We start from the raw sequence: 112144 nt of genomic DNA on the forward strand, positions 1-112144 counted from the left end.
TGGTTCGCGACGCGCTGGCGCGGGCACGTTCGCTCGACCTACCGGACTGGCTGGTGGTTTCAGGCGCGCTCTACAATTCTGTCTGGAACCATTTGACGGGCAAGCCGTCCGGGTACGGCATCAAAGATGTCGACCTCTTCTACTTCGATGACAGCGACCTGTCTTACGAGGCCGAGGACGTCGTCATTCGCCGGGCGGCGCAGCATTTCAAAGGGCTGGCGCTGCCGGTCGAGGTGCGCAACCAGGCGCGGGTGCATCTGTGGTATCCGCAGAAATTCGGCCGGCCCTGCCCGCGCTATACGAGCGCCAGTGAACCCATCAGCCATTTTGCGTCGAAGACGCATGCGGTCGGGGTTCGATACGATGCTGATGGGCAGCTGGAGCTGGTGGCGCCGTTCGGGCTCGACGATATTTTTTCGTTTCGGATTACGCCGAACCGGGTGACGGACAACCAGCGCACGCATGAGGCCAAGGGTAAACGGGCCAGGGATTGCTGGCCGGAGATCACGGTGGTGGATTGGTGATTAAAAAGGGGCGCCAAAGCGCCCCTGATAGCGAAACGAAACGCCCCCTCACCCGGATTGCCAGCCGAATTGCGAAGGGCAATTCGCGACAATCCGACCTCTCCCCGAGGGGAGAGGAGCTGGCGCCGGTGGCAGGCTCTTCTCCCCTCGGGGAGAAGGTGGCCGCGTAGCGGCCGGATGAGGGGGCCTTTTTTCACCCGTTCACGAGCGCCAGCAGCTCCTCGGTGTAGCGCTTGCCGACCACCTTGTCCGGCGACAGCGCATCGCCAATCGCTGCCACCTCAGCCGCACTCAGCTCGATCCCGGCCGCCGCCGTGTTCTGCTCGAGATGGCGGAGCTTTCTTGCGCCGGGGATCGGCACGATGAAATCGCCCTGATGCAACACCCAGGCTAGCGCCAGTTGCGCCGAGGTGACGCCTTTTTGCGTCGCCAGCTTTTCCAGCGTGGCAATGACCTTGGCGTTGGCCGCCATGGCATCGGCCTGGAAGCGGGGCAAGGTGCGGCGCCAGTCGTCGTCGCTCAAGGCCTCGGGCTTGGCGATGGTGCCGGTGAGCAGGCCGCGGCCGAGCGGGCTGTAGGGGACGAAGCCGATGCCGAGTTCGCGGCAGACATCGAACACCTCGTCTTCCGGATCACGGCTCCACAGCGAATATTCGCTCTGGACGGCAGCGATCGGATGCACAGCATGCGCCCGGCGGATGGTGGCGGCACTAACCTCGGACAGGCCGAGCGCCCGCACCTTGCCCTCGCGCACCAGCTCGGCCATGGCGCCGACCGTGTCCTCGATCGGCACGTTGGGGTCGACACGGTGCTGGTAGTAGAGGTCGATGACATCGGTATCGAGCCGCTTCAGCGAGGCTTCGGCAACCGCCTTGACGTGGTCGGGGCGGCTGTCGACGCCGACCATGCGCTCGATGCCTGAGCCTTCCTCGGAGATCTTGAAGCCGAATTTGGTGGCGATCGTCACCTTGTCGCGTACCGGCTTCAGCGCCTTGCCGAGCAGGATCTCGTTCTCATAGGGGCCGTAGACTTCGGCCGTGTCGAAGAAGGTGACGCCGATGTCGACGGCGCGGCGCAGCGTGGCGATTGCGTCGGCCTCTGCCTGACCGCCATAGGCGAAGCTCATGCCCATGCAGCCGAGGCCGACGGGATAGACCTTCAATTCTGCTCCTAGCTTGCGGGTTTGCATCACGTGTCTCCTTGTTGCGATGCGACTGAGGTAATGCCTTGAACCACGTTCGATAATCGTCTCTTATTCGTACGGGCTGTTCCAAGAGATAGATCAATGAATCGCGCTCATCTTTCGCAGCTGGCGGTGCTGGCCACCGTCGCCCAATGCGGCAGCTTTCGCGGCGCCGCCAGGGAACTGGCCATAGCGCCCTCGGCCGTCAGCCATGCGGTGTCCAGCCTGGAGGCACGGCTCGGCGTGCGGCTCTTGGCACGCAGCACGCGCAGCGTCGCGCCGACCGAGGAAGGGGCGCAGTTGCTGGAGCGGCTGCGGCCGGCGCTGTCCGAGATCGACCTGGCGCTGGAAACAGCGATCGAGGCGCGCGACCGGCCGGCCGGCAATCTGCGGCTGACCGTGCCGCGCACCGCGGCCCACCTGACGCTGACGCCCAGACTCGGCGCCTTTGCATCGGCCTATCCCGACATCGTGCTGGAAATCGTCATCGAGGACCGCTTCACCGATGTCGTCGAAGGCGGCTTCGATGCCGGCGTGCGGCTCGGCGAAAGCCTGCAGCGCGACATGATCGCGGTGCGCATCGGACCGGATATTCGCGGCGCCGTGGTCGGCGCGCCATCCTATTTCGAAAAAATGCCGAAGCCGCGTCACCCGCGCGATCTGGCCGACCATCGCTGCATCCGCTTCCGCTTCTCCAGCGGTATCCTCTACCGTTGGGAATTCGAAAAGGACGGCGAGGCGATCGAGATCGCCGCGCAAGGACCGCTGATCCTCGACGAAGACCATCTGATCGCCCAGGCAGCGATCGATGCCGCCGGGCTCGCCTTCGTCTTCGAGGATTATGTGCGCGCGCCGCTTGCCGACGGCCGGCTGATCCGCGTGCTGGAAGACTGGTGCCCGCCCTTCGACGGCTTCTTCGTCTATTATCCCAGCCGCCGCCAGATGCGCCCGGCGCTGCGGGCGTTTGTCGATTTCTTCAAGGTGGGTGGATAGCTCACCCTCCCCCTCGTGGGGAGGGTGGAAGAACGCCGTCGCTTCGATTGAATTCATTTGGCCAAGGTTGGCGCCGCCCCTCACCTGCCTGCCGGCATCCTCTCCCCGTAAACGGGGCGAGGGCGCTGTCGTCGATGGTTTCGCCAATCGCCAACGTTGCGGGAATGGCGCCGCAGGCCGCAGCTGCTTCTTTCTCCCCGTTTACGGGGAGAAATGCCCGGCAGGGCAATGAGGGGCAGCGCTGACGTCGGGAAGAAAGCGCCATTCGGAAGCGTTTTCTTGCCATGCAGCCCATCACAAACAGCTCAACCCGCTATGGCTGGGTGGCAATCATCCTGCACTGGCTGATCGGCATCATCTTCATTGGTCAGTTCATGCTCGGCTTCGTCATGGTGCGATTGACCAGCCAGCGCACCGCCTTCGAGCTCATCCAGCTGCACAAATCCTTCGGCTTTCTGCTGCTCGGTCTCATCATCCTGCGCATCGCCTGGCGGTTCGGCAATGCGGCGCCGGCACTGCCAGCATCGACCGGGGCGCTGGAGCGTCGCACCGCGCCGCTGGCGCATCTGGCGCTTTATGTCTTCCAGCTCGCTTTGCCTTTGTCCGGCTGGGCGCTGGTTTCGGTGTCGATGCTGGAGATCCCCTCGATGCCGTTCAACCTGTTCGTGATGCCGAACCTGCCGCTCGGCCTGTCCGACACGGCGGAAAACTTCTGGGCAGCCGTACACTGGTATCTCGCCTATGCCGGCATTGCGCTGGTCGTGCTGCATGCGCTGGCGGCGCTGCGCCATCATTTCTGGCTGCGCGACAACGTGCTCACGCGCATGATCACGCCTTCGTCAGCGCCCGACATGGAATAGGGCGCGCCGCGTATTCGTTCATGGAGGAAAGACGCAGGACTTTGCCTGCCCCGGAAGGACAAAACCCATGTATGCGCGCATCTTCGGATTGGCGGCTATGGCCGCTTGCCTTGCCATGCCTGTCTTGGCCGCAGTCGACCTTAACGACGCAGCCGGCAGCTATACGGTCAACCCGGCCAGCTCTAGCATCCGCTTTTCCATCGGCAAGGTCGGCGGCGGCGGGCTCAACGGCGCCTTCGGCCGGTTCAAGGGCTCGATCCGTATCGACAACAGCGATGTCGGGCGTTCGCAGGTCAACTTCACCATCTATCCCGAAAGCGTCGGCACAGGCCAGGGTCGCATCGATGCCTTCCTGCGCTCCGACGCGGTGTTCGATGCCGCCAACAATCCGGAAATTCAGTTCCGCTCGACCAGCGTCACCCGCACCAGCGACACCACCGCGCTGGTCAGCGGCCGGCTGACGGCGCGTGGCAAGACATTTGCGGAAAAGTTCACCGCCGAGTTCGGCGGGCTGAAGGGCGGCACGATCAAATTCCATGTCACCGGCAAGGTGCTGCGCTCGCGCTACGGCATGGATGTCGGCACGCCGATCTATTCCAACGTCGTGGATTTCGACATGACGCTGACGGGGAAGAAGGGCTGAGCCTGGCAGAACTTGGGTTCCTCGCCCCGGCAAAGCGGGGGAGAGGTGGCCCGGCGCAGCCGGGACGGAGAGGCGGGCGACCGTCGCAACGTCAGAACCCGCCAAAGACTTGGACGGTCCCAGGCAAAGCTGCGGGGGCTCTTGCAAACTCCGGCTCTCTACGAAGACCCCTCTCCGTCCCGGCTTCGCCTCTCCCCACTTCGTGGGGCGAGGAACTGGCTACCGCATTGGCTTTTCCCGCAATTTCGGGCAAACCTCCTCGCCTGTAAAAATCGATAGGAGAAGCCTGATGTTCCGATGGGGTGTTTTGTCGACGGCCAAGATCGGCCGCGAGCAGTTGCTGCCGGCAATCGTCGAGGCAGAGAATGGCGTGCTGTCAGCGATCGCCAGCCGCGACCTGTCGAAGGCCAGGGCCCTGGGCGAGCGTTTCGGCGCCCGCCACGCTTTCGGCTCCTATGAGGAACTGCTGGCTTCCAAAGAGGTCGACGGCGTCTACATCCCGCTGCCGACCTCGCAGCATGTGGAATGGACGGCCAAGGCGATCGAAGCGGGAAAGCATGTGCTGGTGGAAAAGCCGCTGGCGCTCGACGCCAAGGACATCCTGCCGCTGATAAAGCTGCGCGACCAGAAGAAGGTGCTGGTTTGCGAAGCGTTCATGGTCATCTACCACCCGCAATGGATCAAGGTGCGCGACCTGATCGCCAGCGGTGCCATCGGCCGGTTGCGCCATGTGCAAGGTGCCTTCTCCTATTACAATGTCGACCCGACCAATATGCGCAACCAGCTCGATCTCGGCGGCGGCGCGCTGCCCGATATCGGCGTCTACCCGACGGTCTCGACACGCTTTTGCACCGACAAGGAGCCGTTGCGCGTGCAGGCGACGATCGAGCGCGACAAAAAATTCGGCACCGACATCTACTCCTCGATCCGCGCCGATTTCGGCGACTTCGAACTGTCCTTCTACCTGTCGACACAGATGGCGGCGCGGCAGGTGATGGTGTTCCACGGCGACAAGGGTTTCATCGAAGTGTTCTCGCCGTTCAATGCCGGGCTCTACGACCATCACCGCATCGAACTGCACAACCAGAACCACACCGAGGCGCAGGTGTTCCGCTTTCCCGGTACGCAGCAATACCGGCGCGAGGTCGAGACCTTTGCCAAGGCGGCCGCGGGCGGCAAGGAGCGCGTCTTCACGCTGGAGGAATCCGTGCTCAACCAGAAGGTCATCGACGCCATCTTCCGCGCCGGCGGCAAGGACGGCTGGGAGGCGGTCTGATCCGCAGTATTTAGCCGGTTAATCTCACGGAAGAAGGGCGCCCGCATCAAGCATGCGGACGCCCTTCCTGTTGACCTGACGATCTCACGCGCCGCTGAGCGCCAGGTGCAAGGTCTCGGCGAAGCGGTCGGGATAAGGGGCAAAGCCCATATGGTCGCCGGGGAAGGCGGCGCGCTTGCTGCCGAGCCTGTCGGCCAGCGCCTTGCCCATGCCGTCGATCGGCTGGCCGAGGGACTCTTCGCCGATGCCGACCACGACAGGGCGGCCGCGCAACGCTTCGACGTCAGGGCGGTAGAGCGACAGCGGCATGACGCCATGCGCCAGCCAGTATTCGAAATTGCCGCTGACCCTGGCAAAGGTCTCGGCTTCTTCGGGCGACGGTTCGAACGAAGGTGGCCCGTCCTGCGGTCCGGCTTCATCCTGGTCCGGCCCTTCCGACAGGCCGTTCTCGCTGAAGAATTTCTGCATCGCCGCCTCGACGCCGTGGCTGCGATAGGTGTCGTGCAGGTCGCGCATGCTGGCCAGCGCCGGCGCCGGGTCTTCGAGCAGCATCATGCTGGGCGGCTCGTGCGCCACCAGCGCACGCACCCGGCCGGGATGGCGGGCGGCGAGGTTGAGGCCGATTTGGGCGCCGCCGCTGGTGCCGAACACATAGGCCGGCCCGGCGCCGAGCGCGTCGATCAGGCGAGCGGCATCGTCGCCATGGACATCGAGGTCCTGTTCCCGTGGTTCGCCATCGAAGGTGCTGCGCGAATTGCCGCGCGGGTCGTAGGCGACCACCGTGTAGCGGTCGGCGAGGTGGCCGGCGACATCAGCGAAGACGCCGGCGTCCTGCGGCCCGCCGGGGATGATCAGCAGCACGGGGCCGGAGCCACGCGTCTCATAGTAAAGGCTGGCGCCCGGTACTTTCAGCGTCGACGATTTGGGGGTCATGTCCATCTCTCCTGTTGCTCTCATGTCAAAGTTCGGATTTGCGCTGGCCCCGCTCATTTGCTGGCGACAACCATGCGGTTGCCCTCGCTGTCACGGAACTCGGCGACCGTGCGGCACGGCTGCCAGGGCGCCTCCTGCGGGTCGGTGATGATTTCGACGCCGCGTGCCTTCAACGCGGCGATCGTTGCCTCGACATTGTCGTCGACCAGAACCATTACGGGTTCGGCGCCCGGCGCGTCATCGGCGCGCCTGATGAAATGCAAATTGGTGACGGCGAAGGGGAATGCCAGTTCGATCCAGCGCCAGCCGCTGTCGCCCATGGGCTGGTCGGCTATGAGCTGGCAGGCAAGGTGTTCGGTGTAGAACGCCTTGGCGCGGTCCTGGTCGATGACAGGCAACTCGGCAAACTGGATGTGCATGATGGATCTCTCCTGCTCCTCGATGGCTGCCTGGCAGCCGTTCACAGGGGAAAGACGATCCGAGCGATCAAAAAGATTCGCCGGCGGTGAGAATCTTTTCGACGCCGCGAAACGTCTTCTCCCTGCAGACTTGAAAAACAGGAGACGACACATGGGCTACAATCTCATCCGCTACGGCGTGAAGGATGAAAGCATCGCGCAGAACCGTATGCTGGTTGCAAAGGTGTTCGAGGCGCTCGACGAAACCAAGCCGCAATCCGTGCGCTACCTCGTCCTGGAGCTGGAGAATGGCGAGTTCGTCCATCTTGTCAGCCAGGACGGCGACGGCCTGACCGGGCTCACCGCCTTCAAGGCTTTCAGCGCCGATCATGCCGCGCGACGCTCGACGCCGCTGGCCAGATCGCCGGCAAAGATCGTCGGCAATTATCGTATGCTGGCCGGTGCCGATGCGGCCGTGCCAGCCTGATTGCAGCGACTGGCACGGCGTTGGCGCCGTGCCAGAGCGTCATACTGGGAATGGACAGGATGAACACAGCAAAACTCGACCGCGTGGCCCTGGAGGGGATGCTTGGTTCCTTGCGGCCGAAGCTGCACCGCTATTGCGCCCGCATGGCCGGCTCGGTGATCGATGGCGAGGACATCGTCCAGGAGACAATGATCAAGGCGCTGCAGGCCATTGACGGCGACGCCTCTGTCGAGCGGCCCGAGCAATGGCTGTTCCGCATCGCCCACAATGCCGCGCAGGATCATCTGCGCCGGCGCCAGCGGGAGCAGGCGCGCATGAGCGAGACCGACATGACGACGATCGAAGACCCCTCCGCAAGCGCCGACGCGAGGCTCGCCACCGCTGCCAGCCTGCGTAGCTTCATGCAGCTTGCGACGGCGCAGCGCAGCGCCGTCATCCTGGTCGACGTGCTTGGCCTCAGCCTGCACGAAACCTGCGAGGTCTCCGGCGCGACGCTGGCGGCGACCAAGGCGGCGCTGCATCGCGGCCGCGCACAGCTGCGGCTGCTGGCGGCGCAGGACGAACAGACGCCCGCCCCAAAACTCGACGCCGACGACGAGCGGCGCCTGCGCCGCTATGTCGACCTGTTCAACGGGCGTGACTTCGACGCTGTGCGCGCTTTGATCGCCGAGGATATCCAGCTTGAAGTCGTCAACCGCACCCGGATGCGCGGCAAGGCGCAGGTTTCCAACTATTTCGGCAATTACGACCGCGTCAGCGACTGGGCGCTGTCGCTGGGCTTCGTCGACGGCAGGGCGGCGATCCTGATCCGCAACCCGCAAGCGGGAGATGACGCCGTGCGCGGCTTCATGCTGGTCGACTGGCAGGACGGAAAGGTCAGCCATATCCGAGATTTCCGCTACGCGCCCTATTGCCTCGTTGACGCGGACATCCGCTTCATCGACAAGTGAATGCCACCGGTGAGCGCAGGCCTCGCCGCCTCAGGCGAAGCTTTGCAAATTGGCGTCCTGCAGCTTGGAGCCGGCAAGCAGGGCCTCGAGCACCTGCTTCTTGAGCGACAGGCACTGCGAACGGGCAAGCTTTGCGATGGCCGAGACCTCGGCCACCTCACAGGCGAGGACGAGCTCCTTTTGCTGGCCAATGATCACTTGCGTGAAGTCGCGCGATTTGAAGCCGAGATGGAGAACGCGCTCCGATTGGTCGAGGATCTGGTCGAGCAGGCGCGCCAGCCGCAGATTGCCCGAGAGCTCGGCCAGCGCAAGGCGAAAGGCGCGGTCGGCGGCGAGGAAGGCGACATGGCTGCGCAGCGTCTCAGGCTTCAGCACCTTTTGCGCCGCCAGCCTGATGTCGTCGAGCCCGTGCTCGGTGATGTTGGCGGCGGCCACGCGGAACACTTCCGGCTCGATCAGGCCGCGGACATCGAAAATCTCGTTGACGTCGCGCAGGCTGAGCGGTGCGATGACGTAGCCGCGCCTGGGCTCGCTTTTGATCAGCCCTTCCTGCGTCAGCCGGGCAAGGGCCGAGCGGATCGTCGCCTTCCTGATCTGGTAGCGATCGCCGATCTGCTTTTCGGTCAGGCTTTCGCCGGGGCGCAGCACGCAGGCGACGATGTCGCTCTTCAGCTGCTCGTAGGCCTCCTCGCTGCGCAATATGTCGGCGGTCGAAGGTGACGCGGCTGCGGATTTCGGGGCGATCATGTTAGGTCTTCCTGGGCAGTTGACGCTGGTTTCGGCATTCGCTAGCCTGAGCATCTCAGTTATGAGTATTAAGCTTCTTAAGAGGGATAGCTGACAATGCCTCTTGCCGCCACCTCGCCTCTCTACGCCGTAACCGCCGATATCGTCAACGCAGCCAAAGGTCCTGATGCCTTCGATCGGGTCAAGGCGGTGTTGCGCGAGCACACCGATCGTTTTCACGCCTCAGGCGTGCTTGCCCATGAGGAGGAGGACGATGAGGTGCTGCTGCATGCCAGCCCTGACTTGACCATCTACCACATCACGCTGTCGCCCGGCCTGCAGTATCCGGCGCACAACCATCTGATGGATGCGCTGATCGGCATCTATAAGGGTAGCGAGACCAACTTCATCTATCCCGTCGACGGAAGCGAGATCGATACACCGGAACGGCAGGACATCGCGGCCCCCGCCGTGGTGCACATGACCCCTGATACCGTGCACGCCGTCGCCAACACCGGCAGCGCCCGCTCCGGTGCGCTGCATGTCTATCTCGGCGATCTGACGGAGACCCAACGCCATATGTGGAGCCCGGATAGCAACCAGGCCGAGCCGTTTGATAATGAGCGGTATCTGGCTGGCGCGAGGCCGATTGGGCAGACCGGCACCTGAAGCTCTCGAGCGACGAGCGGCTCGTTGCCGGATAAGCGATCCCGTCACTTAGTCAGCTGTTTTGCCCAGAGTGTCGGCAACCACCGCGCCGCGCTCGCCCATCGGCAGAGCGGGACCCGTGGTCGAGTCGATTGCCGTCTGATGTTCCATCTCGGCGTTGATTGCGGCGCCCGCGATGAGGACGATGACGGAAATCCATGTCCACATCATCAAGCCAACGACTGCGCCCAACGAGCCGTAGGTGGCGTTGTAGTTGGCAAAATGCTGCAGGTAGAACGAGAACAGCCACGATGCGGCGATCCAGACGGCGGTCGCAATCAAGGCACCCCAGCTCAGCCATCGCCACTTTGCATGTTCGCGGCTCGGCCCGAAACGGTAGAGCAGGGAAATGCCTGTAAGCATGAAGCCTGTCAGGATCGGCCAGCGAGACACCGCAACAAGGGTCTCTGTCCAGGCGTCAAGGTAGAAGAAGCGTAACAAGGCCGGGACAACGCCAACCGTCAGCAACAGCACGATTCCGATCACCAAGGCTCCCATCGTGAACAGGATCGACATCAGATTGAGCGTGATGAAGCTGCGCTTCTCGCTTTCCTCATAGGCGATGTTCATTGCATCGAAGAGCGCCTTCATTCCGCTGTTGGCGCTCCACAGCGCGATCGCAAGGCCGACGAAGAAACCTGTTCCGAGCGCTCCCGGTTTCTGACTGGCCAAAGCCTGCAATTGTCCGCGAATGAGATCCAGTCCCTCCGACGGCAGCAATCCGCCGAGATAGGCGACATGGTCCGCGACTGTCACAGGATCGGCGACAAAGCCATAGATCGAGATGAAGGCCGCCAACGCCGGAAACAGCGCGAGCAGCAGATAGAAGGTGGCGCCGGCCGCGACCAGCAGAACCCGGTCCTTGTTGAACTCTTCCCATAGCCGCCAGACGATATCCCTTCAGCCGAGTGCAGGAATCTGTGACGGCCAGGCCGCATCGCGACCACGGTCCCCATCCTCTGCCCTTATGGCGGCCTTGCTGGTTTCCGACGTGGCCAACGCACGATTGGCCGCTTCGGTATCGATCAACGAGGACTTGGTGTCCATCGCTCAACAGCCCCACATTGCTATAAAAGTTGCAGCTCCTCACAGGGACACTTTGGCTACCTTGTCCTTGTATTCCTCTTTCGGATCGAACCCGAGCAGCATTTTTATGCCTGCAGTCACGCTTGAGCCGTCGAGCCAAATCTCAGCTTCCTGCGGGTCGAACCTAAGCAGTGCCAGCCTCGGGTCGTCTTTCCCGCCTTCAAACCAGGCACCGACAAAACGATTCCAAAGCCGATCGATGACCACTGGGTTGTTTGCCCAGATAAAGCTTCCCCTGCACTGTGGCGAACAGGTCGTGACCCTTCGATGTGAAGGTAGCTGTCGCGCCGCTGCCATCTTTCAGGCCCTCGACAAGCTCGGTGTCTGTGGCCGTGAAGAACCAGATCGGCCCGTTCCGATCCTCAATCTGGGCTGTCATCGGACGCGGGATGACCTTGGACCCATCGAGGCCGATCATCATTGTCATGTCGGATTTCAACGACTTCCAGAACTTGGCTTCGAGTTCGGCGGGGGTGGGCATCTGAACCTCCTTTCAGAAAACGGCAGCCGGCTGCATCTGTTCCAATTCATTGAAAGATCTTGCTTGGGGTTCCGCCAGCCAAAGGCCGGTGCAGCGTTGCGCCAGTGCCGCGATGTAAACCACCCCTGCCACGCGCGGAACAGCCCCGGCGTGCGTGATGAGCGTGCCGCCATCGGAATGTCCGACCAGGATCGCAGGGCTGCCGACCCCGCCAAGGCAGCTTTTCACGGCGGCGACATCGCCGGCGAGCGAATCGAGGCCGTGCGATGGTCGCCAACGTCCTGAAGACCTGAGCGGAACACTCAGTCGGTGCGACGATTGCGGTGGAAAAACCAGCCAAAGTAGAGGCAGATCAGGAACAGCGCAAAATGGATCGTCCCGCGCACGCCACTGAGTTCGGGGGACTGAATGGCGTTTGTCCACATCAGCGGGATCGGAATCTTCGCCAGATAAAAGTAGAACTGCATGCCGCTGCTGACGAAGAACGCGCCGGCCAGAAATTTTCGATACTCGCGGAATCGCACCGCCGCATAGATCGTCGGCAAACCGACGATGACGATCCCAGCCACAAGATAGGGAAGCATAACCGGCTCCAGGGCAGGCCCTTGTCATCCATCATCCTTAAAGGCATTATATTCGAGATATGCCGAATATGTCAAACAATCGCCCTGCCGAACAACGCTTCATCGAGGATGCGGCCAGGTTGCTGATCCCCTGGGGCGTGCCCCAGACAGCGGCGCGCCTCTACGGCTACCTGCTGCTTTGCGCCGAGCCGGTCAGCCTCGACCGCATCACGGCAGACCTCGAGATCAGCAAAAGCAGCGCAAGCGTCGCGGCGCGGTTGCTGGAAGCCTACAGGCTCGCCCAGCGCCACGGCGAGCGCGGAAGCAAGCGCGCCCTGTACGCGGTGTCCGACAATTACGAGGGCATGCTGAGCGAACAGAACCGCTTGCTCGACGCGCTCGCCGATCTGCTGAAGAACAGCACGGACGCCGTCGCGGCGGGAGCAGCGCGCGATCGCCTCGACGAAATGGCGGCGTTCTACCTGGCGATACGCCAAGCGATGGAGACAGCGCTGGGGCAGTGGCGCGCGAAGAAGCCGCGATCCCGATCGACGTGATCGGTCGGCATTCCAGTCCGGAGACAAATTCGCCGAAGGAGCTAGCACCATGGAACAGACCAAGACGCCCCGGGAGCCGCCCGCGATGTCGCGCGGCACAGGCATTGCCTATGCGATCGGTCTGCCGGCGGGGCTGCTGGGATTGATCTTCGTGCCGACCGGCACGATTGCCTGGTGGCCCGGATGGGTGTTCCTTGCCGTTCTGATTTCGGCGTTCGGCGTCTCGGCGCTGGTGATCGCGCGGATCAATCCGATCATCTACCGCGCGCGCAGTCGGTTTCAGCAGGGTACGAAAGGCTGGGACAAGGCGCTGCTCGCGGTCATTCTGCCGGCGATGGTGGCCATCCTGCCGGTGGCGGCGCTCGACGCCGGGCGCTTTCATTGGTCGGCCGTTCCCTTCTGGGCGCTGCTTTCGGGCTACATCGCCGTGCTGGCGGGCGTCGCGGTGACCGGATGGGCACAAGTGGTCAATCCGTATTTCGAGCCGGGCGTCCGCATTCAGTCCGAACGGCATCAGCGCGTGATCGACGCCGGCCCATACCGTGTCGTGCGCCACCCCGGCTATATCGCCGCACTGGTTCTGTTCTTCGGCATGGCGCTTGCGCTGGGTTCGTTCTGGGCCCTGGTGCCCGCGGCGCTGGCGTCGTCGGTGCTCGTCCTGCGCACCGCATGGGAAGACCGGCTGTTGCGGGCCGAACTTCCCGGATATGACGATTATTCCCGTCGCGTGCGGCACAGATTGGTCCCCGGCTTCTGGTGAGGGCGGGAATCCGATCAGCAATTCCAGGAAAAGTGTGAAGCGGTTTTCCGTCCGAAACTACGCAAAAACAAGAGGTCTAGGCACGCTCGAGTTCGGTCTTGAGGTAGCGGAGGTCGCGAGAGATCGCGCCTTTGTTCAGGAATATCAGTGGCGCAAACAGCGCGTATTTGCGCTTGACATCCCAGGTTCGACAGTCTCATGCGACGGCTCTCATCCACGCCAGGAAGGACTCTATCACCGCGGATCTCGGACTGTGGGGCATCCAAACAGTATAAAAACTGTAGCCCGGCAAGGATAATTGATGCGCTTTGACGAGCGAGCCGTTTTCCAGTTCACGACCAACCACGACGTCACTACAGATCGCAATGCCTTGCCCGGCGACCACCGCATCGATCGCATGCAGTTCCTCGCGAAAGCTCAAATCCCAAGCTTTGTGCGGGATTAGGTCTGGATCGATCGAACGGGCCGTTGCTAGCCACCGGGGCCAGGTGGGAGCGTCCGGATCCCGGTTCATCCAGTCAAAATGGATCAAGGGATAACGCAGGAGATCAGCAGCACGCTCAATCGTTCGCCCGTCGCTTGCCAATAGTCGGGGACTGCAAATGGGAAAGAAGGAATCGCGACATATCTCCTGCGTGGCAAAGCCCAAAGGCGGGCGCCGTGTGTAGCGGATCGCCACATCTGCGGCACCGGCGCGTAGATCGAGCACTGCGTCCGTCCCGATGATATCCAGTGGTACGGCAGGGTTGGCCTCTCGCCATTTCGGCAATCGAGGCACCAGCCATCGACTCGCGAAAGCGTTTGGGCTTGTCACCCGCAATGGCGCTTGAAAATCCGGCTCGGCGACTGCGGCAAGGGAGCCGGAGAGAAGATCAAAGCCGTTGCGGAGGATGGGAAACAGTCGCGCTCCTGCGCTCGTCAGCACGAGCGGGCGCGGTCGGCGCTGGAACAGCTTGCGATCGCATATATCTTCCAACAAGCGGACTTGGTGGCTGATCGCTGTCGGCGTCACACCGAGTTCCGCCGCTGCGGCCTTGAAGCTGCCATGCCGGGCCGCGGCCTCGAAGGCGTGCAAGGCGCGAAGCGGCGGACTGTTCTTCATGCTGGCAGTGTAGATGAATTCTGCTCATCCAGTAGCTAAGAATTTCGCTTTTGCAGAAGGTTGCTTTCCTGTGAGACGATCGTCCTGCCAGAACCGAGGGCGATATCGATGGAGATTCCACGACAGACCGAGGCGCTATTGGGCCGATCTCATTCTCCGAGTGCGGCGATTGAACAGCTACGGCGGGGCTTACGGGGCGAACTGGTGTTGCCGACGGACGCTACCTACGACCAGGCGCGCAGGGTCTGGAACGGGGCGATCGACAAACACCCTGCCGCAATCGTCTTTTGCGCCAATCCCGATGACGTCGTGCATGCCGTGACCTATGCCAGGTCGCAAGGCTGCCTCGTGGCCGTTCGCAGCGGCGGCCACAACGTCGCCGGTCTGTCCGTCTGCGACGATGGGGTGGTGATCGATCTATCCCGCATGAAGAAGATCGAAGTCGATCCTGAGCGTCGCATTGCCAGGGCCCAAGCTGGTCTGACCCTCGGCGAGTTCGACGCAGCCACGCAGGCCCACGGCCTCGCCACGACCATGGGCGTCAACGGCGACACCGGTATTGCCGGCCTCACGCTGGGTGGAGGCTTCGGCAAGCTCGGGCGAAAGCACGGTCTGAGCTGCGATAATGTGATCGCGGCTGAAATCGTCACCGCCGACGGACGGTTGTTGCGGACAAGCGCCAGCGAGCATCCCGATCTGTTCTGGGCCTTGCGAGGCGGCGGCGGTAATTTCGGCATCGTGACGGCATTCGAATACCGGCTGCACCCGCTCGGCCCGGCGCTTCTCGTGGGCTCGGTGCTTCACGACTACAATCATGCGGGCGAGGCCATGCGGTTTTACGATAAGTTCTCCCGCGACGCCCCGGACGAGGTCAGCGTCGATGCCGCGCTCGTCACGCTGCCATCGGGCGACCGAGCCTTCAACATCTCGGCTTGCTATGTCGGGTCGCCCGAAGCGGGCGAGCCAGCCATCGCGCCGCTGATGAAATTCGGATCCCCCATCGACAGTCGCCTTCAAGCCATTCCTTATCTTCAGATCCAATCGGCGGGCGACAGCCTCTTTCCACGCGGGCGACGCTATTACTGGAAAGCGCAGTTCATGCGCGAGATCAGCGATGGCGCGATCGAGGCCCTGCTCGACGCTTACGCGAGGGCTCCCAATCGCTCCTCGCTGCTGGTTTTCCAGCAGGTCGGCGGCGCCATCGCTCGCGTGCCCGCATCGCACTCGCCCTACGCCAATCGCGATGCGGCCCTTGACTGCTTCCCGATCGCGATCTGGGACGATCCGGTCGATGATGAGGTGAACATCCGCTGGGCGCGCGACCTGTGGAATGCGGTCAGGCCATTCTCCACCGGCGGTGTCTATGCCAACAATCTTGGTGATGAGGGTGACGAGCGCGTGCGTGATGCTTACGGTGGCAATTATGCACGCCTCGCCGCGATCAAGAAGCAATACGACCCGACCAATTTCTTCCGACTGAACCAGAATATCAGGCCCGAATAGTTCGGAAATATCAGGGGGAACCGTGCGCAGCCGCTGGACGATTTCGGTGCTGCCGCGCTCCTCCTTTGCCCTCTCCTCCTTTGGTCATTCCACCGGATCAGCCGCCTCCCACAGCCGATGATGGTTCCATCCAGGCAAGGCGGCTAGTCGTGCTGAGACCGCCGGTACGCTCGATGACGGGAAACGGCGGTCTATGGCGTTCGCAAATCAGGACGATTTAGAGTCAAATGGCGCGCCCGAAGAGATTCGAACTCCTGACCCCCAGATTCGTAGTCTGGTGCTATTTAATTTCGTCAAGTAGCACAACCAATCCGGAAGCATCAGAAGCATTGCCAAGTTACCTGAAATACAGCAATATTCTCTAATAGCCCCAGTCATTTGGAAAATCTACCCTCATGAGCCCTCAAAAGCAATCTGCTTCCGCGCCTGAGTCTGCTTCCACCGCGCTTCCAAATAATGTCATCCGGCTACCCGGCTCAACGTTGCCCCCGCCCGCGCCAAACACGTTCACGAAGGCGAACATCACCCGCATGCGTTGCCCTCACGGACGATCGGAAGCATTCTTTTGGGATGCTGGCTGTCGTGGGTTGGGGATACGCGCTCTCGGCTCACAACGGAGAACATGGATTTATCAATATCGGGATGAGCACAGGCGCACGCGGCGAATTGCGCTGGGCGACCTGACGGCGGTCAGTCTTGATGCTGCTCGTGAGGCGGCGCGCCGTTACGCAGCCAACGTCACGCAAGGGACCAACCCGTCTGTACAAAGGAAGGCAAAGCGGAATGCCGCTTCCCTATTTACCGTCATCGAGACTTATCTGAGGCACGCGCGAGCGCGCCAGAAGCCACGCTCCTATTTGGAAACCGAACGCCATCTTATGCGGCATGCAGCCCCCCTGCATCACGAGCGGGTAGAAGCCGTGCGTCGGCGAGACATAGCGCTGCTTTTGGAGAGTGTGGCGGAAGCATCCGGCCCGGTGGCCGCCAATAGATTGAGGGCAGCCCTCAGCGCGATGTGGACTTGGGGGCTACGCAGTGGCACCATCGAAACAGACAACAATCCGGTCGCGTTTACGCCTCGCCAGCCGGAGAATGCACGCGAACGCATCCTCAGTGACAATGAGTTGCGCGTGATCTGGCAATTAACGAGCGGTGCCGAAGATTATGCCCGGATCGTTCGGCTCTGCATGCTGACGGGCTGTCGCCGAACTGAAATCGGCGGGTTGCGCTGGCCCGAAATCTACGACGACAAGATACTGATTTCGGCAGAACGTATGAAGGGAGGCCAGATGCACGAAATCTCGCTCCTCCCTAAGATTGTCGCTCATCTTCCGGTGCGGCCAACTCAGGCCGAGGGCGGCGTCTTCGGTAGGCGCGGCAATGGCTTTTCTGGATGGAGCAAGAGCAAGGGGTCCCTGGACGCAAAGCTTACGAAAAGCGATGCGAACATGCAGCCTTGGAGCATTCACGACCTCCGACGGACTTTCTCCACGAGACTTCATGACGCGGGCGTGGAGCCAATCGTGATCGAGGCGTTGCTTGCCCACAAGCAACAGGGGGTAGCTGCTGTATACAATCGGGCCTCATTCCGAGACGCAAAAAAGGCTGCCTTGGCGCTGTGGCATGACCTACTTTCGACGGTCGTTGGTCATGAGTGAATTCATCACGGTTATCACCGAGACCGAAGTGGAAGATAGAAGGCAGCGGCGTCTCGACAACTACGAACATTTTCGGTCCGGCAAGCGAGGTCAACCTCCCATGGTCAACCGCTTGGCCTTCGTCACAGTGTACGTCGACCATCTGGTACGTGAAGGGGTCCCTCTGGAGACCACCCACAACAGCGAGATGAACAAGCGCGTTCTTGCATGGCTAAACGGGAAGGCCGTTCTCTCGAAGGATCATCGTAAATCACGGCGGAAACCGATAACGCCGGACGCAGTCCAGTCTCTATTGAAACAGGTACTAAGCGAGCGTTGATACGCTGGTGAAACATGAACATTAAATTCCACTGGCTTGATTGCGAAGGATGTGAATATTCGTAAGTCCTCTTGAACGTATATGAGGGCTTTTCAATGGATTATTCGACAACAAGTCCTTTGTTGACTGAAAAAGGGCTTTCGAGGTGGCTCGGAATATCTCTTCCCAGCCTTCAGCGTCTGCGGGCCAACGGCAATGGACCGCGTTTTGTCCGACTAAGTGAACGACGCATTGCCTACCGCCGAACAGACGTGGAGGATTGGTTAGATGCGCGAACATGTGACCGCATCGGCGCCGGCCCGGCTCAGGTTGATACGCCCCTCGACCAACGCCATCGCGGAGCATGAACTCCATGCCTCAGGGGAACGACACAGTAGGCGCTGCCACTGAAGCGCCGTCTCGATCGCATGGCTCAGCTGCAAGCCTGCGTAGCACTTCCGGCAAGCGCCCGACGTTCGAAACGAAACAGAGCGCTGAAGACTTTCGCCGGGCAGCCGTCTCGAATGGTTACGCTCCCCTGAGAGTTAGATCGAACGGTAAGAGGCCGGTCGCCGAGAATTGGCTTCAAGGGGAAACGCTTGGCCAATTGCTACCTGTGAGCGCGGCGGCTGCAAACACCGGCATTTGTACAGCGGGTCTCCGGGTTATCGACGTCGATGTTGATGATCCAACCAAGGTCCAGAAATTTCTAAAGGCGGTGACGTCGATTCTACCCACTGGCGGGCTCATTCGTCGTCGTCCGGGATCACCCCGCCTTGCGTTGGTGTTTCGAGCTGCCGAGGGTGAGCCGTGCAAGCGCATCGTTGGCGGAAGGCATGGAAAAATCGAGGTGCTTGGTAAAGGCCAGCAACTGGTCGTGCATGGCGTTCATGAAACCGGCGGTGAATTGTTCTGGCTCGCGGGCAGGTCGCCAGCAACGGTTCCACTTGCCGCACTCCCGTCGATCACTGAGGAACAGATCGCCAAAGTGCTTAGTGCTTCCCGCGTCGTAGTCGGACTTCCCGTTGATAGCCAGTTCGCGAAGGATCGGTTCCCGCCCCGTTCATTGAATACCTCAGAGGTAACTGGCCAATCCGACCTCGCTGCCGGCATCTCAGTGCACCATCCATTCGATCATCTTGCTGCCGATCAACAGCGTCGTGTGGTGGCGGAGTGCCTGACGGCTCTCGACAACGGTAAATCAGACCCTCGCAACCAATGGCTCGCGGTGCTGTTTGCCGTCGCGGATGCTGGCCAACGTGGCTGTCCAGATGCTCGGAGCTTGGCCCTGGAATGGTCTAGGCGGGGCGCCGGCTGGACTTCCGAGGAAGATTTCGACTCGGCGTGGGGCTCCTATCGGGCGAACAGGGCAGATGGAACAACGGTCGGCACGCTCTTCCATTTGGCTCGTTCGGCAGGCGTGGAAGTCTCTGGCCTGCTCGATTCGTCTCCACCTGAACAGAAGCCTACCGGCGAGACACCTGGCGGAGCCTTGCCCGTTGCCGCGCTGCCAGCCATTCCAACGAAACGCCAATGGCTTCACGGGACGGATTTGGTTCGCGGGGCCGTTTCCCTGATCGTTGCACCAGGCGGCAAGGGCAAGTCTTCGTTTCTGACCTCACTTGCTCTGGCATGTGCGTCAGGACGCCCCCTCCTAGACAGTCACGTGTTCGGGGGGGAGCTTCGTGTTCTTTACATCAACGCTGAGGACTCGACCGATGAAATCGCTCTGCGCGTGCGCGCGGCGATGGCACACCACCAACTGACCGACGCCCATGTTGGCGGGTTATATGTCGCAGGGGCGGACAGGCTGTCTCTTACCTTGATCAAGGTGGAGCGTGGAACTCCTGCACTGAATTCGTCGGGTTGGCAGGAGCTTCGCGCGCTGGTCTCGCTTCACAAACCCGACGTTCTGATCCTCGATCCGCTCGTTGCCGTTGTGGGTGGCGCGACATTGAATGACAACGCCGCCGCAGCGCTGCTAATGCGCGAGTTGGTCTCGCTTGCTGCACTCAACAAGCTCTCCGTCATCATTGCCCATCACACGTCGAAAAATCGGGAATTGGGGAACGCCGACGCCGCAATGGGCGCAGCGAGCATTGTGAATTTGGCGCGCATCAGCCTTGCCATCGAACCATTGAGGAATGACGATGCAACAAAAATTGGTGTCGCACCGTGGGATGTCTCGTCCATCTTCAGGGTCACAGGCACGAAGCAGAACCTATCTCCGGCCGCTGCCGATGAACGGTGGTTCCGTCTTGTTTCGGTCGAGATGCCGAATGCGCAACCGCCAATCTATCCTCACGGTGACAAGGTCGGCGTTGTAGAGCTGTTCAAGCCCTCGCTGACTGCCACGCCTTTTCCGCAAGCGATGATTGACGCCGCCCTAGTGGCGGTTGGCACAGCGCCCACGCCACTATCTCCATCGCCCAAGTCCGCCGACTATGCCGTTCCAGTGATAGCCAGAGCCCTTGCTCCACAGCGCAATGGCGTCGCAAGCGACATCGAGGCAAAGGCCATTGTCGATTATCTTCACCGAGTGGGTCGTATTCAGATCGGACCCGTCCAGGTCAGCCGCACCGGGCGGGGAGGCTATACGCGACAGGCTTACACCGTTGTCGGACCAGTCCCATCAACTGTCACGGGTTCGACTCCGCCGACCTCGGCCGTGCCAACAGCAAATCGCAGTAGCCAGATTGCGCCGAACCGGAAGCAGAATGGAAAGCCATGAAAAGCCATTTCAGCCAATTGGCGATCAAGTGGCTTGAGGTGGTGGTGAGGCGCGCCAGCGCCACCACCAATTAAGGGGGGTGTGGGGGGTATGGTGGTGGAGACGAGTTGCGAACGCCAATCCTGAAAGGAGGAACACCGATGGTTGGGACAAGTGAAAATGAGGATGCCGCTTGCTACAGGTTTGTTTGGGGTCGATTGCAAGAGGCCGTTGAAAGCGCCGCAGGCAGACTGATCCCAAATCCGTTCATCGGTGGGCACTTCACCACGGATGACGACTTCTTCGAACAAGTGGCGCTGTCTGTCTCTGCGGTACGCGCTGCTGTCCACTTCGGAACTGGTCTATCCGGGCGGCGACTGCCAATTGATTCGATCGAGCGCAAAGTCCTTATGGATTCCCGTTTGCCTCGAAATATGCTGTTGGCCTTCTTTGCCGCGTCGCTGGAAGCGAATGAATTTGACATGTCGCACCCTTCATTCGCTGAATACGCAGCGGGGTTCTTAGCGGTCCACCATTGGCGTTTACTTGGACAAGCGCCTTCCTTGGTTTCCGAGTACCCACCTAAGCCCCTGCCGGGCCTCGACCATCGATGCACCGCATGGCGTCCAGTGTCCGAGTCTGGACGGCATTAGAAGTTTATATTCCTATAGATCAGATGATTTGACCATTGGACCTTGCAGGCATGAAAATTCGTCAAGCCAAGACGACGGCCGCTCCAACCTCTCCACTGGAACACCGTCCGTTTATTTTACAATTGCGGTTCATTCGGAATCAGTTGCAAGCCCGCCAGGGCGACCCGTGGCAAGGGGAGCTTGCGGGTCTTCGAGGGCAAAAAGGGAGCGACGGTGTCGAGCGTGTCTCCACGGAAGCCGTGTTCGACCATTTGAACTTGAAGCCCGTCCAACGCACGCCTGAGGCCGGCAAACGGATAAAGGCGATAATGTGTGGTTTAGGCTGGACTTGGGTCCGTGCTCGCCACATGACAGCGACAGGTTCGGCAGGACGCGTTCGGGGTTACGCCAGAATTTCTTAGCGTGGGTGTTGCCTGAGGCGAACTCGACAGAAGTCCGGGAAGTCAGTCCAAAAAACTGACTCTCAGCCTGGGCAAATGGAACTTCTGCACAGTGTGAATGTTCTTATACTTGAGCCCAAGTTGACCAGTAATTCACAATAAAATATCCGCACGTCCGATTCGGTCTTTTGTCAAGAGTTTTTTTCGCGTATTATGCGGGCGCGAATCAGGGGAGCGCGAGCATGGCTTATCTGCAATTGGCTGGTGCGGTCGCCCTTGGCGCTTTTGGCCTCGCTCTGTTGAGGTTTGCGCTGAAGATCGCTTTCTATGATCGGATAGAATACGAGAAATCTCGTGCCAGGTATCCTTCGTTAATGGCCGCAGTGTCGGGGAAAGCTCGCGTTAAGCGAGGTGAATTCCCGGACGGTCGCGTCCGAGCCGGAATCGCTTATAACAAAAAATTCAAGCGATTCGAGGCAAACGGGAAACTGCGTAACGATGTGGTCGACCACGTCGTTTAATGAGCGAACTGCTTTCGTTCAAGGGATGGGTCCCGACCGTAAACGGACGGCTTTCGTATAAAATAATCGGCGAAAGCCGCCATCCTACAATGGCAGAATACGCTAATGTTGGTACACCAGAATACCAATTTGTTCTTGCCATCCAGTCACGCAATACAACTGACGTATTATTTCACTGGTTACTGGCGAAATTCTTCCAGATTTCCGGAGATTTCAATTTTGTCTTCTGCGCTCGCGCGAGACGCGGAAGCAAATCGCCGGATGACCCATTAATCGGTCGGATCTACGTAGTGCGTCCGGGGTCGGATAGTTCAATTCAACTCAAAGAGAAGATGCAGGGTTGGCTGCACTCCCTCCGAAGTGCCGAGTACGGCGTGGGAAAAGCCGAGCTTTGTAAACTGTTTGGCTCCCTTCATCTGGAGCTCACAAACGTCTGCGATCTTAGGGCTAACGTCATATTACATCGAAACGGTATTATATCGATTAGCAAAGTGTCGTTTTCAGATGATGAGATATATCGCAATTCACTTCATTACGCCAACAATGACCACATAGAGATAGAGTCCCTCTGGGCAGATCAGCTTTACTACTTCGTCAGGGACATTTCACATCAACATCAGCATCACAGTCCAGATGCCGACACGATGATAACGACCTATCGCGTTCGCGGTCGATCTATGGACTGGTGTAATAGGGTGATATATGCCCTGTATTTTTATATTATCAATTCCAAGCGCCGCCTCGAGCCAACTGAGCAGGTTAGAATACTCGGTGTTCTAGCTTACCTAAATTCATTCAAACAGGTTGCTGCAGAGCAGGCTGCTCTCTCTAATTTGTCTTTGAAAATGCCCGTATTCAATGACCAGGCTACAAAGGATTCCATAAACGCGACCAGGAGTTATCTTGATCTAAAATTTTCGGAGAAGAAGCAAAACTCTGACAAATACCGTACGGTGCTATTCACTGTAGCCGCAACACTTCTTACCCTCGTCAACTTCGTTTCGGGGTTTGCAAGCCCGGACGTAGAGCCAGCCAAATGGGTGGGTGACCTCGCAAATTTTGTGAAAGTTAATGCATACATATGCCTCGCGCCGCCTGCGATCATAATGGTTTGGTGGCTGAGTGACGTGTTTCTAGTGCCTAACTATGAGGCCAAGAGGGATGCTGTTCGCCTCGGATTTGCCAACCGGCGAGTGTTTGCTGCTGTCGTGATTCCTATTTCCATTGTGATCATATATGGAGCATGGCGCTTACTTTACGCGACAGCAGTTCAAATTGTTCATCACTAGCAGCACCCAGCGATGGCACCTGCACGGTTACAATGGCCGTCCCAGGGCGATGAGTTCGCTCCCCAAAATGACACCGTGGCAAGGCTCCCTATCCCGCCCAAATTTTTACAGTCGCATCCATTACCTTACGGGGTAACTTGGTTAATGCTGAGATACGGCACAAAATTTGTGCAATAAGCCGGCCGATCAGCCAATGACGCTTCCCGAATGCATGCAACCAAACCACGGTGCCACTGGACAGCTGCGTTGGGCTCGAAGTCCTTAGTCCCGGCTTTGTCGCGTGAACTAGACGGCGATGAAGAGGCTCCGTTAAAACAAACCACCCCAAAGCATTTGGCGCGACGGATGGCTGTGAAGCCACTTGGGGCGATTATGGGCGCGCGTTACAAATTCGCGCTCAGAATCTTGCAGCTAAGCAGATGCACATGAAAAAGCGGCCCCAATCAATTGACACCAAGGGCGATTCCCACTTGCATGGGCACCCGACTCCACCTAGTGGCAGGAAAAGTCCGATCGTTAGTGCTGAAGTCATTGCACTTAAGGTCGTATTCGTGTCGCCATTGTCGCCGTGCGGCAATTGACGTACACGTTTTGGACCATGCTGGCGGTGGAAGCGCAATATTGTAGTATTTTTGACTGTTACACTTTCTTGGGCGGTCCGTCGAAAACTTTCCTAACCACTGGAGCTGCAATGCCTGCCGGCAAGGGTATGGACTGATGGACGGAGAGGTATCTCCTAGGGGAGGTGATACCCTGGCGATTCTTAGGCCTCTTGATGCTGCGGAGGTCCGTTTACTCGCGGACGCTCAGCTGCCGGAGATTCGAGAATTTGCTCGCTCTGCGAGACTCCACGCCGTTGATCATAAAAGCGAAACGCCACTCCACATAGCTGCTCGCTGCGGCAAACTTGCTCTTTGCGACTTGCTCATCCAACATGGCGCTGATCCAAACGCCAGAAACGCTGCCGGCGAAACTGCTGCAGGAGTTGCTGCGGCCGAAGGCCATATCGGGCTGTCGCAGCTTCTGCTGGCCTTGGAAGTCGACACCGGCAACACGACCGACGAGACGCCAGCGACCATCATATTATCGACATCCATACCCGTGGTTGCCGACGACATGGACTACGATCTGTCGTTTGAAGCAGAGGCTGACCCGGAAGCATATCGGACTCGGGGCCCCACCGGTCTTTCCGATCACAAGCAAGCGACGTTCAGCCCCTATCAGCCGGATTCTGTTAACGGAGCCCCTGACTGGCATCTCGATCTGACCGCGACCTTCATTGCAGGGGAGGGAATAGGTTCAGCTGTTGTGGCGCTTCCAACTGTTGCTGCCGATGACGAGTTCTTGGTCACCAAGAGTCGCGGTCGCAAGTCGACCAGGACAGCGACCTTGTCTGTCGGGACAAGGATGTCCATCGACCCCGCCTATATCAGGGCATGGGCGTCAGAGGCGGTTGAATACCATCGCATACCTCAGGCGGACCTCGAGGCTTTGATCTCGGCATGCCGCGGTAATGCGGACAAAGAAGATTTACGGAGAAATATTGCAGGCATAATGGATTATGCCGGCCTTCAACAGATCGACGATGACGATCTACGGCTTTGGGATGTGCCGTTCGTAGTCGATGGGGAGGATTTGGCAGAAGCATTAGATGTCGCCCTTACCCGCCACACGCGACTGCCTGGAAGCGGGCGTTTCCACATGGATCGCGCTGGCCAAGCAGCACTGATAGCTCCCATGCTTCAAACGAAAGGACGTTTGCACCTAGCGCTGGTTTCCAGCGAGGAAGCCATCCGGGCGATCTTGCAGTTCGTGGACATGGTGTTGGCTGGGCAGCTGCGGCCCGAATACCTTACGTTGCTGGCAGTGTTTCCCGAGCGCGAGAAGGACCCGGGCAGCATTGTGCTACGCGAAGTAGCCGACACCCTGAGAGTTATCATCAGTGGAAACTCGGCTGTCGAGGGCAAACGACGGCGCGTCGCCATTCAGGGACTCGAACGCCTCGATCTGAGTGCAGTATTCTTCAAGGCGCTCGGCATGTACCTGTCGGAACAGCAAGGGCAGCATGTCGCTGCGAACACTATCAACGAGCTCATTGTCGAGTTGGACAGCAAGACAGCGGGCTTGATCATGGCGCATCTCCCTTACGCGCGGCGCTTTGCTTCAAGACATGCCGAAGATGGCGAGGATTTGGAGGATGTTTTCCAGGTGGCCTTCATCGGCCTGCAGAAAGCCACTCGCCGCTTTGATCCCGATAGGGGCACACCTTTCTCCATGTATGCCAGCAACTGGATGCGGCAGACGGTCACCCGCTGGAGGGCCGACGAACGGGCGATTATACGGATTCCAGTTCATCGGCACTCCGATCTTGACGCATTGGACGAGGCTCAGGATCGGCTTGCGCTGGTTCTTCGACGAACTCCAACGAGCGAAGAAATTGCCTCTGATCGCGAGTGGAGTTGCCAGCAGGTCGAGAAACTCTTGGATACGCCTCGGGTGCAAGTCGACTGGGACGAACTCGGATTGGAGTGGCTCTCTGTTCCTGCGGACCAAGAGGCGCGGGTGGAAGAGCGGGAAACGGCGGCCGTCGTGACCGAGGCGCTAGGCGAACTGGATGAGCGAGAGACGGACATCATTCGAAAGCGCTTCGGTTTTGATGAGGCAGGGGAAATGACGCTTGAGGAGGTCGGGCAGATATACGGCGTCACAAGAGAGCGAATTCGGCAGATCGAGGCAAAAGCCATGCGCAAGCTGTCCAGTTCCCCTCGCGTGCGGCGCCTCCGCGCGCTGGTAGGGGAATGACAGTGGCGGTTCGCAACATTCCGCCGCACGCCAGCGCGATGCTCGAGTCGCTGCGCGGCTTGGGATACACGCCATCGACGGCTCTTGCCGATCTGATCGACAACTCTATCGCGGCGTCGGCCAGCAAAGTGGACATTAAGTTTGAGTGGCAGGGCCCGCAGAGCTGGATACGCATCACTGACAACGGCATAGGAATGGATGACGCGGCCCTTGAGGCCGGTATGCGTCTAGGTGCAAAGGATCCACGTGCTGAACGAGCCAAATCCGACCTTGGACGATTCGGACTTGGGCTTAAGACTGCGAGCTTTTCGCAGGCTCGCCGGCTCACGGTCGCCAGTCGTCGCAAGGGCGGTCCTGTAGTCTGCCTGCGCTGGGATTTGAACCTACTGGATCAGCCGGGAGAGCTCCCCTGGCCGCTATTCGAGGGGCCGGCTCCCGGGTCTGAAGCATTGCTAGCACCGCTCGGCGACATGGAGCAGGGCACGGTGGTTCTCTGGGAAGATCTCGATCGCGTCGTGACGGACGGCTTCGCGGCGGCTGATATGATCGAACTGATCGATGTCGTTGAGGCCCATCTTGCCATGACTTTTCACCGGCTGCTGGATGGGACGGGTGCACCCTTGCGGCTCACCTTGAACGCCAAGGCAGTCCAGCCGTGGGATCCGTTCCTGACCGGTCACCCAGCCAAGGCTTGGGAAAGCCTTGAATTTCGGATTCTCCATTCACCGGGAACTTTCGTCCAGTGCCATGTCCTTCCACACAGGGATATGCTCAAGCCCGCGGAGCAGGACAAGGCCGGGGGGCCTAGCGGCTGGACGCTGCAACAAGGCTTCTATGTCTACCGTAACAAGCGCTTACTGATGGCTGGAGGCTGGCTGGGACTTGGTGACAAAGGCCGTCCTTGGGTTCGAGATGAGCCTCATCGGCTCGCTCGTATCCGTCTCGACATCCCCAACAGCGTTGATAGCGATTGGAAGATCAACGTCCTGAAGTCCAACGCGAATCCACCCGTTCGCCTGCGCGATCAGCTTCGTCGGCTGGCTACGGAGACGAGGGAGAATGCCCGAAAGGTTTTTGCCCACCGTGGACATCTTTCATCAGCCTCCGGCGGCCGCTCCGACGGGGTAAAGGACGCCTGGCAAGTCAGGCGTTCCGCGAACGGCACATCGTATCGCATTGCACGGGACAACGATCTGATCGCCGCGATCCTTGATCGCGCCGGTCCGCTCAGGTCCAACATCGTGGCGATGCTTCGACTGATCGAGGAAACAGTGCCGGTCCAGCGAATTTGGTTGGATACGGCTGATGACAAGGAGACGCCGCGGACAGGCTTCGCGGAGGCTCCGACAGATGAGGTCAGAGAAACCCTTGTCTGCATGTTCGACGCCTTGGTCCGCTACAGTGGGCTAAGCGAAGAAGCTGCACGGCAGCGACTTCGTCGAAGCACGGGCTTCGAGCGCTTTCCGGAGCTCATTTCATCACTCACACTTACGGATATTGCATGAACCAGAGGGCATTCGATTCCATCCTCTCGATGGCTCAGAACATGTTGCGCAGAGCTTCCGAGCGAGAGCAATCGGCCATAACACCAGACATGATCGAGCGGGAGTTGAAGAAGCTGGAGCTCGTGGCAGGTGAGGACTTCCAAGAGATCGATCGCGACGCCCTCGTGGAGGAGCTGATCCGTCGATCCAGCCGCACGGTCGGCGAAAACGCCACGTTGTCGAGTGGCGAGGACCATGTGCCTTGGCTAACATCTGACCGCAAGAAGGGCTGGTCGTATTGGCGGCGCTATTCGGAGTACATGGAGAGCCGGATACCTTGGGCGGCGCTCGATGCACTGGATGTCGCCACCGATGAGGTTCTCGGCCAGCTCGAGGACCCCCAACGCGAAGGTGCTTGGGATCGTCGAGGTCTTGTGGTTGGCCATGTCCAATCCGGGAAGACCGGGAACTATACCGGTTTGATCTGCAAGGCGGCCGATGCTGGTTACAAAATTATCATCGTGCTTGCCGGTCTGCACAATAACCTGAGGTCGCAGACTCAGATCCGGCTCGACGAGGGCTTCCTCGGGTTCGCGACAATCTCGGATGGCGACGAGCTACCAGCTGTGGGAGTTGGTTTGATCGATGCTGACAGCTCGATCCGTCCCAATGCTGCTACCAACCGAAGCGACAGCGGCGACTTCAATACGCAACTGGCGGCCAGGATGAATGTCAGCCCGGAGCAGCGCCCGTGGCTCTTCGTCATCAAGAAGAACAAGACTGTCCTCGAACGTCTGCTTCACTGGATCAGGAACCGGGTCGCCAACCACACCGATCCTGTGACTGGTCGCAAACTGGTTACGAACCTACCGCTGCTGGTGATCGACGACGAATCCGATCATGGATCCGTAGACACGGGTGAGGACGTGGTCGACGAGTTCGGCAACCCGGATGTCGAACATCAGCCGACGACGATAAACCGACTAATACGGTCTGTTCTGCATCACTTCTCACGCAAGGCTTACGTCGGGTACACCGCTACACCGTTCGCAAACATCTTCATCCATGATCGCGGCGAAACGGATGAGCATGGGCCGGACCTTTTTCCGGCTGCCTTCATCACCAATCTCGCTGCCCCATCCAACTATGTTGGCCCCGGAAGAGTCTTCGGCTCCGCATCCAGCACGCCGGAGAATCTGCCTCTGATTCGCCCCCTCAAGGCCGAAGAATTCCTTCCGTGGATGCCGCAAAAGCACAAAAGCCACTGGCGCCCTAAATGGAACGGCCAGGAGCGGATACCCGATTCGTTAGCGGAGGCAGTTCGCTCATTTGTCTACGCCTGTGCCGTTCGCAAGCTGCGAGGTCAGGGAGCAAAGCACTCCTCCATGCTGATCCATGTCAGCCGATTTACCGCTATCCAGGCGACGGTCGTGAACCAAGTCGCCTCATACGTGCAGGATCTAAAGGGACGCTACTCTCGCTCCATCGATCTGGCCTCGCTCGAAGACCAAATGCGTCGTGAGTATATGGAGGTGTTCCTCCCGGGGATGATCGCCATACGAACCGTTCTGGTGGAAGGCGAAATTCTGAAGGATTTCGGCTGGGATGAGGTTCGGTCAATCCTGCCGGATGTCATCTCCGATATACGTGTTCGGGAGATAAATGGAACGGCTAAGGACGCGCTCGACTACACAGACAATGAGGCAACCGGCCTCAAGGTGATTGCAGTCGGCGGTGATAAGCTGGCTCGCGGCCTCACCCTCGAAGGTCTTTGCACGAGCTATTTTCTGCGGACCGCTAGGATGTATGATACCCTAATGCAGATGGGTCGCTGGTTTGGTTATCGCGACGGTTACTTGGACGTCTGCCGACTATACACCTCCCGCGAGATGATCGAGTGGTTTGGACATATTGCGGATGCGGCTGAGGAACTGCGGCAGGAGTTCGACAACATGGTCGCGGCCGGTTCGACGCCGAAACAGTTCGGCCTGCGGGTTCGCTCGCATTCGGTCCTCACCATCACTTCGCGCGCAAAGATGCGAAACGCGAAGGCCATGCAGCTCACGTACGCTGGCGACCTGCTCCAGACGATCGTCTTCCCGAACACCAAGCCCGAGGTCAAAGCGAATTTCGATGCGACCGAGCGTTTCCTTGCGAGACTCGGCGCTCCGATCGAACTGGACCAGCAGGCCTACAAGCCTGAGGGCCAACGGTGGCACGGTTATCTTTGGCGAGATGCAAAGTCACTGGAAGTGATCACCTTCCTCCGGCAGTATCAGACGCATAGTGCCAGCTTCCGCATCATGAGCCCTCTCATCGCCGACTTTATTGAGGAGATGAACAAGGACGGCGAGTTGATCCGATGGACCGTTGCCTTGATCGGCAAGGAGGGCGACGCGGCCAATAAGATCGCCGGGCACCCCATCACGATGCTGGATCGCAAGAGAACTGTCGACCATCAGGATCGATACTCGATTAAGGTATTGATCTCACCGCGCGACCAAGCCATCGACCTCTCCGAGGCCCAATGGAATGCGGCCTTGGCTCGAAGTCTGGAGACTTGGCGCAAGGGGGACGCCGAACGGAACGAGGGGAAAGAGCCACCCAAGGAGCCAAGAGGGCCCGAGATTCGTCGCGTGTTAGGCGACGGATATCCTGAGATGGGCGTGCAACCGCGGAGAGACCGCGGGTTGCTAATGTTGTATCTCCTGGATCCAGAAGTATCTGGCGTGGACGCGCTGAAGGGTGCCGCACCCGTGGTAGGTTGGGCGCTCAGTTTCCCCTCCAGCGTATCGGAGCGGCGAGTGTCGAACTCTAAATACGTGGGGAATAGCGTTCTTTGGGGGGAATTGAATGCCTGGGTGGACTGAGGAAGGACTTGCCAAATCGTGGCGAGCGTTAGGGAGACAGGAGTCGAACGAAGACTGGCGGTTCGTCCACCTTACATCGCTCGGGGATGTGTCAATCGAAGCGGGTTGCCATTTTCCTGCGGGCCGGGAAGCGCTGATCGTGGCTTTTCCAAGGGCTTGGGCGATCAACTCGGCTCGCCTCCCGGAAGGCGGCGGTTTCGACGTGGTGCTAGTCACAGATTGGGCCGCTTTTGCTGGCCGCACGGTAATTGCTCTGGTTCGCCGTGCGGAAGGGGCACCGGACATTTTTGCGGCAATGGTCGTCAATGTTTTGCGCGCGCTCGAAAGCGTCGCTGGCGGCAACGCCCAGACCGTGGTGGACGCATTCATCGACAGAGTGACCGAATGGCAGGCATTCATGGCACGTCGTCACCGTCCGCTCTCACCGGAGGCTCAGGTCGGTTTGATGGGCGAGCTCTGGATGCTGAATAGGCTACTCGATTCCTCGTTGGGACAAGACGCCCTGCATTGTTGGCAGGGGCCGATGCGTGCGGCGCAGGACTTCCACATCCGTGGCGGCGCGCTCGAGATCAAGAGCACTGCGGGCGGTGCTGGCTTTCTGGCCCGCATCAATAGCATCGAGCAACTCGATACGGACAGGAGGCCGCTCGTTTTGGGTGCTCTACGGTTCGAGGAACGCGATGATGGCCACTCGCTTGTGGATGTGGTTGCGCGGCTCAGAGATCGCCTAATGGAAACTGGTCATCGCCGGACCTTTGACGCTCTGCTCTTGATCGTTGGCTATCTTGACGAGCATGCGCAGCACTACGGGCGAGTATTGGCCTTGAAAGAAGTCGGAGCCTTCTTGGCAACCGATGAAATGCCTAGACTGCGAAGAGCCCATCTTCCCGCTGCAATCAGGTCCGCGGCCTATGTGCTCGACCTCGATGCATTGAACGTGCCCGCGCTGGCGTTTTCTGATGTTCTCAACGTTTTTGAATTGAGCTGAAATTGAGCCTAGACGATTTCCATCGAAACTACCGATCCGACATCCTTGCGACCGTCGCAGAGCGCGTTGCTTCGGACGAGGGGGCGTTCCCATCCGAGGAACTGGTCTTCGCCGAGATGGTGATGGACCACATCTCTCAGGTGGGCATCAGTGAAAGCCCAACGATTTGTCACTGGAATGGAACAGTTGGCAACTCAAAGCTCAGGATCACGGGGTTCGCTCTGTCCTCGGACGAGACGGCTTTGGATCTTTTCGTCACCCACTATTTTGGAACGGATGTGCTGAACGAACTCAAGGATGCTGAGGCCGCGACCACTGCGGGCGAAGGCGTCAAGTTCCTGCTCAGAGCTGCGGGCGGTAACCTTGAAGCCAAGATCGATCCGACGCACCCTGTCAGGAACTTGGTGACGACCATCAGCAGCCACTGGCATAGTCTCGACCGCCTGCGGGTGTTCGTGTTGACAGACGGCGTCACCAAGAACAAGCGGTTTGCGAGCAAGGAAGTGCAAGGCAAGATGGTATCCATCGAGGCGATGGATATTGAACGCCTTTTCCGGCACACCGACGGAAAGCCGCGTGATGAGTTGGCGCTGAGCCTTGTCCAATCGATCGGTCGTGCGCTGCCATGCGTTCACGTGCCTGACCCAGATGCCGACTACGAATACGTGCTGACCGCGATCCCAGGCATCGTTATCCGCGACCTCTACCTCAAATTCGGGTCGCAGTTGCTAGAGGCAAACATACGAACGTTCCTCGGGGCGAAGAAGACCGTGAACAAGGGCATCATAGAGACCCTGCGAACGGAGCCGGAGCACTTCTTGGCGTTCAACAATGGCCTTGTGCTTGTCTGCGACGAAGCGGATTTTGAGAAGACCGAGGATGGCGGTAGTGGGCTGTCATTTCTGAAGGGCCTGCAGATCGTAAACGGGGGTCAGACCACGTCCTCGATCTATTTCGCATCCCGTGACGACAAAACCCTCGATCTCAGCCACGTTATGATCCCAGCGAAGATCATCATTCTCAAAGGCAGCAACGACGACGCGCGTGAGAAGCTAATCAGCAACGTCTCGAAGTTTGCCAATAGCCAGAATGCCGTCAAGCTCTCTGACCTGTCTGCCAATCGTCCCTTCCATGTTCAGCTCGAAAAACTGGCTAACGACACGTGGTGCCCGGACGGCTCCACGCGTTGGTTCTATGAGCGGGCCGCAGGCGCGTACAATGTAATGCTACTGCGCGACGGCACTACTCCGGCTAAGCGGAAAAAGCTGCAAGAAATTGTTGCCCCTAAGCGCAAGCTCAGCAAGACCGACGTCGCGAAGTTTCATGAGGCTTGGCGCGGCAAACCCTCACAGGTCGCAGCAGCCGGCGAGAAGAATTTCGCTGCTTTCATGTCTGCGCTGGATGAAAATCCGTCCTTGGTACCGAACCCGCTTGATGCCAAATGGTACAAGGGACTGATCGCTAAGGTCATCCTGTACAAGGCAGTGGAGCAAATCATTAAGACGAAGGAAGCCAAGGAGATCTTTCGGCAAGGCTGGGTCAATATCGCAACCTATGTGCTTTCCGTGGTCGGCGACCGACTGGGCGACCGGTTAGACTTGGAGCAAATCTGGCTGCAGCAAAGTGTCTCCAAAGCCTTCCGCGAACTGCTCTGGGACTGGGCCGTTACGATCAATGCGGAATTTGCCAAGATTGCCCCAGGACAGCAAATATCCGAGGTAGCAAAGCGATCCACCGTCTGGGATCAAATCAGCAAGGCGAAGTTTGCCGATCCCAGCAAAGGCATCCCAGAACTGCGCGAGCGGGAGACCGCCTGAAGCTAGACGGCAAGCATGTCTTCGCGCGCAGGGCGCGCCATCGGCGCACCCGTGTCGAGTGCGCGATAGATCAATTTTGCTATTTGCCGGGCAAGAAATGGCGGCACAGCATTGCCCACTTGGACATATTGTTGTGTCCTGTTGCCCATGAACAGATAATCGTCCGGGAAAGTCTGCAAGCGTGCAGCTTCCCGTACGGTCAGGCTGCGGCACTGCAGCGGGTCCGGGTGGATGAAGTAATGCCCGTCCTTAGAAATATGGCTGGTGACCGTGGTCGATGGTTCGCAGGCGATCTGGACGCGGAAGCGGTCGGAGAATACCCCCGTGTGCCAGTTCTTGTGGTTAGGCACCAAGCTGACTGGGAATTCCTCGGCCTTGGGGCTTGTGCCGTTCAGCTGGCCATAGGCCGCGGCAAAGAGATATCGCCCCAAATCGGATCGCATATGTCCGCGGGTTTCGTGCTGAGCGAGAGCAAGGAGCTCAGGTCGCTCGATCCATCGAGAGAGGTCGTCGTTGGACTGGCCGTAACCGACTGGCAGGATCTTTGCCGAGCGCCTAATGGACCTGTTACCCGGCAGCCTTCCCGCGACTTCGCCAAGCAATCGGCCTAGATCCGTTGAGCCGCCGATGCTGTCTGAGATGGACGAGGCGGCGGCTATGATGGTGGATAGCCAAGTCTGGACGTCGTCTCCACGGCTAAGTCCACTGCGCAGCGCCGGCAGGTTGCCGATTGCATCGTTTACTGCACGGGGTCTGGCCACAGGAATGGCGGCATCCGCGGCCCCGGAAATCAGGTCGGACCGCACGCCAACGACGATCACTCGGTGACGCTTCTGCGGCACTCCGAAAGTTTCCGCTCTCACGATGAAGTCGGCCGGCCGGCTCGCTTGTTCCAGACGGGCAACGCCATCGTTCACCCGAATCGCCTTGAGTTCGTAGTGAGCCGTCCCATGCCCACCAAGCGACGAGAGGTCCTCCATAAGCATCTCGAACACCAATCGGCTCTCCACCTTGGAAGAGAGCATCCCTTTGACATTTTCCATGATGAAGACCGCGGGCCGCAGGCGATCCAACACTCGGATGTATTCTCGAAACAGATAGTGGCGGGCGTCCTCCTCAGGGACATAATTCGCCTTTCCTCTAGATCGAGAGCGGCCAACAAGGGAGTATGCTTGGCAAGGTGGACCACCAATCAGAATGGTATCGTCGAAGTCGCGACGCAGATTTCTAATTGTTCTGTCAATCGCGACGGTCGCCTCGTCAGTGCCAAGTTCGAGACGACGAGCTTCTTTGGTTGCCTTCTTGAACGCGGTTGGATCGACCTCTTCCCAGTCGGGTTCATTTGCTGAGCCGGCGTGGAATTCAATGAACTCACCAGGCAGTCGGCCATGTTGGGAACGGAACTCACGAAGGAATGCACGCAAGCTCAAGGTGCGATGGGCCGAACCCTCCTTTTCGACGGAAATGCCTATTTGAAACGGAGAACGTCCGGCTTCCTCGTAGGAAGCAAAGCCTTCACCAAGGCCGCCAGGGCCAGCGAACAAGTCGACGATTCCAAAATTACGCGCCAAAATCGATTCTCAATTAGATTGACTGGGACATATATCACTTGTTCGGTTCTAAACCAGGTGGCGTGTGATCGACATAGTGGACAAGGCGACCAGATCCCGGATGATGTCGGGGATCAGGGGAAGCAACACCAAGCCGGAGAAGGCGCTTCGAGCGGCCCTACACTCACGAGGCCTCCGATATCGGCTCCACGCGAATAGCTTGATTGGTCGACCCGATCTGCTATTCCCGAAGTTTCATGCTGCCGTGTTCGTCCACGGATGCTTTTGGCATCGGCATCAGGGGTGCCGCTACGCCACAACGCCCTCGACCAGGCGCGAATTCTGGGAGCAAAAATTTGCGGGTAATGTTGCACGCGACGAGCATGTTGTGCAGGGACTGCTCGACGCCGGTTGGCGGGTAGCCACCGTCTGGGAGTGTGCCTTACGGACGCGACCCCAAGTTGTGATAGCAGCGGATCAACTTTGCGGCTGGTTGGGATCGCACGATCCGTGGCTGGAGGTAGGCTAAACCAGCGTCAGGTTCAACGAATCCCAGCGACTACCCGTTGTCCAATTGGGGGTAGGTTTAGCCAAGCACTCTGCGTACGGCAAACCTGAACCCCGTGGCCCTGCCCCGCCCCCCCAGTCCAATTGGGGGTGGGGGGGTAACCCAAGCAAGCTGCTTGCGGTGGGGTCGCCCTACTTTCTGCCGTGCAAGGGTTCCGCGTATTCGCCGACAAGCCTAGGCTCCCGGCGCTTCCATATCGCTTCCGGCTGCGTTGGCGTTGGAAGCGAGACCAAATCCGGCGCTTAAAAGCACAGCAAAATCAGAAGTTTATTGGCGCGCCCGAAGAGATTCGAACTCCTGACCCCCAGATTCGTAGTCTGGTGCTCTATCCAGCTGAGCTACGGGCGCGCAACAGGCCATGCTTTGCATAGCCCCACGATCCGGTCCTGGCGACCGGCCGCGACGAGACGTGTTCCCTAACGACTGAATTTCCGAAAAGCAAGCCGATCCGGCAAAAGTTTTGTCGCAGGCGCTTTTGCCAGCGCAGATCGAGGTGTGTTGAGATTCAGCTCAGGCCGAGTCGAAAATGGCTGATGCCGAGAACCGGAGCGGAGCGTACTTTTGGTACGTGAGCGCCGGAAGCGCAGGTATCGGCCATTTGCAGGCCGGCCTCAGCTGAATATCGACACACCTCAGGCGGGGCGGCGCAGGCCGTTGCGGGCCTGGTCGAGGCGGACCGGCTGGTCGGGGATGGTGACGGCGAAGGTGGTGCGGCCGCCGATCGATTCGACCAGCTCCACCGTGCCGCCATGGGCGCGGATCAGTTCGTGGGCGATGGCCAGGCCAAGGCCGGTGCCGCCGCTGCGGGCCGAGCCGCGAAACGCCGCGAACAGGTTCTCGCGCGCCTTGGGCGGCAGGCCGGGGCCGGTGTCAGTAACGATGATGCGGCTGACGCTGCCCATGCGCTCGGCCGACACGGCGAGCCGGCGCACCAGCGCGCTCTCGGAGTCGGCTGCCATCGCCTGCACCGCGTTGCGGCACAGATTGGTGAGCACGCGAAACAGCTGGTCGGAATCGGCATCGACCTCGAAAGCGAGCTCGACGGCGTTGACGAATTCGATGCCGTCCTCGATGTCGAGCAGGCCGTGGACGTCGTCGACCAGCTGGCGCAGCCGCAGGCGGCGGCGCGAGGGCGCCGGCTCCTGGGTGCGGCCATAGGCCAGCACGCCTTCGGAATAGGACACGGCGCGGTCGAGCGCGCGCAACAGCTTTGGCGCGAAGGCCTGCACGGTAGGGTCCTTGACCAGGCGCAGGCGGTCCGACATCAGCTGCGCCGAGGCCAGGATGTTGCGCATGTCGTGGTTGATCTTGGAGACCGCGAGGCCGAGATCGGCAAGATGCTTCTGCTCCGACAGCATCTTTTGCAGCCGTTCCTGCATCTGCGACAGTTCACGTTCGGCAACGCCGATCTCGTCGGCGCGGGCGGCCGGATGGATGATGCGCCCGGGATCGTCGGGCGCTTCGGAGAAGGACAGCATCGAGCGCGTCATGGTGCGGATCGGGCCGATCATGATCAGGTCGATCGCGGCATAGACCAGCATGGCGGTGAACAGCGAGATCAGCAGCGAGACGAAAGCGACATTGCGCGAATAGCGCAGCATGGCGTTGCGCAAGGAATAGTCGGGCATGATCAGCTCGAATTCCTTGTCGCTTTCGCCGACCGGGCCAAAGACCCTCAGCATACGCTTGCCGCCGAAGAACAGCGTGTCGAGCGCCCCGGTCATGCCCTTGATCATGCCGACATTGGCGATGTCGATATGCTCGTCGACCTGCGGCGGCATTTCGGCCACTACCAGGAGGCGCGAGACGCCGCCGTCGCGCACCGCGATCGCCTTGGCGCCGATCGCCATCAGCACGTCGTTCTGGGCGGTGCGGGAGAGCGAATTGGGCTCGCCCTGCACCAGCACGATCGACACGGCGGCGGCGGTGCTGAGCCTCTCCTTCAGCCAGGCCAGGCGGTAGCTGGCGATCCATGGCAGGAAAATGAGGACTTCGGCCAAGAGCACGAAGACAATGGTGAGCAAAAGCAGTTTTGTGGACAGGCCGCGTGCCAAGGGCACCGAACGGCTCGGAACCAGGCGAGCGGAGTCTGGGCTGGCGTCGGTCTTCGCCGGGCCGGTCCCTTCATCCGCTGAGGCAAGTTCGCTCATTAGGGCCTGTCTTCACAAACGCTTGATCGGTTGAGATTAGGCGATTGCGGCTTTTTTGCCAATTTCATCCTTCGTTGGACGATGGTACCAGCAATAAAACCGCATCGAACTGGTCGTTCGCGCGGCGACGGACTGTCGTTCGCGCTAGGACGAACTGCTCGTTCGTGCCGCGACGAACTCATAGTTCGCGCCGGATTGACTCCCAAAACCCTTCTTTCTATAAGCCGCTCACGCTCGGGCCATTCGTCCCGGCGCGGTTTCGATCGCGCCAATACCGGCCCGGCAAAGCTCCTGTTACACAGTGACAGAATCAAGAAGGGCCGCACCCCGCGGTATTAAAACAAATGAAGCGTACCTACCAACCGTCCAAACTCGTCCGCAAGCGCCGGCACGGTTTTCGTGCTCGCATGGCCACCAAGGGTGGTCGCGGCGTCGTCGCAGCTCGCCGCAACCGCGGCCGCAAGCGGCTCAGCGCCTGAACGGAAGACGAGATCGTTGCCCGCAACCGGCAAGCCAGTGGGACCAAACCCCAAGCGGCTTCTGAAACGTGCGGAATTCCTGGCCGTCCGCCGCGGCGAAAAGCGGCGCGGGCGGCTTTTTCTCGTTGAAGTTCTCGACCGCAATGACGGTCTGTCGCCGCGCGTCGGCTTCACCGTCACCAAGAAAGTCGGCAATGCAGTCGTGCGCAACCGCATCAGGCGGCGACTGAAAGAAGCCGTGCGCACCCATGCCGCAAGTGACATGGCGCCCGGCAATGACTATGTCATCGTCGGGCGTGAAGACGTGCTTACCATTCCGTTCGGCCAGTTGAAGGCCGAGCTCTCCCGCCGTCTCAGCGGAACACGATAGGCCAAGGGCTTTCGATGGAAAACAACCGGAACTTCTACATCACCATCGTCTTGTCGGTGCTGATCCTTGGGCTGTGGCAATATTTCTACGTGCTGCCGCGCAGCGAGCGGCAAGCCGAAGCCACGCGCATCGAAGAGCAACGGGCGGCGGAGCAGAAGAAGGCGGCCGAGGCCGCAAATCCCGGCGGCACGACGGCACCCGCGGCGCCCGGCGCCATTCCGAACGCGCCCGGCACCTACGTCACGACGCCGGAAGGCCGTGCACAGGAAGTCGCCAAGACTGCCCGCGTCAAGATCGACACGCCGAGCCTGTCGGGCTCGATCAACCTGACCGGCGGCCGCCTCGACGACCTCAAGCTCAAGCACTACACCGAGACGGTCGACAAGACCTCGCCGCAGATCCAGCTGCTCAACCCGCAGGCGCTACCCACCGGCTACTATGCCGAGATCGGCTTTGTCGGCAGCGACACGACCGGCGCGGTGCCAGGTCCGGAAACCGTCTGGAGCGTCGACGGCAATGCGACGCTGACGCCGGCGACGCCGGTGACGCTGACCTTCACCAACGACACGGGCCTGACCTTCAAGCGCACGATCTCCGTCGACGGCGACTATATGTTCACCGTTTCCGACGCGGTTCAGAATTCGGGCTCGGCTCCTGTCACGCTGTCGAATTACGGCCGCGTCATCCGCTTCGACAAGCCGGCGGTTGCCAGCTCCTATGTGCTGCATGAAGGCCTGATCGGCGTCACCGGCACGGAAGGCCTGCAGGAGCACAAATACGCCGACATCGAGAAGAACAAGCTCTATACGCCGAGCAAGTCGACCGATGGCTGGCTTGGCATTACCGACAAATACTGGGCGGTCACCCTGGTGCCGACCGAGAAGCAGCCGTTCCAGCCGCACTATGCCTATTACGACAATGGCCGCCCGCGCTACCAGTCGGACTTCCTCACCGACCCGATCACCATTGCCGCCGGCCAGTCGGCGACGGTGGAAACCGAGATTTTTGCCGGCGCCAAGGAAGTCAACAAGATCAACGCCTACGCCCAGGACCGCCAGATCAGGCTGTTCGACCGGCTGATCGATTGGGGATGGTTCATCTGGATCACCAAGCCGATGTTCTACCTGATCGACACGCTGTACAAATTCTTCGGCAATTTCGGCCTGGCCATCCTGGCCACGACGGTCGTCGTCAAAACCATCTTTTTCCCGCTCGCCAACAAATCTTACGCGTCGATGGCGAACATGAAGAAGGTGCAGCCCAAGATGCTCGAGATCCGCGAGAAATACGCGGACGACAAGATGAAGCAGCAACAGGCGATGATGGAGTTGTACAAGACAGAGAAGATCAATCCGCTCGCCGGCTGTTGGCCGGTGGCGCTGCAGATCCCGGTGTTCTTCTCGCTCTACAAGGTGCTCTACATCACCATCGAGATGCGGCACGCGCCGTTCTTCGGCTGGATCCAGGATCTGGCCGCGCCGGATCCGACCTCGATCTTCAACCTGTTCGGCCTGCTGCCCTTCGCGCCGCCGGCATTCCTGCCGCATATGGGCGCTTGGGCGGTGGTCATGGGCATCACCATGTTCCTGCAGATGCGCATGAACCCGACGCCGCCGGACCCGACGCAGGCGCAGATCTTCACCTGGATGCCGGTGATTTTCACCTTCATGATGGGCAGCTTCCCGGCCGGCCTCGTCATTTACTGGGCCTGGAACAACACGCTGTCGATCCTGCAGCAGGGCGTGATCATGAAGCGCCAGGGCGCCAAGATCGAGTTGTGGGACAATCTGGCGGCGCTGTTTCGAAAGAAACCATCGCCGGCGGAATAGAAGGCACCCTTATGCAATCAAGAAGCCCCGGCCAGTTCACTGTCCGGGGCTTTGTTCAACGGAGCATAGGGGCAGCTTCCTGCTGCCGCCCGGGGCCGCAAATGTCCAAGTCTATCAGGGCGGTGGTTTTGACCGGTCGATGTCCGATCCGATCGTCATCTGCCGCAGCACGAAGTGACCGTCAAAGCCCGGCAGGGCTCGCTCACCGGGAGATTGGTGCTATAGGGCGGATCACGCTATTTTGAACGGCGCCTGCTGATATCGCCTGCGCCCGGCTGCCACTTCTCGATGGACCTCGCCATGGACGGACCCAACCCTGACATCAAGCATCCGATCCCGATGCACACCCGGGTCGGCTTCCTGAAGCCGCTGGTCACGGCGCCGAATATCGAGATCGGCGACTTCACCTATTATGACGATCCGGACGGACCGGACAAATTCGCCGAGCGATGCGTGCTGCATCATTACCCGTTCATCGGCGACAAGCTCATCATCGGCAAGTTTTGCGCCATCGCCGAGGGCGCGCGCTTCATCATGAACGGCGCCAACCATGCGATGTCCGGCTTCTCGACCTATCCGTTCAACATTTTCGGCCATGGCTGGGAGCACGGCTTCGATCCGAAAACGTGGTCTCAGGAAGTGCGCGGCGACACGATGGTCGGCAATGATGTATGGATCGGCATGGATGCGGTGATCATGCCCGGCGTGTCGATCGGCCATGGCGCCATCGTGGCGGCGAAATCGGTGGTGACGCATGACGTGCCGGCCTATGCGATCGTCGCCGGCAATGCGGCAAAGGTGGTGAAGATGCGCTTCGACGACAGGACCGTGCGGCGACTGCTTTCCGTGGCGTGGTGGAATTGGCCGGTGGACAAGATCGGCCGCAACCTCAATGCCATCAGGGGCGCCGATATTTCCAGGCTGGAGGCAGCGGTTTGAACGCGTTGGGCAACATCGGCGTCGAGCTTTTCACCAAGGGGTGGATCTTCATCCGCGGCGTGCCGGCGATGAAATTCCTGCCGCCGGAAGGGCCGCCGGAAATCGCCTTTGCCGGCCGCTCCAATGTCGGCAAGTCGTCGCTGATCAATGCGCTGGTCGGCCATAACGGGCTGGCGCGCACCTCCAACACGCCGGGGCGCACACAGGAGCTCAACTATTTCGTGCCGGGCGGGTTTTCTGGCGAAGGCACCGACCTGCCGCCAATGGCGCTGGTCGACATGCCGGGCTACGGCTATGCCAGCGCGCCGAAGGAAAAGGTCGACGACTGGACCAAGCTGGTCTTCGACTATCTCAAGGGCCGGGTGACGCTGAAGCGGGTCTATGTGCTGATCGATGCCCGCCACGGCATCAAGGCCAAGGACGACGAGGTGCTGTCGCTGCTCGACAAGGCGGCGGTGTCCTACCAGATCGTGCTGACCAAGACCGACAAGATCAAGGCGGCGGGCGTGCCGAGGCTGATCGAGGAGACGCTGCTGAAAATCAAGAAGCGGCCGGCGGCGTTTCCGTTCGTACTCGCCACATCATCGGAAAAGGGCGAGGGTCTCGAGGAATTACGCGCGGCGATCGTGCTGGCCGCCAATGGCGGCTGAGCGAGCCAGCTAGGCCTTGGCCTTCGCCTCCAGGGCGATCAGCTGGTGGCTTTCTTCCTCGGCAAGCTTTTCGGTGCCGTAGAACTTCAGGAACATGCCGACGCCCGACCGCACGATGTGTTCGATTTCATCCTGGCTCGGCGCCTTGGTGCGGTAGGCGAAGATGCACTGGCGGAACAGGCCGGCCAGGCACAGTTCGGTGAACTGATAGGCGGCAAGGTCGACATCGTCGATCTTGAGCAGTCCGCGGTCGATGGCGGCATTGAGGAAGTCGACCACCTTGTCGTGACCGCGTTTGGGGCCGCGCTCGTAAAACCGGGCGCCCATGTCGGGTATCCTGTCGGACGCGCCGATGACCGTCCGCTGCGCCTGGATGACCTTGGCCGAGGTGATCTTCATCGACAGCACCTTGCCGAACTTCACCAGCGTCTGGCGTAGATCGTCGGCGCGGTCGAGCATGTCGTACATGTTCTTGAAGATGGTGCCGCGCTCTTCCTCGATCAGCGCCTCGAACAGCTCTTCCTTGTTGGCGAAGTAGACATAGATCGTTCCCTTCGAGACGCCGGCCTCGCGGGTGATGTCGTTCATCGACGCCGCTTCGAAGCCTTTGTCGATGAAGACGCGACGGGCGCCCTCGATGATCTGGCTGCGCTTGACCGGATCCTGGCCCGCCGCCGGGCGGCCGCGACGCGCGCTGTCCAGCACATCGCACGAAACATTCTCGGCGTCGGCTAACGTGTCGGCCATAAAAGTCACACCTCGCAAAAATAATTCGAACCGACTGGTTCGATTGCCCTTGATATGGGCCCACTTTAACGCTATGTCAACGCTCACATCGAACCGAACGGTTCAGTATAACACGATTTGCTCATATAGCGACAGTAGCGAGATATCATGTCCTCGAACACCCCAACCACAACCGCCGAAGTCCGGCCCTTCCCCACCGCCAAGGTCTCGCCGGTCATCGAAGCTCCGGAAGCGCCCCCCAAGCCTGCCGCCGAAGTTCTGGCCGAGACCCCCGCGAAGAAGAAGCGCTCGGCGCGCTCACTGATGTTGCCGATTGTCGGGCTCGCGCTGCTGAGCGCCGGCGCCTGGTATGGCTATAACTACTGGACCGACGGCCGGTTCCTGATCTCGACCGACGACGCCTATGTCCAGGCCGACATGTCATTCGTTTCGCCGAAGATTTCCGGCTATGTCGACAAGGTCGAGGTCTCGGAGAACCAGCAAGTCAAGGCCGGCGACCCGCTGCTGACCATCGATGACGGCGACTACAAGATTGCCGTCGCCCAGGCAGAGGCCCAGATCGCCACCCTGACCAAGACGCTCGACCGCATCGACGCGCAGACCAAGGCGGCACAGGCCTCGCTGCAGCAGGCGCAGGCGCAGAAGGTCGCCGACCAGGCAGCCGCCGACAACGCCGCCCGTGCCCAGCAGCGCGCCGCGCAACTGGTCAAGACCCATGTCGGCACGCAGGCGCAGCTCGACGATGCCCAGACCGCTCTCGACCAGGCCAATGCAGCCCTTGTCGGCGCCGACGCGCAGATCGCCGCCGCGCAGGCCAATATCGGCGTGTTCGAGGCGCAGCGCGCCGAATCCGCCAGCACGCTGGCCTCGCTGCAGCTGAGCCGCGACAAGGCAGCGCGTGATCTGTCCTTCACCGTGCTCAAGGCGCCGTATGACGGCGTCGTCGGCAATCGCTCGGTCGAGCAGGGCGACCTCGTCAGCCCCGGCCAGAAGCTCGCCGTCGTGGTGCCGATGGACAAGCTCTATATCGTTGCCAATTTCAAAGAGACGCAGCTGGCCAAGCTGGTGCCCGGCGAGAAAGTGCGGGTCTCGGTCGACGCCACGGATGGCCATGATTTCGAAGGCACGGTGTCGTCGCTGGCACCGGCTTCGGGCGCGGTGTTCTCGTTGCTGCCGCCGGAAAATGCCACCGGCAACTTCACCAAGGTGGTGCAGCGCGTCCCGGTTCGCATCGAGGTGCCGGCCGATGTGCTGAAGGCGGGCAGGCTGCGCGCCGGCCTCAGCGTCGTCGTCGCCGTCGACAGCCGCACGGCTCCGGCCGCGGCGAACTGAGCGGCCGCCAGGAGACAACGCCATGGCAACCGCAACCATCACCGCTGGAGCCGTGCCGGCACCTGCCATGCCGGCGGTGCCGACCACCATCTCGACGCGCCGCCTCATCGCCTTCCTGGCGATGGTATTCGGCATGTTCATGGCGATCCTCGACATCCAGATCGTCTCGGCCTCGCTGGCCGAGATACAGGCCGGCCTGAGCGCCAGTTCCGATGAAATCCCGTGGGTGCAGACCGCCTATCTGATCGCCGAAGTGGTGATGATCCCGCTGTCGGGCTTCCTCAGCCGGATGCTGTCGACGCGCGTGCTGTTTGCAGGCGCCGCGGCCGGCTTCACGGCGGCCAGCGCGCTGGCCGCGACCGCCACCAACATCGACCAGATGATCGTCTACCGCGCCATCCAGGGCTTTATCGGCGGCGGCATGATCCCGAGCGTCTTCGCCGCTGCCTTCACCATCTTCCCGCCATCGCGCCGCGCCATGGTGTCGCCGATGATCGGCCTGGTGGCGACGCTCGCGCCGACCATCGGCCCGACGGTCGGCGGCTATATCAGCCATGCCTTGTCGTGGCACTGGCTGTTCCTGATCAATGTCGTGCCGGGTGTTCTGGTGACAGCCGCGACCTGGTCGCTGATCGACTTCGACAAGCCCAATCTCGGCCTGTTCAGCAAGTTCGACTGGTGGGGCCTTGCCGGCATGGCGGCTTTCCTCGGCTGTATGGAATATGTGCTCGAGGAAGGTCCCAACCATGACTGGCTGCAGGAACAGGCCGTGTTCATCTGCGCCATCATCATGGTGGTCGGTGCGGTGCTGTTCTTCTGGCGCGCCTTCACCGCCGAGGAACCGATCGTCGATCTCAGGGCCTTCACCAATGTCAACTTTGCGTTCGGCTCGCTGTTCTCCTTCGTCATCGGCATCGGCCTCTACGGCCTGACCTATCTCTATCCGGTGTTCCTCGGGCGCATCCGCGGCTACGACTCGCTGATGATCGGCGAGGCGCTGTTCGTCAGCGGCCTGGCGATGTTCGTCACCGCGCCGATTTCCGGCATCCTGTCGAGCAAGATGGATTTGCGCGTCATGATGATGATCGGGCTGCTCGGCTTTGCCGCCGGCACCTGGTGGATGACGCATCTGACGGCAGACTGGGATTTCTATGAGCTGCTCATCCCGCAGATCCTGCGCGGCTGTTCGATGATGCTGTGCATGGTGCCGATCAACAACATCGCGCTCGGCACCTTGCCGCCGGACCGGTTGAAGAATGCGTCGGGCCTGTTCAACCTGACCCGCAACCTCGGCGGCGCCGTCGGCCTTGCCGTCATCAACACGGTGCTGATCGACCGCAGCGCCTTCCACTACGCCCGGCTGGCCGAGCATGTGGAATGGGGCAGTGCTGCGGCCCAGCAGAAGCTGCAGAACATGACGCTCGACTTCCAGCAGACTCCCGGCCTCGACGCCACCAAGGCGGCGATCTCCAAACTGTCGGGCATGGCCCACCAGCAGGCGTCGCTGCTGTCGTTCATGGACGTGTTCACCATGCTGACCGCCCTGTTCGCGATCATGGCTGTTTTCACCATGGTCATCTCCAAGCCGGCGCCGCCTGCGGGCGGTGGCGGCGGAGGCCATTGAGCGCGCCGGACCCCCCGCCTGGCGCCCTCATGCATGACCCCGGAAATCACCCCCGATTTTCGGGGTCATGCCTTAAGCATCAACCGCGATCGAGATTTCCCGACCTTTATGCCGCGGCAGGCGGTCCGAACCATCTGGTCAGCGCGTCGGCCAGTCCAGCCGATGTCGGGCCACCGACCCAGGCCACATGACCGTCGGGCCGAACCAATACGGCGCCGGGCGCTTCGACCGCGCCCAGTACAGGCAGCTCCCATGCACCATCATATCTAGCGTCGAACGAGCGAACCCGATCCGCCCATGGGCCGATGTCGAAAGCGCGGGGTTTTCCAAAGTTGAGCAACAACGGTCGCGCGTCATGCAGCAGCGCAAAGACCCTTTGCGGGCCGTCGGCGGTGACGAGGTCGAGATCCGGCATGCGGCGTCCCAGCAATTCGTGGCCCTCGCCGAAATCGTAGCGAATATCCAGGCCGGACATCATGCCCGCAAAACGCCTGCGCGGCTCTTCCATGGCGAGAAGATCGGATACCATGTCTCGCAGCGCCTTTGTGCGTTCGTCTTCACGGCGCAGCACGACCGCCGCCATGGTGTTTTTCAACACACGCGCGGCAACCGGGTGGCGCTCGGCCTGATAGGAGTCGAGCAGACTTTCCGGCGCTGTTTTCCTGACAACCTGGGCGAGCTTCCAGCCCAGATTGACCGCGTCCTGCACGCCAAGCTGCATGCCCTGTCCGCCGTCCGGCGGATGCACGTGCGCTGCATCTCCGGCCAGCAGCACCCGTCCCTGGCGGTATGACGCTGCCTGCCGGGTCATATCGGTGAAACGGGAAAGCGACGCCGGATTGTGGACGCCATAGTCGGTTCCGAAGACAGCAATGAGCGCGTCGCTCAGATCGCGCAGCGTGGGCGGCGCGACAGCCCCGACCTCGCGTTCGGTCACCATTACCCGCACGGTCCCGTCGTCCAGCCTGCTGAGACCGTGAATGCCCGTTGCATCACGGTGGATGCCCCAGTTCGGCTCCTCAGTTACCTCGACCTCGCCAATCAGGTTGCTGGTCGTCGGATCCGAACCCGGGAACTCGATGCCCGATGCCTTGCGCACGAGGCTTCTGCCGCCGTCGCAGCCGACGAGGTAATCGGCACGAAGCGAGCGGCCGCCGCTGAGGGCGACGTCGACGCCACTGTCATCCTGCACGAAAGCCGTCACCTCGCAGCGGCGGTAGATCGTGACGCCAAGCTCCTCCACCCATTCGGTTAGGATGCGCTCGATATGCTTCTGCCACAAAGCGAGCCCGTAATCGTGGCGGGTGGGAAAGTCGCTGATATCGAGGGAAACGCCGGCAAAGCCCGCGACCTGGGCAGTCCGCCCTTGCGCCAGAAACCGATCGGCAATGCCGCGCTGGTCGAAGATCTCGATGGTTCGTGCGTGGAGGCCGCCGGAGCGCAGCCCGTCGAGCTCCTGTCCAACGCGCCGCTCCACGATGGCGACATCGATGCCGGCCAAGGAAAGCTCGCCGGCCAGCATCAGTCCGGTCGGCCCGCCTCCGGCTATCACCACAGGATGGGAGATTTGCGACCGGTCGGCATCAGCACGACCGGTCGATTTGCGCTCGCCTTGGCGAGCCCTTTCTTCAGTTCGTTGCATAGATTCTGGCCCTCTCGTCAAGGGCTGCGGAATCTACGCATAAAAAGCCATCTGCCAATTCTTGATTTTAAGAGTTTTGGCCCCATTTTCACAGGTAGGAGGCGGTCGTTACGCCACCTCCCAAATTCCCGACATCATCAAGAGACGCTGGGCGGTCAGGCAGTGGCCGGCTTGAAGCTGAGCGCAACGCCGTTGATGCAGTGGCGCAGACCGGTCGGCGCCGGACCGTCATCGAAGACATGGCCGAGATGGCCGCCGCAGCGGCGGCAGTGGACCTCGGTGCGGGTCATGCCCAGCGAACGGTCCTCGGTCTTGCCGATGCCATTGGGGATTTCCTGCCAGAAGCTCGGCCAGCCGGTGCCGGAATCGAACTTGGTCTCCGAGGGATAGACCGGCAGGTCGCACCCGGCGCAGGCGAAAATGCCCTTGCGGTGCTCGTTGAGCAGCGGGCTGGTGCCGGGATATTCGGTGCCTTCCTTTCGCAGCACGTTGAAGGCTTCGTCGGACAGGATGGCGTGCCACTCGGCGTCGGTCTTGGTGACCTCGAAAGTTTCGGCTGCCCTTGCGGTATGGGTACCGCCCATGCGCAACGTTGCCGCCGCGCCGGCCACGGCAGCGATGGCGGCGCCGCTCAAAAGCAAATCTCGACGGTTCATGACAGAAATCCTCCTGCGCGTTGTTTTGCCAAATTTGGCCGCCACTGGAAAATCAAAAGCCGGTGACGGTGGCCTCTGCAAACGAACGCTCCACACCGGCTCCGCGCTTGCTGCGGACGGGATGGAGCGCTCGGTCGTTTGCGCGGCCACGGGGACGCGAGCCGCGCAATCTGCAGGGAGCCTTGACCAACTGTTCGTCGGCGGCAGGCGCTTTGTTACATCTTCGGCAGCAGGACCTTGTCGATGACGTGGATGACGCCGTTGGACTGCTCGACATCGGCGATCGTCACATTGGCGACATTGCCGTTCTCGTCGGTGACGGTGACCTTGCCGCCATCGGCCTTGAGCGACAGCTCGCAGCCGCCGACCGTCTTGACCTTGTGGGTGCCGCCGTCGGCCTTGGCCATGGCGGCGACATCCGCGCCCATCGCCTTTGCGCCGATGACATGGCACGTCAGGATCTTGGTGAGCTTGTCCTTGTTTTCGGGCTTGAGCAGCGTCTCGACCGTGCCGGCCGGAAGGGCGGCAAAGGCGTCATTGGTCGGCGCGAAGACGGTGAACGGGCCGGCGCCCTGCAACGTCTCGACCAGGCCGGCAGCCTTGACGGCCGCAACCAGCGTCGTGTGGTCCTTCGAATTGACGGCGTTCTCGACGATGTTCTTGTTGGCGAACATGGCGGCGCCGCCAACCATCGGGTTCTCGGCATAGGCAGCGGTGGCGAGGGCGGAGACGGCAATGGTACCGGCGAGCAAAAGGATGGCGATTCTACGCATAGTGTTCGGACTCCTCGGGTTATTGTTCCTCTTTCGGGAACATGAGGAGATACGGAGAAGAACTGCTTGAGTTTCCGCGCGCCGGAAAAATTTCTTTATTTTTTCGACGAATTACATTTTCGGGGGACCGAATCATTAATTTTCGCCGCCGGCGGCCAAAACAAAAACAGCGGAAGATATACTTCCGCTGCTCTTCATGACCACGTCATTACCTTGAGGCCTATCAGATGCCCTTCAGATCGCCCGCGGCAACGACCGGTCCGGTCGGTTGTCCGGTCGGCGAACCACCCGTCGGTTCGACGCTGACGGCGAGCACGGCGCCTTGCGCCAGCTTCTGCTGCACGGCCGGGGTAACCGGGATGTGCGTGGTCTGGCCGGCGGGAATGATGCCCATCGAAACCGGCGCATTCTTGCCTTCGATCATCCACAGTTCGAAGTCCTTGCCGGCGGCGCGTTCGCCCGAAACCAGCGACAGGCCGACATCGCGGCGTGCGGCGTCGTAGACGACGAGGTATTTGACATCGCTGCCATCGGCAGCCAGCGACGCGACAAGGCGCTCCTGCGGCACGACGGCCGGCGGCCTGACGTAAGGCACGGCGACGTAAAGCACCAGCGCGGCGAGAGCCGCTGCGGTGAGGCCGCGCCAGAAGGCGAGGCTGGCCCACAGGCTGCCGCTCGGCGCCGCGGTGGTCGACGCTGCGGTGGAGGAGAACAGCCGGCGATCGATGGCCGGCTTGATCGTGGCCGGCGGCTCGACTTCCGCATAGGCGGCGGCCATCGGCGAAAAGTGAACCTCCCAGGAATCGACGAGACGAGCGAAGCCGGTCTCCGCGTCGATACGTCCGGAGGCTATCTGGCGTTCATCCGCCGGCAGCACACCGAGAACGTATTCGGCTGCGAGCAGGTCGTCGCCTCCACGTTCCGGTCCATTTTCTTCTGCCAGGGTCATCTTTCCAGACATTCTCTAAGTTTCAACAGGCTACGGCGCAGCCATGTTCGCATCGTGTTTAGAGGAACCTTGTGACGTTCCGCGAGGTCGGCGTAACTTTCGCCGTTCAAATAAGCCCCCCGGACGGCTTGCGCCCGGTCTTGTTCCAACTCTTCGAGGCACTGGTAGATGCGCTCGGATTCGCCGCCGGCAACAACCATGGCCTCAGGCCCCGGACCCGGGTCAGCCACGTCGAGCGCGGCATCGATATCGGCAGCAGGCTTGCGCCGCGATCTGATGCGATCAATCGCATGATTGCGCGCTATGGCTACCAGCCAGGAGATTGGGCTGAGATCAGAAACGGCGAAACGATCGGCCTTGGTCCAGACTTTGACGAAGACTTCCTGCAGCGCTTCTTCCGCATCTCCCCGGTCCTTCAATACACGAAGGCACACGCCGAAAAGTTTCGCGCTGGTCTGCCGGTAGAGCAGGTCAAACGCAGCCCGATCCTTCATCGAAGTCCGGACAATCAGGGTAGAGATGTCCTGCGGCGTCATGCCGGCAAGCTAGGCGATTGCGATTTATTTGCAAAGGCGGAATTGGTGTTCTCCACGCAAACATCGTCCCAGCTGAATCGTGAGTAATTGTCGGTCGATTGCCAAGGAAATCCGCTGTCGTTAGCCTCTCATCAAAAGGGGAAAGCGATGTCGGCCGAACGGATACTGTGGGAAAACGATGCAACCGGCCTGGCAGAGCTGGTCCATAGCGGCGAAATCTCGCCGCAAGACCTTGTCGATGCGGCCATCGCGCGCGCCGAGGCCACCCGCCCCGACATCAACGCCATTGCCGAGCCGCTCTACGATGCGGCGCGGACACGGGCGAAATCCGTCGACCGCACCCTGCCTTTGGCCGGCGTGCCCTTTGCGCTGAAGGACCTCGGCATCGCCATCAAGGGCGTGCCGACGCATACCGGCAGCCGCATTCCGGCTTTCACCGCCGACTTCAATTCGGTGATGACCGAGCGCTATCTCGCTGCCGGGCTCATTCCGGTCGCAACCAGCACCTCGCCCGAACAAGGGCTTAGGCTGATGACCGAATCGGCCGCCTTCGGCATCACCCGCAATCCGTGGAACACGGACCACACCAGCGGCGGCTCGTCCGGGGGTGCGGCAGCACTTGTCGCCGCGGGTGTGGTGCCGGCGGCGCATGCCTCGGATGGCGGCGGCTCGATCCGGGTGCCCGCAGCCTGCTCCGGGCTGGTCGGTCTGAAACCCTCGCGCGGTCGCGTGCCGCAGACACCCCTGATCAGCGAAGCCTGGTACGGCATGGTGGTCGACCATGCCCTCACCCGCTCGGTGCGCGACTGCGCGCTGCTGCTCGACCTGACGCATGGGCCCGACCCGCTGGCGCCCTATGCCGCGCCGGCGCCGAAAGGGACCTTTGCCGCCGCTGCCGCGCGTGATCCAGGCAAGCTCAAGCTCGCCGTCTATCGAAAGTCGCCGCTCGGCCTGCCGATATCGATTGAGACGCTCGCCGCGCTGGACATGGCGATAGCGCTGGCGCGCGAAGGCGGCCACACGGTGGAGGAGATCGACCTGCCTTATATCGATCGCGAGTTCATGGCCGATTTCGCCAAAACCGTCGCCTCGGCGGTTGCCGGCACGATGCGCGGCGAGGCGCTGCGTGTCGGCCGCCCGGTCCTGGGCGATATCGAGCGCGCCACGCGCGTCATTGCGCGCTTCGGCGAGATCGTCTCGGCCGGCGAGATCTATGCCGGCCTGCAACTGCTCAACGCCATTTCGCGCCAACTGATCACCGACACCGCGCAATATGACGCCGTGCTGATGCCGATCATTGCGCATCCGCCGCTCGCCTGCGGCGCCATGGACCCGAGAGGCGCGGACGAGCTTATCGAAAACCTGCTCGACAAGCTGCACCTCACCCGGCTGCTGAAGCTCAAGCCGCTGCTCGGCCAATTGATGGACAAGAGCCTGTGGTTCACCCATTGGCCGGCGATCCAGAACGTCAGCGGCCAGCCGTCGATCGCGCTGCCTGTCCATGTCACCGATGCCGGCCTGCCGCTCGGCATCCAGGCCGTCGGCCGCCCGGGTGACGAGGAGACGCTTTTGTCGCTCGCCGGACAGATGGAAAAGATTTCGGGCTGGCTGACGCGGCGGGCGCCGCTGAAGGTGCCGGGCTAGATCGCGCCATCTCTGCGATTTCATCATTGTGACAGCAAAGCCGTTTGCGGCCTGCGCCAATTCCCGCTAAGACGCCGCCGTCCTTACCCACATCCAGGGAACCACGCCGATGACGGAGATCACCGCCACCGCCGAAATGCAGGCCGCCCTGCTTTCGCGGGCACTGCCTTATATGCAGCGCTACGAGCACAAGACCGTGGTGGTGAAATATGGCGGCCATGCCATGGGCGATATCGAACTCGGCAAGGCCTTTGCCCGCGACATCGCGCTGTTGAAGCAGTCCGGCGTCAACCCGATCGTCGTCCATGGCGGCGGCCCGCAGATCGGCGCCATGCTGGCCAAGATGGGCATCGAATCGAAGTTCGAGGGCGGCCTGCGCGTTACCGACCAGAAGACCGTCGAGATCGTCGAGATGGTGCTGGCCGGTTCGATCAACAAGGAGATCGTGGCGCTGATCAATGCCGAAGGCGAATGGGCGATCGGCCTGTGCGGCAAGGACGGCAACATGGTGTTCGCCGAAAAGGCGCGCAAGACCATGATCGACCCGGACTCCAACATCGAGCGCGTGCTCGATCTCGGTTTCGTCGGCGAACCGGTCGAGGTCGACCGCACGCTGCTCGACCTTCTGGCGCGCTCCGAAATGATCCCGGTGCTGGCGCCGGTGGCGCCCGGCCGCGACGGCCACACCTACAACATCAATGCCGATACTTTTGCCGGCGCCATTGCCGGTGCCTGCCAGGCGACGCGCCTTCTGTTCCTGACCGATGTGCCCGGCGTGCTCGACAAGAGCAAGAAGCTGATTGACGAACTGACGGTGGCCGAGGCCAAGGCGCTGATCAAGGACGGCACCGTGTCGGGCGGCATGATCCCCAAGGTCGAGACCTGCATCGAGGCGATCGAGCGCGGCGTCGAAGGCGTCGTCATCCTCAACGGCAAGACGCCGCATTCGGTGCTGCTGGAACTGTTCACCGAACACGGCGCCGGCACGCTGATCGTGCCCTGAGCCGCAGCTGGCCGCAGCCAGCCGATCACGCGGCCGGTCTGTCAGACGGGCTGGGGCAGGCGCGCGATGACCTTTATTTCAAAGTCGAAGCCGGCTAACCAGTTGACGCCGACCGCGGTCCAGTTGGTGTAGGGCGGCTCACCGAACGCCTTCAGCCGAACGGCATCGATCGCGGCCCACTGCGCGGCCGGATCGGTGTGGAAGGTGGTCACGTCGACAATGTCGTCGAATGTGCAGCCGGCGGCTTTCAGAACGGCCGCCAGATTGTCGAAGGCAAGCCGGACCTGCTTTTCGAAGACCGGTTCCGGCGAGCCATCCTCGCGGCTGCCGACCTGACCCGAGACGAACAGGAAGTCGCCTGAGCGGATTGCCGCCGAATAGCGGTTGATCTCGTACAGAGCCTGCCGGCCGGCAGGGAAGATTGCGTCACGTTTGGTCATTTTCACTCCATTCAGACGTGGCAGATCGGATCTCCCGACGATCGCGGCCTGCGTTCCATTGTCCGGAGCAGGTTTACATACGCCCCGTACGTCTGAGATGGGCACATACGAGGCGTATGTCAATACACATACGCCCCGTATATTTGTGATGCAGCTGAACCCGGTCATGCTTCGGGCGAGATCGCGACGGCCGCTTTGGCCGGCTTGCGCGGCGGCCGCACGACGACCATCGATTCTTCTTCGGCATCCTGCGGCGCACCCCAGAATTCGGCCAGCGTCGGACCATCCTTCAGGCGGTGGTCCCGGGCCAAGAAACCCCAGACCTCGCGGAACCAGACGCGGCGGCCCATTTGCGTATACCAGCGCATCGAATGGCGTTGCTCCGGATCCCTGTGGAACAGGATGCGCGCCAATGCCTTCGGCCGCGACTGCACCGCGACCTCGATCAGCTTGACCGAGAAGAACAGCATCCAGGGTTTCAGCCGCGTCATCTGCAGCACCTGGTGCTTGTAGTCCCACAGCCGGGCGTCGGTCTGGATCACCTTGCGGTCGCGGGCGATGCGGAAGAACGGTGTCCAGCGATGCGGCGTGACATAGAGCGCCTGGATCTGGTCGGGGTCATAGGCAAGCAGCTGGCGAAAGCCGCGCCAAAGGTCGCGAAAGGTCTCGTCCTCGAACCCGGCCACCCAGGTCGCCATCGACAGGATGCCATGTTGGCGCAGCAACCGGATTGCCTCGCGGTCGGACGAGGTGCTGCCGCCCTTGCGGATCAATGCAAGTGTCTGCTCGTCGGTGTTTTCCATGCCGAGCAGCCAGCGGATGACGCCCGCTCTGCGGTAGAGATGCAGGATATCGGCGTCGCGCACAATGTCGTCGGCGCGGGTCGAGCCAACGATCAGCACAGGCACGTTCTCGGCGATCAGCGCATCGAGAAAAGCGCGCCAGGCTTTCTTCGACACGGTCGGGTTTTCGTCGGCGAGGTTGACCAGTTCGACGCCGTGCTCCCGGTGCAGCCAGGCAATCTCCTGCGCAAACTTCTTGGGATCGCGATGCCGCCAGCGGGTCCAGAAACCGCGTTGGCCGCAATAATTGCACAGATGCGGGCAGCCGCGCGAAAACTGCATGACCACGGCGCGCTTGCCGCCCCAATAGCTGTAGCGGCGATGGTCGATCAGCTCCCAGCCGACGCGGCAATCGTCGAGAGCGGCGATGGTGGCGGCCGGCTGCGTTGCAAAGGGGCGGCCGAGATCGTCGCGATAGGCGATGCCTGCGACTTCAGCCAGCGGCAGGCGCTTGTCCAGCGCCTCGATGAGTGCCGCGATGGTCGCCTCACCCTCGCCGCGCACGATGAAGTCGAAGACATCGGTTGCGGCCAGTATGTCGCGCCAGTGATAGGTCGGGAACACGCCGCCATAGATCAGCAGCGTTGCCGGCTCGAGCGCCTTGACCATGCGGGCGATGGCGAGCGCGGTCGGATGCGCCGAGGTCGAGCCGGAATGGCCGATCAGGATGCAGTCGGGCTGGTCGCTCAACGCATCGCGCACAAGGGTGTCCAATAGCATCGGCCCGAACTCGGCATCGACGAGCCGCACCTCATGACCGGCGTCGAGCAGCGGCCCGCCGATTGCAAGCAGGCCAAGCGGCGGCAGATGATCGTCGGGCACGCGGCTGCCGATGGCGGTGTGCGGCGGATTGATCAGCACGATGTTCATGACGGACCCCGGAGCAGTGGTCCGGATGGCGTAGCCGGCGTTTCAGATCGGCAATTGGGCTCCGTTCAGCAGTTTGCGTGCAGCTTTTCGGCAGAAATGGCGATGCCGAGCCTTACCGCCTGAGATGGGCAAGCGGCACGTGGCCGGGGCCTTTGATGTTTTGCAGAACCAGCTGGGTGTGAACGTCTCGCACTCCGGCAAGGCGCATCAGTCGATGCATGACGAAGGCGTTGAGCTCGTCGACCGAGGGCACCATGACATGCAGCAGGAAATCGTGCTCGCCGGTCATCGTCCAGCAGGAAGACACTTCGTCCATGCGCTGCACGGCGGCAATGAAGGTTTCTGGCGAACCGTCGCTATGGCTGACCAGCCGCACCTCGATGAACACCTCGACCATCAGGCCAACGGCGCGGCGACTGAGCACGGCGGCGAAGCCCTTGATGATGCCGGCCTCCTGCAGCGCCTCGAAGCGGCGCGCGCACGGCGTCGTCGACAGGCCGATCTCCTGCGCCAACTCGGATACGGGTTTTCTCCCGTCGCGCTGCAGGATTTCGAGCATCTTGATCTCGAAATCGTCAAACTGAGGCATTTTCACTCTCCTTCAGCTTTCGTGTGGTGACTTTTACCTCAAATCCTGTCTCCAAGCCATCATCAAAGCTGAATTGCCTCGCCGGCTGCCGCTACATTTTCCGAACAGATTCGAAGTGTCATGATCAGGGGAGAAGAACCATGACGACGATGAGCGTTGCCGAGTATGCCCGTGATTGCGCGGCCCAAGGCCTGCGCGGGGACTATTCGGTGTGCCGTTCCGACTTCACCGTGGCGCAAGGCTATGACTACAGCGCTGAGGAACAGGCGGTGTGGCGCACGCTGTGCGACCGCCAGACCAAACTGACCCAGAAACTGGCGCACCACTCCTATCTCGACGGCGTCGCCAGGCTCGGCCTGCTGGACAGGATCCCGGATTTCGGCGCGGTCAGCGAGAAGCTGCGCAAGCTGACCGGCTGGGAAATCGTCGCCGTTCCCGGCCTCATTCCGGCCGCGCCCTTCTTCGACCATCTCGCCAACCGGCGCTTTCCGGTGACCAACTGGCTGCGCACCAAGGAAGAACTCGACTACATCGTCGAACCCGACATGTTCCACGACTTCTTCGGCCATGTGCCCATCCTGACGCAGCCGGTGTTTGCCGACTTCATGCAGATGTATGGCGAGAAGGCCGAGAGCGTAATTGCGCTGGGTGGCGACGAGATGATCACCCGCCTTTATTGGTACACCGCCGAATACGGGCTGATGCAGGAGAAGGACCAGCCGCTGAAAGCTTTCGGCGCCGGGCTGATGTCGTCCTTCACCGAATTGCAGTTCGCCGTCGCGAGCCCGGATGCGCATCACGTGCCCTTCGACCTCGAAACGGTGATGCGCACCGGCTACGAGATCGACAAGTTCCAGCGCGCCTATTTCGTGCTGCCGTCCTTCGACGTGTTGCGCGATGCGTTCCGGACCGCCGATTTCAAGGTGATTGTTGCCCGCCGCAAGGGGCAGCCCGCGCTCGACCCGGCGACGGTCTAGCTCCGGCGCCGCTCTCAGGCGGCGTCCGGCCCCTCGGCCTTCAGCCGCGCCAGCTGGTCGCGCTGCAGGTCAAGTGCGGCGTGGACGAAGCGCGATAGGGTGGCCAGTTCCGCGTCGCTGAAGGTGGCGACGACCTTCTCGCCTTCGCGTGCGATGGCGCCGTAGTAGCGCTCCGACAGGTCGCGCGTCGCCTCGGTCGCCTCGATCACCACCTTGCGCCTGTCCTCGAGACTGCGCGTCCGGGTCAAAAGCCCGCGCGCTTCCAGCCGGTCGATCAGCGCGGTCACGGCGGCCGGCGTCAGGCCGGTTGCGATCGCGATGGCGCCGGCCGATTGCGGGCCGCCGTAAAGCAGCCCGATGCAATGGCGTTCGGCCATGTTCAGCCCAAGCCTTGCCCCCACCGCCTCGTCATAGGCCTGCGTCGCGTCCTGCCACTGCATGATGGCCAGGCCGATGGCCGTCGTCATGTCGTCACGATTCCGGCTTGACGAGTTTATTTCGATCATCTAACTATCAATCTGTCTAACATTTAGACCATTGCATCAATATGCGACTGCGGCCCGGACATAGCAAGGGGCCAGCCGACAAGGAGCGAAAAATGAGCTTGATTCAACAGCGCGCGCCGCTCTCACATGAGGAGGAGTACAAATATGCCGAGATGGCGATGAAATGGTATGGCTGGGGCTCGCCCATCGGCCTCGGCATACTGCTGGTGGCGCTGGCCGCTGCGGCTGTGCTGGCGCGCATCGCCGTCTACGGCTTCTAGGGCAATTGCAGGAAAAAGCGTCCAGCGGTTTTCCGTCCGGAATTGCGTAAATCGCTACAACTCAGCACGATCTTCCCAAAGGCGCGCCAAGGCGGCGGCGGCAGCCGTCACAGGCGCCGGCGCCGCCTGCTTTTTGGAGCATTAGACATGATGACTGCGTCACACAGTGATGATCTTGCTGAGATGATCACCCATCCGGCAGGCAAGCGCGGTGATCGTCGTCGTCGGGTTGCATTCGCCCGAGGTGCAGAACACCGAGGAGCCGCCGACATAGAGATTGTCCATGCCGTGCACCTTGCAGTTGGCGTCGACGACGCTTTTGGTCACATCGGTACCCATGCGGGTGCCGCCCATATGGTGGTGGCCGGCCAGTTCCTCATCCGTCGGATAGTCCTGGCCATTGGCAAGCCAGTCCATCATGCGGACGCGGCCGAGGTCCTTCTCGATCAACGTCGTACCGAAGAGTTTGAGCCCCTCCAGAATGGTGCGCCGCTCCAGCGGCGACTTGTTCCAGTGCAGCTCGATGCGCGGCACGCCGGCAGGGTCGACATCGGTCTTCGACAGTTCGATCCGGTTCGAAGCCAGCGGCGCCTGTTCCCAGGCGACGTAGAGCTGGGCCGCGCAGCGCAGATTCTGGCTGAGCTGATACGCCACCCATTCGGCGGCGTCGGGTGCGGTGCAGGCCAAGTCGGCAATCAGGCTCTTGACGCCGGCATAGGGCGTCTCGATCAGGCGGATGCCGAAATTCATGATCTGCAGCCGCTCCATGGCCGCCAGCGTCGGCGAGAAGAAGGCCTCGTTGACGGCGTCGACCTCGAACTCGCTGTAGTCGGCCAGGATGGCATTGCCGCCCTCGAAAGTCGGATGCTCCATCCAGTAGCGTCCAAGCGCTGTGGCGTTCGGCACCACGCCGCCATTCGAGCGCTGGTTCGACCATAGAAGCAGCCGTGAATTCTCCAGCCCGCCGGTGCAGACGATGAAATAATCGGCGCTGAAGGCGCCGGCATCCTGGCCGTTCGACCACAGCCTGGCGCCCGTCACCCGCTTGCCGTCGCCTGCTAGTTCGGTGGCATAGGTGTTGAGCACGACGGCGATGGTCTTGCTCTTGTCGAGCTCGTCGGCGAATTTCTCGCCAAAGCGCACGGCCGGGCTCTTGATCAGTTGCACCCAGCGTATGTCGTCCGAAATCGGCACATCGGGACGGAAGTCCGGAAGCTCGAGGATATCATGCACCTCACTCAGATAGGGCTCGATGTCGGTGCGGCTGATCGGCCAGCCAGTGTCCGGCGCCCACGCCTTGGGCTCGAAGTCTTGGCTGTCGAGCACCCGGCACCAGCCGGCCCAGTGGTTCGACGACCCGCCCATGAAGCGCAGCCGGGTGATATCGAGGTCGAAATAGGGATCGCCGACCGTGGTGCCGCGGTAGAAATCCTGCGACTCGTCGCTGAATTCGCGCGCGCCGGCTTCCAGCACCACGACCGGAATGCCGGCGGCGCCAAGCTTCCTGGCGATGGTGGTGCCGGCGGGGCCTGAGCCGAGGATACAGACCCTGGGTTTGAAATCCGAGGCGCGATACGCCTCATAACTGTCGAAGATCATGCCAGGTCGCTCCGCTTCAGGATCCAGCCATTGACCTCGACGATCTCGTCGGGGTCGGCATGGGGGCGGTCGCTTTCAGGCAGCTTGCGAAACAGCCGTAACGCCGGCATCGCAAGCAGCGCCTGCACGATGGCGCGGCGCGATACTTTCTTGATGAAGAAACTCATGACACGTCTCTCGATGGGGGCCTCGATCCACGCATGGCGTTCCCTGAACGGCACACGTGCCGGCCAGACAGGCCATTTCCGTGCCAGTCCTAGCCGGTAAACGGCTTACAACCGGGTAAACGGCGTGGTTGCGTGAAAAACGACGTTAGCAAATCCTTAGCGAGCATGAGCGCGAGCCTCAGGCGGCCTCGGAAATGTCCCGGTCGAGGATCGACAAATTGCGGCCACGGTGCTTGGCCTCGTAGAGCCGGAGGTCGGCAGCGCGCATCAGTTCCGAAACATTGGCATCCTCACCGCACGTGATGCCGCCAATGCTGACTGTCAGCGGCACCGTCCGCTCGTCGACCGGGCGGAAGCGGATCAGCTCGACTTCGCGGCGGATACGCTCGGCGACGCGCCTGGCCTCCGCGCCGGTGGCGCCGACCAGGAAGGCGCCGAACTCCTCGCCGCCGATGCGGCCAAGCACGTCGCCGCTGCGCACGCCACGCTCGATGGCGCTGGCGATCAGCAGAAGCGCGTCATCGCCGGTCAGATGGCCGAAGCTGTCGTTGATCGCCTTGAAATGGTCGGCGTCGATGATCAGCAGCGCGCCGCGATCGGATTTACGCCGCGAGCCGTCGAGCGCGGCAAAGAAGCTCTCGCGGTTGAGCATGCCGGTCATGTCGTCGCGGCTCGCCTTCTCCGACAGGCGCCGATGCGCGGCGGCGAGTTGGGCATGCGCGCGGGCAAGATCGCGATGCGCGCCTTTCAGTCTGTCGCTCTGCCAGAAGGTGCTGGCGCAGGCGATCCAGGCGAGCGCCAGCGGGCACACCGTCGACGTCAGCCAGATGGTGCGACTGACCGGAAAACCCATGGCGGGAACGACAATAAGCGTCAGCAAAAGCGAGACGGCTACCGAGCCGAACGCGACGGCGGCGGACTTTAAAAGTATGCGACTCATCGCTGGCTCCCACTGAACCGTCTCTGTGCCAGCAAGCCCTGAAGGCCACCTTTCGGCGATGGCTAAAATTTGAATGGTGAGCCCATTTTTACAACTCTAGATGCGTATAGGTTGTGGATAAGCCTGACATCAGAAAGGGGTTCGAACGGCAGATATTTCGTGCCATAAGGACGCCATGACCACGTCGCCCGATCCCGCCCGCTTTGCCCATGTCACCGACTGGGTGTTCGACCTCGACAACACGCTCTATCCGCACCATTCGAATCTGTTTTCACAGATCGACGTCAAGATGACGGCCTATGTCGGAGAATTGCTGACGCTGCCGCGTGACGAGGCCCGCAAGCTGCAGAAGGAGCTCTATCTCGAATATGGTACGACGCTGAACGGGTTGATGACGCGCCACGGCATCGACCCCGACGACTTCCTCGAAAAGGTGCACGACATCGACTATTCGTGGCTGGTGCCCGATCCGGTGCTCGGCACCGCCATCCGCCAGCTTCCCGGGCGCAAGTTCATCTTCACCAATGGCGACCGCAGGCACGCCGAGCGCACCGCGCGCCAGCTCGGCATCCTCGACCATTTCGACGATATCTTCGACATCGTCGCCGCGGGGCTGACGCCGAAGCCGTCGCGCCAGACCTATGAGAAGTTTGCCGAACTGCACGCCGTCACCGGCCACAATGCGGTGATGTTCGAGGATCTCGCCCGCAATCTGGAGGTGCCGAAATCGCTGGGCATGACCACAGTGCTGGTGGTGCCGCGCAATTTCGAGCCGACCTTTGCCGAGATCTGGGAACGCGACCCGGCCAATGAGGACGACGTCGATTTCGTCACCGACGATCTCGCGACGTTTCTCACGGCGATTGTGGAGGGGGTAGAGGAATTGGAGAAATGAGGAACTGGAGAACTGAGGAACGATCCGGCCCCCCTTTTTCCTCAATTCTTCAGTTCCTCAGTTCCCTAGTTCTTCCGCTATTCCCCTAACTTGTAGAAGCGGCTGATAATCCCCCACGCCTCGTCCGCGGTGTCGACGAAGTCGATGATGTCCTGGTCGCCGGGCGTGATCGTGCCCTGTTCGGCCAGGAAATCGAGATCGATCGCCCTTTTCCAGAACGCCTTGCCGAACAGGATCACTGGCACGCGCTCCATTCGGCCGGTCTGGATCAGCGTCAGCGTCTCGAAGAACTCGTCCATGGTGCCAAAGCCACCCGGAAACACCGCAACAGCCTTGGCGCGCATGACGAAATGCATCTTGCGGATGGCGAAATAGTGGAAGTTGAAGCACAGTTCCGGCGTCACATAGGCATTCGGCGCCTGCTCGTGTGGGAGGACGATGTTGAGGCCGATCGACGGCGCACCGACATCGTCGGCGCCGCGATTGCCAGCCTCCATGACGCCAGGCCCACCACCGGTGACGACGACGAATTCGCGATAATAGGACGTGGCTGACTGCTTCGCGCAGAGGCGGGCGAATTTGCGCGCCTCCTCGTAATATTTGCTGTTTTCCTCGAGGTTCTTCTTCTGCGTCTCGTTCTTGGCCGCCCAGGCCTCGCCGCCAGGTTCGGGAATGCGCGCGCCGCCGAACAGGATCACCGTCGAGCTGATGCCGCGTTCGGCCAGGATCATTTCGGGCTTCAGGAGTTCCAGCTGCAACCGCACCGCGCGCAATTCGCGACGCGTCATGAAGTCGGGATCGTTCCAGGCCAGACGATAGGTGTCGGCGCGCGTCTGCGGCGTATCGGGCACGCTTTTCGAGCGCTCCAGATCCTCGTCCGAATGCGGCAGCGGCGTCCATCCCGCCTTTTCCATAGGAGTCATATGCTTTACCCGTCCCAACAGTTCACTTGCGCCGTCCCGTGGCGCACGCGCGATTGACCCCCAATACGCCTTAACATAAGCAGGTTCCGCAAAAGTGTCGGCGGTTTTGCGACAAGAACCTGCTACATGCAAAGACCCAAGCAGGCAAAGCCTGCCAAGGGGTCCGCGCGATTTTCAAAACAGGTTAAGGCGATGGCCTTAACAGCGTGGTAACGGAGCGAATTCATGTCGAAGCCTGATCTGGCAAGCCTCGAAAAGACCATCGAGAAGGCCTTCGAGGAGCGCGACACGATTTCGACCGCGACCCGCGGCGAAACGCGCGACGCCATCCAGTCTTCACTCGACCTGCTCGACCGCGGCACCGTGCGCGTCGCCGAGCGCCAGGCCGACGGCAAGTGGCATGTCAACCAGTGGCTGAAGAAGGCGGTGCTGCTCTCCTTCCGGCTCTATCCCATGGAGATCATCAAGGGTGGCCCGGGCCATGCCGTATGGTGGGACAAGGTGGCGTCGAAGTTCGACGGCTGGAGCGCGGTCGATTTCGAGAAGGCCGGTTTCCGCGCCGTGCCGTCGTCGATCGTGCGCCGCTCGGCCTATGTCGCGCCGGGCGCGGTGCTGATGCCGTCCTTCGTCAATGTCGGCGCCTATGTCGACAGCGGCACCATGGTCGACACCTGGGCGTCGGTCGGCTCCTGCGCCCAGATCGGCAAGAACGTGCACCTGTCGGGCGGCGTCGGCATTGGCGGCGTGCTGGAGCCTATGCAGGCCGGCCCGACCATCATCGAGGACAATTGCTTCATCGGCGCGCGCTCGGAAGTCGTCGAGGGCTGCATCGTGCGCGAAGGCTCGGTGCTCGGCATGGGTGTGTTCATCGGCCAGTCGACCAAGATCGTCGACCGCGCCACCGGCGAGGTCTTTTACGGCGAAGTGCCGCCGAATTCCGTCGTCGTTGCCGGCTCGATGCCGGGCAAGGCTTTTCCGAACAACGAGCCGGGCCCTGGCCTCTACTGCGCCGTCATCGTCAAGCGCGTCGACGCCAAGACCCGTTCCAAGACCTCGATCAACGAATTGCTGCGTGATTGATCTTTTTTGCAAACGGACGCACCTTCCGCCGGCGCGACATTCCGTCGCGCTGATTCCGCATGGAGGGGTGACATGGACTGGAAGTATCTTCTGACGAGCTATGAAGGCCGTATCAACCGCGCCAAATTCTGGGCTTGCGTCGGTGTGATATTTGTTGGCGCCATCATCGCCATCATCATCGACAACATCATCGGCACCACGTTCAACAACATGCCCTATGGTTTCGTCTACCTGATCTATGTGATCGCCACGCTCTATCTGGTCTTCGCCGTCTACGCCAAGCGCTGGCATGACCGCAACAAGTCGGGCTGGTGGACACTTATCGCACTGGTGCCTTTCATTGGGGCGATCTGGCTCATCGTCGAGCTGGGCATCCTCGAAGGCAACAGGGGCGCCAATCAATACGGACCGGATCCGCTTGCCTGAAAAAACAGACCTCATTTGGCTTTTCTTCAAAACCTCAGGCCGCGTCAGCCCCGGTGCGTATGCGCTGGCCGGCCTGCTTTTGCTGCTTGCCCAGTTTTTCCCGCTTTACCAGTTTGCCAGACTGGAGCCCGGCACCGCAAATAGCCAAGTGTGGGCCATTGTGTTCTGGACCGTTGTGCTGATTTCGACCTGGTCGAGCTTCGCGGTTACGGCAAAACGTTTCCATGATTTCGGCAAGCCGACTTACTACGCGTTGATCTCTCTCATCATCGGCCCGATTCTTCTTCTCATTCTTGCCTGCTTCAGAAGTGATCCCGGGCCTAATCGCTACGGCCGGCACACCAATTCTCCCGCACAAGCCTGAGGGCCGACCGGATATCTCGCCATGCGCTACCGCACGCTTGATCCGAAACTGATCATCGACACCGCCGAGCGGCTGGAAGGGCGCGTCGCCGAGCGTTTTCCCGAGGCGGGCCTGCGCGGCGTCGCCGCGGAACTGGTGTCGCTGTCGCGCGACCTGGCCAAGGCGGCGCAGGCGCTCGAGGCGCCGATCTGGTGGCTGCGCGGCGCCATCGTCGCCGCCGTCGCCGCCGGCGCGCTGATCTTCCTGTTCGTCGGCACCATCCTGCCGCTCATCCATATCTCGCAGGCCGACGACGCGGTACAGTCGGTGCAAGGCATCGAAGCCACGATCAACATGATCATCCTTGCGGTGCTCGGCCTGCTGGCGCTGATCCGCACCGAGGAGCGCATCAAGCGCAAGCGGGTGTTTCGCCAGCTGCATGGGCTGAGGTCGCTGATCCATGTCATCGACATGCACCAGCTGACCAAGGATCCGGCCGCATTGTCTGCCAACTTCAGGCCGACCGCACATTCGCCGGCGCGTATCACCAATGCCGCGGACCTGGCGCGCTACCTCGATTATTGCTCGGAAATGCTGTCGATCACCGGCAAGATCGCAGCGCTGTTCGCGCAGTCGGTCAATGACGATGTGGTCATCGACGGCGTCAACGACGTCGAGAACCTGGCATCCAACCTGTCGCGCAAGATCTGGCAGAAGATCACGCTGATCGAGAACCATCCGGCGGTGCAGCCGCCGCCGGCGCCGGACCCGGCGAGCAAGGCGCCGGCTCCGAGGCGCGCGCCAAAGCTGTGACGCAGCGGTGCCGGCGTGCCTGCTTTTTCCGGGCCCATGTGCGGGCCAAGGCCTGACACTCGCGGCGAGCAGCCTATCCCGTGACGGCTTCCGGCGTCAGCCCGGGTGACCCGCGCTTTTCCCGCTCGGCCTGCCGCACCAGCGCGATGACCCGTTTAAGCAAAGGCGCCGGCGTGCCAGCCTTTTCGGCGAGGCTCAGGACCGTTCCCTGCAGGTCGCCGATTTCGGTTGGCCGGCCACGCTGGAGATCGTCCCACATGGACGAGCGCGCCTGCGGGTCGATGGCGAGCATGCGCCGCGCCACCAGCCGGAACAGCCAGTCCGGCAGCCGGAGCAGTTTCGGCAGCAGGCCGGGACGCAGGCCGCCGATCCGCGCCGGCGCAATGCCTGAGGCCTTCATGGCCGCCAGCGCCTCGTCGATCTGACCGGCAAGGATCAGCCGCCAGCGGCGGTCGGCAAGTTCGCTCGCCAGCGGCAGGCCGGACAGCGCGACGAGCGCATTGTTGAGGTTGATCAGCAGCTTGCCCCACTGCACTGCCTTGATGTCGGCATGGGTTTCGACAGCAAGGCCTTCGACATCGAGAAGGCCAGCAAGACCGGCCGCATCCTCTTCGATCACCACCTTGCCCTCGCTGGCGCGATGCACGTGAAGCGGCAAGTTGCCTTCGGCCGACTGGACGACATTGAACGGCACCATGCCGGCGAGCACCGGTCGAGAGCCCAGCCCGGCGCGCAGCCGGTCGGCATTGCCGACACCGTTCTGCAGGCTGACCACCACGACATCGGCGCGAGCATGCGCGGCAATGAGCGCCGCCATCTCCCCGGTGGCGCCGTTCTTGACCGTCACCAGCACCACGTCGGCACTGCCCAGGGCGGCGGCGGGGTCGGCAGTGACGGACACTGGCTTGATGGATCGGTCGCGGCCGTCGAGGTCGGTGACACGCAGCCCACCGCCCAGCAAGGCCTCCGCGATGCGCGGCCGCGCCAGAAACACCACCTTGCGTCCGGCCAGCGCCAGGCAGCCGCCGACATAGCAGCCGATGCTGCCGGCGCCGGCAATGACGATGGTCTTTTCGGCGTTGGCCATGCGATAATCCCGTGTTGGCCTGCACTATACGACATGAAAACCATAATGTCGGCGGCAGGACCGGTCATCATCTCTGACCGTGACAGGCCTTTCGCTTTCGATTATCGCTTTGCCCATGAAACTGCCGACCGATCCCGCCGCCAATCTTGCGACCCTCATACGCTGTGCCTCCGTAACTCCTGCCGAGGGTGGTGCGCTGGCCGCGCTGGAAGGCATGCTGAAGCCGCTCGGCTTTTCCGTCGAACGCCCGGTGTTTTCCGAAGACGGCACGCCCGACATCGAGAACCTTTATGCGCGCCGCTCCGGCAATGGGCCGCATCTGATGTTTGCCGGCCATACCGACGTGGTGCCGGTGGGCGATGAGGCATCGTGGACGCATCCGCCCTTCGCCGCCGAGATCGCCAAGGGCGAGATGTACGGCCGCGGCGCCGTCGATATGAAAGGCGGCATCGCCTGTTTCATCGCCGCGGTGGCGCGCCATGTCGAGAACAAGGGTGGTCCGAAAGGCTCGGTCTCGCTGCTGATCACCGGTGATGAAGAAGGCCCGGCCATCAACGGCACGACAAAACTGCTCGACTGGGCGGCCGCCAAGGGCGAGAAATGGGATGCCTCGATCGTCGGCGAACCGACCAATCCGGACGCGCTCGGCGACATGATCAAGATCGGCCGGCGTGGCTCGATGTCGGGCAGCGTCACCGTCAACGGCCGCCAGGGCCATGTCGCCTATCCCTTGCTTGCCGACAATCCGGTGCGCGGCCTGATGAGCCTGGTCGAGGCCTTGCTCCACCCCGTCTTCGACAAGGGCACCAGGGATTTCCAGCCGACCAATCTGGAAGTGACCTCGATCGATGTCGGCAACCCGGCGACCAATGTCATCCCGGCCAAGGCGACAGCCACCTTCAACATCCGCTTCAACGACACGTGGACGGCCGAGACCGTGCAGGCAGAGATCCACAACCGCCTCGACCAGGCTGCCAAGCGCAAGAAATACCGGACCGGCAAGAAGACCCCCGTCGACTATGAGCTTGTCTGGCGCGACCGGCCGAGCCACGTTTTCCTGACGCGCGACGACAAACTCATCGACACGCTGCGTGGCTCGATCAAGGCGGCGGTCGGCAAGGAGCCGGCGCTCTCCACCTCCGGCGGCACCTCGGACGCCCGTTTCATCAAGGACTATTGCCCGGTGGTCGAGTTCGGGCTGGTCGGCAAGACCATGCATATGGTCGATGAACGCGTCGCATTGGCCGACCTCGAAACGCTGACCCAGATCTACCAGCGCTTTATCGAAGACTGGTTCGAGCAGGGCTGATCATGCTTTCGGTTGACGAGACCTCTTCATCGCTTACCGGCGCCTGGCGGCTGATGCTCGGCAAGGCCGACGGCTTGCGGCTGCTCGACCTGTCGGCGGATGGCTTCTGGAATTCCTTCTTTGCCATCGTCGTCGCCGCGCCGGCGATGATCGTCGGCTGGGTCGGCACGGCCAACGAGATCGGCGACCCCAATGCGTTCGCCGGGCGGCTGGGCATGTTGATCCGGCTGGCAACCGTCGACCTCGGCTCGTGGCTGTTGCCGCTGGTTGTGCTTGCCCTGGTCGCGTCGCGTGCCGGCATCGGCGACCGCTTCGTCCACTACGTCGTCGCCAGCAACTGGGCGTCGGCAATCACCGCCTGGATGCTGCTGCCATCGGCGTTGATCAGGCTCTTCCTGCCGTCCGGCAACCCATTCGCCGAATTGGTGTGGCTGGTTCTGGTGGTGCTGTCGCTGGTCCTCACCTGGCGGATGACCAACGCCGCGATCGGCAAGGGCGCGGCTGTCGGCACCGCCGTGTTCACAGGCATGTTGGTGGTGTCTCTGGCCGTCTTGTTCGGCTTGGTGGCGCTGCTCGGCATCACTGTACCGACGGCCGCCCCGGCCTAGGATTTTTCCGGATAGTCGACACCGATGAGAAAAAGCCCGTCGGGCGGCGCCACCTGGCCGCAGGCGGTGCGGTCCTGCGCATCGAGCGCGGCCTTGAGATCTGCAGCCGTCCAGCCGCCGTCGCCGACGCGTTTCAGCGACCCGACCATGGAGCGCACCTGATTGTGCAGGAACGAGCGCGCCGAGGCCCTGACTTCGATCAGGTCGCCCTGGCGGCCCACATCGAGCCGCTCCAGCGTCCGCACCGGACTGTTGGCCTGGCATTGCGTCGAGCGGAAGGTGGTAAAGTCATGTCGGCCGAGCAGGACTTTCGCCGCTTCGTGCATGGCGTCCGCATCGAGCCGCTTCGGCACCCACCAGACCTTGCCCTTTTCCATCGCAGCCGGCGCGCGCCGGTTGAGGATGCGGTAGAGATAGTGCCGTCCGGTGGCCGAGAAACGGGCGTCGAAATCGTCGGGGACAACCCTCGCCTGCAGGATGGCGACGTGCGCGCCGGCCGCCTGCAGATGCGCGTTGACGGCGTCGCGCACCTTATCGTTGGGCCACCCCTTGGCGAGGTCGACATGCGCTACCTGGGCGGTCGCATGCACGCCGGCGTCGGTGCGGCCGGCGGCGCGTATCCGCACCGCCTCGCCGCTGAACTTCTCGATCGCCTGCTCTATCGCCTGCTGCACCGAAGGCTGATCCGCCTGGTGCTGCCAACCAGCGAAGAGGCTGCCGTCATATTCGATATCGAGACGAAAACGCGGCATAGGCTATCGACACGCGCCTAGAGCCGGAAGATTTCAGGTCGAATCGACCTGATATCTGAATCCGGCTCTAAATCAAAGAGATAGAGCATGATGTCGTCCGAAAACCGCTTCACACTTTTCGGCATCATGCTCAGGCGGCGAGTGCGGTAAAGGCCTGGGCGTAAACCAGTTTGCCTTTTTCGGGTGCGTCACCCCAGGCCAGCGCCTGCAGCGCCTCGCCCTGGTATTCGCTCTCGAAGTTCTCGGCGCGCGCATGGTTGTAGCCGAAGCGGCCGTAATAGGCCGGATCACCCAAGACAACAGCGAGCACTTCGCCGGCGTCCTTGAGACGGATATGCGCCTCGCGGATCAGCGCACCACCAATGCCCGAACCATGGAACGAAGGTTCCACCGCCAACGGCGCCAGCGCCACCGCCGGGAAACTCTTGCCGCCATTCTGCACATACAGCCTGGAGAACAGGATGTGGCCGACCACCTGGCCGTCTTCTTCCGCCACCAACTCGACAACGGCGTCGCCGCCGGTGACCAGCGCGTCGACCAGCCCGGCCTCCGCCTGCTGGCCGAATGCGTGTTCCTCGACGAGGCGAATAGCCTCGCGGTCCCGCGGCGTTGCCGCGCGTATCGACATCATGCTCATGTGAATCTCATTCCTTTTTCGATCTTGGCCCCGCGCAGAAACTCCTGCGCGGCGGCAGGCCTTCCGCCCGCCCGTTGAACTTCGACCAGCCTGATCGCGCCTGTTCCGCAGGCGACCGTCAGCCGATCATCGAGAATTCCTCCCGACTCGCCCAAATCTTCCGAAGGCGACCAATCTTCGGTAAGTGATTGGCCGTCCACAAGCGTCGAGCGAAGCAGTTTCAGCCGTTCCGTACGGCCGCCAATTTCAATCTCGGACCAGGCCCCGGGAAAGGGCGACAGGCCACGAAGGTGATTGTGGACCTCGACAGCCGGCCGCGTCCAGTCCACGCGGGTCTCCGATTTGTCGATTTTTCGGGCGTAGGTCACCCCATCCACAGCTTGCAAGGTGAATGCCAGCGTTTCCGTCTCAGTTCGGGACAACGCTTCTACCATCAGTGTGGCAGCAATGTGCATCAAGCGATCGTGCAGATCGCCGGCCGTCATATCGGGTCCGATGGCACATTTTTCAACCAGTGCCACCGGGCCGGTGTCCAGGCCCTCTTCCATGCGCATCACCATCAAGCCGGTTTCCGCGTCGCCGGCCATGATGGCGCGCTGGATGGGAGCTGCACCACGCCAGCGCGGCAAAAGCGAGGCGTGGCCGTTGATACAGCCGAGCCGCGGAGCCTCCAGAATGGCCTTCGGCAACAGCAAACCATAAGCGACAACGACCGCGATATCGGCCTGCAACGCGCGAAAAGCGGCCTGCTCGGTCTCGCTTTTCAGCGAAATCGGCGTGCGCACCGCGATATCAAGCCGCTCGGCCTCGCGCTGCACCGGCGACGGCGTCAGTTCCAGCCCACGGCGGCCTGCGGCGCGCGGAGGCTGGGTGTAAACGGCTGCTATCTCGTGTCCGGCCTCGGCGATCGCGCGCAGCACCGGCACCGAAAACTCCGGCGTGCCCATGAAGATGACGCGAAGCGGCATTTTGTCCTGCAATCCTGTTTACGTGTATGCAAAGCCAGTTGGTTCAGGCGTCTGGTTCAAACGGGTTTACGATCTTCAGGTCAAGCCCGTCGAAGTCGCGAACATTGCGCGTTGCCAGCGTAGCGTCATGAGCCAGGCTGATAGCCGCAATCATGGCATCGGAAAGGCTGATCGGCCGGCCGATGTTTTCCCGCATTGCTCTAAGCTTGCCAGCCATACGGGGAATCGACCCGGCAAATTCGACGATGCGACCCGAAAACTGTTTCGAGACCAAATGGTCAAGAGCACGGACATGACGGTCCGAGCCAGTCTTGTTCAGAAACCTTTCGGCGCCGAAGGACTGCTCCATGACGACAGGACCGCACAGATAGAGATCGAGCAGGTCCTGTCTGCGAAACCACTCGACGACATTTGGATCGGGTGCTGGCCGGCTCGCTTCCGAGACGACATTCGTATCGAGGACAATCACTCTAAATCCTCGACAGGGCGTCCAAAGTCGCGTTTTCGTTCGGCTTCGATTTCATCCATCATCTGCGCAAATTCGTCGCTGATTGCGTTTTCCGATGCGAAGGCAGCGCGGATCGCATCCCAAGCCGAAAGCCCGGGCTCGGATCCGCCCTCCTTTTCCGCGACCATGCCTTTTCGCAACAGATCGATAGCCTTGATCGAGAGGCTTTGGCCGCCCTTGCGTGCCGCATGCTCGATTTCACGTTTCAACGGTTCGGGTATGTCTCTGATCAGCATATCGCCCATTGCCGCCTCCAGGATGATATCAATGATATCACACCAAGGAACGTCTCTCAATATGGAGTGGGTCGAATGTGATTTGAGGGGCTGGAATCCGGACCTATCCCACCAGCTTGCCCGGCGCCTTGTCCTTGGCGAGCTTCTTGAACTTCTTGACCACCATGTCGCGCTTCAGTTTCGAGATGTGGTCGATGAACAGCACGCCGTTGAGGTGGTCGATCTCATGCTGCAGGCAGGTCGCCATCAGGCCTTCGGCCTCGATCTCCTGCAGCTTGCCGTCGCGGTCGAGATATTTCACCCGCACCGAAGCCGGCCGTTCGACCTCGGCATAATAGTCCGGGATCGACAGGCAGCCTTCCTCGTAGACCGAGCGGGCGTCGGCGCTTGCGAGGATTTCGGGATTGATGAAGACATGCGGCGCCGGCGTCTCGTCTTCCTTGGCGAGGTCGATGACCAGCATGCGCAGCGGCTCGCCGATCTGGATTGCGGCCAGGCCGATGCCCGGCGCGTCATACATGGTCTCCAGCATGTCGTCGGCCAGTTTGCGCAAAGGCGCATCGACGCGTTCGACAGGTTTGGAAACCTGGCGCAGGATGGGATCGGGAAGGATGATGAGCGGCTTGATCGACATGGCGTCTCACCTAAGACGTCATGCGAAAAGCGTCAACCGGGGCGGTTTGCGCGCGTTCACGTTTTGATCTGTGCCAGACCGGCGAATCGGCTATGCTGGCGACATGAACGACCTTAACTCCATCCTTTCCGAACCTGTGGCCCAGCTTGGCGCCACGACGATCACGCTCGGCCATGCGCTGGTCTTCGGCGCGATCGTGTTTCTCGGCCTGTTCCTGGCGCTGGTGGTTGCCCTATGGCGGTCGGCCAGGGCGCGCACCATCGCCGCCGCGGAAGCCGCCGAACACGCCCGCGACGCCGAGGCGCGGATGGCCGGCATTTTGCAAAGCCAGGCCGAGATGCAGGGCCGCATGGGCGCCATCGCCGAGGTGTTCGGCGCCAGGCAGGCCGAACTTAACCAGTCGATCGGCCAGCGCCTCGACGCCATGACCGGCCGCCTCGGCCAGACCATGACCGAGCAGACCAAATCGACGCATGAGAGCCTGGCGAAATTGCAGGAACGGCTTGCGGTCATCGATACCGCGCAAGGCAACATCCAATCACTTGCCGGCCAGGTCGTGCAGTTGCAGGCGATCCTGTCCAACAAGCAGACGCGCGGCGCCTTCGGCCAGTCGCGCATGGAGGCGATCGTCGCCGACGGCCTGCCGATGGGCGCCTATGAATTCCAGGCGACGTTGTCGAATGGCAGCCGCCCGGACTGCCTGATCAGGATGCCGAATGGCGCTCCGTCGCTGGCCATCGACGCCAAGTTTCCGCTCGAAGCCTGGAACGCCATCCGCGCCGCCGATGGCGCCGACTTGCAGAAGGTCGCGGCCCAGGCCTTCCGCCGCGACATCGAGATCCATGTCCGTGACATCTCGGAAAAATATTTGATCCAGGGCGAGACGCAGGACACCGCCTTTATGTTCGTGCCGTCGGAATCGGTGTTCGCCGAAATCCACGAGAATTTCGACGCCGTTATCCAGAAGGCGCACCGCGCCCGTGTCATCATCGTTTCGCCGTCACTGCTGATGCTGTCGATCCAGGTCATCCAGGCGATCCTCAAGGACGCCCGCATGCGCGAGCAGGCACATCTGATTCAGGGCGAGGTCATCCGCCTGATGGAAGACGTCGCGCGCGTCGACGAGCGGGTGCGCCGGCTGCAGACGCATTTCACCCAGTCGGCCAAGGATATCGACGACATACTGGTGTCGACGTCGAAGGTGACCAAACGCGGCCAGAAGATCGAGGCGCTGGAGTTTGGCGAAAGCGAAGCTGAAGTGCGCGGCGGCGGGCCCGCCAAGGCCGAACCCGGGGTGCGGGTGGCGGATTCCAAGACAGGCCAGCTCAGGCTCCGTGTCGTCGAAGGCGACGATTAGACCGTAGCGACGATTACGTGTGCCTGGATTTTGGCCACCACCTCGCCGCTGCCGTGTCTGGCTGCAATCACGGCTGCGGCATGGTCGGTTGCGGTTTCCAGTTTTCCTCTGGCCTCGATTTCGTTGCGAAGCGGAGTTCCCTGGCAATAAGCAACGGCCGGAAGGCGCGGCGAGGAGGCCCGGCTTTGTTCGGCTCTCGTCTCGATCGCCACACGGGAGAAACCTGCATCTTCCAGTTCGCCGCGGATCAGCGCCGTGTCATGGTAGCCGTGCGGCGTGCGGGCTAGAAAGCGCGGCGGATCGTCCGGAAAAACCTCCGCAAGAGCGTTCGTCACATCATTGGCAAATACATTCTCTTCGATGCGATCCCATACGTTGAACAGGAAATGGCCCCCGGGCTTCAGGACCCGCTTTGCTTCGCGATAGCCGGCGGTGCGGTCGGGAAAGAACATCGCGCCGAATTGACAACAAACAAGATCGAAGGCCGCATCTTCAAACGGCAGCGCCATCGCATCAGCTTGGCGCCATTGGATGCGACTGCCCGGCGCTTGTCGCGAAGCGGCGTAGTCGAGCATCGGCTGGTTGAGATCGGTCACGATATAGCTTGCATCAGGGGACAGTTTTGGCGCCAGTGCGCGGGTGACAACCCCGGTGCCGGCGGCGATCTCCAAAACGGCGCTGGGCGACAGGGACGCTGCCCGTCGTGCAATATCCGCGGCGAACGGCTCGAAAATCAACGGCACCATGTAACGGTCGTAGTTTTCCGGAATCGAGCCGGCAAACACCTTGTCCGTTTCCGACATTGCTATCCCCGTCATCCGTTTGATGGTGAGCCTAGCACATCATCGTCCGGTTTGGGGCGCGTTTAACCGGAGGCAGGTGCTACTGCGCCTCCACGATGCTGATGCCCTCGAATTCCGGAAGCCAGTGCAGGGCCGATCGGTGCCATTTCTGTTGTGTCGGAACCAGATCCTCGCGTTGCCGCGCGGTTCCCGCCCTGATCCCATAGACCTTCGGGCCGTCGCCAACCGACGTCGCGTAAAGGTGCGAACCGCAGTCGCCGCAAAAGGCCTGGGCGCGCTTGGCGCCGCTCGATCCTGTCTTGATATAGATCTTGGGCGTGCCCTTGGTGATCCGGTAGCGATCCTCAGACGCGGGAACGGTGACACGAAAGGCCGTGCCGGTCAGTTGCTGGCAGTCCGTGCAATGACAGATGGAGGTCTTTTCCGGGTCGACCTCTGCCTCGTAGGTGATGGCGCCGCAATGGCACCCGCCGTCGATTTTCATGGTTGCTCCTCCGAAATCCGTCGACTGATCTTAGCGGGACCGGGCGATGAGGCCAACGGTGGACTGCTGGTCCAGGACTAGTCCGATGCCGCCTCGACCTGCTTGCGCCGGTGTTCCCAGGTTCCCGTCGTCTGCGGCTTGACGAACAGCCTGGTGATCTCCGGCACTTCTTTCTTCAAGAGCGACTCCAACCGTTCGACGCAGGCCTCGATCTCGGGCGCAGTCAGATGGTCCTCGAATTCGATGCTGAGGCCGGCGACGATCTCCTGCGGCCCGAGGTGTACGGTGAGAACGCCATTGGCGCGCTGCACCGCCGGATCCCGCTGGGCGATGGCCAGCACCTTGGCCTGCACTTCCAGCGAAGCCGGCTCGCCGATGAGCAGTCCCTTGCTTTCCCGCGCCAGGAAGATAGCGGTGGCGCCGAGGATGATCGCGATGCCTATGGAGGCGGCGCCGTCGAGTTCGGGCATGTCGAGGACTTCCGCCGCCAGGATGCCGGCAAAGGCGACGACGAGGCCGAGAAGGGCGGCGCTGTCCTCGAACAGGATCGTGTAGACACTCGGATCCTTGCTCGACTGCACGGCCTGCAGCCAGCCTTGCTTGCCCTTTTGCTGGCGGAACTCCTTCAGCGCCACATACCAGGAGCTGCCCTCGAACAGCACGGAGAGGCCGAGCACGATGTAATTGATTTTGGGATTGGCGATCGGCTCGGGCGCCATGATGTGGATGACCCCCTCGTAGAACGACACCCCGGCGCCGAGCGCAAAGACGAGCAGGGCGACGATAAAGCTCCAGAAATACAGCTCGCGGGCATGGCCGAGCGGATGCGTTCGGTCCGGCGGGCGGGCGGCGCGGTGCATGCCGTAGAGCAGCAGGCCGCCATTGCCGGTATCGACCAGCGAGTGGACGCCTTCCGACAGCATGGCCGAACTGCCGGTGAAGAAGGCGGCGACGAATTTGGTCAGCGCAATGGCGAGATTGCCGGCAAGCGCCGCGTAGATGACCGTCTTCGACCCGCCATGCGTTGCCATGCTGTCCCTCCAAGGCACCCAATGTAACGGCCCTGCGACCGAAGCTCCACGGGCATCACAACGCGCCAGAAGCCCGGCCGTTCAGGCCCTTGAAGGCTGGCTGGAGAAAAAGACGCCGCTATTCGATGATTTCGTCCGTCCAGACCTTGAAGCCGGCCAGCGTGCCCGGCCCGAAAATATGGGTCAGCGGCACGTCGGCGGCGTCGCGGCCGGAAGCGATCAGGATGCGGCCGATGCGCGGGGAATTGTTGCGCGGATCGAAGACATGCCAGCGGCCGCCGAGATAGACCTCCATCCAGGCGGCGAAATCCATGCTCGCCCAGGGTTTGGGCAAGCCGATGTCGCTGATGTAGCCGGTGCAGTAGCGGGTCGGGATGTTGAGCGCGCGGCAGAAGGTGACGGCGAGGTGGGCAAAGTCGCGGCAGACGCCGCTTTGCTCGCGATAGGCTTCGGCTGCGGTGCGCGTCGGCCGCGCATTGCCATAGCTGAAGACGATGTGGTTGTGAACGAAGTCGCAGACCGCCTGGACGCGCGCAATGCCGAGCGGCGTGTGCCCGAACAGCCGCCAGGCTTCGCTGGCCAGCAGGTCGCTCTCACAAAAGCGGCTCGGCAACAAGAACAGCAGCGTCTCCGACGGCAAGTCGCGCACCTCGTGCTGCCAGGCCATCAGGTCGCCCATCTCGAAGGTACCGGGATCGCGGATGACCGAATCGGTGCCGAAGGTGAAGCGTCCGGGTGGCGCGATGAAGCGGTTGCACCAATTGCCGAAACTATCGCGGTAGCTCTGGATCGGCACGGCCGGGTTGGACGTCAGGAAATCCGGACGCTCGAGATCGGATGCGCGGGAGTAATGGACGTTGAGCATCGCGATCAGCGGCGTTTCCTGCGGAAAGTCGAAGCTCATCTCGCAGCCGATGTGGATTCGCATTGTCGTCCTGACCGGACTGCCTGATCATCGCCGGGCGAAGGCATGGCCGATGCTGCAGTGCGAAGGCAACCATGGCACGGACCGGCATGGTTTACGAGCAAATTAGAAACCGGTTGAAAGCGTCCGGCTGGCGCTGGCGACAAGCGGCTAGCCTCTTGCAGTCCGGCGTTTCTCTTGTTTCACTTGGCATCCTAGCAATTGGAGGACCGAATCATGGCTAAAGGTGCGATGAAGGCCGGCAAGGAAGCCCGCAAGCCGAAGAAGGACGCCAAGAAGCCCGCCGCGGCTCCGGCGCTCAAGGCGCCTCCCGTCAAGGCGATAAGGCTCAAGGACAAGTAGGTCCGCCCGGGGTCGTTGAATCCGGGCACCCGTTTCGGCGTAGATTTTCACACCGGCGGCATCAACAATGCCGCCGGTGTTTTGTTGACCGGGCAGGCGAGGCCGCCTATATCGAACCCGCGAGGACGACCTCGCGCCTTCCCCGAAAAAGCCCGCCGGGACGACCCGCCATCCTCATGGAATGAAGTGCATCCCGATGTCGTGGATTTTTCTGTTTTTCGCCGGCCTGTTCGAGATCGGCTGGGCGATCGGCCTCAAATACACCGACGGCTTCTCGAAGCCGCTGCCGACGGTGCTCACCGTCGCGTCGATGATCGTCAGCCTGGGGCTGCTCGGTCTGGCGCTGAAGACGCTGCCTGTCGGCACGGCCTATGCGGTGTGGACCGGCATCGGCACGGTCGGCACGGCGCTGCTCGGCATCTGGCTGCTGGGCGAGCCGGCAACCGCGATCCGGCTCGGCTGCATCGCGCTCATTGTCTGCGGCATTATGGGGCTGAAGCTCGCCGCCTAGAGCAGTTCACCGTTTCACGGAAACGGCGATCTGCTCTATCTTTGTCTTTCTTAATTCCCAAGGGAAAGCGCTGCGCGCTTTTCCCGGGAAAACCGCTTCACACTTTTGCTGGAATTGCTTTAAGCCAAAGCAACCGAGGAAATCGGCGCACAAATACGTTCAGGGCCGCTGGAAGGCGACCCTGATGTCCGATCGTTTCGATCGAAGCGTTAGCGGGCGGAGAAGCCCGGAGGCGTCCGGCCGGTGCGCTGCTTGCGCGCCGCATAGCGTGCGTCGCGCTTGGCCTTGCGTTCGGCTTCGTCGGCCAGCAAACGGGCGATGCGCTCGTTTTCTTCGGCTTCCTTGATCTTCGCTTCAGCCTGCGCTGCCTCTTCGGCGGCAATACGCGCCGCTTCGGCTGCTGCCTCGCGCTCGGCCCGTTCGACCGCCTCGCGTGCCAGCTTTTCCTGCTTCAGCCTGGCCTTTTCGGCCTCGCGCTTTTCACGCGCCTCGAGGATCGCCTTGCGTTCGGCCTGTCTTGCCAGCACCGCAGGATCATCTGCCGCCGGCTTTGACTTGAAGCGCTCCAGAAGCGCCTTCTTTGCCTCGTTCGCGGCATTGCGCCGCTCGAAAATGTCTTTTTCCCTGTAGATAGCCAAGTCCACTTCCCTGAAGTCAATTCGCGACGCTTACATACGCGCGAAAACCGAGAGTTCAAGCGCCAAAACGGAATGCCAGCCATGAAATTCTACGCTGTTGCAGCCAGGAGACGCGCTTTTGCCGACCAAAGCCGACAGAAGCTGGCTGAAACCGACATGCACTGTTCACCATCCTCCCCTCTGGCGGCAAGGCGGCTCGGTCGCTACCTAAAGCGCGTCGCGCTTTCGGTCTTTTGTTTCTGTGCATGTCGTTCTCTCAAAACCGGGACCACTTTTGAGCGACATGCTCTAGCCGCAAAACCCAACCATTGGATGACAGATCATGGAACTCGGTCTCTACACTTTTGCTGACGTCAGTCCCGAGCCCGGCCCCGGCGCGATCGGCCCGCACGAGCGGCTGCGCAACCTGATCGAAGAGATCGAGCTGGCCGACCAGGTCGGCCTCGACGTCTTCGGTCTGGGCGAACATCACCGCCCCGACTATGCCGCTTCAGCACCGGTGGTGGCGCTGGCCGCCGCCGCTGAACGTACCAAACGCATCAAGCTGACCAGCGCGGTCACCGTGCTGTCCTCCGACGATCCGGTACGCGTCTTCCAGCAGTTCGCGACGCTCGACCTTCTGTCGGGCGGCCGGGCCGAGATCATGGCCGGGCGCGGTTCGTTCATCGAATCCTTCCCGCTGTTCGGCTACAATCTCGAAGACTATGACGAGCTGTTTGCCGAAAAGCTCGACCTGCTGCTGGCGATACGCGACAGCGTGAAAGTCACCTGGTCGGGCAATCTGCGTGCGCCGATCAACGACCGTGGCGTCTATCCGCGCCCGTTGCAGGACAAATTGCCGATCTGGATCGCCATTGGCGGCACGCCGCAATCGGCCGCCCGCGCCGGCGTGCTCGGCCTGCCGCTGGCGCTGGCCATCATCGGCGGCGAGCCGGCGCGCTTTGCGCCGCTGTTCGACATCTACCGCGAGGCTGCCAAGCGTGCCGGCACCGACCCCACGGAGCTCGCCACCAGCATCAATGTGCACGGCTTCATCGCCGAGACCACCGAGCAGGCGGCCGACGATTTCTATGGGCCGCAAGCCGAAGTAATGAACCGCATTGGCCGCGAACGCGGCTGGGGGCCGACGTCGCGGGCGCATTTCGATCAGTCGCGTGGCCCAAACGGCGCGCTGTTCGTCGGCAATCCTGAAGCTGTGGCGGAAAAGATCGTCGCCCAGCACAAGATCTTCAACAACGATCGCTTCCTGCTGCAGATGGCGATCGGCACCATGCCGCACGCCAAGATCATGAAAGCGATCGAACTCTACGGCACCAAGGTGGCGCCGATCGTGCGCAAGGAAACGGCGAAGGCGGCGCCGGCGGTCACGGCGCCCGCCGCGTAATTCGACGACGTCGTCTGGATTGTTGGCCTTGCCGGCTAACGGAACCTAGGGGCGGTAGAGGCGTTTCCGTCAGCGGAATGCACCAATTGCGGTGCGCTGTGGGGGAAAATGATGAAAGCCGAACCCGCCGCTTTGGGCGCAGTCCTTGCCGAGGCCGAAGAGGCGCGAGTCGTTGCCCGCGCGGACACGCATCTGATGCGTTCGCTGCTCATCGGCATTTTCATCCTGATGGCGATCTACGCGCTCTATTTCGCCCGCGCCTTCTTCATGCCGGTCATCCTCGCCTTCCTGCTCACGCTGACCCTGACGCCCATCGTGCGCTTCCTGCGCAAGCGCGGCATTCCCGAGGTGGTGTCGGCGACGTTGCTTGTCGTGCTGTCGGTGTGCGTCTTTGCCATCGCCGGCTACCTGCTCAGCGGTCCGGTCATCGACCTCCTCAACAACACCTCGTCGATCGGCCAGCAACTGACGGAGCGGCTGGCGCAATTGCGGCGTCCGCTCGAAAGGATCATGCAGATCTCGCATCAGATCGAACAGATGACCGAGACCTCGCAGGAGCCGGGCATCCAGAAAGTGGCGTTGGCGCAGTCCGGCATCCTGTCGGCGGCGGCCAGCAATATCCTGGCGGCAGGCACAAGCTTCACCATCATCTTCGTGCTGTCGCTGTTCCTGCTGGCGTCGGGCACGATGTTCTACGAGAAGATCATCCAGTCCTTCGCCAGCCTCAGCGAAAAGAAGCGGGCGCTGCGCGTCGTCTATGACGTCGAGCGCGAAATCTCGCACTATCTGCTTACCGTCACGATCATAAATGCCGGTCTCGGCGCCGTCATCGGCCTTGGCCTGTGGGCGCTCGGCATGCCCAATCCGCTGGTCTGGGGCGTCGCCGCCGCGCTGCTCAACTTCCTGCCCTATGTCGGCGCACTGTTGACCATCGTGCTTGTCTCGGTGATGGCGCTGATCAGCTTCGACACCATCTCCTACGCGCTTTTGGCGCCGGCCTTTGTCTTATTGTGCGACATCATCGAGGGCCAGTTTGTGACGCCGATGGTGGTCGGCCGGCGCCTTGAGATCAACGCCGTGGCGATCTTAATCGCCATCGCCTTCTGGTCCTGGCTGTGGGGCTTTGTCGGCGCGCTGATGGCCGTGCCGCTGCTGGTCGTCATCAAGGTGTTCTGCGACCATTTCGACGGCCTCGGCCATGTCGGCAACTTCCTCGCCGCACAGCAGACGGCGGTCGTGGTGGAGGACGAAGCGGCCGAGGAGAATGGCGAGGCCAAGGCATAGAGGCCGGTACTGCTTGCCGCCTCTTGCTTGTCGTCTCTTGTTTGTCGTCTTCCGATCGAGTGCCTATATCGATCCGGTCAAGCCGGACCCTGCCATGACCGACGCCTCCTTCGACCTCGACGCCTATTTCGCCCGGATCAGTTATCGCGGTCCGATCGATGCGTCGCTCGACACGCTGAAGGCGCTGCACCGGCAGCACCCGCAAGCGATCCCCTTCGAGAACATGGATCCGTTGCTGGGCATCGCGGTGAAGCTCGATCTCGCTTCGCTGCAGGACAAGATTTTCGCGCGCCGCCGCGGCGGCTACTGCTTCGAACACAATTTGATCCTCATGCATGCGCTGAAGGCGCTGGGCTTCGAGGTCAGCGGCCTCGCGGCGCGGGTTCTGAGGGGTCTGCCGGAGGACGCCATTACCCCGCGCAGCCACATGCTGTTGCGGATCGAGCTCGACGGCAGGACCTACATTGCCGATGTCGGCTTTGGCGGCCTGACGATGACCGCGCCGCTGTTGCTCGAGCCGGGCCTCGAACAACAGACCCCGCACGAAACATTCCGCATCATCGAGACGTCAGATCATTTTCGGGTACAAGCCAATGTCGGCGGCGACTGGCAGATACTCCACCGCTTCGACATGCAACCGGCCCATGACGTCGATTATGCGGTCGCCAATTACTTCGTCTCGACCCATCCGACTTCGCATTTCCTGTCCTCCGTCGTTGCGGCGCGCGCCTTGCCCGACCGGCGCTATGCGCTGCGCAACGCCAGGCTGTCGACGCATCATGTCGGCGGCCGCAGCGAGCAACGCGAGATCGCGACAGCGGCGGAATTCGCCGACATTCTGGAAAGCCAGCTCGACATCATCATCCCCGACCGCGCCGCCTTCGAAACCAAGGTCCGGCAGCTGAACATTGTAAAGGCTTGAGGCCCATGACCGCTCTTTCCGTTCTCGACCTGTCGCCGATCGTCGAAGGCAGCGACGCCTCGCAGTCACTGGCCAATTCGCTCGACCTCGCCCGCCATGCCGAGCAGCTCGGCTACAAGCGCTACTGGCTGGCCGAGCACCACAACATGCCGGGTATCGCCAGTGCGGCGACCGCGGTCGTCATCGCCCATGTCGCCGGCGGCACCAAGACGATCCGCGTCGGCGCCGGCGGCATTATGCTGCCCAACCATGCGCCGCTTGTGATCGCCGAGCAGTTCGGCACGCTGGCGGCACTGCACCCCGGCCGCATCGACCTCGGCCTCGGCCGCGCGCCCGGCACCGACATGGGCACGGCGCGTGCGCTGCGCCGCAACCTCGAGGCGTCAGACAATTTCCCCCAGGATGTCGTCGAGCTGATGGGGTATTTCCAGCCGGCCGAGGCAGGTCAGCGTATCCAGGCTGTGCCCGGCGAAGGCCAGAAGGTGCCGGTCTGGATTCTCGGCTCAAGCCTCTATGGCGCGCAGCTCGCCGCCATGCTTGGCCTGCCCTATGCCTTTGCTTCGCATTTCGCGCCGGCCGAGCTCGACCATGCGCTGGAGATCTACCGCTCGCGCTTCCAGCCCTCCGACCAGCTGGACAAGCCCTATGTCATGCTCGGCCTCAACGTCTTCGCCGCACCGACCGATGCCGAGGCAAAACTGCTGTTCACCTCGCTGCAGCAGGCCTTCGTCAACCTGCGCACCGGACGACCAGGCCGCCTGCCGCCGCCAGTCGAGGGCTATGACCAGACGCTGGAGCCGATGGCCAAAACCATGCTTTCGCAGGCGCTGTCGTGCGCGGTCGTCGGTTCGCCCGAAACCGTCCGGCAAGGCATCGACGCCTTCGTGCGCCGCACCGGCGCCGACGAGCTGATGGTGACCGCACAGATTTTCGACCATGCGGCGCGCGTGCGTTCGTTCGAAATCCTGGCCGAGGCGCACAAATCGCTGTCGCAAGCCGCGTGAGTCGCCAGTGAAGCTTTTGCAGGAGAGGCTCGTCTGCTAAGGGCAGACGCCTTCCTCAGCCGAGAGCCTTGCCGTGACCCATGACCTCGACCAGCGCATGCATTTCGCCATCGATCTGGCGCGACGCGCCGGCGAACTCGGCCTGAAATACTTCCGCGACCTCGAAAACCTGACCATCGAGAGCAAGGGCCATCAGGACCTGGTTTCCGATGGCGACCGCGAGGTCGAACTGTTCATCCGCGCAGCGATCGCCGCCGCCTATCCGCAGGATGGCATTGTCGGCGAGGAACATGCCGCGGTTGAGGGATCGACGGGCCATGTCTGGGTCATCGACCCGATCGATGGTACCGCCAACTTCGTGCGCGGTATTCCGGCCTGGTGTGTGGTCATCGCCTGCGCCAAGGATGGCGAGGTGGTCGTCGGCGTCATCCACGAGCCGTCGACCGGCGAAACTTTTCACGGCCGCCGCGGCGGCGGCGCTTTCGTCAATAGCCGACCTATCAAGGCCAGCACCGCCGGCCTTGGGGAAGGATCGGTCGGAACCGGGCTGTCGAACCGCGCGGAGACGAAGCATGTCACCGTGCTGATCGGCCTGATCGTGGCAGAAGGCGGCGTCTTCTTCCGCAACGCATCGGGCGCGCTGATGCTGGCCTATTCGGCATCCGGCCGGTTGCTCGGCTATGTCGAGGAACACATGAATGCCTGGGACTGCCTGGCCGGCATGCTTCTGGTGGAAGAGGCCGGCGGCATGGTGCTGAAACCGGACCCGAAGACCGTGCTTGCCCAGGGAGCGCAGGTGATCGCCGGCGGCAAGCATGTGTTCCCGAAGCTGCAGGCGCTGTGCGCGCAGGCCTTCGGACCGCCGCCTGCCGGTATTGCGCAGGGTTAGGCTACTTGTTCAACGCATAGGCTGTGGGTTAAAAGCGGACAGGCATTCAGGGGGATGCCCTGTTGCCGGAAACGGCAATTCCATCGGTTCAAGGGCCTGCCGATGAACATGCATAACACCATCCGGCCAGACCGAACCGCGTTGGGCAGCGGGCCGGCGCAGGCGATCGCCGGCATCTTTGCGCAAGAATTGCAGCTGACCTCGGTCGGCCTCGACGACAATTTCTTCGATCTCGGCGGTGATTCGCTGGCTGCCGAAACTCTTGTGCTTGCGGTGCAGAGCCGGTTCGGCGTCAAGCTGCAGACCTCTGTGCTGCTGGAAGCGCCAACGCCGCGCGAATTCGGCAGACTGATCGCGTTGCAATTGCCCGAGCACCCGGCGCGGCGGCTGGCGGTGCAGGTTTTCGGCAGCCACGGCCAGGAGCCGATCGCCATGATCCATGGCATTTCCGGTTCGGCGCTGTTCGCCAACCGTTTCGGCAAGGCGCTGAAGCAACGCTATTCCATCATCGCCGTACGCGGCATGGGGCTCGAGCCCGGCGAGACGCCGTATGGCAGCGTCGAGGAGATCAGCGCCAATTATTTCGACGGCTTGAGCTCGGCCACCGGCCAGCACCCGCACGTCATCGGCGGCATCTGCCTTGGCGGGCTGCTGGCAATCGAGGTCGGAAGGCTGACCTTCGAGGCGACCGGCGAGCGGCCGGCTTTGCTGCTGATCGACCCGCCGCCGCTGGGTTCGGCCTGGCTGAAGCCGATGGCGGACAATCGCATGACCGCACAAAGGCGGCGCCAAATCACCCGCAAGGTCGTCTACTGGCGGCTGCTGCGCGACACGCTGGCAGCGGTCGGGCTTGGGCAGTCCAGGCTTGGGCGTCACACCAGGCAGAAGGCCTTCAAGAGCATGCTGGTGCGCGCTGCTGCGGGTTTCTCACCGTCTTCCTACCCTTGCGACATACTGGTCGTCGCCAGCTCGGAATGGAGCGCCACCACGGTCGAGCAGTACAAAGACTGGGCGAGCGAGAACACGCGGGTGGAAACGGTCGTCATGCCGGGCACCCATGACAAGTTCCGGGCCGCCAACATGGATGCGATCGACGCTGCGATCATCGCCTTCCTCGACGCCAGGCGCGCGCCGGCCGGAATGCCGGTCCGCTAGATGGGTTTTGGCCGCGACGTACTGGCTGCCTTCGCCGGCCATGGCGACCGCGTGGCAATGGTCAGTGGTCGCGACCAGATCACCTATGCGCAAGCGCTGACCCAGATCGACCATCTCGCCGCCAATTTCAGCGCGCTCGGTATTCGCCCCGGCGATCGCGTCGGGCTGGCCATGATCGGCAATATCGATGTCGTGCTGTCGACCCTGGCCTGCTGGAAGCTTGGCGCCACGGTTTCGATTGCCGACTTTCGTGCGCCGCGCAGCCAGCGGGCGCAGTTTGCGCGCGACTTCGTCCTGACGCTGATCCTCGAAAGCCGCAGCCCACCAGGGGACGATGTCTATCCAGGCGTCGCTTTCCAGGATGACTGGAAACACACCTCGCCTGCGCCCTATTCCGGCGCTCCTGGCGACGACAGCAATCCAGCCTTCCTGATGTTCTCGTCCGGCACGACCGGTGACCCAAAAGGCTATCTGCAGTCGCATGAGGCGCTTGCCGGGCGCGTGACGGGGCGCCGGCGCGGGCTGACCGGGACGGTCATGCGTCTGCTGACGCCGATGGTGATGTCCTATTCGGCGACGCGCCACCAGGTGTTCAGCTATCTGCGCCATGGCGGGACGGTGAATTTCTTTCCGCCGCTGTTCACGCCGTCCGAGCTGATCGAGGGTCTGCTGTCCTTCCAGGCCAGCGGCACGGCCCTGCCGCCACCGGTGATTACACGGCTGGTGCGCGAAGTGGGCGAACGCTCGACCCGGCTGCTGCCGGACCTGGCGGTGCTGTTCAGCATCGGCGGACCGGCAACTGTCGAAGACAAGCTGGCGGCCTACCGCAATCTTTCGCCGGGATATCGCATCAATTATGCGTCGAGCCTGACCGGCGGCATCACCACGCTGTCCGGCGCCGATGTGCTGGCCAAGCCCGGCACTGCCGGGCGCCCGTTTGCCGATGTGCGTGTCGAAATTCTCGATGCGGACGGGCGCGTGCTCGGCAAGGGCGAGAGCGGACTGATCAAGGCCTGGACGTCGACCATGGCTTCGGCGGTGGTGTCGGCGGGAAACAAACCGTTCGTCGACCCCAAGGTCATGGGCGCCGGCTGGGGCATTCCCGGCGACATCGGCTTTGTCGACGATGACGGTTTCCTGACCATTGTCGACCGCGAGGCCGACATGATCGTGCGCGGCGGCGTCAATGTCGCGCCGCAGGAGCTGGAGAAACTCATCCGCACCCATCCCAAGGTCAGGGATGTTGCGGTCGCCGGCTTTCCCGATGCGACGATGGGCCAGGAGATCGCCGCCTTCATCGTCGCCGACCAGGGAAGCGTGGCCGAGTTCGAGGCCTTCCTGCGCGCCAACACCTCGCCCGACCGGCGGCCGCGCGAGGTCAGGCTGGTGAGTTCGCTGCCCTACAGCGACAATGGCAAGCTGCTGCGCCGGCGCCTTGTCGAAACGCTGTCGCCGGCTGCCGCTAAGGCTTAGCCGTTTGCCTCGACAGGCTGCTTCAGCAGGTTTCTGGCTCGAACACCGCCGGGCCCGCCTTGAGCTCTTGCGCTACCTGCGCATCCGCGCCGCCGTTCAGAAATCTTTAAAAGGATCGGCCAGCCAGGGCGCTGGCCAGGGCTGCGACGCCAGGAGATCGAACACAGCATAGATGCAAAGCGTCGTGCCCGCGGCGACAGCCAGCGCCATCTTCGGCGACCGCGATCCGAGCATCCAGATACCGCCGCCAACAAAGACGAACGTGGCCGTGAGATGGCCTGCCAGCAGGACCAGGAAGGCGAGCACCAGGCAGAGGCCAAGCACGGTGAGATTGCCCTTCATCGCCGGCCCATCGGAAGGCTGCCATTCGCCGGCCGGCGTTACCTCTGCGCCGCTGGCAGACACCGGCTTTCGCCAGCGCAGCATGGTCTGGATAGTCGTCAACAAGGAAAACAGCGTCAGAAGGCCGGCTGTGATGGCCGGGAAGATGGCGGCCTCGAAGGGAAAATCGAGCAACGCGGTGACCAGAGCCGCGACGCCAAGCAGCGTCAGCGCACTGCTGGCGGCGATATCGGGCAACGCCGGCGGCAAGGCCTCGGCATTGCCGCGGGCCTTGATCCAGGACACGGTCTGCCTGACCACGCCGGCAATGGCGAGGCCGAGCAGGATGAGCACCAGCGGCTGTTTCAGCCAGGCCCAGCCGGAAATCTGGTAGGCGAGGAAGAAATAGTTTTCGAGGCTGGGGCCGAGCACGAAGCCGAGCGAAAAGGCCGAGCGCGGCCAGTTGAGCTCCTTCATTCCCATGCCGACCGCGCCGACCAGCATTACCAGCAGGAAGTCGAAAGCGCTCATATTGGTTTGGTAGGCGCCGACGACGATAAAGGTGACCACCAGTGGCACCAGGATCGCTGCCGACACTTGCGCGATACGCGCCAACTGCCTGGTCAACAGCAGGCAAGTCACGGCGCCGACGATGTTGGCGACGGCAATCGACAGCACCATCGAAACGGTGATCGCGGCGTTCTTGCCGAGCATATCGGGGCCGGGGACAAGGCCGTGGATGACAAAGGCGCCGAGCAGGATGCTCATCGAAGCCGATCCCGGCACGCCGAAGGCGATGGTCGGGATGAGCGAGCCACCCTCCTTGGCGTTGTTGGCGCTTTCCGGCGCAATGACGCCGCGCACATTGCCCTGGCCGAATTTCGGCCCGAGACCCGGCCGGCGCGAGGCATGGCCATAGGCGATCCAGTCGAGCACGGCGATGCCGATGCCGGGCACGGCGCCGAGCAGCGAGCCGATGGCGCTGCAGCGCAGCACCAGCGGCCATTCGCGCAGCGTATCCCTGATGCCTTGCCACATGCCGGCATAGGTCGGCCGCTCGGCGTTGCCCTGGATCGAGCCGCGCATGAGCAGCGAGGCCAGTTCGGGTAGGCCGAACAGACCGAGAAAGACCAGCGAAATCGGCAAGCCATCCCAGAGGTAGATCTGGCCAAAACTCCAGCGCTCGATGCCGGCAATGCTGTCGATGCCGATGAAAGAGGCCAGCATGCCGAGCATCGCCGCCGCCAGACCCTTTAACGGCTGGCTGCCGGCAAGGATGGCGACGATGGAGAGGCCGAAGGCGCAAATGGCGAAGAAATCCGGCGTCTTGAGGTAGAGCACCAGCGGGCGCATGACGGGAATTGCCGCCGCCAGCACCAGCGCGCCGAACACGCCGCCGATCATCGAGGCCGAATAGGAGGCGCCGAAGGCGCGTGCCGCTTCGCCCTTCTTGGCCATGGCATGGCCGTCGAGCACGGTTGCCGCGGCACCAACCGAGCCCGGAACGCCGAACAGGATGGCCGGAATGGTGTCCGACGTGGTGGTGACCGAACCCATGCCGAGCAGCAGCGCGAAGGCGGCAAAGGGGTCCATATTGTAGGTCATCGGGATCAGCAGGGCCATGGCGAACAGGCCGCCAATGCCCGGCACGACACCGACGACAAGGCCGGCGAACACGCCGGTAACCAGCATGAGCATGCGAAATGGCTGCGCCATCTCCGCAATGGCGGTAAGGATCAGATCCACATTAGGCCTATTTCACGAGTTCCCGGGCAGCGGCGAAGACCGCAGGCGTGGCTTTCAGCTGTTGCGCGACCAGCTGGCTGATCGCTTCGCCGGATGTCGGTTTGAGGGTGAGGTCGCCAAGCTTCGTAGCATCGGCGAGAAAATCGGCGTCCACGACCATCGCGGAATAGGCCTTGCGCAGCGCGTCGACGGTCTCTTTCGGCACGCCGGGCGGGGCGACGAGCGGGTGGTGGATGTGCAGCGCCGATTCGATGAGATCAGCCGCCTGACGTGCCGTCGGGTCGGCGATGGTTGCCGAAATGCTCGGCGTCGCGCCGGAACCGCCCTGCCCGAACGTGCCGATAATGTTGATCGCGGCGCGATCGCTTCTGAGCAGGGAGCTCGATACCCCGCACATGCCGGCGATCTCGCCGCGTTGCATGGCGAGTTCGATATCGGCGGTGCCGTCGAAACCGGTGACGATCTTGTATCTGGCCTTCATGCCGTTCTTGGCCAGTGCGGCGAAGATATATGTCGTGCTGTTCTTGCCTGTCGCTCCGATCAGGAAATCCGACTGCAGGAACTTTTCCATCGTGTCGATGCCGGATTGCTTGCTGGTCAGGCAATAGGCTGGATCATCGACCAGCGAACCGATCCACTGCAAGGCAAGCGGGTCGAAAGTCGCGTTTTCGGGATCGACGATCGGGGCGTAGAACATAGCCTCGCTGATCGAGGCGATGACGCTGCCGTCGGTCGGTTCGCTGCCGACGAGCATCTTGGTGAGCTTCAGACTGCCACCACCCGGCACATTCTGCACAATGATGTTGGGCTGCCCGGGCAGAAACCGGCCGAGATGACGCGCAATCAGCCTCGAAGTCTGGTCATAGCCGCCACCCGCGCCATAACCGACCTTGATGGTGATTGTCTGGAATTCGACTGCCTGGGCCGGCAGACTCAGGGCGAATGGCAGGCCGACAGCCACAAGAAGGGTGCGCAATCGCCCGAAAATCCGGCCCATTATCAATTCCCCCAAGATGTAGCGCCACTATATCTGGCGGGAAAACGATTAGAAGCCGCGTTTTCGTCCACCTTGGCCTTTGGCAGTGCCATCCGTCCGGACCGCCGGGCGGCCGATCTGGCGTGGTAAGCGCCGCATGTGGACGCCCGTGCGCAGAATGCTTGCGCCCGATGCCGCCTGTTCTTATATACGCGCCAAGCCGCCCAGCGCCGGCATGCCGGTAGCCGGGGCGGAATTTCTTGTGAACAGGGGCTTTCGTCGGAACGCCTTACGGGTCCTGAGAGCCTGCTTAGCGGAGAGACTAGAAAAATGGCAAAAGTAATCGGTATCGATCTCGGCACCACCAACTCCTGCATCGCCATCATGGATGGCAAGGAACCCAAGGTAATCGAGAATGCGGAAGGCGCGCGCACGACGCCTTCCATCGTCGCCATCTCGGGCGACGGCGAACGTCTCGTCGGCCAGCCGGCCAAGCGCCAGGCGGTCACCAATCCTGAAAATACCATCTTCGCGGTCAAGCGCCTGATCGGCCGCCGCTATGACGATCCGGTGACGGAAAAGGACAAGAAGCTTGTCCCCTACAAGATCATCAAGGGCGACAATGGCGATGCCTGGGTCGAAGCCGGCGGCAAGAAGCAGTCGCCCTCGCAGATCTCGGCCATGATCCTGCAGAAGATGAAGGAAACGGCGGAAGCCTATCTCGGCGAGAAGGTCGAGAAGGCGGTCATCACCGTTCCGGCCTATTTCAACGACGCCCAGCGCCAGGCCACCAAGGACGCCGGCAAGATCGCCGGCCTGGAAGTTCTGCGCATCATCAACGAGCCGACGGCAGCCGCGCTCGCCTACGGCCTCGACAAGAAGGATGGCAAGACCATTGCCGTCTATGACCTTGGCGGCGGTACGTTCGACATTTCGGTGCTCGAGATCGGCGACGGCGTGTTCGAGGTGAAGTCGACCAATGGCGACACCTTCCTCGGCGGCGAGGATTTCGACATGCGTCTCGTCGAATATCTGGCGGCCGAGTTCAAGAAGGAACAGGGCATCGACCTGAAGAACGACAAGCTTGCCCTGCAGCGCCTCAAGGAGGCGGCTGAAAAGGCCAAGATCGAGCTGTCGTCGACGACGCAGACCGAAATCAACCTGCCCTTCATCACCGCCGACGCAACCGGCCCGAAGCACCTGACGCTGAAGCTGACCCGCGCCAAGTTCGAGCAGCTGGTCGACGACCTCGTCCAGCGCACGATCGAGCCGTGCAAGGCGGCGCTCAAGGATGCCGGCCTGAAGGCCGGCGAGATCGACGAAGTCGTTCTGGTCGGCGGCATGACCCGCATGCCCAAGATCCAGGAGATCGTGAAGCAGTTCTTCGGCAAGGAGCCGCACAAGGGCGTCAACCCGGATGAGGTCGTCGCGCTCGGCGCCGCCATCCAGGCCGGCGTGCTGCAGGGCGATGTCAAGGACGTACTGCTGCTCGACGTGACGCCGCTGTCGCTCGGCATCGAGACGCTGGGCGGCGTGTTCACCCGCCTGATCGAACGCAACACGACGATCCCGACCAAGAAGAGCCAGGTGTTCTCGACCGCCGAGGATTCGCAGTCGGCCGTGACCATCCGCGTCTTCCAGGGCGAGCGTGAAATGGCGGCCGACAACAAGGCGCTCGGCCAGTTCGACCTGGTCGGCATCCCGCCGGCGCCGCGCGGCGTGCCGCAGATCGAGGTCACTTTCGACATCGACGCCAACGGCATCGTCAATGTTTCGGCCAAGGACAAGGGCACCGGCAAGGAGCACCAGATCCGCATCCAGGCCTCGGGTGGTCTTTCGGACGCCGACATCGAAAAGATGGTCAAGGACGCCGAAGCCAATGCCGAGACCGACAAGCAGCGGCGTGCGCTGGTCGAGGCCCGCAACCAGGCCGAGGCGCTGGTGCATTCGTCCGAGAAGTCGCTGAAGGAATATGGCGACAAGGTTTCGGAAACCGAGCGCACGGCGATATCGGATGCGATCGCCGCGCTGAAGACTGCGGCCGAGGGCGACGACGCTGCCGATATCGAGGCCAAGTCGCAGACGCTTGCCGAAGCTTCGATGAAGCTTGGCCAGGCCATGTACGAGGCCTCGCAGAAGGAAGCGGCGGAAGCCGACGCCAAGGCGGACGCCGCCAAGGATAGCGACGTGGTCGACGCCGATTTCGAAGAAATCGACGAAGACGACGACAAGAAAAAGTCGGCCTGAACGGCCTGACGGCAAGATAGTGCGGAAAGCCCGGCACAGGCCGGGCTTTTTTGCAACCCTCGCTGAAAAAAGTGCGGGTCCTGCCGAAAAAGTCACCGAAAAACACGGACAAGTCCGCGCCGGCCCTAGCATCCGGGCAGCACCGCTCCTAAATCGAGACAACGTGCCGGCAAACGACGCGACATGCATCAAGACGTTGAGCATCCGGATTGCGGGAAAAGATGAAAGCTGATTTCTACGAAACGCTGGGCGTACAAAAGGGCGCGGACGACAGGGAGCTCAAGAGTGCTTTCCGCAAGCTTGCCATGCAGTTCCATCCCGATCGCAACCCCGGCGATCATTCCTGCGAGCACAAATTCAAGGAAATCAACGAAGCCTACGAGACGCTGAAGGACCCGCAGAAGCGTGCGGCCTATGATCGTTTCGGTCACGCCGCCTTCGAGCAAGGCGGCATGAATGGCAGCGCGCAAGGTTTTGGCGCCGGCGGCTTCGCCGACATTTTCGAGGATATTTTCGGCGACATGATGGGCGGGCGCCAGCGCCGCTCTTCCGGCGGCCGCGAGCGCGGCGCCGATCTGCGCTACAATATGGAAATCACGCTCGAAGAGGCGTTTGCCGGCAAGACCGCGCAGATCCGCGTGCCGGCCTCGATCTCATGCACGGAATGCTCCGGCAGCGGCGCCAAGCCCGGTACCCAGCCGGTGACATGCTCGATGTGCCATGGTCACGGCAAGGTCCGCGCCACGCAGGGTTTCTTTTCGATCGAGCGCACCTGCCCGCAATGCCAGGGCCGCGGCCAGACGATCAAGGACCCGTGCCCGAAATGCGCCGGCCAGGGCCGTGTCACCGAGGAACGCTCGCTGTCGGTCAACATTCCGGCCGGCATCGAGGACGGCACCCGCATCCGGCTTGCCAATGAGGGCGAAGCCGGCCTGCGCGGCGGCCCCTCGGGCGACCTCTATATTTTCCTGGCGGTGAAGCCGCACGAATTCTTCCAGCGCGACGGCGCCGACCTTTACTGCAAGGTGCCGATCTCGATGATGACGGCAGCGCTCGGCGGCTCGTTCGAGGTGACGACGCTGGACGGCAGCCAGACCAAGGTGAAAGTGCCCGAAGGCACCCAGAACGGCCGCCAGTTCCGTCTCAAGGGCAAGGGCATGCCGGTGCTGCGCCAGCCCAATGTCGGCGACCTCTACATCCAGACCGCGGTCGAGACGCCGCAGAACCTGTCGCGGCGCCAGCGGGAGCTGCTGGAGGAGTTCGAACAGCTGTCGTCAAAGGAAAACTCGCCCCAGTCGAGCGGTTTCTTCGCCCGCATGAAGGACTTTTTCGAATCCTTCAGCGAGCGCTGACATTTTTCCTGACGCAAGTCGTTGTCCCAAACCGCTTCACACTTTTGGGCGACTTGCGTTAGCGCTTCCCGAACGTCATCAACATCTTATGCCAGATCGTGCCTTGCCTTGGACCTGTTAGCTGCTAAGTAGCGTGCAGGGGGGTGGTTGAGGAGAACTTGTATGGCACGTGGTCCGGGATTGCGGAAGGCGCTGGCGGAAAAGTTCGACGACGAACTCAAATTCTTCAAAGGCTGGATCGACAAGCCGAAGACCGTCGGCTCGATCGTGCCGACAAGCTCCATCACCGCCCGCAAGATGGCTTCGATCGTCAATCCGAAGTCCGGCCTGCCGGTGCTGGAAGTCGGCCCCGGCACAGGCGTCATCACCCGCGCCATCCTCGCCCAAGGCGTGAAGCCCGAAAATCTCTATGCGGTAGAATACAACACCGATTTCGTGCGCCACCTGCGCCAGCTCTATCCCGGTGTCAACGTCATCGAGGGCGACGCCTTCAATCTCAATGCGACGCTCGGCGACAAGCGGGACATGGTCTTCGATTCCGTCGTCTCCGGCGTGCCGCTGCTCAATTTCCCTGTGGCACAGCGCATCGCCTATATCGAAAGCCTGCTCGACCGCATCCCGGTGGGGCGGCCGATCGTACAGCTGACCTACGGGCCGCTGTCGCCGATCCCACCCGGCCGCGGCGACTACACGGTCAAGCATTTCGATTTCATCTTCCGCAACATCCCGCCGACGCAGCTGTGGATCTACCGCCGCGAGGCGCATTGATTTGAGTGATCCTTGGCTGTACCTGTCCCGTGACAAGGTTGGCCAATGGCAGTGATTCCGAAAATCCTCGTCTTTGCCGGCTCGGTGCGCAGCGGCGCCTTCAGCGGCAGGACCGCCGATGTGGCGCAGAAGGAGCTGGCCATGCAGGGCGCCGAGGTGACGCGCATTTCGCTGGCCGACTATACGCTGCCGATCTTGGACGAAGATCTCGAAAAGGAAAAAGGCGTCCCCGACAATGCCGTGAAGCTCGGCCGGCTGATCGCCGTCCATGACGGGCTGCTGATCGCGACGCCGGAATATAACGGCTCGATCCCGCCGCTGCTCAAGAACACGATCGACTGGGTAAGCCGGGTGCGCACGGATAGTGGCCGCACATTCAGGCCGTTTGTCGGCAAGGTCGCGGGCCTGTGTTCGTCTTCCAACGGACATTTCGCCGGGATACGCTGCATCAACCATCTGCGCGCCGTGCTGGTGCGCTGCCGGATGGAAGTGGTGACACCGGAATGCTCGGTAGCCCATGGCGGCAGTGCCTTCGACGCCGACGGCAATTTCAGGGATGAGAGACTGACCAAATCGATGGAGCACCTATGCCGCACGCTGATCGAAACCTCGCGCATGCTGTCGACCCGGATCGGGGCATGATTGCCGGGGCCACGCAGGCACACACCATGAGAGACAGGCTGATTGTCGGGCTCGACGTGCCGACCGTGAAAGAAGCCGAACAGGCGGTGCGCGAGCTCGATGGCGTCGTCTCCTTCTACAAGATCGGCTACCAGCTGGCGTTCGCCGGCGGGCTAGACTTCGCCAGGGACCTGGCTAGCAACGGCACCAAGATCTTTCTCGACATGAAGCTGCTCGACATCGACCACACGGTGGCCAAGGGGGTCGAGAACATCGCGCGCATGGGCATGACCATGCTCACCATCCATGCCTATCCCAAGGCGATGCGTGCCGCGGTGGAAGCCGCCAAGGGCAGCGATCTCTGCCTGCTGGCGGTCAGCGTGCTGACCTCGATGGACGAGCAGGACGTGATCGACGCCGGCTATGAATATGATCCGCACACGCTGGTGCTGAGGCGAGCCGAACAGGCGCTGCATGCCGGCATGGGCGGCGTCGTCTGCTCGGCCGAGGAGGCGGAAGCGGTGCGCCGCATCGTCGGCCCCGACCTGGCGGTGGTGACACCCGGCATCCGGCCCAAGGGCAGCGACCATGGCGACCAGAAGCGGGTGGTGACGCCCGGCCAGGCAATCCGCAACGGCTCCAGCCATCTTGTTGTGGGCCGCCCGATCGTCGCTGCAAGCGACAGGCGTGCAGCGGCGGAGGCCATACTGGAAGAGATGCGCGCCGCCTGACATTTTTCGAACCAGGAGAAGAGCAATGCCAAAGGGATACTGGATCGCCCGCGTCGATGTGCGCGATGCTGAAGGCTACAAGGACTATGTCGCGGCGTCGAAGCTCGCCTTCGACCGCTTTGGCGCGAAATTCCTGGCGCGCGGCGGCGAGCACGAAAAGGCCGAGGGCCAGGGCCGCGCCCGCAACGTCATCATCGAATTCGAATCGCTCAGCGTGGCGCATGATTGCTATCACTCGCCGGAATACCAGCGCGCCGTCGCCATCCGCCAGAAGGTGGCCGACGGCGAGATCGTGCTGGTGGAGGGGGTCTAGCGCCTCAACCTGTTCGCGGCGGTTGCGGCCATCGCATCGGTCAGTGTCATGCCCCATTGCTGCCGGCAATAGGCGCGGAAATCGAAGCAGGGCAGGCCGGGGCAGACCTCGAACTCGATGAGGTGGACGTGATCGTCGGCCTCGACCCTGAAGTCGATGGAAAACACGTCGCGCAGGCCAAGCCCGCTCATTAGTCGCTCGGCAATACGACGGATGGTTGCCGCGGCGGCCGGCTGGGCGTCGACGACCGGCTCCAGCACCGGTTCGCTGTAGAGCCCGGCTGCCTTGGCGGCCTCGCCGGTGTCGCCGTAAAGCGCCATCGAGTCGGCCATGGTCTGGAAATCGCCGCCGGAATCGACAAAGGCGATGCCGAGCGCTTCGGCGCCGGTTTCCGGCTCAAGCCCGAGGAAGCTGGCGCGGACATTGCGGCCGGCGACATAGGGCTGGACGACGACATCGTCGCGATAGGCGGCATAGACACGCCGGCTAAGTTCCAGCGCGTGCTGCAGCTCGTGGCAGCGCGAATCCGGCCAGATCCCGACCTTGGAGCCGAGCCGGTTGGGCTTGACGAACCAGCCGGCGGCTGATGGCGGGGGCTCGGCCAGCCAGCGGCCGTTGCGGGCGAGGCCGGCCTGCGGCACCGGCAGGCCGAGCGCGCCGAGCACGGCGCCGGAACGGAACTTGTCCTGGCAGAGCGCGAACAGCGCATCGTCGGCGCCGATGGTTTTGAGCCCACTCAGCCTGGCGAGCGCCGGTGCCGCCGCACCACGGAAATAGGCGATGCCGTCGGTCAGCGTCCAGACCAAGGTCGTTTCAGGATCGGCTTTCGCCAGCGTTGCTGCCGCATCGTCGAGTTCGACCGGCAGGAAGGCGAGGCTGCGTCGCTCGCAAGCGGCGGCAAGTTCATCGAATTCGGGGGCAAGATCGGTCGATTGCGCCAAATAGGACGAGATTTCCAGGGCACGCTCGGCAGGAAAGCCATCGGCAACCAGCCGGTCGAAACAGGCCTTTTCCGGCTCGTGGACGAGGATCAAGGTCGGATGGTTCTGCGGCATTGAATGGTCGGCTCCCGGCGCGATAGAGGCTATTACCATCGCACGGCAAGCACCATCGGCTTGCGTGAAACCGACCGGGCCGGGCGGTTGCGTGACAACCCTCAACGAAGCACTGGTGCCTCTCAGGCGATCAGCACGCGTGGCTCGAAGCGGCCGTTGACGGGGATGTCGAGCAGGAAGGTCATGCCGGCCTGCGGGTCGAGCTTGCGTTGCTTGTCGTCCTTGCCCTTCCAGGCCGAGGTTACCGCCAACCGGTCGGCCTTGAAACCGACAAAGGCCGGGCAAGAGGACTGCGTCGCCGGCATCGGGATTTCGCGCAGCAGCGTGCCGTCGGGCGCATAAGCCTTGACCGCCTTGCCGCCCCAGACGGCGTTCCACAACACGCCGTCGCGGTCGACGACCGAGCCGTCGACATAGCCCTTCGAGGAGCGGTGGTCGACGAACACTTTCGATTCGCCAACCGGCAGGCCGGTCGCCGGATCGCAGGCGACGCGCATCAAAAGGCCGGTCGCGGTGTCGGTGTAGTAGGCGATCGTCCCATCCTGCGAGAAACAAATCGAGTTCGACACGGTGATGCCGGTGTAAAGCGTACGCAGCTCGCCTTTGAAGAACCAGTAGATCGAGCCGGCGCCCTTGCCCTCGTTTTTGGCCATGGTGCCGACCCAGAAGGCGCCGCAAGGGTGGACACGCGAATCGTTGGAGCGCGTCAGCGCATTGTCGGCTTCGATGGCCGTATGCAGCGTCAGCTTGCCGGTCGCCACATCGCGGACGTGCAGGCCGGTCTCGGTGGCGATAAGCTGGCGCTTGTCGTCGATGATGGCGATGGCGCTGGCCATCTGGCCGAGCTCATGGACTTTCAGCACAGCTGAGGTGACGCCCTGCTCCAGCAACAGCCCGTTGACGATGTCGAACCAGAACAGCGTATCGGTGGCCGGATCGTAGCTCGGCCCCTCGCCGAGTTCGCAGATATGGTACGAGAAGACCGAAACCTTGTCCATCATGCCTCTCCGCCGAACGCCGCATCCCAGGCCGTCACCGCCGCCCGGGCACGCGTGGCCACCTCGTCGACGCTCATGCCGGGTTTGAACAGGCTGGAGCCGAGGCCGAAAGCGCTCACCCCAGCCGACTTGTAGCCGGCAAAGTCTTTCTCCGAAACGCCACCGACGGCGCCGACCACGGTGTCGGCAGGCAGCACGGCGCGCATCGCCGAAATGCCGCCGGCGCCAAGCACGCTTGCCGGGAAGAATTTCAGCGCCGAGGCGCCAAGCCGGATGGCTAGAAACGCTTCGGTGGGGGTGAACACACCGGGCATCGTCACCATGCCATGGTGCATGGCGCGGGCCATGACCTCGGCATCGATGTTGGGGCTGACCAGCAGTTTGCCGCCGGCCTTGGCCAAAGCGTCGACATCGGCTGAAGTCAGCACCGTGCCGGCGCCGACCAGCGCCGTCCTGGGCAGCGCCGCGACAATGCTGGCGATCGAGACGAACGGCTCGGGCGAATTGAGCGGCACTTCGATGGCCTCGATGCCGGCTTCGAAGAGTGCCTGCCCGATAGCCACCGCCTCGCCGGGCTTCAGCCCGCGCAGTATGGCGACAAGACCACGCTTGAGCTTCGGGAAAGGTGCGGTCTGGGTCACGCGCTCACTCCATTTCTGGCAATCATGCCATTTTCCCGCGCGGCTTCGATCAGGCCGGCACGCACCGCCTCGTCGGCGTCGACCGTCCTGACGGCAAGCCCGGCAAGATCGAGCGCCTGCCGATAAAGCGCGGCAAGCGCACCGGAGGCGACCAGCACGATTGCGGTGGTGCTTTCGCCGTAGCGGCGGCCTGCCGAGGCGATTTCGCCGCCGATCAGCAGGCCGGACAGGCACGCGGCAGCGTCGTCGGCTTTCAAGTCCTGCAGCAGGCCGGCGGCGCGGATCGAGAACAGCCGCGAGGTCACATCGCCGCCTTCGGCCAGCGCCTTGCGGCACCAGTTCTGGAAGAACGGATTGTCCGGGGTTACCGGCTTCGGGTTCTCGCCCAGCGAATGACGCAGGATCGAGTGAGTGGCCAGCACCGAGAACAGCTCGCCGGTCGGCCAGGTGCAGAAGCCATCGACCGCGCCGTCCGCGACCAGGACCCATTTCGAATGGGTGCCGGGCATGCAGACGAGATGGCGCCCCTTAGCCGGCAACCCGGCGCCGGCAAGCTGGGTTTCCTCGCCGCGCATCACATCCGGCGCGTCTTCCAGGCGCTGCGCCAGGCCAGGCACGATGCGGATGTCGCGGCTCTGGCCAGGAATGCGGGCGGCGCCCGCGAGAATGGCGCCGATCGGCGCCGGCACAGTGACGTAGGGCGCCTCCAGCCAGCCCTGGCGCGAGCCGGCCATGCCGCAGATGATGACCGGCAGTGTGCCCGGTGCGCCAAGCGCCGCCAGATGTCCCTCAAGGATGGTAGCAAAACCCTTTTGCTGCGCGGTGATCAGGCCGTCATCGCCGCGGCGTTCGGCCAGCGCCCGACCCGCCTCGTCGATCAGCCAGACCCGCATGCGGGTCGTGCCCCAGTCGACGGCGGCGACTGACGGGGTCTTGTTTGCCGGGCTCACAGGAAACCCCCGTCGACGATCAGCATTTGCGCCGTCAGCATGCGCGAGGCGTCGGAGGCAAGGAACAGCACGGTGCCGACAATATCGTCGGGCTGCATCACCTGCTTGATGCATTGCTTGGCGACATGAGCGGCGAGCCCCTGTTCGGTGACCCAGAGTTCTTTCTGGCGTTCGGTGATCACCCAGCCCGGCGCAATCGCGTTGACGCGGATGCCGTCGACGCCGAGCTTGCCGGCGAGGCCTTTGGTGAGACCGAGGATGCCGGCCTTGGCGGCGGTGTAGGCCGGCATGTCGGGGTGGTTGATTAGATAGGAGGTCGAGGTGAAGTTGATGATCGAGCCGCCGCCGGCCCGCTTCATGCCCGGCGCCACCGCCTGCGCAGTGAAAAAATGCGGGCGCAGATTGACGGCAAGATTGTTGTCCCAGAACTCGACGGTGACTTCAGCGACATCGTGGCGTTCGTCCCACGCGGCATTGTTGACCAGCACGGTGACGTCGCCATGCACTTCTGCCGCCCGGGCAACAGAGGCGCGCAACGCCTCGATATCGCGCAGATCGGTCTTGAGGTAGAGCGGCCGCCGGCCAAGTTCCTTTTCAACGCGGTCGGCAAGCAGCGTGCTTAGGCCATCGGCGATGTCGATGAAGGCGACATTGGCGCCCTGGCGAACAAAACCCTCGGTCAGCGCCGCACCGATGCCCGAACCGCCGCCGGTGATCAGCACCGAGGCGCCCCTGAGGTCGGCAAAATCCGCCGATGGCATCATGTTTTCCTACTCCCGATCCGGTCGGCGCGCATCCTATCCAGCCAAGTCCGGGGAGCAAGGGCGAAAACGGTGTTTTCTCCGGCTTATGTCAGACAAAAGGACGCAAGATGGTGGGCCACGCCTGCCCGGGCTGGAACCGCTGACCCGCTAGACGCAGGGGCAGACTGGCGCTCAGATCGCCTTGGCGTAGAGGGCGCCGCGATAGGAATCGCGGAGATAGCCGAGCGTGGCGTCGGCATCGACCGGCTTGCCGAACAAATAGCCCTGGCCGCCGGCGCAGCCGAACTGGACGAGGCGGTCGGCTTGCGCCTCCTCCTCGATGCCTTCGGCGACGACATCCATGCCGAGCCCCTCGCACATGGCGAGAATGGCGCGGATGATGTGCTCGGACGGACGGTCGTCGAGGATCGAGGAGACGAAGGCGCGGTCGATCTTGAGCTTGTCGAAGTGGAATTCGCGCAAGCGGCCGAGCGAGGACTGGCCGGTGCCGAAATCGTCAAGCGAGACGCGGATGCCGACGCGGCGCAGATCCTCGACGATCTTCTCGGCCGAGGCCGGATCGTTCATCAGGCCGGTTTCGGTGATCTCGATCTCCAGCCGGCGCGGATCGAAGCCGGTGCGGTCGAGGATCGACAATATGTGCAGGCCGGTGTTCTGGTCGACGAGCTGCGAGGGCGACAGGTTGAAGGACAGGAACAGGTCCTTCGGCCAGCTGCGCGCCGCTTCGGTCGCCTTGCGCAGCACCAGCTGCGACAGCGGGCCGATGATGCCGCGCTCCTCGGCGATGGGAATGAACACAGTCGGCGGGACGACGCCGAGATCGCGATCGGTCCAGCGCGCCAGCGTCTCGAAGCCGATGGTGCGGCGGGTGTTGAGGTCGACGATGGGCTGGAAATGCGGCTCTACCTCGCCGGCCGAGACGGCGCGGCGCAGCGCCTGCTCGATGCGGGTGACGCGTTTGGCCGCCTCTTCCATCTCTCTGGTATAGACGACGACGCGGCCACGCCCCGAACGCTTGGCATGGTAGAGCGCCGTTTCGGCCTTGTTGACGAGGATTTCCGTGGTTTCGTCGCCGGAATAGAACAGCGAACAACCGACCGAAGCCGAAAGCCTGGCGGTGCGTTCGCCGACATCGTAGGGCGCCGACAGGATTTCGATCATCATGCGCGACTTCTCGGCCGCGGCTTCCTCCGAGAACACCATCGGATAGAGGAAGGCGAATTCGTCGGCGCCGATGCGGCAGACGGTGGAGTGACTGTCCATCGAGGCGCGCAGCCGCATCGCCACCTGGATCAATATGTCGTCGCCGGCCTTGTGGCCGAACAGATCGTTGATCGGCTTGAAGCCGTCGAGGTCGAGAATGCCGACGGTGAAGGGCGCGGGATCGTCTGCTCGGTCGCTGATCAGGCGGTCGACCTTGTCGAAGAAGCGGCGATGGTTGCCAAGCCCGGTCAGCGTGTCGGTGAACGCCAGATCCGAGTTTTCCCTGCTTGCCTGCCCGGTGCCAAACGTCGTTTGCATCGGTATCCCTGTTTTTGACGTCCGAAATTCACGCTGAGACTGGCAGCAAAGCGTTTAGGAACCGTATCGCGAAATCGATTTTTCACTGGCGAATGATGCTTTAGCGGACGCGGTAGAGTTCGACCGGGTTCCCGCGTGTTTCGGCCACCGATTCGAGCCAATCGGGGACGCTTCCCTGCATCAGCTGGGCCAGGAAGCCTTGGGGCGCCTTGGCAGCGAGCACCTTGCTCTCGGCGCTGCCACGGCAGAGCGCCACCAGGCCGACATGGTGCTGCGCCACGATCGCCTTGGCCTGGTCCGCCGATCCGAGGAAGGCATCGAGCGCAAGCAGGTCGCCGGCGATGTTGCGATGATAGGGGCCGGCAAAGACACGGTGGCCGGAATAGGCCAGGATGGGCGAGCCGAGATTGGAAATGGCAAGCACCATGGTGTCCGGCAACCTGGCCAGCGTTGCGAAGGAGGCCTTGCGCGTGCAGGCCGGATCGGCGTCCTTGGCTTCGGCGGAGACCTTGTGGGCCTCGAAAGCGCTCGAGGTCGCGGCGGCAGCGCCGGCCCAGACGGCATTCACCGACACCAGCCAGACTGCCGCCATGCGCAGCGACACGCTGCGCGAAGGGCTAATGCTCGCCCGTTCGCGCCATGTTGCGATCCAGGCCGATAGCGGGATGACGGCAAAGGCGATCGAGAATGTCGAGCCGCGGACCTGCCAGGCGCTGACGATGAAGGCGGCGGCCAGCAAGGCGCCGACGAGGCTGTCCTGGCGCCGCCACGGTCCGCGCAGCCGAAGCGCCATCAGCGCGATCGCCACCAGCGGCGTGACATAGCGCGCCGCCACCGAGGCCGGGTCGCTGACGGCAATATGGAACAGCGACTGTGCCTCATCGATGTGGTCGAGCCACAATTCCTTGAGGCGCGGATCGAGGTTTGCGTAGGGCGCGGCAAGGCACTGCGGGAACAGCGCCACGACGACGGCGCCCAGCACAAGCGCGAGCAGACCGAGCGAGATCAGCCGGCGGCCGGCCGTGCCATTGGACGCCCTGAGCGACGTCACGACGGCAAGGCCCAGTCCGGCGATTGCCGCAACAACGAATTGCACGGCCGAAAAGGCATCGCACTGCGCCTGGCCCCAAGCCGATGGCGGGATGGTGGTGACGAACACGAACGCCGAAACCCCGGCAAAGCCGAGACCGAAGTCCCTTGCGATCCGGTGCTCGCCGCCGGGGTCGGCGACAAACAGCAAGGCGATGCAGGCGCCGATGGTGGCGACATAGGGCGCGGTTTCCATGCCGACGGCCAGCGTCAGTGCAGCGCACAGACCCGAAAACAGCGCCGCCCAGCGGTGCGTCGGCGCCTCGAGCAGCAGGCTGAGGCTGGCCATGGTCAGCGTCAGCTGGACATTGTGATGATCGAGCGCACCCGGCAAGAAGATGCCGATGAAATGCAGCGCCGCCGCGCCGATGACGATTGCGGGCAGTACGGCGCCGGCGCCGGCAAAGCTGCGCGCCGCGCGGGCGAGGAAGAACACCGCCAGGAAAAACAGCAGCGCCGGCCACAGCACCTGTGCGATCGCCTCGGCCATGGCCATGCTGCCGGTCAGCGCCGAAGCGACGAGGATGATGGCGGCGAGCGGCGCATCGACCAGCCGCGACCAGTGCATGACGAAGCCGCCTTCCGGCCCCATCCGGTACTGATGCAGGTCGAACCAGCCCTGGCCGGCCAGCATGTCGCGAACCTCGACCAGCCGCAGCAGGCTGTCATTGTCGCCGCCGGCATTGCTCAATTCGCGAAAGCCCGTTGTGGCATTGACGGCCAGCGCCACCAGCATGGCAAGCAGCGCCAGCGTCATATCGGACTTCCAGGAGGAAGCACCCGCCTTGGCTGCGTTCATCATCACGGCCTTTGTCGGAAAGAAGCTCGGCTTAAACCTAGCCTTAACAGCTTCAATAAATAGTAAAGTCGCCTGAGCGAGGCCGCATTTGAGCGCGGCCGGAGGCTCCGCCGGGCATCGGGAGACGGAAATGCCGCACGAAGTCCGCCACGAGCCGGCCATTGCCGTGCTCCTGCCCTGCTACAATGAGGAACTGACCATCGCCGAGGTGGTGCGGCGGTTTCGCGAGACGCTGCCGTCGGCCGCGATCTATGTTTATGACAACAATTCCAGGGATTTGACCGCGCTCAAGGCGCGTGCCGCCGGCGCCATCGTCATCCGCGAGCCGCGCCAGGGCAAGGGCAATGTCGTGCGGCGCATGTTCGCCGACATCGATGCCGATATCTATCTGATGGCCGACGGCGACGGCACCTATGCGCCGGAAGATGCACCGCAGCTTATCAACATCCTGCAGACCGAGCGCTGCGATATGGTGGTGGGTACCAGGCGCGGCGTCGCCGACGATGCCGGCCGTTCCGGCCATGCCTTCGGCAACCGCATCTTCAACAGCCTCTACAAGCGGCTGTTCGGCACCGACTTCACCGACATCTTCTCCGGCTACCGCGTCTTCTCCAGGCGTTTCGTCAAGAGCTTTCCCGCCGTTTCCGGCGGCTTCGAGATCGAGACCGAAATGTCGGTGCATGCCTCGCAGCTCAAGCTGCCTGTCAGCGAGATCGCGCTCGACTATGGCCGCCGGCCTGAGGGATCGTCGTCGAAGCTGTCGACCTATCGCGACGGTGCCAGGATCCTGTGGATGTTCGCCATGCTGATGAAGGAGACGCAGCCGCTGCGCTTCTTCGGCGCCTTCGCGATCCTCTTCCTGGCATCGAGCCTTACCCTGATGACGCCGGTGCTGATCGAATTCGCCCAGACCGGTCTCGTGCCGCGCATGCCGACCTGGGTGCTGTCGGTCGGCCTGCTGCTGTTGTCTATGCTTGCGATGGTGACCGGACTGATCCTCGATTCGGTATCGCGCGGACGCGCCGAGCAGAAGCGCATCTTCTATCTCTCGGTCCCGTCGGGCCGGGTCGAACGACGCGAGCGCACAAGCGAAACCCCGAAAGCCGAACCGCGCAAGACGCCCCGGGCCGCCTGAGGCCGTGGGCAGGCTCGCCCGCTTCGTTTTTGCCGGCGCTGTCGGCTTCGTCGCCGATGCCGCGGCACTCTGGCTGCTTTTGGCCGTGACGCCGCTCGGCGCCTTCGTCGCGCGCTTGCTGTCGATCGGCTTTGCGCTCTGCGTCACCTGGCAGATCAACCGGCACCTGACGTTTTCGCCGTCGAGCCGCGGCGTAGCGCAGGAGGGTGCGCGCTATGGCGGCGTCGGCATCGCCACCAGCATCGTCAACTATGTCGTCTATTGCGCCATCCTGTTCGCGCTGCCGGCAATGCCGCCGCTGGCGGCACTTGCGATTGCCTCGCTGGTGGCGATGGCGCTGTCCTTCCTCGGATACTCCCGGCTGGTCTTCGACCGCTAAGGGTCTGGGCCAAGCAAGCGCGATTGGCAGAAGCCCCCGAGTTCCCTATATCGGCGGCATAGCCCGCTGGAGACTGAAAGATGCCCCTGAAAATCGCCGTCCAGATGGACCATGTCTCCACCGTCTCGATCGCCGGCGACACGTCGTTTGCGCTGTCGCTGGAGGCGCAGCGGCGCGGCCACCAACTGTTCCACTACACGCCCGACCGGCTGTCGATGCTGGGCGGCAAGGTGTTTGCCCGCATCGAGGAGATGAAGCTCCGCGACGAGAAGGGCAATCACTACACGCTGGGCGACAAGGTGCGCACCGACCTGTCGGAGATGGACGTGATCCTGCTGCGCCAGGATCCGCCCTTCGACATGAACTACATCACCACCACGCATATCCTCGAGCGCATCCACCCGAAGACATTGGTGGTCAACGATCCGGCCTGGGTGCGCAACAGCCCGGAAAAGATCTTCGTCACTGAATTCCCCGACCTGATGCCGGAAACGTTGATCACCAAGGATCCGCAGGAAGTCGCCGCCTTCCGCAAGCAATTCGGCGACATCATCGTCAAGCCGCTCTACGGCAATGGCGGCGCCGGCATCTTCCATCTCAAGGAGGACGACCGCAACCTCGCCTCGCTGCTCGAGATGTTCGCCCAGCTGTCGCGCGAGCCCTATATCGTGCAGCGCTATCTGAAGGATGTGCGCAAGGGCGACAAGCGCATCATCCTGATCGACGGCGAGGCGGTCGGCGCAATCAACCGGGTGCCGGCCGACCACGATTCGCGCTCCAACATGCATGTCGGCGGCCGCGCCGAAAAGACCGAGCTGACGGAACGCGAACGCGAGATCTGCGCCAGCATCGGGCCATCGCTGAAGGAACGCGGTTTCATCCTCGTCGGCATCGACGTGATCGGCGACTACATGACCGAGATCAACGTGACCTCGCCCACCGGCGTGCGCGAAATACAGCGCTTTGGCGGCGCCGACATTGCGAGCCTGTTCTGGGACGCGGTGGAAGGGAAGCGGAAATAGAGCAGTTTCGCGGAACCACAGAACCGCTCTATCTCTTTGCTTTCACGCAATTCCTGCGGGAAAACCGTTTCATACCTTGCCCTAGATCACGAAGAAGTCGTCCGCGGTGACCCAGGTGCCCGGGTCGACGGCGGCAAACTTGACAGCCGCCGCGCCGCCTACCCCGTCCACATCGAACAAAAGGTCGCCCGTCACGTCGTTGTAAAGGATGTGGTCGCTGTCATCGATGGCTTTGTCACCTATCGCGAAGACTGCCGCGAAAAGCGGGCCGGCCTGCAGTCCGACAAACACGGAGCTGTCCAGGCGGATCATATCGTCTTGCGCATCGAAGTTTTCGATCCTGTCGCAATTCGCCAGTCCAAGCGCGTCGAATACGAAGACATCCCTGCCCTCGCCGCCAGCCAGCCGGTCGCCGCCGGCGCCGCCATTGAGGATGTCATCGCCAACGCCGCCGCGCAGGTCGTCGGAGCCGGCACCGCCGTCGAGGGCGTCGTCGCCCTCATCGCCACGGATGCCGTCCGTGCCCGCGCCGCCGCTTATGACGTCATTGCCGGCGCCGCCCTTCAGCCAATCAGTGCCCGCGCCACCGATGAGGGTGTCGGCGCCGGTGCCGGTGCCGCCGAACAGCTGGTCATCGCCGGCGCCGCCATCGAGTGTATCGTTAAACGACGTGCCGATGACACGGTCGCCGCCGCCGAGCGCGGTGACGAGCGCGGCACGATCGTGGGCTCCATAGTTCACTGTGTTCGCGGCTTCGGTCAGCGCGATGGATTCGGCCGGTGGAGCAACCGTGATCGTAATCGTCGCCAGATTGCTGTTGCCCTGGCCGTCCGTGGCATAAACCGTAAAGCTGTCAGTGCCGACGAAGCCCGCCTCGGGTGTGTAGTCGAACAGATTGCCGTTCAGAAAGTCGGCATGATAGTGCAGGCTGTTGCCATAGTGACCCTGGTGAAACGGATAATAATTGCCGTCGAAACGCGTGCTTTGCTCAAAGGTGCCGTGGTCCGGCCCATCGATGACGACAAAGCTCAGGAGATCATAGTCGGCATCGGCGGCGCTGAATTTGATGTCGTCGAGAAATTCCCCCTGCGAAACCGACACATTCAGATTGGCGACCGTGGGCGCATGATTGACGAACGTGTCGGGCTGCAGCGTGCCGCCCTCCAGGATGATCTGGTGCTGGCCGTATTGGGTGTTTTCGCCGCCGAAATACTCGTTCGCCCCGATCCAGGTGACGGTGATGGTGTCGGGGCTGTCGGCGTTGACCGAGACGATCCGGGCCGACAGGTAGGCGGCCTGGTCGGACAAGGTGCGGAGAAGATTGCCGTCGTTGTCGAAGACCTGCGTCTCGACCGTCGTCCAGGTCTCGGTCCTGCCCTCATTGGTGAAGCTGGTGATGGTGAAGAAGCCGTCGAAGACATCGACCGAAGCCACGTCAATCCCGCCGAACGGGAAATCGGGCTTTGCCCCTATCGGCCCGATCACGTCGCCGTCGGGTTCCGTGATGCTGAAAAGCACCGCGTCTGGGCTTGGATTGGGATAGTCGGGTTCTTCCCATACGGTGAGCTGACTGCCATTGCTTAAGGTCGGCATCCTGTTTTCCTCGCTTTGGCGCCTGGACGCGCTGCGGATGTCCCCCGGTCCCAACCATACCATAGTATGCGAGTCGGATCGGTGACTCCCAACCGCGCCGCGCCTTTGTGGTTAATTCTGTCTCGGGCGAAGGCAGGCGTCGGCATCGTATGGTGCCGGAAGGGCGGCGACACTTGCATGTTCCTGTAATGTTCTTGCCTTGGCCTGAAATCTATGGTTGTTTTAGCTGACGTTGCTCGCGGTCTGATCAGAAAGGCCCGAGCGAGCCGGTATCCGGGGGCTTGAACAAATGGTGGCGCGGGTTCGCACGGTTGCTTTCCAAGGCATCGAAGCCGTGCCGGTCGATGTCCAGGTGATGATCGCGCCGGGCAAGGTCGGCATGCACATTGTCGGCCTGCCCGACAAGGCGGTGGCCGAGAGCCGCGAGCGGGTGCAGGCGGCACTCCATGCGTCGGGCCTGTCGATGCCGTCGAAAAAGGTCACGGTCAACCTGGCGCCCGCCGACCTGCCCAAGGAAGGCAGCCATTACGACCTGCCGATCGCGCTCGGCCTGATGGCGGCGCTTGGCGCCATCCCGGGCGATATGCTGGCCTCCTATGTCGTGCTCGGCGAATTGTCGCTCGACGGCACCATTGCCGCGGTGGCCGGCGCCCTGCCGGCGGCGATCGGCGCCAATGCCGAGGGAAAGGGCCTGATCTGCCCGTTCGGCTGTGGCCCAGAAGCAGCATGGGCCGGCAAGGATTTCGACATATTGGCGCCGCGCAGCCTGATTGCGATTGCCAATCATTTTCGCGGCACGCAGGTGCTGTCGCGGCCCGAGCCCGGCATCCATGTCTCGGCGCGCGACCTGCCCGACCTCTGCGACATCAAGGGCCAGGAGAGCGCCAAGCGGGCGCTGGAAGTAGCGGCCGCCGGCGGCCACAATCTGCTCATGGTCGGCCCGCCAGGCTCGGGAAAATCGATGCTGGCGCAGCGCCTGCCCTCGATCCTGCCGCCGCTGGCGCCGAAGGAACTCTTGGAAGTCTCGATGATTGCCTCGGTGGCGGGCGAACTCGGCGAAGGCAAGCTCACCGACCGGCGGCCGTTCCGCGCTCCACACCATTCGGCTTCGATGGCGGCGATGGTCGGCGGCGGCCTCAGGGTGCGGCCAGGCGAGGTCTCGCTCGCCCATCACGGCGTGCTGTTCCTCGACGAATTCCCCGAATTCTCGCCGCAGACGCTGGATGCGCTGCGCCAGCCGCTGGAGACCGGCGACTGCATGATCGCGCGCGCCAACCACCGCGTCACCTATCCGGCGCGCATCCAGCTGGTGGCGGCGATGAACCCCTGCCGCTGCGGCATGGCCGGCGAACCCGGCTATCGCTGCCTGCGCGGCGAGCGCTGCCGCACCGACTACCAGGCGCGCATTTCAGGCCCGCTGCTCGACCGCATCGACCTCAGAATCGAAGTGCCCGCGGTCTCGGCCGCCGACCTGATCCGCCCCGACCGGGCGGAAAAGAGCGCCGCCGTAGCCCAGCGCGTGGCCCGTGCGCGCACCATTCAGCGCGAGCGCTTCGAACGGCTCGGCGTCACCAGCGCGACCACCAATGCGCATTGCTCGCCCTCGATCATCGAAGACATCGCCGTGCCGGATGCAGCCGGCCTGTCGCTGCTGAGAGACGCCAGCGAAAAGCTCGGCTTTTCCGCGCGCGCCTATCACCGCGTGCTGAAGGTCGCGAGAACTCTGGCCGATCTCGACGCCAGCGAAACCGTCGGCCGCATCCATCTGGCCGAGGCGATTTCCTACCGCGTGAGTTCGGAGCGCGCGGCACAGGCGGCGTAGATCCCTCCCCCTTGAGGGGAGGGTGGCCGCGAAGCGGCCGGGTGGGGTCGCCGAAGATGGCTCGACCTGCCGAGCTCAGTACAGCCCTCAACGATGACATTGCTTGGAGTGTCCGCCGAAAGGGCTGGCGCACGTCACGCACGACCCCACCCGGCCCTTTGGGCCACCCTCCCCTCAAGGGGGAGGGGGATGCTGGCGCTCAACCCTTCGCCTTCAGCTCCAGCCGCCGTGCATGCAGCACCGGCTCGGTATATCCATTCGGCTGTTCGCGGCCCTTGAAGACCAGATCGCAGGCGGCCTGGAAGGCGATGGAGTTGTCGAAGTCGGCGGCCATCGGCCGATAGAGCGGATCGCCGACATTCTGCAGGTCGACGGTTGCCGCCATGCGGCGCAGCGAATCCATCACCTGAATCTGCGAGCAGACCTTGTGGTGCAGCCAGTTGGCAATGTGCTGCGAGGAGATGCGCAGCGTGGCGCGATCTTCCATCAGGCCGACATCGTTGATGTCCGGCACCTTGGAGCAGCCGACGCCCTGGTCGATCCAGCGCACGACATAGCCCAGAATGCCTTGCGCATTGTTGTCGAGCTCGCGCTGGATTTCATCCGGCGTCCAGTTCGGACGCACCGCCACCGGCACCGACAATATGTCATCGAGCCTGGCCTTTGGCCGGCTCTTCAGCGCCATCTGGACGGCATGAACATCGACCTTGTGATAGTGGGTGGCGTGCAGCGTGGCAGCGGTCGGCGACGGCACCCAGGCGGTGTTGGCGCCGGCCTTGGGATGGGCGATCTTCTGTTCCAGCATCGCCGCCATCAGATCGGGCATCGCCCACATGCCCTTGCCGATCTGGGCGTGGCCGGCCAGACCGCATTCCAAGCCCGTATCGACATTCCAGGCCTCATAGGCGGAAATCCACGCAGCCTGTTTCATGTCGCCCTTGCGGATCATCGGCCCGGCCTCCATCGAGGTGTGGATCTCATCGCCGGTGCGGTCGAGGAAGCCGGTGTTGATGAACACGACGCGCTCCTTCGCAGCGCGGATCGCCTCCTTGAGGTTGACGGTGGTGCGCCGCTCCTCGTCCATGATGCCCATCTTGATGGTGTTTTTAGCCATGCCGAGCAGCGCTTCGACGCGGTCGAAAATCTCGACGGCGAAGGCGACTTCCTCAGGCCCGTGCATCTTGGGCTTCACCACATACATCGAGCCGGCCCGGGAGTTCATCCGCCGCCCGTTGGCGCCGACATCGTGCAGCGCGATCAGCGCCGTCATTGCGGCATCCATGATGCCTTCCGGCACCTCGTTGCCGTCGCGATCCAAAATCGCCGGGTTGGTCATGAGGTGGCCGACATTCCTGACCAGCATCAGCGAGCGGCCGGGCAGGCTCAGCGCGCCGCCATTGGGCGCGGTCCAGGCGCGGTCCGGGTTGAGCTTGCGGACAAAAGTCTTGCCGCCCTTGCTGATTTCCTCGGCGAGATCGCCCTTCATCAGGCCGAGCCAGTTGCGGTAGACCACGACCTTGTCCTCTGCATCCACCGCCGCGACAGAATCCTCGCAGTCCTGGATGGTGGTCAGCGCCGATTCCAGCACGATATCGGCAATGCCGGCAGGGTCGGTGCGGCCGATCTGGTTGGCGCGGTCGATTGATATTTCGATGTGCAGGCCGTTCTGGGTAAGCAAAATGGCTTCAGGATTGGCGGCGTCACCGCGATAGCCGGCAAACTGTTTCGGGTTGGCCAGCGTGGTGCCGCCGGCGCCGGCGCTGAGCCGCAAGATGCTGCCCTGGACGGTAAGCCCGTTCACCCCTGCCCATTTGCCGGAGGTGAGCGGCACGGACTCGTCGAGGAAGCTTTTCGCCCAGGCCACCACCTTGGCGCCGCGCACGGGGTTGAAGCTCTTGCCCTTCTCGGCCCCGCCGGTTTCGGGAATGGCGTCGGTGCCGTAGAGTGCATCGTAGAGCGAGCCCCAGCGGGCATTGGCGGCGTTGAGCGCATAGCGCGCATTCATCACCGGCACCACCAGCTGCGGCCCGGCGACGACGGCGATTTCGGGGTCGACATTGTCCGTGCTGACGCCGAAGGCCGGGCCTTCGGGAACGAGATAGCCGATCTCCTTGAGGAAAATCTTGTAGGCCTCGATGTCGGTGGGCGCGCCATTGGCACGGTACCAGGCGTCGAGCTTCTCCTGCATGGCGTCCCGTTTGGCCAGCAGTGCCCGGTTCTTCGGCGCCAGATCATGCACGATGGAAGAAAAGCCGTTCCAGAACGCGTCGGCCGCAGTGCCGGTGCCCGGCAGCGCTTCACCGGCGACAAAGTCATACAGTTCGCGGGCAATCCGCAATCCGGCGATCTCGACGCGATCGGTCATCAGGGCTTCTCCAGATGAAAGGCTTTGCGGCCTTTGGCATGTCAGGGGTGAAGGGTCAATTCAGCTTAGGGTGAATGCTCCCTTCTCCCCGTTCTACGGGGAGAAGGTGGCGGCAGCCGGATGAGGGGCGGCGCGGCATTGCGTAAAGTAGTGGTTCGGCGAAATTTCATCCGTTTGCGCTGCCCCTCATCCGCCCTTCGGGCACCTTCTCCCCGTGAAACGGGGAGAAGGAAAGGGCGCTCAAGCCGCAATCCTTGGCCGGCCTGACGCCACCGCGACCACATGCGCTTCGATGAACATGCGCTGGGCCTCGACCGTGGAGACGCGGAATTCGGTGGCGACTTCGATCTCGGCATTGTCCGTGCCGGCATCCTTTGCCCGCTCCGCAACGATCGCCCGCACATCGGCTTCCGCTGCCGCGATCGCCTTCGCCTCGTCGGTGAAATCGCGCACCGTTTGCCCCGAGGCCAGGCGGAACAGGCCTTCCTTGGGCTGGCTGACGCGGGCTTCAGCCGAGACGCGGACCTGGCCGACGACGGCGCCGAGGGCGTTGGCGACGTCGGTGTCTTCCGGCACCACGCATTCATTGCCGACCAGCTCGGCCAAGCCGGCATAGTGCAGCGGCGCCGAGGCGCCGAGGCCGATGACCGGGCGATCGAGCGCGACCGAGAGCCTGGCGATGCCGGGATGGGCATCGACGGCGCGCTGCACCAGCGCATGCGCGACGGTGGCCGCGCCATCCAGCCCGTCCTCGGCGAAGGCGGTTTCGAGAATGTATTCGGCCGACCAGCGCGTCAGTGTCACCAGCACGCGTTCGGAGATTACTTCCGGCGAGGTTGCGATGTTCTGGCCGCGGCCGTCGCGCTTGCGAGCGAAGAGTTCGGCGCCGAGGCGAGCGGTGGCCGCATCCCAGTTGGCCTGCTTGCCCAGCACATGGGCGGCGTCCGAAGGCGTAAAGCCGGAGATGTGCACGAGGCCGCGCGAGACCAGCCGGTTCAGCGTGGCGTTCTGGGCGTTCGAGGCCAGCAGCCTGTCGATGGCCAGCGGCACAATGCCGATCTGCTCGTAGAGTTTGGCCTCGGGCGCGGTCAGGCCGGCGGCAAGCCTGTCCGGTACGCCGGTGCGCAGCGCGAAGCGGCCATCCATGCGGCCGGGATTGGGGGCGCGGAGCTGGCGTTCGAGTTCCGATGTCACTGCAACGCCATGCATCATTCCGGCCAGCGCCAACGGCACCAGGCGGCGCGGGCCGAGCAGGATCTTCGGGTTGAGTGCGCCGTCTTCCAGCGCAACTTCGGAATCGCCGCCGAGGCCGAAGGTGCGCATGGCCACCGCCTCGACCATGGTGCGGAACCCGCCGACCGTGGCGCCTTCGGGATCGAGCCGCGGGCGGCCGCCATCGAGCACGGCGACATCCGTTGTGGTGCCGCCAATGTCGGAGACCATGGCGTTGTCCAAGCCCGTCATGTGACGGGCGCCGACCAGGCTGGCGGCCGGGCCGGACAAAATCGTCTCGATCGGCCGCTGGCGGGCAAAGGCGGCCGAAACCAGCGCGCCGTCGCCGCGCACCACCATAAGGGGTGCGGCGATCTTGCGCGCCTCGAGAAAGCCCTCAGTCGCCGCCACCAGCCGGTCGATCATCGAGATCAGCCGGGCGTTGAGCAAAGTGGTGAGCGCGCGGCGC

108 protein-coding genes, 2 tRNA genes and 1 pseudogene (2 of these 111 only partly in view) are annotated in these 112144 nt (G+C 62.4%); 60 read left to right on the forward strand and 51 right to left on the reverse strand.

What is annotated here, in order from left to right; all coding sequences use genetic code 11:
* Positions 1 to 524 carry the 3' portion of a nucleotidyltransferase family protein gene (locus AC04SG_RS00290; protein ID WP_488549444.1) on the forward strand. 79 nt of this gene lie to the left of the window's left edge, so 524 of the gene's 603 nt are visible here — the last part of the coding sequence; the start codon falls outside the window, past its left edge; the stop codon is at positions 522 to 524.
* A 193-nt stretch (positions 525 to 717) separates the two neighbouring features.
* On the opposite strand, the gene AC04SG_RS00295 is transcribed toward AC04SG_RS00290, so the two are convergent.
* Entirely contained in the window at positions 718 to 1713 is a 996-nt protein-coding gene (locus AC04SG_RS00295) for an aldo/keto reductase (RefSeq protein WP_488549445.1), read from the reverse strand.
* Positions 1714 to 1809: 96 nt separating this feature from the next.
* On the opposite strand from AC04SG_RS00295, the gene AC04SG_RS00300 reads away from it, so the two are divergent.
* From AC04SG_RS00300 to AC04SG_RS00315, 4 genes are all read left to right on the forward strand, one after another.
* Positions 1810 to 2700 (forward strand): LysR family transcriptional regulator, encoded by an 891-nt coding sequence (locus tag AC04SG_RS00300; protein ID WP_352561344.1) that lies wholly within the window; start codon positions 1810 to 1812, stop codon positions 2698 to 2700.
* Positions 2701 to 2984: 284 nt separating this feature from the next.
* Entirely contained in the window at positions 2985 to 3560 is a 576-nt protein-coding gene (locus AC04SG_RS00305; protein ID WP_488549446.1) for a cytochrome b, read from the forward strand.
* Between the two features lie 67 nt (positions 3561 to 3627).
* The gene (locus AC04SG_RS00310; RefSeq protein WP_488549447.1) at positions 3628 to 4203 is read left to right on the forward strand and encodes a YceI family protein; all 576 of its coding nucleotides are present in this window, start codon (positions 3628 to 3630) and stop codon (positions 4201 to 4203) included.
* Positions 4204 to 4492: 289 nt separating this feature from the next.
* On the forward strand, positions 4493 to 5479 hold the full coding sequence (locus AC04SG_RS00315; RefSeq protein WP_488549448.1) for a Gfo/Idh/MocA family protein: 987 nt from the start codon (positions 4493 to 4495) through the stop codon (positions 5477 to 5479).
* Positions 5480 to 5563: 84 nt separating this feature from the next.
* Here the strand turns inward: AC04SG_RS00315 and AC04SG_RS00320 are convergent, their stop codons facing one another.
* Positions 5564 to 6412 (reverse strand): alpha/beta hydrolase, encoded by an 849-nt coding sequence (locus tag AC04SG_RS00320; protein ID WP_488549449.1) that lies wholly within the window; start codon positions 6410 to 6412, stop codon positions 5564 to 5566.
* A 53-nt stretch (positions 6413 to 6465) separates the two neighbouring features.
* Positions 6466 to 6831, reverse strand: coding sequence for a VOC family protein (locus AC04SG_RS00325; protein ID WP_488549450.1), 366 nt, complete (start codon positions 6829 to 6831; stop codon positions 6466 to 6468).
* Between the two features lie 151 nt (positions 6832 to 6982).
* On the opposite strand from AC04SG_RS00325, the gene AC04SG_RS00330 reads away from it, so the two are divergent.
* Together AC04SG_RS00330 and AC04SG_RS00335 are read left to right on the forward strand one after the other, a co-directional pair.
* Positions 6983 to 7297 (forward strand): hypothetical protein, encoded by a 315-nt coding sequence (locus AC04SG_RS00330; RefSeq protein WP_488549451.1) that lies wholly within the window; start codon positions 6983 to 6985, stop codon positions 7295 to 7297.
* A gap of 59 nt (positions 7298 to 7356) precedes the next feature.
* Complete coding sequence (locus AC04SG_RS00335) at positions 7357 to 8247, forward strand: sigma-70 family RNA polymerase sigma factor (RefSeq protein ID WP_488549452.1); 891 nt, start codon at positions 7357 to 7359, stop codon at positions 8245 to 8247.
* A gap of 30 nt (positions 8248 to 8277) precedes the next feature.
* Here AC04SG_RS00335 and AC04SG_RS00340 read toward each other — a convergent pair whose 3' ends face one another.
* On the reverse strand, positions 8278 to 8994 hold the full coding sequence (locus tag AC04SG_RS00340; RefSeq protein WP_488549453.1) for a GntR family transcriptional regulator: 717 nt from the start codon (positions 8992 to 8994) through the stop codon (positions 8278 to 8280).
* Positions 8995 to 9090: 96 nt separating this feature from the next.
* Between AC04SG_RS00340 and AC04SG_RS00345 the strand changes: the two genes are divergently transcribed.
* Positions 9091 to 9642 carry an autotransporter gene (locus AC04SG_RS00345; RefSeq protein ID WP_488549454.1) on the forward strand — a complete coding sequence of 184 codons (552 nt, stop codon included), beginning with the start codon at positions 9091 to 9093 and terminating at the stop codon, positions 9640 to 9642.
* Positions 9643 to 9690: 48 nt separating this feature from the next.
* Here the strand turns inward: AC04SG_RS00345 and AC04SG_RS00350 are convergent.
* From AC04SG_RS00350 to AC04SG_RS00365, 4 genes and pseudogenes are all read right to left on the reverse strand, one after another.
* Positions 9691 to 10728, reverse strand: a pseudogene (locus AC04SG_RS00350) (YihY/virulence factor BrkB family protein).
* 39 nt (positions 10729 to 10767) lie between these two features.
* On the reverse strand, positions 10768 to 10974 hold the full coding sequence (locus AC04SG_RS00355; RefSeq protein WP_488549455.1) for a pyridoxamine 5'-phosphate oxidase family protein: 207 nt from the start codon (positions 10972 to 10974) through the stop codon (positions 10768 to 10770).
* Positions 10928 to 11248: a pyridoxamine 5'-phosphate oxidase family protein gene (locus AC04SG_RS00360; protein ID WP_488549456.1), complete on the reverse strand. Its 321-nt coding sequence runs from the start codon at positions 11246 to 11248 to the stop codon at positions 10928 to 10930. Before AC04SG_RS00360 ends, AC04SG_RS00355 begins: the two co-directional genes overlap by 47 nt.
* A gap of 302 nt (positions 11249 to 11550) precedes the next feature.
* Positions 11551 to 11832 (reverse strand): hypothetical protein, encoded by a 282-nt coding sequence (locus AC04SG_RS00365; protein ID WP_488549457.1) that lies wholly within the window; start codon positions 11830 to 11832, stop codon positions 11551 to 11553.
* A gap of 68 nt (positions 11833 to 11900) precedes the next feature.
* Here AC04SG_RS00365 and AC04SG_RS00370 point away from each other — a divergent pair, with 68 nt between their 5' ends.
* Both AC04SG_RS00370 and AC04SG_RS00375 read left to right on the forward strand, forming a co-directional pair.
* Positions 11901 to 12368 carry a GbsR/MarR family transcriptional regulator gene (locus AC04SG_RS00370; protein ID WP_488549458.1) on the forward strand — a complete coding sequence of 156 codons (468 nt, stop codon included), beginning with the start codon at positions 11901 to 11903 and terminating at the stop codon, positions 12366 to 12368.
* 49 nt (positions 12369 to 12417) lie between these two features.
* On the forward strand, positions 12418 to 13128 hold the full coding sequence (locus AC04SG_RS00375; protein ID WP_488549459.1) for a methyltransferase family protein: 711 nt from the start codon (positions 12418 to 12420) through the stop codon (positions 13126 to 13128).
* A 196-nt stretch (positions 13129 to 13324) separates the two neighbouring features.
* Here AC04SG_RS00375 and AC04SG_RS00380 read toward each other — a convergent pair whose 3' ends face one another.
* Positions 13325 to 14230 carry a LysR substrate-binding domain-containing protein gene (locus AC04SG_RS00380; protein WP_488549460.1) on the reverse strand — a complete coding sequence of 302 codons (906 nt, stop codon included), beginning with the start codon at positions 14228 to 14230 and terminating at the stop codon, positions 13325 to 13327.
* A 108-nt stretch (positions 14231 to 14338) separates the two neighbouring features.
* On the opposite strand from AC04SG_RS00380, the gene AC04SG_RS00385 reads away from it, so the two are divergent.
* A complete protein-coding gene (locus tag AC04SG_RS00385) occupies positions 14339 to 15733 on the forward strand; it encodes an FAD-binding oxidoreductase (RefSeq protein ID WP_488549461.1) in 1395 nt (464 codons plus the stop codon).
* Positions 15734 to 15961: 228 nt separating this feature from the next.
* Here the strand turns inward: AC04SG_RS00385 and AC04SG_RS00390 are convergent.
* A tRNA-Arg gene (locus tag AC04SG_RS00390) sits at positions 15962 to 16061 on the reverse strand.
* 67 nt (positions 16062 to 16128) lie between these two features.
* Between AC04SG_RS00390 and AC04SG_RS00395 the strand changes: the two genes are divergently transcribed.
* From AC04SG_RS00395 to AC04SG_RS00440, 10 genes are all read left to right on the forward strand, one after another.
* Positions 16129 to 17391 (forward strand): tyrosine-type recombinase/integrase, encoded by a 1263-nt coding sequence (locus AC04SG_RS00395; RefSeq protein WP_488549462.1) that lies wholly within the window; start codon positions 16129 to 16131, stop codon positions 17389 to 17391.
* On the forward strand, positions 17384 to 17710 hold the full coding sequence (locus AC04SG_RS00400) for a hypothetical protein (RefSeq protein ID WP_488549463.1): 327 nt from the start codon (positions 17384 to 17386) through the stop codon (positions 17708 to 17710). Before AC04SG_RS00395 ends, AC04SG_RS00400 begins: the two co-directional genes overlap by 8 nt.
* A gap of 352 nt (positions 17711 to 18062) precedes the next feature.
* Positions 18063 to 20420, forward strand: a complete 2358-nt coding sequence (locus AC04SG_RS00405; RefSeq protein WP_488549464.1) for an AAA family ATPase — start codon at positions 18063 to 18065, stop codon at positions 20418 to 20420.
* A gap of 1254 nt (positions 20421 to 21674) precedes the next feature.
* A complete protein-coding gene (locus AC04SG_RS00410) occupies positions 21675 to 21953 on the forward strand; it encodes a hypothetical protein (RefSeq protein WP_352695672.1) in 279 nt (92 codons plus the stop codon).
* A complete protein-coding gene (locus AC04SG_RS00415; protein WP_488549465.1) occupies positions 21953 to 23242 on the forward strand; it encodes a hypothetical protein in 1290 nt (429 codons plus the stop codon). Before AC04SG_RS00410 ends, AC04SG_RS00415 begins: the two co-directional genes overlap by 1 nt.
* A gap of 717 nt (positions 23243 to 23959) precedes the next feature.
* Entirely contained in the window at positions 23960 to 26044 is a 2085-nt protein-coding gene (locus AC04SG_RS00420) for a sigma-70 family RNA polymerase sigma factor (protein WP_488549466.1), read from the forward strand.
* Between the two features lie 2 nt (positions 26045 to 26046).
* Complete coding sequence (locus AC04SG_RS00425; RefSeq protein WP_488549467.1) at positions 26047 to 27549, forward strand: ATP-binding protein; 1503 nt, start codon at positions 26047 to 26049, stop codon at positions 27547 to 27549.
* Entirely contained in the window at positions 27546 to 30398 is a 2853-nt protein-coding gene (locus AC04SG_RS00430; protein ID WP_488549468.1) for a Z1 domain-containing protein, read from the forward strand. The genes AC04SG_RS00425 and AC04SG_RS00430 overlap by 4 nt, the downstream gene beginning before the upstream one ends.
* The gene (locus AC04SG_RS00435) at positions 30382 to 31386 is read left to right on the forward strand and encodes a PD-(D/E)XK motif protein (protein ID WP_488549469.1); all 1005 of its coding nucleotides are present in this window, start codon (positions 30382 to 30384) and stop codon (positions 31384 to 31386) included. Before AC04SG_RS00430 ends, AC04SG_RS00435 begins: the two co-directional genes overlap by 17 nt.
* A gap of 2 nt (positions 31387 to 31388) precedes the next feature.
* Positions 31389 to 33203 (forward strand): AIPR family protein, encoded by a 1815-nt coding sequence (locus AC04SG_RS00440; protein WP_488549470.1) that lies wholly within the window; start codon positions 31389 to 31391, stop codon positions 33201 to 33203.
* 2 nt (positions 33204 to 33205) lie between these two features.
* Here the strand turns inward: AC04SG_RS00440 and AC04SG_RS00445 are convergent, their stop codons facing one another.
* A complete protein-coding gene (locus AC04SG_RS00445) occupies positions 33206 to 34774 on the reverse strand; it encodes a DNA cytosine methyltransferase (RefSeq protein ID WP_488549471.1) in 1569 nt (522 codons plus the stop codon).
* Positions 34775 to 34850: 76 nt separating this feature from the next.
* Here AC04SG_RS00445 and AC04SG_RS00450 point away from each other — a divergent pair, with 76 nt between their 5' ends.
* Entirely contained in the window at positions 34851 to 35282 is a 432-nt protein-coding gene (locus AC04SG_RS00450) for a very short patch repair endonuclease (protein ID WP_488549638.1), read from the forward strand.
* Positions 35283 to 35592: 310 nt separating this feature from the next.
* On the opposite strand, the gene AC04SG_RS00455 is transcribed toward AC04SG_RS00450, so the two are convergent.
* Both AC04SG_RS00455 and AC04SG_RS00460 read right to left on the reverse strand, forming a co-directional pair.
* Positions 35593 to 35669: transfer RNA gene (locus AC04SG_RS00455), tRNA-Arg, on the reverse strand.
* A 284-nt stretch (positions 35670 to 35953) separates the two neighbouring features.
* A complete protein-coding gene (locus AC04SG_RS00460) occupies positions 35954 to 37471 on the reverse strand; it encodes an ATP-binding protein (protein ID WP_488549472.1) in 1518 nt (505 codons plus the stop codon).
* A gap of 344 nt (positions 37472 to 37815) precedes the next feature.
* Between AC04SG_RS00460 and rpmH the strand changes: the two genes are divergently transcribed.
* The 5 genes from rpmH (at position 37816) to yihA (ending at position 41738) form a co-directional block, all read left to right on the forward strand.
* Positions 37816 to 37950, forward strand: a complete 135-nt coding sequence (gene rpmH / locus AC04SG_RS00465; protein ID WP_008833937.1) for a 50S ribosomal protein L34 — start codon at positions 37816 to 37818, stop codon at positions 37948 to 37950.
* A 16-nt stretch (positions 37951 to 37966) separates the two neighbouring features.
* A complete protein-coding gene (gene rnpA / locus AC04SG_RS00470; protein ID WP_112559842.1) occupies positions 37967 to 38320 on the forward strand; it encodes a ribonuclease P protein component in 354 nt (117 codons plus the stop codon).
* 14 nt (positions 38321 to 38334) lie between these two features.
* On the forward strand, positions 38335 to 40149 hold the full coding sequence (gene yidC, locus AC04SG_RS00475) for a membrane protein insertase YidC (RefSeq protein ID WP_488549473.1): 1815 nt from the start codon (positions 38335 to 38337) through the stop codon (positions 40147 to 40149).
* 300 nt (positions 40150 to 40449) lie between these two features.
* Positions 40450 to 41088 carry a CatB-related O-acetyltransferase gene (locus AC04SG_RS00480; protein WP_192256958.1) on the forward strand — a complete coding sequence of 213 codons (639 nt, stop codon included), beginning with the start codon at positions 40450 to 40452 and terminating at the stop codon, positions 41086 to 41088.
* Positions 41085 to 41738 carry a ribosome biogenesis GTP-binding protein YihA/YsxC gene (yihA, locus tag AC04SG_RS00485; RefSeq protein WP_352582849.1) on the forward strand — a complete coding sequence of 218 codons (654 nt, stop codon included), beginning with the start codon at positions 41085 to 41087 and terminating at the stop codon, positions 41736 to 41738. The genes AC04SG_RS00480 and yihA overlap by 4 nt, the downstream gene beginning before the upstream one ends.
* Positions 41739 to 41747: 9 nt before the next feature.
* On the opposite strand, the gene AC04SG_RS00490 is transcribed toward yihA, so the two are convergent.
* Positions 41748 to 42485: a TetR/AcrR family transcriptional regulator gene (locus AC04SG_RS00490; protein WP_488549474.1), complete on the reverse strand. Its 738-nt coding sequence runs from the start codon at positions 42483 to 42485 to the stop codon at positions 41748 to 41750.
* 147 nt (positions 42486 to 42632) lie between these two features.
* Here AC04SG_RS00490 and AC04SG_RS00495 point away from each other — a divergent pair, with 147 nt between their 5' ends.
* Positions 42633 to 43817 carry an HlyD family secretion protein gene (locus AC04SG_RS00495; RefSeq protein ID WP_112559004.1) on the forward strand — a complete coding sequence of 395 codons (1185 nt, stop codon included), beginning with the start codon at positions 42633 to 42635 and terminating at the stop codon, positions 43815 to 43817.
* A 22-nt stretch (positions 43818 to 43839) separates the two neighbouring features.
* Positions 43840 to 45441, forward strand: a complete 1602-nt coding sequence (locus AC04SG_RS00500; protein ID WP_488549475.1) for a DHA2 family efflux MFS transporter permease subunit — start codon at positions 43840 to 43842, stop codon at positions 45439 to 45441.
* A gap of 106 nt (positions 45442 to 45547) precedes the next feature.
* Here AC04SG_RS00500 and AC04SG_RS00505 read toward each other — a convergent pair whose 3' ends face one another.
* The 5 genes from AC04SG_RS00505 to AC04SG_RS00525 all read right to left on the reverse strand — a co-directional run bounded on the left by AC04SG_RS00505 (position 45548) and on the right by AC04SG_RS00525 (position 49997).
* Positions 45548 to 47083, reverse strand: a complete 1536-nt coding sequence (locus AC04SG_RS00505; RefSeq protein ID WP_488549476.1) for an FAD-dependent monooxygenase — start codon at positions 47081 to 47083, stop codon at positions 45548 to 45550.
* A 155-nt stretch (positions 47084 to 47238) separates the two neighbouring features.
* Positions 47239 to 47739, reverse strand: coding sequence for a peptide-methionine (R)-S-oxide reductase MsrB (gene msrB, locus AC04SG_RS00510; protein WP_488549477.1), 501 nt, complete (start codon positions 47737 to 47739; stop codon positions 47239 to 47241).
* A gap of 215 nt (positions 47740 to 47954) precedes the next feature.
* A complete protein-coding gene (locus AC04SG_RS00515) occupies positions 47955 to 48512 on the reverse strand; it encodes a fasciclin domain-containing protein (RefSeq protein ID WP_488549478.1) in 558 nt (185 codons plus the stop codon).
* A 223-nt stretch (positions 48513 to 48735) separates the two neighbouring features.
* Positions 48736 to 49461, reverse strand: coding sequence for an anti-sigma factor (locus tag AC04SG_RS00520; RefSeq protein WP_488549479.1), 726 nt, complete (start codon positions 49459 to 49461; stop codon positions 48736 to 48738).
* Positions 49458 to 49997, reverse strand: coding sequence for a sigma-70 family RNA polymerase sigma factor (locus AC04SG_RS00525; protein ID WP_112559010.1), 540 nt, complete (start codon positions 49995 to 49997; stop codon positions 49458 to 49460). Before AC04SG_RS00525 ends, AC04SG_RS00520 begins: the two co-directional genes overlap by 4 nt.
* A gap of 147 nt (positions 49998 to 50144) precedes the next feature.
* Here AC04SG_RS00525 and AC04SG_RS00530 point away from each other — a divergent pair, with 147 nt between their 5' ends.
* Together AC04SG_RS00530 and argB are read left to right on the forward strand one after the other, a co-directional pair.
* Positions 50145 to 51641 (forward strand): amidase, encoded by a 1497-nt coding sequence (locus AC04SG_RS00530; protein WP_488549480.1) that lies wholly within the window; start codon positions 50145 to 50147, stop codon positions 51639 to 51641.
* 109 nt (positions 51642 to 51750) lie between these two features.
* Complete coding sequence (argB, locus tag AC04SG_RS00535) at positions 51751 to 52644, forward strand: acetylglutamate kinase (RefSeq protein WP_488549481.1); 894 nt, start codon at positions 51751 to 51753, stop codon at positions 52642 to 52644.
* 41 nt (positions 52645 to 52685) lie between these two features.
* On the opposite strand, the gene AC04SG_RS00540 is transcribed toward argB, so the two are convergent.
* The 3 genes from AC04SG_RS00540 to AC04SG_RS00550 form a co-directional block, all read right to left on the reverse strand.
* A complete protein-coding gene (locus AC04SG_RS00540) occupies positions 52686 to 53084 on the reverse strand; it encodes a RidA family protein (protein WP_488549482.1) in 399 nt (132 codons plus the stop codon).
* A 164-nt stretch (positions 53085 to 53248) separates the two neighbouring features.
* A complete protein-coding gene (gene bchE / locus AC04SG_RS00545; RefSeq protein WP_488549483.1) occupies positions 53249 to 54796 on the reverse strand; it encodes a magnesium-protoporphyrin IX monomethyl ester anaerobic oxidative cyclase in 1548 nt (515 codons plus the stop codon).
* 112 nt (positions 54797 to 54908) lie between these two features.
* Entirely contained in the window at positions 54909 to 55385 is a 477-nt protein-coding gene (locus tag AC04SG_RS00550) for an Lrp/AsnC family transcriptional regulator (protein WP_192256980.1), read from the reverse strand.
* Between the two features lie 140 nt (positions 55386 to 55525).
* Here AC04SG_RS00550 and phhA point away from each other — a divergent pair, with 140 nt between their 5' ends.
* Positions 55526 to 56362: a phenylalanine 4-monooxygenase gene (gene phhA / locus AC04SG_RS00555; RefSeq protein WP_488549484.1), complete on the forward strand. Its 837-nt coding sequence runs from the start codon at positions 55526 to 55528 to the stop codon at positions 56360 to 56362.
* 14 nt (positions 56363 to 56376) lie between these two features.
* Here the strand turns inward: phhA and AC04SG_RS00560 are convergent, their stop codons facing one another.
* A complete protein-coding gene (locus tag AC04SG_RS00560; RefSeq protein WP_488549485.1) occupies positions 56377 to 56868 on the reverse strand; it encodes a MarR family winged helix-turn-helix transcriptional regulator in 492 nt (163 codons plus the stop codon).
* A 92-nt stretch (positions 56869 to 56960) separates the two neighbouring features.
* Here AC04SG_RS00560 and AC04SG_RS00565 point away from each other — a divergent pair, with 92 nt between their 5' ends.
* Positions 56961 to 57128: a hypothetical protein gene (locus AC04SG_RS00565; protein ID WP_488549486.1), complete on the forward strand. Its 168-nt coding sequence runs from the start codon at positions 56961 to 56963 to the stop codon at positions 57126 to 57128.
* A 159-nt stretch (positions 57129 to 57287) separates the two neighbouring features.
* Here AC04SG_RS00565 and AC04SG_RS00570 read toward each other — a convergent pair whose 3' ends face one another.
* The 3 genes from AC04SG_RS00570 to AC04SG_RS00580 form a co-directional block, all read right to left on the reverse strand.
* On the reverse strand, positions 57288 to 58727 hold the full coding sequence (locus tag AC04SG_RS00570) for a GMC oxidoreductase (protein ID WP_488549487.1): 1440 nt from the start codon (positions 58725 to 58727) through the stop codon (positions 57288 to 57290).
* The gene (locus tag AC04SG_RS00575) at positions 58724 to 58894 is read right to left on the reverse strand and encodes a hypothetical protein (protein ID WP_488549488.1); all 171 of its coding nucleotides are present in this window, start codon (positions 58892 to 58894) and stop codon (positions 58724 to 58726) included. The genes AC04SG_RS00570 and AC04SG_RS00575 overlap by 4 nt, the downstream gene beginning before the upstream one ends.
* A gap of 178 nt (positions 58895 to 59072) precedes the next feature.
* Entirely contained in the window at positions 59073 to 59834 is a 762-nt protein-coding gene (locus AC04SG_RS00580; RefSeq protein WP_112559018.1) for a GGDEF domain-containing protein, read from the reverse strand.
* Between the two features lie 175 nt (positions 59835 to 60009).
* Between AC04SG_RS00580 and AC04SG_RS00585 the strand changes: the two genes are divergently transcribed.
* A complete protein-coding gene (locus tag AC04SG_RS00585) occupies positions 60010 to 60729 on the forward strand; it encodes a pyrimidine 5'-nucleotidase (RefSeq protein WP_488549489.1) in 720 nt (239 codons plus the stop codon).
* Between the two features lie 77 nt (positions 60730 to 60806).
* Here AC04SG_RS00585 and AC04SG_RS00590 read toward each other — a convergent pair whose 3' ends face one another.
* The gene (locus AC04SG_RS00590) at positions 60807 to 61652 is read right to left on the reverse strand and encodes an LOG family protein (protein ID WP_488549490.1); all 846 of its coding nucleotides are present in this window, start codon (positions 61650 to 61652) and stop codon (positions 60807 to 60809) included.
* A gap of 225 nt (positions 61653 to 61877) precedes the next feature.
* On the opposite strand from AC04SG_RS00590, the gene dapD reads away from it, so the two are divergent.
* The 4 genes from dapD (at position 61878) to AC04SG_RS00610 (ending at position 64314) form a co-directional block, all read left to right on the forward strand.
* Complete coding sequence (dapD, locus tag AC04SG_RS00595) at positions 61878 to 62732, forward strand: 2,3,4,5-tetrahydropyridine-2,6-dicarboxylate N-succinyltransferase (protein WP_192256998.1); 855 nt, start codon at positions 61878 to 61880, stop codon at positions 62730 to 62732.
* A gap of 72 nt (positions 62733 to 62804) precedes the next feature.
* Positions 62805 to 63158, forward strand: a complete 354-nt coding sequence (locus AC04SG_RS00600; protein WP_112559022.1) for a DUF805 domain-containing protein — start codon at positions 62805 to 62807, stop codon at positions 63156 to 63158.
* On the forward strand, positions 63151 to 63522 hold the full coding sequence (locus tag AC04SG_RS00605) for a DUF805 domain-containing protein (protein WP_488549491.1): 372 nt from the start codon (positions 63151 to 63153) through the stop codon (positions 63520 to 63522). Before AC04SG_RS00600 ends, AC04SG_RS00605 begins: the two co-directional genes overlap by 8 nt.
* Before the next feature lie 21 nt (positions 63523 to 63543).
* Entirely contained in the window at positions 63544 to 64314 is a 771-nt protein-coding gene (locus tag AC04SG_RS00610) for a hypothetical protein (protein ID WP_488549492.1), read from the forward strand.
* Between the two features lie 73 nt (positions 64315 to 64387).
* Here AC04SG_RS00610 and AC04SG_RS00615 read toward each other — a convergent pair whose 3' ends face one another.
* Positions 64388 to 65401 carry a 2-dehydropantoate 2-reductase gene (locus AC04SG_RS00615; protein WP_488549493.1) on the reverse strand — a complete coding sequence of 338 codons (1014 nt, stop codon included), beginning with the start codon at positions 65399 to 65401 and terminating at the stop codon, positions 64388 to 64390.
* Positions 65402 to 65516: 115 nt separating this feature from the next.
* Between AC04SG_RS00615 and dapE the strand changes: the two genes are divergently transcribed.
* A complete protein-coding gene (dapE, locus tag AC04SG_RS00620) occupies positions 65517 to 66710 on the forward strand; it encodes a succinyl-diaminopimelate desuccinylase (protein WP_112559025.1) in 1194 nt (397 codons plus the stop codon).
* Between the two features lie 2 nt (positions 66711 to 66712).
* Positions 66713 to 67318: a transporter gene (locus tag AC04SG_RS00625; protein WP_192257006.1), complete on the forward strand. Its 606-nt coding sequence runs from the start codon at positions 66713 to 66715 to the stop codon at positions 67316 to 67318.
* Here AC04SG_RS00625 and truA read toward each other — a convergent pair.
* The 6 genes from truA to def form a co-directional block, all read right to left on the reverse strand.
* Positions 67315 to 68070, reverse strand: a complete 756-nt coding sequence (gene truA / locus AC04SG_RS00630) for a tRNA pseudouridine(38-40) synthase TruA (protein ID WP_488549494.1) — start codon at positions 68068 to 68070, stop codon at positions 67315 to 67317. The genes AC04SG_RS00625 and truA overlap by 4 nt on opposite strands.
* Before the next feature lie 130 nt (positions 68071 to 68200).
* Positions 68201 to 68707, reverse strand: coding sequence for a GNAT family N-acetyltransferase (locus AC04SG_RS00635; RefSeq protein ID WP_192257010.1), 507 nt, complete (start codon positions 68705 to 68707; stop codon positions 68201 to 68203).
* On the reverse strand, positions 68704 to 69675 hold the full coding sequence (gene fmt / locus AC04SG_RS00640) for a methionyl-tRNA formyltransferase (RefSeq protein ID WP_488549495.1): 972 nt from the start codon (positions 69673 to 69675) through the stop codon (positions 68704 to 68706). The genes AC04SG_RS00635 and fmt overlap by 4 nt, the downstream gene beginning before the upstream one ends.
* A gap of 43 nt (positions 69676 to 69718) precedes the next feature.
* Positions 69719 to 70144, reverse strand: coding sequence for a PIN domain-containing protein (locus tag AC04SG_RS00645; protein WP_488549496.1), 426 nt, complete (start codon positions 70142 to 70144; stop codon positions 69719 to 69721).
* Positions 70141 to 70428 carry a plasmid stabilization protein gene (locus tag AC04SG_RS00650; RefSeq protein ID WP_488549497.1) on the reverse strand — a complete coding sequence of 96 codons (288 nt, stop codon included), beginning with the start codon at positions 70426 to 70428 and terminating at the stop codon, positions 70141 to 70143. Before AC04SG_RS00650 ends, AC04SG_RS00645 begins: the two co-directional genes overlap by 4 nt.
* A 94-nt stretch (positions 70429 to 70522) precedes the next feature.
* Positions 70523 to 71053, reverse strand: coding sequence for a peptide deformylase (gene def / locus AC04SG_RS00655; protein WP_192257020.1), 531 nt, complete (start codon positions 71051 to 71053; stop codon positions 70523 to 70525).
* A gap of 103 nt (positions 71054 to 71156) precedes the next feature.
* Between def and AC04SG_RS00660 the strand changes: the two genes are divergently transcribed.
* Positions 71157 to 72410: a DNA recombination protein RmuC gene (locus AC04SG_RS00660; RefSeq protein WP_488549498.1), complete on the forward strand. Its 1254-nt coding sequence runs from the start codon at positions 71157 to 71159 to the stop codon at positions 72408 to 72410.
* On the opposite strand, the gene AC04SG_RS00665 is transcribed toward AC04SG_RS00660, so the two are convergent.
* From AC04SG_RS00665 to AC04SG_RS00680, 4 genes are all read right to left on the reverse strand, one after another.
* Positions 72407 to 73213, reverse strand: a complete 807-nt coding sequence (locus AC04SG_RS00665) for a class I SAM-dependent methyltransferase (RefSeq protein ID WP_488549499.1) — start codon at positions 73211 to 73213, stop codon at positions 72407 to 72409. The genes AC04SG_RS00660 and AC04SG_RS00665 overlap by 4 nt on opposite strands.
* Before the next feature lie 79 nt (positions 73214 to 73292).
* On the reverse strand, positions 73293 to 73697 hold the full coding sequence (locus AC04SG_RS00670) for a GFA family protein (RefSeq protein ID WP_488549500.1): 405 nt from the start codon (positions 73695 to 73697) through the stop codon (positions 73293 to 73295).
* Positions 73698 to 73774: 77 nt separating this feature from the next.
* Positions 73775 to 74728, reverse strand: coding sequence for a cation diffusion facilitator family transporter (locus AC04SG_RS00675; RefSeq protein WP_488549501.1), 954 nt, complete (start codon positions 74726 to 74728; stop codon positions 73775 to 73777).
* Positions 74729 to 74846: 118 nt separating this feature from the next.
* Positions 74847 to 75656, reverse strand: coding sequence for a transglutaminase-like domain-containing protein (locus AC04SG_RS00680; protein ID WP_488549502.1), 810 nt, complete (start codon positions 75654 to 75656; stop codon positions 74847 to 74849).
* 213 nt (positions 75657 to 75869) lie between these two features.
* Between AC04SG_RS00680 and AC04SG_RS00685 the strand changes: the two genes are divergently transcribed.
* Both AC04SG_RS00685 and sugE read left to right on the forward strand, forming a co-directional pair.
* Entirely contained in the window at positions 75870 to 75995 is a 126-nt protein-coding gene (locus AC04SG_RS00685) for a hypothetical protein (RefSeq protein WP_112559036.1), read from the forward strand.
* 196 nt (positions 75996 to 76191) lie between these two features.
* On the forward strand, positions 76192 to 76506 hold the full coding sequence (gene sugE / locus AC04SG_RS00690; protein ID WP_181059856.1) for a quaternary ammonium compound efflux SMR transporter SugE: 315 nt from the start codon (positions 76192 to 76194) through the stop codon (positions 76504 to 76506).
* 209 nt (positions 76507 to 76715) lie between these two features.
* Here the strand turns inward: sugE and AC04SG_RS00695 are convergent, their stop codons facing one another.
* Complete coding sequence (locus AC04SG_RS00695; RefSeq protein WP_454575433.1) at positions 76716 to 77144, reverse strand: DUF6481 family protein; 429 nt, start codon at positions 77142 to 77144, stop codon at positions 76716 to 76718.
* 322 nt (positions 77145 to 77466) lie between these two features.
* Here AC04SG_RS00695 and AC04SG_RS00700 point away from each other — a divergent pair, with 322 nt between their 5' ends.
* From AC04SG_RS00700 to AC04SG_RS00730, 7 genes are all read left to right on the forward strand, one after another.
* The gene (locus AC04SG_RS00700) at positions 77467 to 78528 is read left to right on the forward strand and encodes an LLM class flavin-dependent oxidoreductase (RefSeq protein WP_488549503.1); all 1062 of its coding nucleotides are present in this window, start codon (positions 77467 to 77469) and stop codon (positions 78526 to 78528) included.
* Positions 78529 to 78639: 111 nt separating this feature from the next.
* The gene (locus AC04SG_RS00705; protein ID WP_488549504.1) at positions 78640 to 79812 is read left to right on the forward strand and encodes an AI-2E family transporter; all 1173 of its coding nucleotides are present in this window, start codon (positions 78640 to 78642) and stop codon (positions 79810 to 79812) included.
* A gap of 94 nt (positions 79813 to 79906) precedes the next feature.
* On the forward strand, positions 79907 to 80734 hold the full coding sequence (locus AC04SG_RS00710; RefSeq protein ID WP_488549505.1) for an arylamine N-acetyltransferase family protein: 828 nt from the start codon (positions 79907 to 79909) through the stop codon (positions 80732 to 80734).
* A 5-nt stretch (positions 80735 to 80739) separates the two neighbouring features.
* On the forward strand, positions 80740 to 81738 hold the full coding sequence (locus AC04SG_RS00715; protein WP_488549506.1) for an LLM class flavin-dependent oxidoreductase: 999 nt from the start codon (positions 80740 to 80742) through the stop codon (positions 81736 to 81738).
* Positions 81739 to 81811: 73 nt separating this feature from the next.
* On the forward strand, positions 81812 to 82627 hold the full coding sequence (locus tag AC04SG_RS00720) for an inositol monophosphatase family protein (RefSeq protein ID WP_488549507.1): 816 nt from the start codon (positions 81812 to 81814) through the stop codon (positions 82625 to 82627).
* A gap of 102 nt (positions 82628 to 82729) precedes the next feature.
* Positions 82730 to 83782: a thioesterase domain-containing protein gene (locus tag AC04SG_RS00725; RefSeq protein WP_488549508.1), complete on the forward strand. Its 1053-nt coding sequence runs from the start codon at positions 82730 to 82732 to the stop codon at positions 83780 to 83782.
* Entirely contained in the window at positions 83783 to 85255 is a 1473-nt protein-coding gene (locus tag AC04SG_RS00730) for a class I adenylate-forming enzyme family protein (RefSeq protein WP_488549509.1), read from the forward strand. It begins immediately after the preceding gene.
* A gap of 96 nt (positions 85256 to 85351) precedes the next feature.
* On the opposite strand, the gene AC04SG_RS00735 is transcribed toward AC04SG_RS00730, so the two are convergent.
* Together AC04SG_RS00735 and AC04SG_RS00740 are read right to left on the reverse strand one after the other, a co-directional pair.
* The gene (locus AC04SG_RS00735; protein ID WP_488549510.1) at positions 85352 to 87322 is read right to left on the reverse strand and encodes a tripartite tricarboxylate transporter permease; all 1971 of its coding nucleotides are present in this window, start codon (positions 87320 to 87322) and stop codon (positions 85352 to 85354) included.
* A gap of 7 nt (positions 87323 to 87329) precedes the next feature.
* The gene (locus AC04SG_RS00740; RefSeq protein WP_488549511.1) at positions 87330 to 88319 is read right to left on the reverse strand and encodes a Bug family tripartite tricarboxylate transporter substrate binding protein; all 990 of its coding nucleotides are present in this window, start codon (positions 88317 to 88319) and stop codon (positions 87330 to 87332) included.
* A gap of 309 nt (positions 88320 to 88628) precedes the next feature.
* Here AC04SG_RS00740 and dnaK point away from each other — a divergent pair, with 309 nt between their 5' ends.
* The 6 genes from dnaK (at position 88629) to AC04SG_RS00770 (ending at position 94330) form a co-directional block, all read left to right on the forward strand.
* A complete protein-coding gene (dnaK, locus tag AC04SG_RS00745) occupies positions 88629 to 90545 on the forward strand; it encodes a molecular chaperone DnaK (protein ID WP_488549512.1) in 1917 nt (638 codons plus the stop codon).
* A gap of 221 nt (positions 90546 to 90766) precedes the next feature.
* Positions 90767 to 91897 (forward strand): molecular chaperone DnaJ, encoded by a 1131-nt coding sequence (gene dnaJ / locus AC04SG_RS00750; RefSeq protein ID WP_488549513.1) that lies wholly within the window; start codon positions 90767 to 90769, stop codon positions 91895 to 91897.
* A 162-nt stretch (positions 91898 to 92059) separates the two neighbouring features.
* A complete protein-coding gene (gene pmtA, locus AC04SG_RS00755; RefSeq protein ID WP_192257057.1) occupies positions 92060 to 92665 on the forward strand; it encodes a phospholipid N-methyltransferase PmtA in 606 nt (201 codons plus the stop codon).
* A 45-nt stretch (positions 92666 to 92710) separates the two neighbouring features.
* Positions 92711 to 93307, forward strand: coding sequence for an NADPH-dependent FMN reductase (locus tag AC04SG_RS00760; RefSeq protein ID WP_488549514.1), 597 nt, complete (start codon positions 92711 to 92713; stop codon positions 93305 to 93307).
* The gene (pyrF, locus tag AC04SG_RS00765) at positions 93304 to 94017 is read left to right on the forward strand and encodes an orotidine-5'-phosphate decarboxylase (RefSeq protein WP_488549515.1); all 714 of its coding nucleotides are present in this window, start codon (positions 93304 to 93306) and stop codon (positions 94015 to 94017) included. The genes AC04SG_RS00760 and pyrF overlap by 4 nt, the downstream gene beginning before the upstream one ends.
* A 25-nt stretch (positions 94018 to 94042) precedes the next feature.
* Entirely contained in the window at positions 94043 to 94330 is a 288-nt protein-coding gene (locus tag AC04SG_RS00770) for a DUF1330 domain-containing protein (RefSeq protein ID WP_112559048.1), read from the forward strand.
* Here AC04SG_RS00770 and AC04SG_RS00775 read toward each other — a convergent pair.
* From AC04SG_RS00775 to AC04SG_RS00805, 7 genes are all read right to left on the reverse strand, one after another.
* Complete coding sequence (locus AC04SG_RS00775) at positions 94327 to 95385, reverse strand: D-alanine--D-alanine ligase family protein (RefSeq protein ID WP_488549516.1); 1059 nt, start codon at positions 95383 to 95385, stop codon at positions 94327 to 94329. The genes AC04SG_RS00770 and AC04SG_RS00775 overlap by 4 nt on opposite strands.
* 122 nt (positions 95386 to 95507) lie before the next feature.
* Positions 95508 to 96383, reverse strand: coding sequence for an SMP-30/gluconolactonase/LRE family protein (locus AC04SG_RS00780; protein ID WP_488549517.1), 876 nt, complete (start codon positions 96381 to 96383; stop codon positions 95508 to 95510).
* Positions 96383 to 97024, reverse strand: a complete 642-nt coding sequence (locus AC04SG_RS00785) for a 2-dehydro-3-deoxy-6-phosphogalactonate aldolase (RefSeq protein ID WP_488549518.1) — start codon at positions 97022 to 97024, stop codon at positions 96383 to 96385. Before AC04SG_RS00785 ends, AC04SG_RS00780 begins: the two co-directional genes overlap by 1 nt.
* Positions 97021 to 97974, reverse strand: a complete 954-nt coding sequence (locus AC04SG_RS00790) for a 2-dehydro-3-deoxygalactonokinase (RefSeq protein WP_488549519.1) — start codon at positions 97972 to 97974, stop codon at positions 97021 to 97023. The genes AC04SG_RS00785 and AC04SG_RS00790 overlap by 4 nt, the downstream gene beginning before the upstream one ends.
* Complete coding sequence (locus AC04SG_RS00795) at positions 97971 to 98738, reverse strand: SDR family NAD(P)-dependent oxidoreductase (protein WP_488549520.1); 768 nt, start codon at positions 98736 to 98738, stop codon at positions 97971 to 97973. The genes AC04SG_RS00790 and AC04SG_RS00795 overlap by 4 nt, the downstream gene beginning before the upstream one ends.
* A gap of 171 nt (positions 98739 to 98909) precedes the next feature.
* Complete coding sequence (locus AC04SG_RS00800) at positions 98910 to 100259, reverse strand: putative bifunctional diguanylate cyclase/phosphodiesterase (protein ID WP_142867395.1); 1350 nt, start codon at positions 100257 to 100259, stop codon at positions 98910 to 98912.
* 100 nt (positions 100260 to 100359) lie between these two features.
* Positions 100360 to 102147 carry a GtrA family protein gene (locus AC04SG_RS00805; RefSeq protein WP_488549521.1) on the reverse strand — a complete coding sequence of 596 codons (1788 nt, stop codon included), beginning with the start codon at positions 102145 to 102147 and terminating at the stop codon, positions 100360 to 100362.
* Positions 102148 to 102277: 130 nt separating this feature from the next.
* Between AC04SG_RS00805 and AC04SG_RS00810 the strand changes: the two genes are divergently transcribed.
* The 3 genes from AC04SG_RS00810 (at position 102278) to gshB (ending at position 104683) form a co-directional block, all read left to right on the forward strand.
* Positions 102278 to 103282 (forward strand): glycosyltransferase, encoded by a 1005-nt coding sequence (locus AC04SG_RS00810; RefSeq protein ID WP_488549522.1) that lies wholly within the window; start codon positions 102278 to 102280, stop codon positions 103280 to 103282.
* A 4-nt stretch (positions 103283 to 103286) separates the two neighbouring features.
* Positions 103287 to 103661 (forward strand): GtrA family protein, encoded by a 375-nt coding sequence (locus AC04SG_RS00815; protein WP_488549523.1) that lies wholly within the window; start codon positions 103287 to 103289, stop codon positions 103659 to 103661.
* A gap of 80 nt (positions 103662 to 103741) precedes the next feature.
* On the forward strand, positions 103742 to 104683 hold the full coding sequence (gene gshB, locus AC04SG_RS00820) for a glutathione synthase (RefSeq protein WP_488549524.1): 942 nt from the start codon (positions 103742 to 103744) through the stop codon (positions 104681 to 104683).
* Between the two features lie 81 nt (positions 104684 to 104764).
* Here gshB and AC04SG_RS00825 read toward each other — a convergent pair whose 3' ends face one another.
* Positions 104765 to 106276 carry a calcium-binding protein gene (locus tag AC04SG_RS00825; protein WP_488549525.1) on the reverse strand — a complete coding sequence of 504 codons (1512 nt, stop codon included), beginning with the start codon at positions 106274 to 106276 and terminating at the stop codon, positions 104765 to 104767.
* 289 nt (positions 106277 to 106565) lie between these two features.
* Between AC04SG_RS00825 and AC04SG_RS00830 the strand changes: the two genes are divergently transcribed.
* Positions 106566 to 108098 (forward strand): YifB family Mg chelatase-like AAA ATPase, encoded by a 1533-nt coding sequence (locus tag AC04SG_RS00830; protein WP_488549526.1) that lies wholly within the window; start codon positions 106566 to 106568, stop codon positions 108096 to 108098.
* Positions 108099 to 108297: 199 nt separating this feature from the next.
* On the opposite strand, the gene AC04SG_RS00835 is transcribed toward AC04SG_RS00830, so the two are convergent.
* On the reverse strand, positions 108298 to 110463 hold the full coding sequence (locus tag AC04SG_RS00835) for a malate synthase G (protein WP_488549527.1): 2166 nt from the start codon (positions 110461 to 110463) through the stop codon (positions 108298 to 108300).
* Positions 110464 to 110703: 240 nt separating this feature from the next.
* Positions 110704 to 112144 carry the 3' portion of a hydantoinase/oxoprolinase N-terminal domain-containing protein gene (locus AC04SG_RS00840; protein ID WP_488549528.1) on the reverse strand. It continues 581 nt past the right edge of the window, so the window shows 1441 of its 2022 coding nt (coding positions 582-2022); its start codon lies beyond the right edge, outside the window; the stop codon is at positions 110704 to 110706.

It is taken from the genome of Mesorhizobium sp. CNPSo 4684, from assembly GCF_057784315.1.

Coding starts and splice junctions, on each gene's coding strand:
- AC04SG_RS00335 (WP_488549452.1), top strand. CDS start 7,357: ATGAACACAGCAAAACTCGACCGCGTGGCCCTGGAGGGGATGCTTGGT.
- AC04SG_RS00705 (WP_488549504.1), top strand. CDS start 78,640: ATGAAAGCCGAACCCGCCGCTTTGGGCGCAGTCCTTGCCGAGGCCGAA.
- AC04SG_RS00770 (WP_112559048.1), top strand. CDS start 94,043: ATGCCAAAGGGATACTGGATCGCCCGCGTCGATGTGCGCGATGCTGAA.
- AC04SG_RS00410 (WP_352695672.1), top strand. CDS start 21,675: ATGGCTTATCTGCAATTGGCTGGTGCGGTCGCCCTTGGCGCTTTTGGC.
- AC04SG_RS00760 (WP_488549514.1), top strand. CDS start 92,711: ATGGCAGTGATTCCGAAAATCCTCGTCTTTGCCGGCTCGGTGCGCAGC.
- bchE (WP_488549483.1), bottom strand. CDS start 54,796: ATGAACATCGTGCTGATCAATCCGCCGCACACCGCCATCGGCAGCCGC.
- AC04SG_RS00495 (WP_112559004.1), top strand. CDS start 42,633: ATGTCCTCGAACACCCCAACCACAACCGCCGAAGTCCGGCCCTTCCCC.
- AC04SG_RS00730 (WP_488549509.1), top strand. CDS start 83,783: ATGGGTTTTGGCCGCGACGTACTGGCTGCCTTCGCCGGCCATGGCGAC.
- AC04SG_RS00320 (WP_488549449.1), bottom strand. CDS start 6,412: ATGACCCCCAAATCGTCGACGCTGAAAGTACCGGGCGCCAGCCTTTAC.
- AC04SG_RS00805 (WP_488549521.1), bottom strand. CDS start 102,147: ATGAACGCAGCCAAGGCGGGTGCTTCCTCCTGGAAGTCCGATATGACG.
- AC04SG_RS00310 (WP_488549447.1), top strand. CDS start 3,628: ATGTATGCGCGCATCTTCGGATTGGCGGCTATGGCCGCTTGCCTTGCC.
- AC04SG_RS00565 (WP_488549486.1), top strand. CDS start 56,961: ATGAGCTTGATTCAACAGCGCGCGCCGCTCTCACATGAGGAGGAGTAC.
- AC04SG_RS00435 (WP_488549469.1), top strand. CDS start 30,382: ATGCCTGGGTGGACTGAGGAAGGACTTGCCAAATCGTGGCGAGCGTTA.
- AC04SG_RS00615 (WP_488549493.1), bottom strand. CDS start 65,401: ATGGCCAACGCCGAAAAGACCATCGTCATTGCCGGCGCCGGCAGCATC.
- AC04SG_RS00740 (WP_488549511.1), bottom strand. CDS start 88,319: ATGGGCCGGATTTTCGGGCGATTGCGCACCCTTCTTGTGGCTGTCGGC.
- AC04SG_RS00660 (WP_488549498.1), top strand. CDS start 71,157: ATGAACGACCTTAACTCCATCCTTTCCGAACCTGTGGCCCAGCTTGGC.
- AC04SG_RS00625 (WP_192257006.1), top strand. CDS start 66,713: ATGCTTTCGGTTGACGAGACCTCTTCATCGCTTACCGGCGCCTGGCGG.
- phhA (WP_488549484.1), top strand. CDS start 55,526: ATGACGACGATGAGCGTTGCCGAGTATGCCCGTGATTGCGCGGCCCAA.
- AC04SG_RS00380 (WP_488549460.1), bottom strand. CDS start 14,230: ATGAAGAACAGTCCGCCGCTTCGCGCCTTGCACGCCTTCGAGGCCGCG.
- AC04SG_RS00795 (WP_488549520.1), bottom strand. CDS start 98,738: ATGATGCCATCGGCGGATTTTGCCGACCTCAGGGGCGCCTCGGTGCTG.
- AC04SG_RS00725 (WP_488549508.1), top strand. CDS start 82,730: ATGAACATGCATAACACCATCCGGCCAGACCGAACCGCGTTGGGCAGC.
- AC04SG_RS00400 (WP_488549463.1), top strand. CDS start 17,384: ATGAGTGAATTCATCACGGTTATCACCGAGACCGAAGTGGAAGATAGA.
- AC04SG_RS00685 (WP_112559036.1), top strand. CDS start 75,870: ATGGCTAAAGGTGCGATGAAGGCCGGCAAGGAAGCCCGCAAGCCGAAG.
- AC04SG_RS00580 (WP_112559018.1), bottom strand. CDS start 59,834: ATGAGTCGCATACTTTTAAAGTCCGCCGCCGTCGCGTTCGGCTCGGTA.
- AC04SG_RS00550 (WP_192256980.1), bottom strand. CDS start 55,385: ATGCCTCAGTTTGACGATTTCGAGATCAAGATGCTCGAAATCCTGCAG.
- dnaK (WP_488549512.1), top strand. CDS start 88,629: ATGGCAAAAGTAATCGGTATCGATCTCGGCACCACCAACTCCTGCATC.
- AC04SG_RS00540 (WP_488549482.1), bottom strand. CDS start 53,084: ATGACCAAACGTGACGCAATCTTCCCTGCCGGCCGGCAGGCTCTGTAC.
- AC04SG_RS00560 (WP_488549485.1), bottom strand. CDS start 56,868: ATGATCGAAATAAACTCGTCAAGCCGGAATCGTGACGACATGACGACG.
- yidC (WP_488549473.1), top strand. CDS start 38,335: ATGGAAAACAACCGGAACTTCTACATCACCATCGTCTTGTCGGTGCTG.
- argB (WP_488549481.1), top strand. CDS start 51,751: ATGACGGAGATCACCGCCACCGCCGAAATGCAGGCCGCCCTGCTTTCG.
- AC04SG_RS00430 (WP_488549468.1), top strand. CDS start 27,546: ATGAACCAGAGGGCATTCGATTCCATCCTCTCGATGGCTCAGAACATG.
- AC04SG_RS00315 (WP_488549448.1), top strand. CDS start 4,493: ATGTTCCGATGGGGTGTTTTGTCGACGGCCAAGATCGGCCGCGAGCAG.
- AC04SG_RS00670 (WP_488549500.1), bottom strand. CDS start 73,697: ATGAAAATCGACGGCGGGTGCCATTGCGGCGCCATCACCTACGAGGCA.
- AC04SG_RS00365 (WP_488549457.1), bottom strand. CDS start 11,832: ATGCTTCCCTATCTTGTGGCTGGGATCGTCATCGTCGGTTTGCCGACG.
- AC04SG_RS00520 (WP_488549479.1), bottom strand. CDS start 49,461: ATGACCCTGGCAGAAGAAAATGGACCGGAACGTGGAGGCGACGACCTG.
- AC04SG_RS00505 (WP_488549476.1), bottom strand. CDS start 47,083: ATGCAACGAACTGAAGAAAGGGCTCGCCAAGGCGAGCGCAAATCGACC.
- AC04SG_RS00585 (WP_488549489.1), top strand. CDS start 60,010: ATGACCACGTCGCCCGATCCCGCCCGCTTTGCCCATGTCACCGACTGG.
- AC04SG_RS00385 (WP_488549461.1), top strand. CDS start 14,339: ATGGAGATTCCACGACAGACCGAGGCGCTATTGGGCCGATCTCATTCT.
- AC04SG_RS00330 (WP_488549451.1), top strand. CDS start 6,983: ATGGGCTACAATCTCATCCGCTACGGCGTGAAGGATGAAAGCATCGCG.
- AC04SG_RS00635 (WP_192257010.1), bottom strand. CDS start 68,707: ATGAGCATGATGTCGATACGCGCGGCAACGCCGCGGGACCGCGAGGCT.
- AC04SG_RS00650 (WP_488549497.1), bottom strand. CDS start 70,428: ATGGGCGATATGCTGATCAGAGACATACCCGAACCGTTGAAACGTGAA.
- AC04SG_RS00515 (WP_488549478.1), bottom strand. CDS start 48,512: ATGCGTAGAATCGCCATCCTTTTGCTCGCCGGTACCATTGCCGTCTCC.
- dnaJ (WP_488549513.1), top strand. CDS start 90,767: ATGAAAGCTGATTTCTACGAAACGCTGGGCGTACAAAAGGGCGCGGAC.
- AC04SG_RS00405 (WP_488549464.1), top strand. CDS start 18,063: ATGCCTCAGGGGAACGACACAGTAGGCGCTGCCACTGAAGCGCCGTCT.
- AC04SG_RS00415 (WP_488549465.1), top strand. CDS start 21,953: ATGAGCGAACTGCTTTCGTTCAAGGGATGGGTCCCGACCGTAAACGGA.
- dapD (WP_192256998.1), top strand. CDS start 61,878: ATGTCGAAGCCTGATCTGGCAAGCCTCGAAAAGACCATCGAGAAGGCC.
- AC04SG_RS00575 (WP_488549488.1), bottom strand. CDS start 58,894: ATGAGTTTCTTCATCAAGAAAGTATCGCGCCGCGCCATCGTGCAGGCG.
- AC04SG_RS00375 (WP_488549459.1), top strand. CDS start 12,418: ATGGAACAGACCAAGACGCCCCGGGAGCCGCCCGCGATGTCGCGCGGC.
- AC04SG_RS00340 (WP_488549453.1), bottom strand. CDS start 8,994: ATGATCGCCCCGAAATCCGCAGCCGCGTCACCTTCGACCGCCGACATA.
- AC04SG_RS00775 (WP_488549516.1), bottom strand. CDS start 95,385: ATGCCGCAGAACCATCCGACCTTGATCCTCGTCCACGAGCCGGAAAAG.
- AC04SG_RS00460 (WP_488549472.1), bottom strand. CDS start 37,471: ATGAGCGAACTTGCCTCAGCGGATGAAGGGACCGGCCCGGCGAAGACC.
- AC04SG_RS00665 (WP_488549499.1), bottom strand. CDS start 73,213: ATGTCGGAAACGGACAAGGTGTTTGCCGGCTCGATTCCGGAAAACTAC.
- AC04SG_RS00830 (WP_488549526.1), top strand. CDS start 106,566: ATGGTGGCGCGGGTTCGCACGGTTGCTTTCCAAGGCATCGAAGCCGTG.
- AC04SG_RS00395 (WP_488549462.1), top strand. CDS start 16,129: ATGAGCCCTCAAAAGCAATCTGCTTCCGCGCCTGAGTCTGCTTCCACC.
- AC04SG_RS00710 (WP_488549505.1), top strand. CDS start 79,907: ATGACCGACGCCTCCTTCGACCTCGACGCCTATTTCGCCCGGATCAGT.
- sugE (WP_181059856.1), top strand. CDS start 76,192: ATGTCGTGGATTTTTCTGTTTTTCGCCGGCCTGTTCGAGATCGGCTGG.
- AC04SG_RS00360 (WP_488549456.1), bottom strand. CDS start 11,248: ATGCCCACCCCCGCCGAACTCGAAGCCAAGTTCTGGAAGTCGTTGAAA.
- AC04SG_RS00295 (WP_488549445.1), bottom strand. CDS start 1,713: ATGCAAACCCGCAAGCTAGGAGCAGAATTGAAGGTCTATCCCGTCGGC.
- AC04SG_RS00420 (WP_488549466.1), top strand. CDS start 23,960: ATGGACGGAGAGGTATCTCCTAGGGGAGGTGATACCCTGGCGATTCTT.
- AC04SG_RS00370 (WP_488549458.1), top strand. CDS start 11,901: ATGTCAAACAATCGCCCTGCCGAACAACGCTTCATCGAGGATGCGGCC.
- AC04SG_RS00305 (WP_488549446.1), top strand. CDS start 2,985: ATGCAGCCCATCACAAACAGCTCAACCCGCTATGGCTGGGTGGCAATC.
- AC04SG_RS00325 (WP_488549450.1), bottom strand. CDS start 6,831: ATGCACATCCAGTTTGCCGAGTTGCCTGTCATCGACCAGGACCGCGCC.
- dapE (WP_112559025.1), top strand. CDS start 65,517: ATGAAACTGCCGACCGATCCCGCCGCCAATCTTGCGACCCTCATACGC.
- def (WP_192257020.1), bottom strand. CDS start 71,053: ATGTCGATCAAGCCGCTCATCATCCTTCCCGATCCCATCCTGCGCCAG.
- AC04SG_RS00570 (WP_488549487.1), bottom strand. CDS start 58,727: ATGATCTTCGACAGTTATGAGGCGTATCGCGCCTCGGATTTCAAACCC.
- fmt (WP_488549495.1), bottom strand. CDS start 69,675: ATGCCGCTTCGCGTCATCTTCATGGGCACGCCGGAGTTTTCGGTGCCG.
- AC04SG_RS00800 (WP_142867395.1), bottom strand. CDS start 100,259: ATGCAAACGACGTTTGGCACCGGGCAGGCAAGCAGGGAAAACTCGGAT.
- msrB (WP_488549477.1), bottom strand. CDS start 47,739: ATGAACCGTCGAGATTTGCTTTTGAGCGGCGCCGCCATCGCTGCCGTG.
- AC04SG_RS00345 (WP_488549454.1), top strand. CDS start 9,091: ATGCCTCTTGCCGCCACCTCGCCTCTCTACGCCGTAACCGCCGATATC.
- AC04SG_RS00610 (WP_488549492.1), top strand. CDS start 63,544: ATGCGCTACCGCACGCTTGATCCGAAACTGATCATCGACACCGCCGAG.
- AC04SG_RS00700 (WP_488549503.1), top strand. CDS start 77,467: ATGGAACTCGGTCTCTACACTTTTGCTGACGTCAGTCCCGAGCCCGGC.
- AC04SG_RS00780 (WP_488549517.1), bottom strand. CDS start 96,383: ATGGACAAGGTTTCGGTCTTCTCGTACCATATCTGCGAACTCGGCGAG.
- truA (WP_488549494.1), bottom strand. CDS start 68,070: ATGCCGCGTTTTCGTCTCGATATCGAATATGACGGCAGCCTCTTCGCT.
- rpmH (WP_008833937.1), top strand. CDS start 37,816: ATGAAGCGTACCTACCAACCGTCCAAACTCGTCCGCAAGCGCCGGCAC.
- AC04SG_RS00480 (WP_192256958.1), top strand. CDS start 40,450: ATGGACGGACCCAACCCTGACATCAAGCATCCGATCCCGATGCACACC.
- AC04SG_RS00600 (WP_112559022.1), top strand. CDS start 62,805: ATGGACTGGAAGTATCTTCTGACGAGCTATGAAGGCCGTATCAACCGC.
- AC04SG_RS00525 (WP_112559010.1), bottom strand. CDS start 49,997: ATGACGCCGCAGGACATCTCTACCCTGATTGTCCGGACTTCGATGAAG.
- pmtA (WP_192257057.1), top strand. CDS start 92,060: ATGGCACGTGGTCCGGGATTGCGGAAGGCGCTGGCGGAAAAGTTCGAC.
- AC04SG_RS00680 (WP_488549502.1), bottom strand. CDS start 75,656: ATGCGAATCCACATCGGCTGCGAGATGAGCTTCGACTTTCCGCAGGAA.
- AC04SG_RS00490 (WP_488549474.1), bottom strand. CDS start 42,485: ATGGCCGACACGTTAGCCGACGCCGAGAATGTTTCGTGCGATGTGCTG.
- pyrF (WP_488549515.1), top strand. CDS start 93,304: ATGATTGCCGGGGCCACGCAGGCACACACCATGAGAGACAGGCTGATT.
- AC04SG_RS00825 (WP_488549525.1), bottom strand. CDS start 106,276: ATGCCGACCTTAAGCAATGGCAGTCAGCTCACCGTATGGGAAGAACCC.
- AC04SG_RS00500 (WP_488549475.1), top strand. CDS start 43,840: ATGGCAACCGCAACCATCACCGCTGGAGCCGTGCCGGCACCTGCCATG.
- gshB (WP_488549524.1), top strand. CDS start 103,742: ATGCCCCTGAAAATCGCCGTCCAGATGGACCATGTCTCCACCGTCTCG.
- AC04SG_RS00835 (WP_488549527.1), bottom strand. CDS start 110,463: ATGACCGATCGCGTCGAGATCGCCGGATTGCGGATTGCCCGCGAACTG.
- AC04SG_RS00715 (WP_488549506.1), top strand. CDS start 80,740: ATGACCGCTCTTTCCGTTCTCGACCTGTCGCCGATCGTCGAAGGCAGC.
- AC04SG_RS00300 (WP_352561344.1), top strand. CDS start 1,810: ATGAATCGCGCTCATCTTTCGCAGCTGGCGGTGCTGGCCACCGTCGCC.
- AC04SG_RS00590 (WP_488549490.1), bottom strand. CDS start 61,652: ATGACTCCTATGGAAAAGGCGGGATGGACGCCGCTGCCGCATTCGGAC.
- AC04SG_RS00810 (WP_488549522.1), top strand. CDS start 102,278: ATGCCGCACGAAGTCCGCCACGAGCCGGCCATTGCCGTGCTCCTGCCC.
- AC04SG_RS00675 (WP_488549501.1), bottom strand. CDS start 74,728: ATGGCAACGCATGGCGGGTCGAAGACGGTCATCTACGCGGCGCTTGCC.
- AC04SG_RS00530 (WP_488549480.1), top strand. CDS start 50,145: ATGTCGGCCGAACGGATACTGTGGGAAAACGATGCAACCGGCCTGGCA.